Consider the following 115343-nt stretch of genomic DNA (forward strand, 5'->3'; position numbering starts at 1 on the left):
TGGATTGTTTTTACGATTTCCTCTTTTTGCTCAGTTGTTAAAGCTGTTTTACTTCCACTATTAAAAACAGCTATAATTTCATACTTTTCAGTCCCGTCTTTATCCATCTCTTTTATCATCTTGTCAGCAATACTACTTTGTTCTGTATTAGGAATCGTAATGTGCCCTTTTTCTTTCACTAATTTATCCATATTAGGCATCGTTACGATCATTGCAATAGTAATAACTATCCATAATAGAAAAGATAAACTTCTCCAATTTTTCAGCTTACTCATTTTAATCATCTCCCATTTTGAAAATTAAAAGGGAATGAATATTCATTCCTATCCTTTTAAAAATACTTTATTCGGAATGAACGTTCATTCCTATCATTATATTACATTATTTTTTAAACTTTATTAAACTACCTTTTCCGGAATGAATGTTCATTCCTGTTGTTACACAAATATCCTCTCCTACTCTCATGTTTTAAATCTATTCAGGAATGAATATTCATTCCTATACTTATTAGCTATAGAATCAAATGATTCTAATAGCGTTCCAAGAACTTTCTTCCAATTCTTTTACTAATTCTTTTGAGTATTCTAATTGCCCTGTTGCAATTACCTTCGTTAGTTTTTCTAGCGGTTGATATACAATAATAATTAAAGCAACTGGAGGCAATGGACGAAGAAAACCTTTTGCGATTCCATCTTCAATAATATTCATAAAGAAGCCTATAAAATCTTCAAATATTTTCTTACTTTGTTCATCAAGAAAATAACTATCACAGTGAGAATTTGTAAATAAAAAAGCATCCACATTGTTTCTCGCAAATTCAAATAAACGGTTGTACGTATGACTAAACTGTTCACGAATATTTGCTTCAACAGGAAAATCCGTTTTTATCATTTCAGAAAGCTCTAACATACTTTTTGAAAATAATGAGTTAACAAGTGCCTCTTTATTTTCAAAATAGCGATAAATAGTACCCGCACCGACTTTTGCCTTTTCAGCAATCATTGGAATTGTCGTACCATCGTAACCACGCTCTGCGAAAAGTTTCATCGCAGCATCAAAAATATCCTCTTGTTTGTTTTTAGCCATTTTTTCCACCTCTATTTTCAGGAATGAAAATTCATTCCGTTTTTAATTATAAATTACATGGATTAAAAGTCAAGTGCGTGACCAGTATCGGTTCGGTTTTTAATCCCTTGTTTGTGAAAAAATTATATCAGCGATTTTCAAGATATATCGATTTACCGACAAAAACTGACAGTGTAATTTGAAGCCGTCCCAAAATTTTATTTGGGACAGCTCAATTTCCTATTTATAACTTAAAAGAAATCATAAATAAATGCTTTACGTACTGGAACTATATTCTCAAACGCTCGTATTTCCTCTTCACTTCCGCTAATTAATTCTAGTTCATTAAGTTGTAACGGACGTTTGTATCCAAACATTATTGTAGATAATGCATTTATATCTAGACTAATTCCTTTATCCTTTATTTCTTCTTCCATAATTGTTATTTCATGATTTGCAAGCCTCACTGTAACGTTATTCCACGGTGCAAATGAATCTGTAATATGTAAAATCACTTCTTGCTGTGCATTGTTCCAATTCAACTCATATTGTTTTAAGAACTGCTCCACATCTACAATTCTGCCCATAAAATATGGCTTTATTTCTGCTTTCACGCGTGGCTCTTGCAGTGTATATAATAACGGTTCGTTTTCAATTACTGTCATTTCAAGTTCTTTAATCATAGAATCATGCTGACAAATAAAGTTCCACAGACCATTTCGCGCTTCATTATGCAGTGGAACAAATTCTTCTACTGTCATTTTATAGTTTTCTATTTTATATAGCATGTAGCCAGCTGCCGTTTTATTTTTATCGTAATAAATCGCTAATGTTAAATCATCATAAACAGCTTGTAACCACCATTTTTCATCGCGAACTAGCATACCGGAAAAATGTTCTGCAAATGTTTCATAAATCTTTTCGACCTCTTCTGGGTGATTTTCTTTATTGAAACGTTTCACAGTACCATTTACTTGTTTTTTCATAACTAAATCACTCTTTGTCATATGACATACAAAGAGATTCGCACAAAGTTCCCAGCCGTATTTACGGTAAAATGAAACAGCAAATGGATGTAGCATTGATACTGTATATCCGTCATTTTTCATCGTTTGAAGTGAGTGTTGAAGTAATTCTTTTACATATCCGCTTCTTCTATACTCTGGATACGTCGCTACCCCTGCAACGCCTCCCATTTTAAATTTCTCTTTGCCTATGTATATATGAAACGGAATAAGATGCAGTTTTGCTGCTACATCTTCACCTTCCATAATACCGTATATTTCATGACTTTCTTTCATCTTTGTAAGTTGTTGCTGCAATCGTTCCCCATCAACTTTATATTGAAAAGCGTATTCCGATAAGCGTAATGCTTCTCTAAATCTATCTTCTTTTAATTGTATAACGTTCATCTATTTCTCCTCCATTCCCTGTTTGAATTGTACCATAATTCTCAATATTCTGGTGCGGTGAATGAAATTATATGGACTTAACGACACGAATCCAATATAAAAAGCAGATACATCCCGTATCTGCTTTTTATTACTTTATTTTGCTAACTTTTGAAGTTCTTCGAAGAATGTAGGATATGATACGCCTACTGCTTCTGCGTCTTCAATTGTTGTTTTTCCTTCTGCTAGACAGCCGGCAATTGCAAGCATCATTCCAATGCGGTGATCACCGTAACTATTTACTGTATTGCCTTTTAGTGCTGATTTCCCGTAAATAATCATGCCGTCATCAGTTGCTTCTATGCGAGCTCCTAGTTTCGTTAACTCCGCAACGACTGTATCGATACGGTTTGTTTCTTTTACTTTTAATTCGTGCGCATCTTTAATTACTGTAATTCCTTCTGCTTGCGTTGCCGCTAAGGCGATAACAGGAATTTCATCGATTAATCTTGGGATAATATCTCCGCCAATTTCGATTCCTTTTAATGAAGATGTTTCAATTGTAATATTTGCAGCTGGTTCTGATGCTCCTTCGTTAATTGGCTCTACAGTGAACGTAGCACCCATTTTCTCTAAAACATCAATAATCCCTGTACGAGTTGGATTCATCCCTACATTTTGTAATACTAGTTTACTATTTGGAATGGTTGCGCCCGCTACTAAGAAGAATGCTGCTGACGATACGTCACCTGGCACTTGAACGTCTGTTGCTGTTAACTTTTGTCCACCTGCAAGTTTCACTGTTTTTCCCTCACGAATTACTTTAACTCCAAAGGCTTCAAGCATTCTTTCCGTATGATCGCGTGAAATATGTGGTTCTGTAACAGCTGTTACACCTTCTGCTCGAAGTCCTGCAAGTAAAATAGCTGACTTTACTTGCGCACTTGCTACAGGTGAAGTGTATTCAATTGCTTTTAAATCTCCACCACGTATTGTTAACGGTGTAAACGTCCCTTCTTCGCGGCCATCAATGTTTGCACCCATTTGTTTTAATGGATTTGTAACACGTTTCATCGGTCTTTTTGCGATAGATGCATCACCTTGTACGCAAGAGAAAAATGGTGTATTTGCCAAAATTCCTGACATTAAACGTATTGTTGTACCAGAATTACCAACATCTAATACAGCTTTCGGTTCTTGTAAGCCTTCTAATCCTTTACCAACTACAGTGACTTCATCACCGTTTTGCACGATTTCTACTCCCATTTCTTTAAAGCAAGAAATTGTACTTAAACAGTCTGCACCGGGCAAGAAACCTTTAATCGTTGTTTTTCCTTCTGCAATCGCGCCGAACATGACAGCGCGGTGTGAAATGGATTTATCTCCTGGAATTGTAATAATACCATTTAATCCGTTATTAACAGGTTCTATTGTTCTTTCCTTCATGTTTTCACCTTCTCATTTAAATTGTTTCATAAGTTTGGTATTTTTCTTCTCCAAGCGCTAGCTTTGCTTTCATACGATCTTCTTCTCTTTGGAAGCTAATACGTAATACCCCAAGCAACCCTTCACGCGCTTCTAATATTTGCAAGTTCGTAATACTAATTTCTTCGCGTGCCAAAATACTCGTAATATGAGCCAATGCCCCTACTTTATCTAAAACATCGACGTATAAGTCGTGATAGGCAGGAATTGCCCCTCTCTTTCGTACTGGTAAAGAGTCACGGTATTCTTTCGCGTCTGCAAAATAGGTTTGAATCTCGCCTGCATCTCCAGTAGAAACTGTATCATATAAATCTTCCATTTCAGAGATCCACTCTTTTAATAATACCATTAAATGCTCGCGATTTTGCTTAACAATATCACTCCACATTTTTGGGCTACTAGATGCGATACGTGTAATGTCTTTAAACCCTCCCGCAGCTAGTTGATGAATGAGCGGATTATCTCCTGCATGTTTCTCCACTTGCTTTACTAATCCAGCTGCGATAAGATGCGGAAAATGACTAACGATCCCTGTTACATAATCATGTTCCTCTGTATTTAGAACGAGAAAATGAGATCCTGTTCCTTGTAACCAACGCTTTAGTTCTTCCACATGTTCATTTGGCACATGATTCATCGGCGTTAAAATATAAAATGCATTTTCAAATAGATGTGCTTTTGCACTTTCAACTCCCGTTTTATGAGAACCTGCCATCGGATGTCCACCAATGAAAGAAACTTCCTTTGAAAATAAAGCTTCCGCTTCATTCATGATCGTCCCTTTTGTACTACCAACATCTGTTACAATAACATCTTCCCGTAAATGAAATGACGCTAATTTGTGTAATAACTTCTTCGTTTCTTCAACTGGAGAAGCAAACACAATTAAATGTGCCTCTTCACATGCATGCTGTAAATCTACTGCTACTTCATCTACTACGTGTAATTCTTTTGCACGCTCTACTTGTTCTTGAAATATATCATAACCTGTTATCGTTACATCGTGCTCTTTCTTAATTGCTAATGCGAGAGAGCCTCCTATTAAACCTGTTCCAATTAATACTACCTTTTTACGCATTTGCCTCATCTCGAGACTTTCTTTTTTTATTTTCAAAGTGTTGTTTTAACACTGAAATCACTCCTTCATTTTGCTCCCTTGTTCCGACTGTAATACGGACACCATTCGGGAACGGACGTATAATAAACCCTGCGTGTGCACAAGCTTCATAAATCTCTCCAGCATTCTCAACTGGCAAGAAGATGAAATTGGTTTGCGATGGATAAAATGGAATTTCATTTTCCTTACAAAAGCTCTCGTATTTTTGTAATCCCTCTGTATTCACACGAACTATTTCTTCAATAAACTCATTATCACCAAAAGCAATCGTCGCTGCTTTTTGCGCTAATGAAGATACGTTAAATGGCAAACGTACGACATTTAATTTCTCGATTAACTCTTCTTGTCCAATCGCATATCCAACGCGGAAAGAAGCTAATCCGTACGCTTTAGAAAATGTTCTAAGTACAAGAATATTTTTATGTTTTTCTAAAAGCGGTAATGTCTCCGGGAAATCTTTTGCTGTTACGTATTCATAGTACGCTTCATCAATGACAATTAACGTATTTTCACTAATACCTTCAATAAATTGAGTCAAATTTCGATCATTCACATATGTGCCTGTCGGGTTGTTCGGATTACAAATCCATACGATTTTCGTATTATTATTTATTGCTGACGAAATTTCGTCTAAATCGTATACACCGTTATTTAAAGGGATTTCTTTCACTTCACAACCTTCAATAATTGCATGATGACGGTACTGCGGGAATGTTGCACCAGCCGTTACGATGTTATCTCCTGCTTTAAGTACTGCACGGCTTATTATTTGAATGACTTCGTCTAAACCACTACCGCAAAGTATTTGTTCCATTTGGACATGTAACTTATCTGCAATTGTTTGACGGAGCGTTGTAGCACCTCCGTCAGGATATAAAGCATGTTCCAACCACGATTTTTGCAACTCATCTAAAACACGTGGTGAACAGCCGAACGGATTTTCATTTGATGCTAATTTCACAAATGAATGATCTCCGTATACTTCTTTCATTTGTTCAGGTGATTTACCTGGTTTATATGGTTGTAATGATGATAGCTGATCTTTTACTTGCATGTTAAAACCACCTTTTTATTAAAATTCTTTTGCGTATTTGTTATGTTGCGTAATGTTTTGCTGAATTAAATCCATACGATCTTTTCCGAATTGTTCGACTAGTGCATGTGCAAGTTCCCATGCTACAACAGATTCAGCTACTACACCTGCTGCTGGTACTGCACAACTATCAGATCTTTCAATACTCGCTTGGAATGCTTCTTTCGTATCAATGTCAACACTTGCTAACGGTTTATATAATGTAGGTATTGGCTTCATAACACCTCTTACGACAATTGGCATTCCTGTTGTCATACCGCCTTCTAAACCACCGGCATTATTCGTTTTTCTCGTGTATCCATTTTCTTCATCCCATAATATTTCATCGTGCACTTTACTTCCTGGCTGTCTTGCTGCTTCAAAACCAACGCCAATTTCAGCACCTTTAAATGCATTAATACTCATAATTGCACCAGCAAGTTTTGCATCTAATTTACGATCGTAATGAACGTAACTACCAACGCCAATTGGCATACCTTCTGCAATGACTTCAACAATACCGCCGATTGAATCCCCACTACTTTTAGCGTTATCTATCGCATCCATCATCTCTTGTTCTACTTCTTTATCTAAACATCGAACTGGTGAATTTTCAGTAATCGTTTGAATTTCTTCTATTGGTAAGTTTGAAATTCGTTTCGCTTGTACCCCACCAATTTCAAGAACATGCCCTGCAATTTCTACGCCTAATTCTTTCAAAATTTGTTTCGCAACTGCACCAGCAGCTACACGAACTGTTGTTTCTCTTGCAGATGAGCGCTCTAGTACGTTTCTTATATCACGATGTCCATATTTAATTGCGCCGTTTAAATCCGCATGTCCTGGACGTGGTTTTGTAATTGTACGTTTCATATCTTTACTTTCTTTTTCCGAAATTGGCTCTGCACCCATTACTTTCGTCCAATGTTTGAAATCATCATTTTTAACGATTAACGTTATTGGTGAGCCAAGTGTCATCCCATGACGAACACCACTTACAATTTCAACTGTATCAGTTTCTATTTGCATGCGTCTTCCGCGTCCGTGCCCTTTTTGTCTTCTTAATAATTCTTTATTAATATGTTCCGCTGTTAATGTTAAACCTGCTGGTACACCTTCTAAAATAACTGTTAACTGCGGTCCATGTGATTCTCCAGCTGTAATGTATCTCATTTCTCTTGCCCCTTTACTATTTTTTTGTACAAAAAAGTCCCTACTGAGCGCTCAGTAGGGACGATGTTTATCGCGGTACCACCCTAGTTGTAGACAACTATCGTCTACCTCTCTTCTTCTGTAACGATCGTTTGACCGTCTTTCCCTCCAAAAGTTGGCGGAAAAGATGCTCCAAGGCTGTAATTCATGCTTATCTTTGTACTGATTCACACCGACCATCAGCTCTCTTTAACAGTGAGATAAGCACTACTGTTTCCTCTTCAGCGCATATATGATATGGAATTAAGATAATTTATTTTTGAAACCTTTTAACTCATCCATGAATCTATGGAATTCTGGAATATCCATTTGTTGTGCAGAATCTGATAATGCAACCGCTGGGTCTGGGTGTACTTCAGCCATTACTGCATCTGCGCCAATTGCAAGTGCTGCTTTCGCTGTTGGTAATAATAAATCTCTGCGTCCAGTTGAATGCGTTACGTCAACGATTACTGGTAAATGTGTTTCTTTCTTTAAAATCGGTACTGCTGAAATGTCTAATGTGTTACGTGTCGCTCTTTCGTATGTGCGGATACCACGCTCACATAGAATAATTTGGTCGTTACCTTGTGCAATGATGTACTCAGCTGCGTTAATGAACTCATCAATTGTTGCTGCTAATCCACGTTTTAGTAATACTGGCTTGTTAACTTTACCTACAGCTCGTAATAAATCGAAGTTTTGCATGTTACGTGCGCCAACTTGAATGACATCAACGTAGTCTAGCGCCATTTCAACATCGTTCGGATTTAAGATTTCACTAATGATCGCTAAGTCGAACTCATCTGCTACTTGGCGTAAAATTTGTAATCCTTCTACTCCTAAACCTTGGAAATCGTATGGAGATGTTCTCGGTTTGAAAGCACCACCGCGCATTAATTTTAGACCTTGGTCTTTCATCGCTTGCCCTACTTGGCGAACTTGCTCTAAGCTTTCTACCGCACAAGGTCCCATGATGAACGTTTGTGTTCCATTTCCAATCAATTCACCTTTTACATTAACGATTGTGTTTTCTTGTTTCTTTTTACGTGATACTAGTAATGCTTTACGGTTATCATCTTCTTGTAATTCTAAGCTAGCTTTGAAGATTGTTTTGAAAATGTGTTGAACTGTTGACGTTTCGAATGGTCCTTCGTTATGCTCTGCGATCATGTCAAGTACTTCACGCTCACGTACTGGATCAAAACGTTTCGTACCTTGTACTTGCTTCTGTTCCCCAATTTTTTGAACGATTTCACCACGTTTGTTTAAAAGGTGTAATAGTTGTAAGTTAATTTCATCTACCTGTTTACGTAATTGATCTAATTCATGATTTGCCATTTGGAAATCCTCCTCTAATGTTTTAAAAGTATAGTAAGAGAATGAAAAATTCTCTATTTTCTGAACTGATAAATTATACAAATTTTAAGTGGAATCGATACCTCTTCTTATTTTAAACGAATATTTACTATAAGGACACTATCGACTAGATAAAAACCCACTTTTTTGTACAAAAAATCCCTACTGATCCAATCAGTAGGGACGATATTTATCGCGGTACCACCCTAGTTGTAGACTTCTTTCGTCTACCTCTCTTCATTGTTAACGATCATCTGACCGTCTTTCCCTTCATAAAGACAATACTATCTTTATTACGAAAAAGATGCTCTAGGACTGTAATTCGCTCTTGTTTTTGTACTGGTTCACACCAACCACCAGCTCTCTGTTACAGGGAAACAACAACTACTGCTTTTCCTTTCAACGCATATATATTTAATTTTCAAGTTGGACCACTAAAATACAAAAAGTCCCTACTGAATAAATCAGTAGGGACGATATTTATCGCGGTACCACCCTAGTTGTAGACTAACTTTCCGTCTACCTCTCTTCACTGTTAACGATCAATTGACCGCTTTTTCTTCATAAAGACGAAACTATCTTTACTACGAAAAAGATGCTCCAAGACTGTAATTCATGATTATCCCTGTACTGGTTCACACCAACCACCAGCTCTCTGCTACAGTAAGACTAACCACTACTGTGATCTCTTCATTGCACTTTGTTTATTCAAATGTTTTTGAAATTGAATAAGTATGATTCGTATTATAGAACGCTTTTCAAAACACTGTCAACAACTTTTTATATATTTTTTAAAATTCCACTTCCGCCCTACATTTCTTCTTGTAAATTCTCCATAACAATTCCGATGCGAATTATCTCATTATCTATTGCATTTAATACATATTTTTCTACTCCATACTGGATTAATATTTCTTTTATTTGAATGATTTCAGTTTCAAGTAAATCGGCTTCCTGAAGCGTTTGTAATAAAGTAAAAAATACATTTGCATACAATTTTTTATACATTTTTATACTCTCTGTCTTTTCAAGTATTTCATTAAACAACTGTTTTAACTCCGTTTGATTCCCTTTTCCAACCACATCTGAAAATGTTTTTATTATAGATAATCCTCTTTCTACTATTTCATCCATAAATAAAATAATACGCAAAAGCATTACATATTCTCTAGCTGTGATTTCACCCATTTTCGGTCGCTCACGCAAAAATATACTGAGCCAAGATGCCCAAAATTTTTGTTGTTCTTTTGCACTTAGCGTTTTGACGTAATAGCATAAAAACTGCATAAATTTAATTTTATTTTCTTCATTTTCTTGTATAAGTAACGGGTATAACCAATCTGTTTTTTGCTCCCAATATAGTACACATTTAATAAATACAAAACTGAGCCATTTCAAGAAAGATTCCCTCGTATGCGGATGTAATACTTCCAAATGTTCTACTGCATACTTAATAAATCGTTTCATTTCTGTAAATAAAGGTAAATTGATTTGCGTGTAACATAAGCCTGCCCATGCATATTTCGTAATCTCATTTTCTTTCTTTAAATCTAAGCACGGTAACAAATATTTTCGGCACCATTGCTTCTCAATATGATAAAGAAATGTAATATCTGCTACTAAACGAGCTAACATAAAATTTGTCCGTTCTGTACTAACTCTTACTTGTTCTTCAAATAAAAATAAATATTCATACACGTTACGATCGTATAAATGATCATATGATAACAATTTTAATAATACAGCTGTCATTTTCCCAACAGGATGCTGGATGGATTCATTGTAAAAGTCTTGTTTTCCAAGCTTAAAATCTGTATCACTTTTCATTACTTGAGGGAATACCGAAAAAGCAAAACGTTTCACACTACGTATACTAGTTTCCTCTAACTCTTCTAATCGATTACTAATTTCATATAGAAAGCTACTAATTAACCAATGAAAAGCAGTATTTCTAACAAATTTCTGTAATAGCGGAATTACTTTTTGGATTTGTTCATTTGTCAATCCTCGGTTATTTCGCCACTCTCTAATACAAACAAACCATACTTCATTACTTATTTCGTGCATACCAACTAATTGATAGGCAAATGAAATACTCCATTCTGTATTCAACTTACATGCTTTCGATAACATCTCTAAAAAATGGCGTTGTTCAAAAACACCATCTTGAGAAAATTGACGAACTTGCTTCATAATTTCATCGTCTTTCAACTGCAATAATCCATCAGCAGTTACATTACAAGTAATACTTTGATCTACCGTCTCTTTCTTTTGTACACTATATCGATCAGAATGAAAGTGAGGATGTTTTTGCTGCATTAACTCATAACCTTTTGCTGTAGATGGACTATTCGAATCACAAGTGAATAATAAATCTAAAACTAAACAAGCATTAAATGCTCTCTCCTCTGCAAGGTCCTTCAATACAATTTGAATAACCTCTTCCTTTGTTTTTTCTAAAGAGAGTGCGAAATAATTTTTTATAAGTTGAAAAACTTCGTGTTTATACGTGACATCTAAAAGAAGTCCTTCCTGTAACAACCATTTCATTTTGGCATCGGCACTAACGAATATATTTTTATTCATCGCATCAATTGCAATTCGGTTCTGAAGCATGCTGTTTGCTTCTATCATTTCTGTAATATAATAATTTGCTTTTTTTTCATTATTTTCACACAAATAGGCTAAACACTCTTTTACAATTTGAATTAAAAATGCAAGATCATTTTGCTGAAACTCTTTTTCAACATTTTCCTTATCCTTTTTTTTCAGTGCCGTTTGTCGTAGTGATAACATTCGCATCTTCTCTATTCCCATCGTCATAATTGGTACGGCGTAATAGGAAATATGAGGTTTCATCTTCTCATTCCAAATTTGCTCCACATAAGAAAATGTAGACACTGGTAAACGACTCGATTCCTCAAGTTCTATTGATTCTTGTGTATCATTTCCCCATTTTCTCTCCCGCTTTAACTTAAGCTTTCCATCCAAAATAAATGTTAGTAATAATAAAGCAATCTCTTTATGCTCAGGAAAAGAACATTTTTGGAGTAAGTAAGAAATTTTTTCAATTGATTTACTATCTTTTTCAGCTGTTTCTAGTAAAAGAAGTGTCCATCTTGCAAACAACAACGGGTCCATTTTAATTTTCGTTTCGTTTAAGTAGCTACAAATTGTTCTCCATAATAACGGAGATAGTTTAGAATGATTTTTAAAAATTAATTGAAATAATTCTTTTTGATGACTAAAAAGAAATTGTTCCACCAACCATTCTGCAAGTAATTCATCTACCTCATTATCGTTTGATGTAACTAAAAATAAATTTTGTAATTTCCCTTCTGCTTCAAGCCATTCCACCCATTCATAATCATGAGTAAATTCAACAAAGTAGCGGACTGTTTCAATTTTTTTTATGGATTGTTTTATGTATGATAATTGTTCCTGCTCTACTGACGGTGGAACTGTTACTATGTCACGAATCCGCATTCGTTTTGTAATATAATTATCTCCCATTAATTCCGCCCATCGCTTCACTGCTTTAACAAGAGATTGATGATTATTACCTTTATTCGGGTATACAATCGGCCGTATTCCTAAGTGCTCCCAATGGTACGTATTTTCCCCTTGCGCAACAAATGCATAACGCCTTGTACTTGGTGGTAAACCAGTTGCTAAATATTTCATTACTGGATCATTATGGCTATATCCAACGAATAAAACGGTATAATTCGAGAATAAATCAACTAAAAATCTTCTTGCCCATCCTTCCGTCAAGTAAGCCCTTCCAAAATCACCATCTGTTAATATTAATGCTTCTTTCTCTTGTTCTATATTGCCATGTATGTAGGCGAGTCCTTTAAACGCTCTACCTGTAGGTAACGCAGGTGCGTAATATACGTTTAATTCTCTATTCATTTCTTTCATCGCAGTTGTAAAATGCCGATCAAAATTTGTCGTTACAATGCGGACTTCCGTATCTAAAGGAAACAATCTCGGAATCGCATAATGAAGAGGATTCGGCTTTGATTTTTCAATATGAACTAAATCTCTTGCAACTTGATGTATATCTTTTGTTTTCGCAATTTTACCAAGATAATAATCATGAGGTTCTGTTATTTCACGCGTTTCTACATATAACGTTTTCGCAATCTCATCAACTAGATCATCAAAATTCGGTAAGTTTGATTTCCCTTTCATAGAAACTCCCGCTCCAACAAATAGTACTAACTTTCCTTGTTCAAGATGATCAATTAACTCCTCTGGAATTTCTACTTCTGAAGTAATCCACATCATGGATTCCCCCTTACCTAAAAATGTCATATACTCTCATTTTACTATAACATTTTTTCTTTGTTTTTTTAATATTTAGACAAAAATCGAACATGAAAAAGTTTTATGTAAATATATTTGTTACAATGTATGAACTCCTAAATTTATTGTAAAACTATGTATAAATCGGAGGTGTAAATATTGAATGGTTTTACTGTAGTTCTTATTAAGTTTATATCGTGCATTATCGCATTTAGTATCGGACTCGCTTTATTTTTCCCTGCAACGTTCGTCCAAATTATTTCATTTAGTCTCTTTGTTACAATCGTATCCTATATGTTCGTCGATAAAATCATATTAAACCGAATAGGCAATACCGGTGCCATTATGTCGGATTTCTTACTAACGTATTTAAGCGTATGGATTTTCGGTAATATTTTATTAGACAATTACATGCAAATTGCATGGGGTAGTTTCCTTTCCGCTACTGTCTTTACATTATCTGAAGTAATCGTTCATCGCTTTTCTAACTCACACACAAGGCACCAAAATGATAACATTCATATTAATCGCCGCTTTGCATATGGTACGGAATTTGCTGAAGAGCAGAATATATTGGATAAAGATAAGAATAAGAAGAAATGACATTTTGATGCAGGAGCGCCCTTTTTAATTATGTGGTGCTCCTTTTTTATGTATTCATTATGGTACGTGAAATTATAAGAACGATGTTTTCAAGATATCGTTCTTATAATAAAAAACTGCCTCTTATTTAGAGGCAGTCACTTTCAAATCTTTTAACGCAACAACATTAGCAAACGCTCCAAACACTACATTATGATGCTTTACAATGTCTTCCGCACGTAACACGTCTGTATGAAACGTACTATGTGCATCACTCACTAACGTTACTTTATACCCTTCACTAAACGCTCTTCGCGTTGTCGTATCCACACAGTACTCTGTTTGCATTCCTGAAATAATAACGTGTTCAATGCCTTTTTCTTGTAATACTTCATTTAAGTTCGTCTTATAGAATGAATCTGGCGTCGTCTTTTCAATGATACTGTCCCCTTCTTGCGGGGCAATTACCTCATGCACTTTCCAACCAGCTGTACCTTTTTCTAACGGATGATCTTTTGGCCCGTTATGCTGTACAAAAATAACTGGAATATCATTTGAACGACATTCCCCAATAAGCTCTTGCAATATTTCTAAAAACTTTTCCCCATTATGTACTGGCATTCCTGCTGTATACATACCTGCTTGCACATCAATTACTATTAAAGCTTTTTTCATTTCGCGCAGCTCCCTTTGTTTGTATTCTATCATCCAACAATCTTCTAATTTCCCCTCATGCAGCTCATGTTCCTTTAATATCTTCACTTTTTTAAAGCCGCATTTTTCATAACATTTTATCGCACGTCCATTATTTACTTTCGGATCCATCGCGATTGCTTCTGCTCCCGTGTTCTCCATAATATAAGTAATTGCTGCCTGAACGAGTTTCGTTCCAATTCCTTTTCCCCAATAATTCGGTTCTCCGATAAATTGATCCATTCCCCATACATTTTGTGATTCTTCATAGCCATATAATGTTTTCCACTCAGAATCAACTGGATACATTTGAATATAACCGATTGGCATATCATCAAACTCTATTAAGCATCTTTTTTCATGACTATTTGGATTATGTATAAAATGATCCAGTACCATTTCTACAGATTGCGGATTATCTCGCCCTTCGTAATACTGTAGAACTTTTGGGTCTGTTAACCATTTTGAAATGATTGGTGCATCCTCTTCTATTACGTATCTAATCGATATATTATCTTTTTGAAATAGCATATAGTACCTCTTTTTAATTATTTATATTTTTTCTTTTTTTAAAATCTTTCATTGCACCTATTAGTACGTATGGTAACAATGTAATCATAAAAAGAGCAGTAAACAAATTAAAATGAGGGATTTCATATGGAGTGAACCATTCCGTAAAAAATTTGGAATGTAAAATTCTACTTAAAAATTCCCCACTTGGTTTAAAATTTGGTGCCCATCCAGTAACCTCACAAATAATAAACAACAATTGAACAATAATAAATGCCCCTAGATAGCGAAACCATGTCCGTTTCAAAATCGGCTGCGCCTTATTTAATTTATGTTCCATCTAGCTCCCACCTTTTTACTTCCATCCTATTAATTATACACTTTTCACGGTTTATTTGTTAAAATTTTCTATATAATCATTCGTGCTGGGGGAATACATTATGTCTAATCCTATCCTTAAATCAACATTAATCATTCTTAGAGGAAACTCCGCAAGTGGTAAAACAACAATCGCAAAGCAACTACAAGAACATTTCGGAAAAGGTACACTTTTCGTATCACAAGATGTTGTACGTAGAGATATGCTTAGGGTACATGATACGATGGGTAATTTATCACATGATTTACTATTTGAAATTACAAAATACGGAAAAGGAAAATGTGAATTTGTTATTTTAGAAGGCATTTTAAACAGTCGTAGATACGGTGAAATGTTGAAAGAATTAATACATTTTTTTGAAGGAAACGTCTATACATATTACTTTGATTTATCGTTAAAAGAAACGATTCGACGACATACTACAAGGGACAAACGGCATGAATTTGGTGAGGATTCCCTACAAAAATGGTATAATCCGCACGATACAATTGAAGTTACTAGAGAAACTATTTTTACAGATAACTTCACGCAAAAAGATATATTTGATGCGATTCTTACTGATGTTGCAATCAAAAAACAAGACTAACATAATCTGTTAGTCTTATTTTCTTTATGCACTTTGTATTTTACTTTCACAAAAATAAAAGCCAGTCTCAATAAAGAGAACTGACTTCTATCTAGATAACTATATCGATTAAAGAATTTTAACTTTAACAGTTTGTCTTCCCCAATTCATAGCTTTACTTTTTGAACCCATTAAAACATCAATACGATTTCCTTTAATAGCACTTCCAGTATCACCAGCAATTGCTTCGCCATAACCTTCTACCCATACTTTAGATCCTAATGGGATTACTTTCGGATCTACTGCGATAATTCTCATATTCGGATTAGCCGTTAAATCATGCCCCATCGCAGTTAAAACGCGTCCACCATATGTACCATTTTCACTTGGATCCGCAGTATATGCAGTCGCTACTACCGTTAATTCACGCTTAGCAGCCTGCGTGTTATTTTTAGACTCTTCTCTTGCTTTCGCTTCTTCCTTAGCCTTGGCTATTTCTCTTGCTTTTGCCTCTTCCTTAGCCCTTGCTATCTCTTGGGCTTTTGCTTCTTCCTTAGCCTTCGCTATTTCTTGGGCTTTCTCTTCTTCCTTAGCCTTCGCTATTTCTTGGGCTTTCTCTTCTTCCTTAGCCTTCGCTATTTCTTGGGCTTTCTCTTCTTCCTTAGCCTTCGCTATTTCTTGGGCTTTCTCTTCTTCTTTAGGCTTTACTACTTCTTGTACTTTCACTTCTTCTTTAGGCTTTACTACTTCTTGTACTTTCGCTTCTTCCTTAGGCTTTACTACTTCTTGTACTTTTACTTCTTCCTTAGGCTTTACTACTTCTTGTATTTTCGCTTCTTCCTTAGGCTTTACTACTTCTTGTACTTTCACTTCTTCCTTAGGCTTTACTACTTCTTGTACTTTCACTTCTTCCTTAGGCTTTACTATCTTTTGTGTTTTAACTTCTTCTTTAGCTTTAACCGTTTTTTGTACTTTCGCTACTTTCTTCGTTTTCTCTTCAGCTTTTTTTTCAACTGGGGCTGTACTTGATAGGAAAGAAACATTTGCATAGGCTGTTTTTCCTTTATACTCAAATTGCAGCCATCCGTCTTTTACTTGATGCGTTGATTCAATAACATCATCTTTTTTCAGTCTGCCAAGAATTTCTGATTCTGTATTCGCATCAGAACGAACATTTAACAAATTCGCTGTTACATGATACACATCTTTTGTAAACTCCGAACTAACAAACACTTCTTTACCGTTTAAATCAATTTTGGACCATCCATCTTCGGTATTTATTACTTTTAACTCTTGTCCCTCCTTTACTTTTTCGACAACTTTTGATTCCGTAGTCGGTTTTTCACGTACATTGAGTACATCTGCTGTTACGATCGTTTCTGCGATAGCAGTTGTGGTAAAAGCCCCCAATCCAAAAACAGTTGCTGTTGCTGCGCCAATTACTTTTTTCATATTAGCCTCCATTACGTTTTTTGTATTCTATGAAAAATTTCCATAAAATCAGGAAATTTCACAGTGTATCAAAACATTTGCAATAGTATATTATTACCGCTTAATATACTGTTTTTAAAACTTCCTACTTCAATATTATCAAATTCTCAATTCTAATTCTATACATTATCAATCTCCTCATCTTTTATAAACTTTTCATACTAAATAGTTGTCGCAATTCCCGCCAAAAATAAACTTACAATTGCTAAAAATTTTGTTCCGACTATAGCCCCTCTTAAATGAAACTTATAATCTTTATAACCCTTCATCCCTTCTGTACTAGGAATAACAACAAATCTCGGGGTAATCCAGCAAAAGATTAGCCAATCAATTATAAACAAATCTACTAAATTGAAAATCATTAAAATACCAAAAGTATGTAAATAGGCATCAACATATAATAATTTTTCATGTTTATGTAGTATATATGTAGAAACGACAGGCGTACCGAAAAGAATAGCATTATATGCAATATTAAAGTAGATTGTTTGCTTCTTTTCATAAATCGATTTTGGAAAAACTACCTTTTGAATATCTTTCGGATATTCAGTTAAAGAAAGACGGGGATTATAATATAAAGATCCTAAAATCATTACGGATAGTACAATAGACATAATGACACCAACGTACATCATTTGCTCAAATGGATTCATATGCTTCATTCACCCTTTTCTGCATTCACTCCATAGTGCACGCACTTAATTACACATTGTATGTACGTTACTAACCAAAAATTAATAATTACCTTTAATAATCTTTTATAATTGAAATTATGATTTACGTGTCATTAAACTTTTCTGAAGAACATTAAAAATTAGTTTGGAGGAGTTATTATGAAGAAACTATATTTTAATAAATTTGAACCAACAGATTTCAATTTATATTTCCAGCTCGTTTCAAATGAAGAAGTAATGGCGCAAATTACCGAACGCGCTATTCCGTTAGATGAAGCAAAAAATGACTTTACAAAGCTGTTAAAGTGCAATGAAAACCATCAACTATTCGGCTCTTATAAAGTATATGATTCTATTACAAATGAATATATTGGTCTTGGACATGTTACGGTAAACGAGGATAATGTTAAAGAAGCTGAAATTGGATATATGATTTTGCCAGAGCACTGGGGAAAAAGATATGGTAGTCCAATCGCAAAAGAATTAATGCATATTGCGGAACAGACAGATGTAATCGTTCTAAAAGCAATTATCGATCCAAATAACATCCCCTCTCGAAAAATTTTACTAAATGTCGGTTTTACATCTGAGAAAGTTTGTGAGATTGATGGATTGCCTGGGGAGATTTTTAGTACATATATTTAACAAAATAAGAAATGCTACTCTTAAACTAAAAGTAGCATCTCTTTACATATTACGTCCTATTCAATCATCGAAAGTAAAACTTTCTCAAGCTCTTTTTTAGAGAACATACTACCATTTATACAGCCATTCTCTTAATTGTACTTCATCCAAAATTACATTCTCCTCTCATAATCTTTCACACTATATTCGCCCGTTTTCTGCAAAAAGTTCATTTTACATAAAAATTTATTTATTACAATAAGAATATAATATATATTAAAAAAAGAGGTGAATTTCAAAAATGAATAAAGAGGATAAATTTCACGCTGAAAAAGCGTTAAAAAATCTCTTCATCGGATCACAAGTTGATGGATTACAATTTGGAATTTCTCCAGGCGCTATAAAGATTCATTTCACAAACTTTCACGACCCTGTTGAGTATGACGGACAATTATATATTAATATCGAATCAAAATGGTGTTTATTTAATAAACCTCAAAAAAGATACCCATTAAATGAAGATGAATTTGAGGATTATTCTGAGGAAGAAGAATATAAGAGAATATTTGAGATAAGAAGACAAAAAAAATCACTTTAACAAAACGTTTCCTTCCCAAGCTTCCAACTAAACCATCTCCCATGCCCTTCTGTTTCCCCAACCGTTTCACGATATTCGTTACCGTTAATATAATAATCAATATGAAGGTCACGATCCCACATGTTGTTATAAAGGTGGAATACATCACGTTTTGCGCCGATTTCTTGCACTTGTTTTTCTAATTTATGTTTTACTTGTTCAGGTATTTGATTTGCGACGTGTGTATGGAAAATACAGATTACAGCATCATCACTTATTTGTTCAATAATAGATGGCAATAGCTCCACACCGTCTCCTTCTATCAATTGGACAGATTCATTTTTCACTAAAGATGCTGCTTGGTCAAACATTTCAAGTCTTTCTTTATGTTCTGGCCAAATGAGTGCACGTAGCCATAAATAATCTTCATCACTATGTAAATCATTTACATGTAAGTCTAGTCCGATTCTTTCAACGACAGTTGGACTGTCTTTTAGAAAATGAGGCGCACTTTCCCCTCTTATTTCAGAAGTTACATGTACATTTGAATTTATATTTCCGTATGTTTCATCTGTTCCGTACGAATAGCTATATTGGTCCCAGAACAGTTGTAATCCAGAACTTGTCCCAATTTCAATTAACGCTAATGGCTTTTTCACTTTATTAAATATGTAACAGAAACTTGGGTATAAGTACGCACATCGCCTTACTTCATTCGTTTGAACAAGTTTTGTTTGTAACAAAGTAATGATTTCTTCTCGGTACGTTTTACAGAAATCTTTAAAATGATCAAAAGCTTGATCTAAATCCGTATTAGCATTTTCAACTAAGCTACTATAATACGTTTTTACATGATGTTCTTTCCCTGTTAGTAATAAATAATGTACGGCTCCTAATAGTAAGTTTGGGACTGGTTGACCTGCTTGAGCATAGGAAGATAGTGTTAGTACTTCCTCATCTTCAGCAATTTTTATTGATAAGTATTCATATAAGTCACTTGACCCTTTACATTCCTTTATTGAAAAATTTCAAAATAAGTTTGCGATTTGTTCTTGTGTACGCATTGGTATCACTCCTTTTTATTTCACAGAATAATCATACTATTATTAGGGGATAAAATTCCATAATAAGGTATCCTTTCTACCCATTATACGATACGTAAGCTTTTTCGAGATAATTTCGAACTGTGATTTTTTTCTATTTATCACCTTAAAAGAGCTTGTTAAATAAGATTTTTGGCGAATAAAACGTTAAATAGTTTAAAATTATCAGATAACACTAGATATTTTAGTCTATTAATTATTATAATAGAGTATGAGATGGTTATATAATTGAGACAAAAAAGGTATACACCTAGGTGGGGCCTAGGCGGTGTTTTCAATTTACGGCTTAGATAAAAAAACACCTACTCTTTTTTGCCAATATAGGGGATGGAGAGATTATCATGAGCAACATGCAGCAAAAAACAGACGTTATCTTAATTGGTGCAGGAATTATGAGTGCAACGTTAGGCTCATTACTAAAAGAATTAGCACCTGAATGGGAAATTAAAGTTTTTGAAAAACTCGCAAGTGCCGGGGAAGAAAGCTCTAATGAATGGAATAATGCAGGTACAGGGCATTCTGCGCTATGCGAACTGAACTATACTTCCGAAAAATCTGACGGATCTATAGATATTAGTAAGGCTGTAAAAGTGAATGAGCAATTCCAGCTTTCAAGACAATTTTGGGCATATCTTGTAAAAAGCAATTTAATTCGTAATCCACAAGATTTTATTATGCCTCTACCTCATATGAGTTTAGTACAAGGCGAAAAAAATGTTGAGTTTCTAAAAAACCGTTTTGAAGCGCTTTCAAAAAATCCACTGTTTCAAGGAATGGAATTTTCCGATGCTCCTGAAACATTAAAAAAATGGCTTCCACTCATTATGGAAGGACGTACACCTAACGAACCAATGGCTGCAACGAAGATTGACTCTGGAACAGACGTTAACTTCGGTGCATTAACTCGTATGTTGTTTGATTACTTACAAACGAAAAATGTCGAGCTAAACTACAAACATAGTGTCGAAAATATTAAACGTACGAAGAATGGTTTGTGGGAAGTGAAAGTACACGATATGAATAGTGGTAAAATTGAGCATCATACTGCAAAATTCGTCTTTATCGGCGGCGGTGGTGGTAGTCTACCTCTACTTCAAAAGACTGGCATTCCTGAATCAAAACATATCGGTGGATTCCCAGTAAGCGGACTATTTATGGTATGTAAAAACCAAAAAGTTGTAGAGCAACATCATGCAAAAGTATACGGTAAAGCTAAGGTTGGCGCTCCGCCAATGTCTGTTCCTCACCTTGATACGAGATATATAGACAATAAAAAAGCTTTACTATTTGGACCGTTCGCAGGGTTCTCTCCTAAGTTCTTAAAAACTGGCTCAAACCTTGACTTAATTGGCTCTGTAAAACCAAATAACGTCTTAACGATGTTAGCAGCTGGTGTAAAAGAAATGGGACTAACAAAATACTTAATTCAGCAAGTTATGTTATCGCACGAAAAACGTATGGAAGAATTACGCGAATTCATTCCGAACGCGAAAAGTGATGACTGGGATATTGTAGTTGCTGGGCAACGTGTGCAAGTAATTAAAGACACTGATGCTGGCGGTAAAGGCACACTTCAATTCGGTACAGAAGTTGTAAGTGCAGCTGACGGTTCAATCGCTGCATTACTAGGCGCTTCACCAGGTGCTTCTACTGCTGTTCACGTCATGCTTGAAGTATTAGAAAAATGTTTCCCAAGCCGTATGGTAGAATGGGAAGGAAAAATAAAAGAAATGATCCCTTCTTACGGCATTTCACTAACTGAAAATCCAAGATTGTTCCAAGACCTTCACACTTCTACTGGTCGTACGCTTGGATTAAATGAAAAAGAAACGGTTCATAATTAAAGAAGAAATTAAAAAACGTCCGATATATTCGGACGTTTTTTTGTTACTAAAAATTATATTTATCAATATTCTCTTTCGTAAATACAACTCGTTCTGGCAATACAATAATTCCATTTCCTTCTGCTTCATAATCATAACCTTGGATGGAATTTGGCTCTACTTTCACTGTTCCGATTCCTTTTACTTCAAAGCTATCCCCTACTTTTAACTTCTTCCCTTTTACAACGATTTCATTTGCAACATACGTAGCGAGTGCGCCTTGCTGTTTTACATCCCATAATCCAAATTGTTGTACCGTTCCTCGTTTTACGTAATCACGCATAACGTTTGGTGTAGAGAAGCCAGTTACGGCTACTTTTTTATCCATTTTTAAGTTTTCAGCTGCTTGTGCCATTGCCGGAAGTGCTGTTGCATCTGGGCAAATAACCGCATTAATATCAGGATACGTTTTTAATATGTTTTCCCCTACTGATAAAGATTTTTGCGCATTATTTTCACCGTACTGCGTCGTTACAATTTCCCAGTTTGGATATTTCTTTTTAATAATTTCTTTCGCTTTCGTTACCCATTGGTTTTGATCCGTTACAGTCGGGCTAGAATAAAAGAATGCTACTTTTCCTTTATCACCAATTTGTTTGGAAGTCATTTCAATTAATAAATTAGCAAGTTGGTCTGGTGTACCTTGGCTTATATAAAATGAACGGTCTTTCGGATTCACATCTGAGTCCCATGTTAACACCGTCATCCCTTTTTCCTTAGCACGTTGCAGTGATTGTGATAGTCCATCTACTGAAGTAGAAGAGACCATAAGTGCATCATAGTTTTGGTTAATAAAATTGTTTATATATTTCACTTGGCCTGATACGCTTGCTTCAGACGGCCCATCATATTTCACTTGTACGCCTAGCTTATCTCCCATCTCTTTTGCTCCTTCACCGCCCGATGTAAAGAAGCCAACTCCAGTTAGTTTCGGAATGAATGCAAATTTCACATCATCTGCTTTTTTCTTATCTGCCGTTTGGCTAGAACAAGCTATTAAACCGATTAAACAAATGCATACAATGAATACAATCCCTAGTTTTCTCTTCATGACATTTCCCCCTTATGCAAGTTCTTTCTTTTCCACGGTGTGAATTGATGTAATTTGAAATGTCTCATAATTACTGAAAGAATAAGAATAATACCAATTACTACGTTGGATTGTTCATTTGTTAAACCCGTCATTTGCAAGCCATACTGCATTACCCCTATAAAAATACTCGCCAGTACGGTACCGATAATGCTTCCTTTTCCCCCTGTAATAAGTGTCCCGCCTAATAAGACTGCTGTAATAATTGGTAAAATCGTTTCACTCCCCATATCTGCACGTGCGGAACCGAAATATGCAGTTAAGAAGGTGCCACCTAATCCACCTCCTAATCCGGAAAGTATGTAAGCGATGATAACTACTTTTTTCGTTTTGATCCCGGTGTATTTTGCTGCGTTTTCGTTCGCTCCTGTTAATTTTACGTGGCGCCCATATACAGTTCGGTGAAATAATAAAGTACATAAAACTGTTAATACGATTAGTATCCATAATAAATTCGGTATCCCTATAAAACTACCATTTGCCAGTTGTACAAATGCTTCAGGTATACCACTTATCCCTTCATATCCAGAAGTACCTGCCCCTCCTGAAATAACGAGTGCAATTCCGCCGTATAAAAACATCGTTCCGAGTGTAACGACAAGTGGCTCTACATCTGTCCTTTTTATAATGATTCCGTTTAAAGCTCCTGCTAAGCAACTAATTATTAGGGCTATTATGACAGCAAACAAAATAGGTATTCCGTTCATCCAAAGCACACCGATCAAGATTGAAGTAAGCCCCATTATTGAGCCAACCGATACGTCAATTCCTCCTGTTACAATAACGAAAGTCATTGGTATCGCCGCGATTGCTATAAATAGGAAATCATTTGTACTAAAAAGGAGATTACTAATATTTAAGAAATCACTACTTACAAAACTAAAGAGAATGAATTCTATAAGAAGTAATACAATTAGAACACCTTCCCATCTGTATAAATACTTCATAGATTCATCCTCCTTTCTGCCTTCCACTTTTTCATAACACTATCTAATATGACGATTAGTAATAATAAAAAACCTGAAATAGCATTATTCCAAAATGCTGGTATTTTTAAAAAGACGAGTGAACTACTTATCACCTCTAAAAATAAAGCTCCTAATGCAGCTCCAACTATAGAACCCGTTCCTCCTTTTAAATGAATTCCTCCAAGTACCGCAGCTGCGATAACCTGTAATTCTATCCCTGTTCCTGTTTGATTTGGAACGAAACCGATATTCATAACAAATATGCAACCAGCGAGTGCAGCGCTTATACCCGATATAATAAACGCATATATCTTTACTTTATTAACAGGTATACCAATGAGTCTCGCGCCATCTTCATTATCACCTACCGCATAAAAGTATCTTCCGAATGGCACTTTCCTTAAAAAAAAGTATAGTAGTAGTAAAATAATAAGAACAACCCATACAATTATCGGCAAACCAAGTATGACGATAGATGACAGTTGCTTAAAATCGTTTGGTATATCTTCAATCCACTTTCCGCCTGTGAAAATTAACATCGCACCTCTAATGACCCCTAACATACCTAATGTCATGATAATAGCTGGTACCCGAAACTTTGCAACGCCAATCCCGTTTGTGAACCCGATAATAGCTCCAAGTAAAATAGCAGCTGTAATAGACAAGAATGCATTATATCCATCCGATAACAACATCCCGCAAACCGCTGCGCTTAATCCCATAATTGAACCAACTGATACGTCTATATTTTTCGTAAATAAGACGAACGATTGGCCAATTGCTAGCACGACTAAAATAACGCTTGATTTCATCATTAAAGATAACGAGTTAAGCTGAACGAAACTTTGATTTATCATTCCGACAATGGCAATGTAAATTAGTAATAACAGTATGATAGAGGTTTCGTGCATTTTATACATACGTTTCATTCCGTTACACCTCCATATGCTAGACGTGTAACTTCTTCTACATTTATTTGTTCTTTCTCCAGATGAGAAACAAATTGTCCATTTCGCATTACATATACACGGTTTACTAATTGAACAATTTCTTCAATATCTGAAGAGATTAATAATATTGCGAGTCCTTCCCTTTTCATTTTTTCTATCGTTTCATATACTTCAAGCCTTGCTTTCGCATCAATTCCGCGAGTCGGTTCATCAAGAATAATAATTTTCGGATTACACGCAAGATATTTTGCAAGCACGACTTTTTGCTGATTACCTCCTGATAAAGATGCTAGTACTTCATCCATACTTCGTGCAACAATTCGAAACTGTTCTATATACGACTTCACTAAAGCGCTTTCTTTTTCTTGGTTAATGAAAAAACGACTATTTTGATGTAAACTTGCTGCAGTCATATTTTCTTTAACCGATGCAATTGAAAAAATACCATTTCTTGCTCTATCCTCTGGCACATAAACTAGTCCTTCGCTTAGTCTTTTATGCAAAGAGTATGAATCAATTGATTTTCCTTCTAATAAAATAGAACCTGATTTTATAGATTTCAATCCAAAAATCACTTCTGCTAATTCAGTTCTACCTGATCCAACAATGCCAGCAATACCTACAATCTCACCAGTATGTACAGTGAATGAAATGTTTTCGAATGCATGACTCGTTACATCAGTTACTTCTAATATTTTTTTCGTTTCTTTTGACTTTCGCACTATTTCTCTTTTCTCTTCTTGTTTATACCCTTTTGGCAATAATCCCTCCATCAACATGTCATATGTATAGTCACATACATCCCCTTGGCTTACAATCATTCCATCTCGTAATATCGCCACTTTATTAGCAATTTCAAAGATTTCTGGAAAGCGATGCGTAATATATATCATCCCAATTCCTTTTTCTTGCAAACTTTTCATCAGCACAAAAAGATTCTTCATTTCGTGAGTTGTTAATGTCGATGTTGGCTCATCTAAAATCAGAATCTCGGCTTCTCTTATTAATCCCCTAACGATTTCTACTAATTGTTGCTGCGCAACGGATAGTGATCCCCCTAGTTCTTTAAGATCAATCCCCCATCCTAAACTCTTAATCAATTGCTTGATTTTTACTTTTAATTCCTTTTTCTTTCCTTTTAGTCCGATACATATATTTTCTTCAATGGTCATATGCGGGAAAATGAGCGGTTCTTGTGGTATTAAATACATACTATTTCGGTGTGCTTCTGATGGATTTGAAAACTGTTTCCTCATTCCTTTTACATACATTTCTCCACTATCATACGAATATAAACCCGTTAATATTTTCATTAATGTTGATTTTCCAGCACCATTTCCCCCAACTAAAGCGTATATATCTCCACACTCTACTTGTAAATTCACTTCTTTTAGTACAAGTTGATTTGAAAACGACTTACTCATTTTTTTTACTTGTAATAAGGGCACTTTCTCCACATGATGTCACCTGCCTTTATGCAGAACATTTTTTGAGAAAATGATTATTTGTTCTACTTGTTTTGTAGCATTGTATATTCCTTTTTTCATATCTAGAACACTTTTTTCACCAGACTATTCATCGTATCAACTGGAATAAACAAAATATACGGCACATATGTTTAAGCAGTGGTCAATTGTTGAAAGGGATGAAGAGTATGACACAGCTGAACTTTGAAGAGAATTTATTAACGAAAGTAGCTTGGTACTATTATAAAGATCAATTAACACAACAGGAGATCGCTTCACTTCTTCATATTTCAAGAAATAAAGTCGTCCGGTTATTAGATAAGGCGCGCAGTGAAGGTATCGTTACATTTCACGTAAAAGGGACTGGTTTTCACTGTTTAAGTATTGAACGTGACTTAATGAAAAAATTCCATTTAAAAGATGCTTTCATTATCCCTACTCCAATAGACAATTATCACGCTTCTCTCGGAAAAGCTGCTGCACAGTATTTAGAAACTCAGCTCCAACAAGGCGATTTACTCGGCATTGGATGGGGTGAAACAATTAGCAAAATGCTAGAAAACATTCATTTTGAAACTTCCATTAATCTTTCAATCGTAACGCTAACAGGCGGAGTAAATCACTATCTCCCGAGAAAACAAAACTATTTACACTACATGCAAGGCGATCTTCATATTATCCCTACACCGTTTCTAGCATCTACAACCGAAATGGCACAAAGTATTCTATCAGAACCGAGTGTCAAAGATATGCTTCATGTCGCTTCACTTGCTCATACAGCTATTGTTGGTATTGGAGGATTATCTCAAGACGCTACGATTGTAAAAGAAGAAAAATTAACGCTACGTGAAATGACATATATTCGTAGCCAACACGGCGCTGGTGATATTTTAGGACAGTTTTATAATACGAATGGTGATTTATTACATCTTCCGCATCACAACCGCCTAATTGGTACGCCACTCTCTATCCTTCGCAAAATGAAGCATGTCGTTGGTGTTGCTGGTGGTACAGAAAAAATAGACGCCATTTACGGAGCTTTAAAGGGGAGATTTATTCATACATTAATTACCGATGAGGAAACTGCCCTCTCCTTATTACGAAAGGATGGTGAGTGTTAATGTCTCATTTATTAGCTTTCGATGCTGGTACAGGAAGCATTCGAGCTGTTCTTTTTGATTTACTAGGTAATCAAATTGCGGTCAGTCAAAAAGAATGGGTTCATAAAACGGATCCTCGTTATCCAGGCTCTATGAATTTTGATGTAAAAGAAAACTGGCACCTTGTACAACAATGTACGAAAGAAGTTTTACAAAGAAGTAATGTCTCTCCCTCTTCTATTCAAGCTATTAGCGCTACTAGTATGCGAGAAGGTTTTGTTTTATATGATAAAGGTGGGCAAGAAATATGGGCTTGTGCAAATGTTGATGGGCGCGCATCTGCTGAAGTTAGTGAACTAAAAGAAATTCGGTCACATCTGGAAGAAGATTTATATACAAGATCTGGGCAAACTTTTTCATTAGGTGCTTTACCTCGCCTACTTTGGATTAAAAAACATGAACCAGACGTCTATAGCAATATTCATTCTTTTACGATGTTAAACGATTGGATTTTATATAAATTAAGCGGCGTACTGCAAATCGACCCCTCAAACGGTTGTACGTCCGGTATTTTTAACTTACAAAATAGAGTGTGGGATAACGATGTCGCTAAAGAATGCGGTCTAGCTTTACCATTTTCACCAACAGTAAATGAAGCTGGTACAGTAATTGGCACCGTCACAAAAGAGTGTGCAGCATTAACTGGATTACGTGAAGAAATTCCTGTCGTCGCCGGGGGCGGAGATGCACAAATGGCATCACTTGGAACAGGAGTCGTGAAACCTTATCAAACGTTAGTATGCGGAGGCAGTTTTTGGCAGCAAGAAGTGAATGTTACAGAACCAATAACGGATCCATATGCTGCGATTCGGGTAAATTGTCACGTCGCACCTAACCTATGGCAATATGAAACGATTGCCTTTTTCCCAGGCCTTGTTATGCGATGGTTTCGAGACGCTTTTTGCCAAGAGGAAAAGAAACTTGCTGACAAACTTGGTGTAGATGCTTATGAATTATTAGAAGAACAAGCGAAAGACGTACCTGTCGGTTCACATGGCATTATCCCTACTTTTTCAAACGTTATGAACTATATTTCTTGGCGTCATGCCGCACCTTCTTTTTTAAATTTAAGTTTAGACGCTGACAAATGCGGCAAAAAAGAACTGTTCCGTGCTATTGAGGAAAATGCTGCCTTCGTTACACTTGGTAACTTAAAATTAATAGAAAATCTCACAGGGACATTCCCTTCTGAAGTCGTGTTTGCTGGCGGTGCCGCTAAAGGAAAACTATGGCCACAAATTCTATCAGACGTACTCGGTATCCCAGTAAAAGTACCAGTTGTAAAAGAAGCAGCTGCTTTAGGAACTGCGATTGCTGCCGGAGTTGGTGCTGGCATATATTCATCTATGGCAGAAACTGCCGAACAGTTTGTACAGTGGGAGCACACATTCGAACCAATTACTGAAAATCACGAACTTTATAAAGAGTTCTATGAAACATGGAAAACTGTATATGACAGTCAGCTCGCTTTAGCTGATATAGGGCTCACCTCACATATGTGGATTGCGCCTGGTGCACTGTAACAGATTACATTACATAAAGGAGTGAAATGTATGTTAAAAGTGAATGAAAATGATTTCTCCTATCGCTTCGGTGATAACGGGCCGAAATATTTAATACAAGGTCCGAATATTGATCTTGGCCTTGTTGTCATTCAGCCTGGGCAGGAGTTTCAAAATCACTTTCATACGACGTGCGAGGAAGTCTTTTATGCATTAGAAGGTGAAATTGATTTCTATGTGAATAACGAAAGAGTTCCGATTAAACAAGGCGATGTATTGCAAGTTCGCCCTCATGAATCTCACTATCTTATTAACCATTCTGATAAACCTTTTAAAGCAGTTTTTATAAAGTCACCACATTTACCAAATAAAGATACGGTACAAACGGAAAATCCAACATTAACGAAGGAGTGATTTCAAATGACTTGGGGATTTAAAAATCGATTAAACACAATCTTACCTGATGGCAGAGCGGTTATGTTAGCGATAGATCACGGCTACTTTTTAGGACCAATTCACGGCCTAGAACAACCGCTGGAAACGGTTAAAAACTTACTTCCTTATACAGATTCCCTCTTTTTGACGCGTGGTGTACTTAGCTCTTGTATTCCTGAAAACTGCAGCACACCGATGGTTATGCGTGTTTCAGGTGGAGCTACTGTCGTCGGTAAAGATTTAGCGAATGAAACAATTGTTACACCTGTAAAAGAAGCAGTAAAACAAAATGCAATTGGCGTCGGCGTTTCAGTTTTCGTCGGATCCGACTATGAAACACAAACAGTTTCAAATCTCGCAAATGTAGTTTCAGAAGCTCACGATTACGGTCTGCCAGTACTCGGCATTACCGCTGTTGCAAAAGAACTACAAAAACGTGAAGCTCGCTTTCTAGCACTTGCTTCCCGCGTATGCGTTGAAATGGGAGCTGACATTATTAAAACGTATTACTGCGAAGGATTCGAAAAAATTACAAGCACTTGCCCTGCCCCAGTCGTCATCGCTGGCGGACCAAAATTAGACTCAATTGAAGACGCATTAAACATTACGTACAATGCACTGCAAGAAGGTGCAATCGGAGTAGACATGGGCCGAAATATTTGGCAATCTGAACATCCTGCTGCGATGATTCAAGCAATTCATGGTATCGTGAAGAATGGATTGAATGTGAAAGAGGCACTCCAATTATACGAAGATGTAAAAAATTAAAATAAACGACAGACTATTACACTTAAATATATACAAAATCAATACTTACTATAAGAAAAAGCCTCTATGTTAGATTACTAAGTAACCTAACATAGAGGCTTTCTTTTACATTTTTTTGTTCCTGATTTGGTCAGATTTCTACAAATCGCGTACGTTCCAAACAATCTCACCGCGCTCCCCCCACGTACTGTGATGCCGATGAAACCCTATCTTTTCTAATACCCGGAAAGACGCCGTATTCCAAGCGCCTACAGTTGACCAAAGTCTTTGGCGCCCCGTAGCAATCGCAGCCTCTAGCACTGCTGATGCTGCCTCTGTCGCATAACCATTACGATGAGCACTTTGGAACAATTCGTATGCAATTTCCGGCTCTTCAAGCGTGGAACGACCGATGATTAAGCCACAGTATCCGATAAAATCCCCTTCTTCTCGCCTACGTATAGTAAGAAGAGAAATACCATTTTCAGTTGCTTTCTTGCGCATTTCAATAAGGGCGCTACGAACAGATTCAACAGTTGGCATATCCACACCACGTTCACCAATTAATTTTCTAAGCCAGACTGCATCGGATTCCTCCCACATATTCAGATCGAGTCGTTCTGTTTTCAGCTGGAACGCCATATCTTTAAAAACAGCTGTCATAGCCGTAACCTCCTATTCATATCACTGCACTACTTATAATAGTTTCGTACTTTACCATATGGAAAACCTGCTTCATTCTCTAAATTTTCTTGCATCAGCATACAAAATTGTTATTTTATACATAAGCAATTCCGCTGCTAAATAGACCTTGTAATGAAACTTCATTTTAAGTCTACAATATTTGATTTATGAATGATTTTAGATTTACACTTAATATTTACATTTAAAAATGTATCGTCATTTCGCTGACTAAAATCCGTTTATTTTTACTTTTATGTCCCTTAAAATAATCAAGCCCCTTTCCAAACTGGATAAGGGGCTTGATTGACATCTTCAAACAATTACTCTTGTTAATCGCTATTGAACTTTCTTACCGTCTTTATAGTCAAGGCAGGACACTTCAATTAACAATCCATTAAACATTGAAAAATAAAAACCATAACTACTACCTCTCATAGAATACGGTGCCTTTTCTATTTCAATGCCTCCAGCTACTAATCGATTATATGCTTGATCAACTTCACTTGAAGTATCGACTAAAAAACCAATATGAAAAGCTTCGGGATACATCACTTCCTTATTCCCCTTAAATGCTTTTGGATCGCTTAACACAAGTATAAATCCACTCTCATCACTCATTACTACTAGCGCCTTTCCCTTTTGCTCTAAAAATTGAAAATCAAAAAATGTTTCAAAGAAATGTCTCGCTTCTAATAAATCATCAACACATAGATTCAAGTGATTCAACTTCATTCGCTCATCTCCTTTTAAGCAGAGGGTATATAGACTCATTTTCATAACATTTAAATATGTAAGGAAAGATATTCAAGCGTTCCGTCTAAGACTATGCTTTATAGTCTAATACTTTTTTCTATAGTCTAGAACGTTTTTTAAGACTGCAATTCCATAAACCGTTCGACGTGAAATACTATTTTACCTATATAAAATAGCCACATTATTTATTTTTCAAATTGTGTAAAACCCAATCAATCAAGAAAATTGCTGAAGAGATACGCTCTGTCGTATCCCCTAAAAATAATTTATGAAGTAATGTCTCCAATTGAATTGGTTTATTAGGCAACACTTGAATATACCTTAAAACAGATCCCGCTGGCGGTGTAGGTTTGTTATTAATAGCCCATATCCCTTCTAACAATGTCCAAGTTGACGTATGAACAATGTATGAAGCTTTTAACTCATCATGTGCTTTCATAGCAGACTGAATTTTAATGAGCGAACTACGCAACCAATGAGAAATACCTTTCACTTTGTCACTAGAAACACGATAGTTTTCAAATTCATATGCAGCTATTTCCTTTAACTTTTTCAACTCATTGCTTCTATCAAACAAAATTTCCCCTTCTAAAAATGTGTATAGTTCCATCGGGTTGTTTTTTAAGTTTACTAGTATTTGATTAACATCTGCATACTTATATTCAACTAAAATACCTTCTCTCGTTTCAGAATGAAATTTTTTCTTTTGTCCTTCTTCTAAAAGAATATAGAAATCTAAATCCGAATCAGGATATGCATCGCCTCTTGCGACAGATCCGATAAGCATACATCCAGTTACCTTATCTATTGATAAGATTTCAGCTACTATTGTTTGCACTAATTTTTTATGTTGTTCATGTTTAATAGATGTTTGTGTTTCTAACATTTGTAACCTCCAAACATATTATTATGGAGTTATTCCTCCCCTAAATATATTGTACTTTTCTTATAATCTCCTACATACTTATTCAACGATTGTCAGTTCATATACAATTGCGTCTTCACTACTTTTTGTTTGATCTTGAATCGTAACAATATCTCCAGCTTTTATTTTCGAAGCATTCACTACTTTTACCATCTCTGGCGGAACATATCCTCCATTGTTCTCTTTATTTAGTGGTAACCACTTTACTGATTTATCAGTCGCTTCTAAAATTTTATATTTAATTGTACCATCATATTTTATTTCACCAACAAGATCTTTTACTAATGTTGGTGTATATTTACCCTCTTCTTTTTTCAAAGAGATATGATCACCTATATCTAGGATACCGTTTCTTTTAGGCGCCTTCCATTTTGTTGGGTTTAAATCATTTAAACTTACTTTCACACTATCTTCTTTATTTGAACTATCATCTTTTAGAAATATTTCATTATAATTCTTATCAAGAATAATATACTCCTTCTGCTCTACTATTTTTGCACTGCTTTCACGTTTTTCTTCCTCATTCTTAGATACTTCTTCTTTCACATTATTATTACTACACGCTGATAATAACGTTGTCGCTAAAGCTGTCATTAGTAACATATTCTTCACTTCATTTACCTCCATTTATAACGAAACAATAAATCATATATCACATCCATATTTTACTATACATCAAAAAAAGAGGATATTTGTTTATTACTAAACAAATATCCTCTACTTTTATATATATTACGACTGTTGATAAGCCGCTTTCGATGATTTTACATAATAAACTGCGTGATCAACGTTAATGATATGATCTGGTTTTGGTTTGCCACGGCTCGCTCTATGTCCTGCTAAATGTTCTTCACTTGTTTCCCAGTTTTTCCATGCTTCTTCAGATTCCCAGCGAATCATAACGACAACTTCTTCATCGCCGCGTCTTACTTTTTTCACAAGAACACTTAAGTCGATGAACCCTTGAAATTTTTCAATAATACCTTCTCCAGTGAAACGTTCTACAACTATATTTGATGTACCTTCTTTTACTGTAAATGTTTTCGTTTCAATAAACATATAATCCACTCCCTCTTCTTATTACGAATACTAGTATTCTTCTATTATAGTTGATTATGATAATTATTTTCAATTAAAAAGTTTTAATTGTTTGAATTAAGCTGTTTTCTCTTCAACAGCTTCATCTAAAAATTTGAAATAAGGAAGGAATAATCCTATTAAAGAAGTAACACATATAATCGCACCGATAATAAAGTATAGTGCTCTTATTCCCCACATTTCACTTAATATGCCTCCTAATAACACACCTAACGGCATAGAAGATCGTATGAAAAATAAACGCACTGAAAATATTTGTCCTATCATATTGTTTGGTACTGTTTGTTGGCAAATTGTTGTGTTATGAACATTGAAAAATGAAATACAAATACCTGCAACTACTTCAATGAACACCGCAATTACTATACTATGATTGAACCCTAGAGAAATGTATGTAAGTCCTCCTATAAACAATCCACCAAGCATAAGTATACGCCGGCTTTTACACGTTACTTTTCCGACTAGTATAGATCCAACTACATAGCCAAACGGGAAACCAGCCATAAAATAACCAAACTCCGCATATCCCGCTGACAGCTCATCTTTTATATAAGGAAGATTTGTAACCAACGTTACCCCAACCCCAAATTGCACGAAAGTAAGAAAAATACCTAGCCAAACGATAACTGGTTTTGTGAAAAAATATGTAAAACCGTGCAGAAACTGTTCTAACCACGTTTTCCGAATGGGTTGTGTTGTTCTCCTCTCTTTTATATTAAGTAATAATGCACCACTAACAAATAGACAAATACATACGCAAGATAATGTAAGTTCTGTTCCAATCAAATGAATGATTACTCCGCCTAATACCGGCCCAAGAAACATCATCAGACGAGCCATTCCATCAATAGACGCATTTGCGTCTTGAAGCTGTTCTTTACATACAATGCTCGATGTAATTGCTTGACTTGCAGGTGTATACAGCGGCGTAATAAGTCCAATTATTATTTGGACGGCATATACGTGCCAAACTTCTATACTACTAGTAAGTAACATGACTAACGGCAGTAAGAAGATCGAAGCTCGCACCCATTGCGAAAATATCATAATCCACTTCCGGCTCCATTTATCAATAAATGGGCCACTTATTAGTTGTAGTATGAGTGACGGGATAAAGTATAGTAACCACATACTACTTAATGCTGTTTTTGACCCTGTTAATTCATAAACAAGAATCGAATTACATAACGTTCCGAAAGCCCCGCCTAACTCTGAAATTGCACTGCCAATCCACATATAAAAGAACGAACGGTTTTTCAATACATTTTTCAATTTCATACACCAACTTTTCTACTAGATTCCTCCCTCTATGTGCATTCTAGTTGCATATTATCTATTTAAAAACGCGTCTAATTCTTTCGCTAACGACTGTACTGCTTTCTTTCTCAATACATATTTCCCCTCATGTATATCAACTAACTTCGCTGCACGTAACAATTTCAAATGGTGATGTACAGTCGATTTACCGAGTTGCAGTCTTTCTGTAATTTCCTGCAATGTTCGTTCTTTTTCAAACAACATTTTTACAATGCGTAATCTCGCCTCATCTCCAAGAGCTTTATGCTTTTGAACTAAAAAATAATTCGGTTCATATAGATCTTCAGGATGGATGCTTTCGTTTGCGACTGGGTAATGAAATACTTTCGTATCTTCAATATCCGCCTCAATATTCCACGGTCTGTACGTCATTTGCGGGATAAGAAGTACATTATGAACACTTGGTTCTGGCATATAGTTCACACCGCCAGTCGCCCACTCGACAAACTCTTCTGATTTCATCTTTTTATTCATTTCATTTTTCGCTTCATAATCTCGTTTTAATATAGATAGTATTTGCTCTTCCTCTTTCTGAATAACACTCTCATACCAACCTGTCATAACAGCGATTAAATGAGATTTCAGCACTTGTACATGAACATCACATATAAAACGAATATACGTAGAGAAAAATGGATGATCTTGTGTCAGTTCCTCTAGTTCATGTATTGCAGTTACGTCCCCACTTGCTGCTAAATGTCTTTGCCCTTCATACTTCTCACCTAAAAACGGTAAACATATATACTTCAAATCTACTTCTGAAAGCAAATCGATTTTAGCATGAAACTGTGATAAGTCCTGAAACTCTCCCTTATACAACAACTGAAGCAACGCTTTCCACGTATTATTTTCTTCTACAAACTGTAAGTGCTCTCTCATTTCTTCTGTTAATGATTCCTTAATTTCTTCCCATTCATTTTGACTCTTTTCAAGAGTATCGATTAACCTTTTATGAGTAATTGCCGCAATGCCAAGCCCGCATTCGAAAAGTATCGAATATTTTACTTGAACGTTATAAGTTTCCCTCTTTCTACTCGTTATGTGATAGACCTCCATTTTTATCCCCTCCTTGTTTGCTATATATCAAATTCTACTTTTATCGAATTTCACCTTCTATATTTTTAGAATTAACAAAATTTAAGTTAAAATACATTCATTCTAAATTAAGAAGAATAGGAGCTTTTTTATATACAAATAATAACTTTCAAGGAGTTGTTGACATGCATTTCATATTGAATATGTTAGGGATTTTCATTGTAATCTTATTCGTTTTCCTCTGTTCGCCTAATAAAAAACAAATAAAATGGAGACCAATCGTTATTCTAATCATATTGGAGCTCTTTATTACGTGGTTTATGTTAGGCACGAAGCTCGGCAGTATTATCATTAATAAAATCGCGTCATTTTTCAGTTGGCTACTAGCATGCGCGAATGAAGGTATTCGGTTTGCCTTTCCTTCAGCTATGGAAAATCAAACCGTTGATTTCTTCTTTAGTGCATTACTTCCTATCATTTTTGTTATCACGTTCTTTGATATTCTTTCGTACTTCGGAATCTTAACTTGGATTATTGATAAAGTAGGTGCAGTTATTTCAAAGATTTCTCGTTTACCAAAGTTAGAAAGCTTCTTTTCGATTCAAATGATGTTTTTAGGAAACACTGAAGCACTTGCGGTTGTTCGTGATCAATTATCCGTTTTAAAAGAAAATCGTTTATTAACTTTTGGAATTATGAGTATGAGTAGCGTTAGCGGATCCATTCTTGGCGCTTATTTATCAATGGTTCCGGCAACATATATTTTCAGCGCAATCCCTTTAAACTGTATTAACGCATTAATTTTAGCCAATGTATTAAATCCTGTGGAAGTTTCAAAAGAAGAAGATGTCGTATATACACCTGCAAAAGATGAAAAAAAGGATTTCTTTTCTACTATTTCAAACAGTATGTTAGTTGGAATGAATATGGTTATCGTTATTTTAGCTATGGTAATTGGTTATGTAGCATTAACTGCATGTTTAAATGGGATTTTGGGCTTTTTTGTAACAGGTTTAACAATTGAAAAAATCTTCTCCATTATCTTTAGTCCTTTTGCTTTTTTACTCGGTTTATCTGGCAAGGATGCTATGTATGTAGCTGAATTAATGGGGATCAAAATAACGACGAATGAATTTGTTGCAATGATGGATTTAAAATCGGACCTAAAGTCGTTACAGCCACATACGATTGCGGTTGCAACTACATTTCTAGCTTCTTTTGCTAACTTTAGTACAGTAGGTATGATCTACGGAACTTACAATTCATTATTTGGCGGAGAAAAATCATCCATAATCGGTAAAAATGTTTGGAAGCTTCTTGTTAGCGGGATGGCAGTTTCCTTATTAAGCGCTATGCTCGTTGGGCTTTTTGTATGGTAAATAATCTTTAAAATAAAAGACACCCAAGCTAATTGAGTGTCTTTTATTTTTATTTTCGAATCTGACCATTTCCACGAATCACATATTTTGTAGAAGTTAATGCAGGAAGTCCCATTGGTCCCCTTACATGTAGCTTTTGTGTACTTATACCAATCTCTGCTCCAAATCCGAATTCAGATCCATCAGTAAAACGAGTGGATGCATTATGATACAGTGCCGCCGCATCAACAGATGTGAAGAACTTATTGACGTTTTCCTCGTCCTCTGTAATAATCGCTTCGGAATGCATAGATCCATACGTATTTATGTGATGAATCGCTTCTTCTATAGAAGAAACTACTTTCACTGCCAGCGTGAGTGATAAAAATTCTGTACCCCAGTCTTCTTCTGAAGCAAGTACAGTTGAAGAATCAATTGCCAGTGCATTCTGATCTCCACGTAACTCCACGCCTTTTTCCTTCAAAGATGAAAACAACTCGCTACCAAATTGCTGCGCCCACTTCTCATGAAGTACAATCGTTTCAATGGCATTACATACAGATGGACGCTGCGTTTTTGCATTTATAATAATATCAATTGCCATTTGTTTATCCGCTGTTTCATCAATCAAAATATGACAATTTCCTGCACCCGTTTCAAGTACTGGAACAGATGCTTCTCTCACTACCGTATCAATTAATTGTTTGCCGCCTCTTGGAATAAGAACGTCTAGGTAATCATTCATTGTAAACAACTGCTTTGCGCTATCCCGCGTTGTATCTTCTATAAGTTGTACACTTTCTGGAGACAAACTTGTTTGTTTGAGCGCTCGGTGAATAACGGCAACGATGGCTTTGTTAGAATTGATAGCAGAAGAACTACCACGTAATATAACTGCGTTTCCTGTTTTTAAACAAATTGTAGCAGCATCTACCGTTACATTTGGCCTTGCCTCGTAAATCATCCCAACAACACCAAGTGGTACACGCATCTCCTGAATAGATAATCCATTTGGTCGCTCCCATTTACTTACACATTCTCCAACAGGATCACGTAATTCAATTAACTGCTTAATTCCCTCTGCCATATCAATAATACGCTGCTCATTCAGCATAAGACGATCAAGGAGAGAATCGGAAAATCCTTTCGCCTTACCTTCTTCAATATCCCGTTTGTTTTCCTCTAAAATATAAGCTGTTTCTACTATTAACTGATCCGCAATAGCAGCAAGTGCTTCATTTTTTTGACTTGTAGATTTTAGTACAAGTTCTCTAGCAATTTCTTTCGCTTTTTTTCCCTTTTCCAACACTTCATTCATCTTTTTTTCCCCCTTTTTAACATCACTATTCTTAAAGTGAAACCCAATAATCTCTATGAATGACTTCATAATTATGCCTATCGCCTCTTGCTTGAATATCTTGGCTTTGCATACCTTTTACATCTCTTAGTTCCTCAGCACTATATGTGCATTGCCCTTTTCCGATGACGCGCCCTTGTTGCGTCATTACTTCTACGACATCGCCAACTTTGAAAAATCCTGACACATTCGTAACGCCAGCAGGAAGAAGACTCTTACCATGTTGAATGATAGCAGTAGCTGCTCCGGCGTCTATTTCAATTTGTCCGCTAACAAGTGAATGCAAGGCGATCCATTGCTTGTTCATCTTCATTTCTTTTTGAGGAGCATTACCGATATACGTTCCATCACCTTTTCCCTTCAAAACATCTACAAATTTCTCTTGTCCACGTCCAGTTCCGATAAATACACTTACGCCGAGAGAAAGTGCTGTCTTCGCAGCATCAATTTTTGATTTCATACCGCCAGTCCCAAGTTTTGAACCAGCATCTCCTGCAAGAGAAGCGATTTCTTCCGTAACTTCAGGAAGGGAATAATATTTTTTCGCATCCTCATTTTTCTGAGGATTTTTGTCATATAGACCGTTCACATCCGTAAAAATCATAAGCGAATCCGCCGAAACAAGTCCGCTAACTAAAGCTGACAGCATATCATTATCACCGAACGTTAGCTCTTCTAAAGAGATGGAATCATTTTCATTTATGATTGGAAGAGCGGAACGGTTTAGTAACTCTCCTAAAGTAGCGTAAGCATTACTATATTGTTCTTTTCTAGAAAAATCACTTCTCGTCAGCAATAATTGCGCAGTAACGATACCATATTTACGAAATTCCTCCGTGTACGCCTGCATTAACAAACTTTGTCCGACAGCTGCAGCAGCCTGTTTTCCTTTAATTGTCACAGGTCTGCTAGGATATCCTAGAGCCGAAAAACCTGCAGCGACAGCCCCAGATGTAATTAACAAAACTTCATGCCCTTCATCTTTCAATCGAGCCAATGCGGCAACGTGATCTGAAAGTTGTTCTTTAGAAATGCCTCCGTGACTATCTGCCAAGGAACTACTCCCAATCTTTACAACAATTCGTTGTTTTTTCACTTTTTTATCCCCCAAGTCTAAAATCAAAGTTTTTTATAAATTACACTTCTATTTATACAGCTTGCAGCGATTCTATTCTTTTCAATGCTGCGCCTAGCCTATTTAAGAGCAAAATAAAAATGACCGCTTCGCCCTTAATAAAATAAAAAGGACGAAACGGTCATTGTTCCGCGGTACCACCTTAATTGATATACATAGATATCCACTTGGCGCCTATAACGCAGGCGAACGCCTAAACTTTCATTTAAGACTCAGGGATAGGTTCGATATATTCTATACGAGGAATCTTTCAGCCGGTGAATTCCACTCTCTTTCGCAAGAAGACATATGTACTATTTCCCTTCAACGATTTTCGGTTTAATTTTTTATATTATGCGATATAGTTTGATTTGGTGTCAAGAAGTATTTTTAAAAATAAATAGAGCGGCAAGTTACTTGCATGAAATTATTGATCTACTGAATGAAAATATAAATCGATATAAGTTTAACTCATATTCATAAACATAATACCTTAAATTATAGTGTATATATTTACAGAATGTCGAATATAATTGTTTTTTATCTTTTAGTGTTGCAAAAAGGAATATATTCTCTTAGAATGTTTCTTTATATTGCATGGAGATGTCATTGTTATTTTAAGATAACAATTTCAAAAGAATATAATTTATTATAAAAGGAGCAAGATTGAGTTATTATGGATAAACAAATTGGATTCATCGGTTGCGGAAATATGGGAATGGCTATGATTGGTGGGATGCTAAACAAAAAGATAGTGTCTGCAAATAATATTATTTGTTCGGATTTAAACAATACGAATTTAAAAAATGCTAGTGAAAAATATGGGCTAACTACAACTACTGACAACAATGAAGTAGCTAAAAATGCTGATATTTTAATTTTATCAATTAAACCAGACCTATACGCATCAATCATTAACGAAATAAAAGAAGTAATCAAAAATGATGTTATCGTCGTAACGATCGCTGCCGGGAAAAACATTAAAAGTACTGAAGAAGCTTTTGCTAAAAAATTAAAGGTTGTAAGAGTAATGCCTAACACCCCTGCTCTTGTTGGAGAAGGTATGTCTGCGCTATGCCCTAATGAAGTGGTGACAGAAAAAGATTTAGAAGATGTGCTAAACATTTTCAATAGCTTTGGTCAAACAGAGATCGTAAGCGAAAAATTAATGGACGTTGTAACATCTGTAAGTGGTTCGTCGCCAGCATACGTATATATGATTATAGAGGCGATGGCAGATGCTGCTGTACTAGAAGGTATGCCTAGAAATCAAGCATATAAATTCGCAGCTCAATCTGTATTGGGCTCTGCAAAAATGGTACTAGAAACAGGCATACATCCAGGTGAATTGAAAGATATGGTGTGTTCTCCTGGCGGAACAACGATAGAAGCTGTAGCAACATTAGAGGAAAAAGGATTACGAACTGCAATTATTTCAGCAATGCAGCGCTGTACACAAAAGTCTGTTGAACTATCTGGTCAAACGAAAAAGTAAAACGATAAAAGAGATTACGTTAGCTATAAATTCACATGAGTTCAACTAGAAAATAGTGGATTACATACTCTCCGGTTTTCACTAAATAATAAATGGACAAACTCATAGATGCTTGAGTTTGTCCGTTCTTTTGATTATACTACAATAATTTTATTTATATCTTCTTTTGAAATTTTAGTTTTACCCCTTCCTTATTCCCTACTATGATTGTGTAATTTTATTAGAAACTAATAATTTTTCAATGCATTTCGGTAACATATCTAATAGCGTTTCAAATGCGTAATTTACATCTAAACGTTCTGTCCATTGATGTGCATCTTTTCCTACCGGTCCCATATTTAATACTGGAACGTCAAACTCTTCCAATTCCTGAAGCGGAATCGAGTAACCTTTATCCCATAATGGCATATTGTCTACAAGTGAACTCATTGAATCTAGTGGATTCTGTAAGCCCACATAGCTCAAATCTGAAATTCCTCCAAAATAGTTTTGGTTTTTAAATGTAATGTTATGATTGTAGTGAGCATACTTTTCCATTTCTGCAACTACTTCTTTAATTAACAAGTTGTTGCGTGAACTTACAGCTGGATAATATGGCGGAGCAAAGAAAAGTACAATCATCGGAGCCTTTTCTTTACATAAAATAGCTAGTTTATCTACTAAATCAATTGTTACCGCACGATCATCTTGATCTTCTCTATTTTTTATTATACTAGATTGAATATCATCTATTTTCTCTTGCCCATGTTGTTCAATTGCATAAGCGATAAGCTCTTCATACGTTAAAACATTTACTTTCATATTAGGCGGTATAAACGGATTATATTTAGAAAAACGATATGCTTGCTTTTCATATGATTCTTCTATTTTCTCTGCTACTTTCGTTACTTTTTGACGTAACAATGAAACGACATCTGTCATCGTTTTTTCTAGTAAAAACAAATTGAACAATGTGACGGCACGATGCGGAATTTGTACAGAATAATCCTCCTTTAAGTCCCGTTGAAGTAAGTTAGTTGGCGGAGGACTCGCTTCTCCTTCTACAACATCACAAAGGTCCGTATTCAATTCTAATTCAGCCGTTAATAAAGCAGCCATATAACTCCCATTTAAACCTGCAAATGGTTCACCTACATGAGTTTCTTTGCCATAGCAAAGAAATCCAGGTAACACTTTACCAATAGAACCAGTATAAATATACTTATTTTGGTCACCAGGATGTCGTGAAAACATAGGCTCTGAATTTAATACCGTTTTATAATCTAAATCGTGTTCTCTTGCTAACTCTAATAATCTTGGAACAGCAGCCCTCATCCCCACCGAGTTCACTTCTTCATCTGGAACAGCTACTAAAAGAACATTTCCGTCAAATCTTCCTACACAAGCTTGCTCAATCATTGCCATTTGTAATGCGAGGCCGCATTTCATGTCCATTGTTCCTCTACCAAATAGCCAATCCCCTTGTTCTATATCTTCACGTACTTGATCTGGTAGTTCATCTTTATGAGAATAAAACATAGACGTTAACTTTTTAGGATTGAATGCATTTTCTTTCCACACTCCGTAATCTTGTACATCTACAACATCAAAGTGACTAACTAGAATTACTGTATTTTTCGTACTATCGCTTTTCTTTACTAGGGCTGTAACAAAAAATCGTCCGTCCCCCGTCGGATTTTTTTGCAAATGATGTGGGTTTTCTTTGAAGTACTGTAAATCAGATAATTGCTCCACAACAAAGTCTGGCAATATCACTTCGGCTTCTGTACCTGTAATACTAGGAATTTCAACAAGACTGCTTAATAATTGAATCAATTGTTCTTTTGATTGCCACTTTGACATGTAACCCCCTCCTATTTTTCCGCATTATGAAAATGAATTCCAGTATATGAATAAAAAATGACGACAGTTATCAAAATTATAGTTCTGATGTACTGCCGATTTTTATTGATATTTCATGAGCTGCTTGTTTTACCTTACTAATAAGAAAAGATAGTCGATCATCATTTATGCGATGACTAATTAACCCAACACTTAATGCTCCTACTACTTTATGATTAAATCCGATAATAGGTGCAGCTACTGAAGCTGTCCCTTCTGTTTTTTCACCATAACTTACCGCATATCCTTCAGTTTTTATTTGCTTTATTTGATCTAAAAGAATGTGCTTTTGTTCTGGTAATGAAGAAAGTAAATGTTCTACAATATGTTCCATTTCATTCGTTTTCATATTGGCAAGCATCGTTTTATTTGCGGCACCAATTGAAAGTGGAATTTGTTCCCCTAAGTTATCAATAACTCGAATTTTTAAAGGGCTATCCATTCTTTCAATGATAATAGAATGTGTGCCATTTGGAATGTTCAAATAAACACTTTCTTCCACTTCAGAGGCTAACCGCTTCATCACTTCTCTTGCAACCGATCTGTAGTCTACCTTCTCCAGTTGACGTAATCCTATTTCCATCCACATTGGCCCAATTTTGTACTGTTTCGTTTCTGAAATTTGCGTAACTAACCCATGCTCGATTAAAGAGTTAAGTAATCTATGTACTGTACTAACGGGGAGATGTGTTCTGTCCGCAATATCAGAAATAGCCCAATACTCTTTTTCATTTGTAGAATTTAACAACTTTATAATACTTATCGCTCTATCAATGGACTGTACCATAACTCACCTCAACTTGACTTGTAATATATTAGTACGCTCAATTACCTATCAATTTAACAAAAATTTAAAATGAAATCAATCTGTTTATTCAATTTTCTAAAAATAAAAATATACTAACGACAATAATTTGAAAGCTTAATCAAAAAAATATTAACTTTTCTTTTTTAATTACCTGAAAATTAAACTATGGCTGTGATTAAACTCCAATTAGGATTTGAACTCCCCTCATAAAAACTATTATTTAAATAAAAACTCTCCTTAAATAAAAAGAATTAAGGAGAGTCTTTTATAAACGATAAAATTATAGTTCAGATTTCACCCGAACAGAAACATTATTTTTAATTATATTTTTGACTTCTTTAAAGCTAACAAAATTGTTACTTTTCTCATCCCAAAGACGGAAGCGAAGTGAACGTAAGCTTGTAAAATGAAGTGGCTCCTGCCTTTCTAAAGAAATTCTCATCACGAGGAATCCCTTTAAACGCTTTAATTATGACGATCGCTATTTCTGCTTTTTCTCTTTTGACGAGCGTTGTAGCTGCCGAAATAGTTTACTTATGGTTAATTTCCATTTCTGGCGTCATAACTATAATTGTTTGGATGTCAATTTGTGTTTCTCAATTCTTTTTCCGTAAACATTATTTAGCCGAAGGTGGAAAATTACAAGACTTAAAATTCAAAACTCCACTTTATCCTCTCGTACCAATTCTTGGATTTGGATTGTATGGCATTATATTAATCAGTCTTATCTTTATCCCTGAACAACGACTTGGAATCTATTGCACTGTACCATTTATCATCTTTTGCTACACCTACTATCACTTTAAAGTTAAGAAAAGAATTTCTGCTAATACTCATAGTGAAACTAAAATTAGTGAGACTATGTAATACTATACTTATATATAAAAGACCGCACATGGCTTTCAATTCATATGCGGTCTTTTATCTTTTATCATTTTCACTTTTTCTTTCGTTCCTTCATTTCCCTTTACTTTTGGAAGACAAGTCAGTATTTCTATACTCTTTTTCTTTGATTTCAAGTTATGCGAAGAATGATGTCTGTATCATTTCAACAGTCCATACTACTAGCAATTTTGATTTCTTACTGTTTATAAGTTAATAATTTTCCTTACTATCACTGTTTTGATATATTGAATATATAAAGCCAAAAAATTCAAAAATAGACAGGGGTTATCTACGATGATAAAAGGTTTCGGGGGAATATTTTGGAGAACTAAAAATATTGATGTTATAAAAAAATGGTACAGCGAAGTGTTGAAAATTGAAATAGACAATTGGAATGGGACTGTGATTAAACCGCAATTAGGAAATGAAACTATTCTTTCTTTCTTTACCGAAGATGATAATTATTTTCCAACAGAACAGCAAGTGATGTTAAATTTCCAAGTACATAATATGAATGAGACTATTCAGCATCTTGAACATATTGGCGTACCGCTTGAAAAGAAAGAAGAAATTAGTGAATTCGGAAAGTTTATTTGGATTAAAGATCCTGAAGGTCGTCTAATTGAGCTTTGGGAGAAATAATAGCTTTTAATCTTTTACTATTAAATTAACAGCTACTTTAATTCCAGGTAGTAAATAAAAGCTTCTTATCTTTGTGAATTCTTATCTTTGTGAATTCTTATCTTTGTGAATTCTTATGTTTCAGATTCTATCCCATGCTCATCAAACTAAGGACATTTACAAAAAAGCTATTCTTACGAAAGAATAGCTTTTTGCCTTTTTTTCAAATATTATTCTATAAGTATTTTCTACTATCCCCCTTTGCTATTAATTATCGGCGGATGTATGAACAGTCATAATAATATAAAATAATTCATAACTCCCCAAATTGTTAACATAATATATTTACGGTTACCTTATATTTTTGCCTAAGTACGAGCATTTCCTAACCCTCTTCGATTACATTTTAAATTATTTAAGTTTTCTTCTTATCAGACATCTTTTATTTAAACAAAAACTCCCCTTAAATCGAAAATGATTAAGGAGAGTTTTTTATATACGATGAAATTATAGTTCAGATTTCACTCGAACAGAAACATTGTTTTTAATTATTTTTTTGAATTCTTTAAAGGTAACAAAATTGTTACTTTTCTCATCCCAAAGACGAAAACGAAGTGATCGTAAGCTTGTAGCAAGTGTAATCGTTGGTACATTTTTTAACGGAAGCGTATTATTGTGTGCCTCTTCTAGTTTATAGTTAGGTACTCTTGGACTTAAATGGTGAACATGATGGAATCCAATATTACCAGTTAGAAATTGCAAGATTTTTGGAAGTTTATAAAATGAACTTCCTTCCACTGCCGCTTTCACATATTCCCAATCTTTATCCTCTTCAAAATAAGAATCCTCGAATGTGTGCTGTACGTAAAACAGCCAAATTCCTACTGAACCTGCTATTAAGAATATAGTGCCATGCACTAACAGAAACGATTGCCACCCAATTGCCCAGCAAAGTATAGCTATTAAAGCAACGATTATAATATTCGTCAAATAAGTATTCATACGTTCTTTCTGTCTAGCACCTTTTCGGTTAAATCTATTTTTAAGTAAGAAAACATAAATCGGACCTAATCCAAACATAACGAATGGATTGCGATATAAGCGATATGCTAAACGAAGTCTAAATGGCGCAGCTAAATATTCATCCACTGTAAGCGTCCAAATATCTCCTGTACCTCTCTTATCCAAATTACCACTTGTAGCGTGATGAATAGAATGCTCATGCCCCCATTGATCAAACGGGAATAAAGTTAACACACCCATACATGTCCCTACTATTCTATTCGCACGACGACTTTTAAAGAATGAATAATGGGTACAATCATGAAAAATAATGAAAATCCGTGTCATAAAACCGGCGGCTAACAGAGATGGAACTAACGATAACCAATAAGAAACGGACAAACTTTTATAAGCAAGGTACCATAAAATAATGAATGGCACGATTGTGTTAATAAGTTGCCACACACTTTTTTTAATCGTTGATTTTTCATAAGGAGCAACTTGTTTTTTTAAATTTTTAGTATTTTCTAATGTCATTGGTCTAATTCCTTTCCTTTATGTTGCTAATTCACATTATAGCATACTATTAGTATCAGGTGTTAAAAGTAGCTGTAATAAATATTATATAATATAAAAATCTCTTTTTTCTTACTCATTACTTACAAATTACTTACGGTCAAAAAAGCTTATATAATCGGACTGATGGAGCATTTCAATTATAAAAGAAACATCTATTTTTTCCAATAAATATATAAAAAAGCAGAGGACTTTTTCACTTCTGCACATCTTTTCATTTTTTTAAATGGTAATTTTTTCGATTTGTATTTATGTAACAGTTTTTTCTCACAAGAAGAAAAGAGCTGCCATAAGTCAGGTTTCACCGACTTATGGCAGCTCCTTTTCATTTTATTTTAGCGATGGATCCAAACTGCACCTGCAGACTTGTCTTCAGCTTGACCTACTACTTCAAACTTCAATCCAAGCTTCGGCAACTTACGCCCGGCATCTGGAATAACACTGTTGATGTATTGCTTAGAATCATCAAATTTTGCAACGCCTGGCAATCCTTTATAATCAAAGATACCGCGGGTTGGCGAATTTACTTTCCATGCTGGCGTTTGATCAAATGAGAATGCCGCATCGGCAATTTGATAACGCGTACTGCTCTTCACAGTTGGTTGTCCATTTAATGTTCCTACGATTGCCTCTGGATGAGAATCAACTACCCCAAGGAATCCTTCGCCTGGATGAACGCCTACCCAGTTATCTGTAAAGCTTTGATCCGCATACCATACAACCATTCCTGTATTAAATACTGGACCACGTGCATGTTGTAGCGCCGTGTCAGACCCAGCGTAATTTCGCCACTCGATATAGTAGTTATGTTTTTTCTGTTCAAATCCGTTAGACACAGTAAATCCTTTTAGCGTCATTGCTGGCTGGCCTTCTGCGTCATCAGAGAAAACAACTTTTCCATCTACAGTTAATGCTGCATTGTCTAACGCAAATCCTTTATAAGCTACTGCAATATCTGTTACATACTCAAATTGCAGTTTTACTTTCTTCCCTTTAAATTGGCTTAAATCATATGATTTATCAACCCACTTACCATCTGTTGTATCTACGCCGCCTTTTACATCTTTTTCGCCTATTCTATCAATACGTGTCTTCGTTCCATCTTCTGCAATCGCATTTACGTCAAGGAAATCATACTTCGCTTCCAATTCATAAAATGCCTTATAATCAAACTTAGCATCCGTTGCAGTCGTTAAGTCAAATACTGGTGTCTCTAGTGTTGTATGAATGTCATTTCCTTTTGTGCTGTAATAAAACTTCTTACCAAATGCTGATTCGATGTTTTTTATATCTTTGTCTGGCAAGTTAACACGAACGATTCCTGGTCGTTTTGATTTTGTAACACTTTGATCTAAAAATGTTGCAGTACCGATTCCTGTGCGCAGTTTATCATAATCTACCTCAACGATATTCGCCCAGTTACCCTTCATATTCTTTTGGAAAAACTCTTTATTTTGTGGCGAGAAACTTGTTGGCTCTGTTCCCGCAATTTTTCCAGCCCAGCTACCGCCGCTCATAAGGGACCATGATTCAACAGGTTCACCTTGCCCTGAATACTTTGTATCATATTCATCTGGTAAGCCTAAATCATGACCATACTCATGTGCAAACACACCAACTGCTCCGTCTTCAGGCTCGATTGTATAATCATATGCCGCCATCTTTCCGCCCCAATTTGAAACAGAAGATTTCGTACCATCTATCGCATATGGTTTTGATCCTAGTTTTGAACGATGAGACCAAATCGCATCATCTTTCAATTTACCACCGCCAGCTTCTTGACCTACGCCCGCATGTACAACCATTAGGTGGTCAATAATTCCATCTGGCTCGTTTTTATTTCCATCACCATCTTGATCGTATTGATCAAATTGATCATAATCAGCTAAATTAATGCCTTTTGCTACAGCTGCTTTTAATGCTTCTTTCACAAAATCGCGTGGCCCTAAAGGACCTTTATTATCATGACCAGTTCCCGCATCCGCACCATAATCTGAAGCTTTTCCTGGAACAGTAAGCCATTCGGTTACAGTGCCATCAACTGTGTAGCTTCCGCCAGATTGCTCCTCATAATATTGTTTAAAAGTGTTAATCTTCGATCCATCAAATAACGTAAATTGCTCATCACCAAATAACATTTTTTGATAATGTTCACGATTAAAGTCCTTAGAATACATGTAACCCGGTTCTTGATCAATATTATTATGCTTAAAATCGCTAAATTCTACGAGTAAAACAAGCACTTTATCTTTTCGAACAGCTCCATTGTACTCTTCTTGCTTCGCTGGTGTAGTAGGTACTTTTCCATTTAGTTTTCTAGAATTCAAACCTGCATCTTGTCCAGCCACTGGTCCTACTTCAGGTTGCTGCGCCTGTTCATTTTCCTTCATTTTTGTATCTTTTACTTTTTTCATAAAATCAGAAGCTTCTTGCGTAAGACTATCTCCTGTCAAGATTTCTTTCCCAGGGTTTTCCCCTTTCTTTTTCTCAACATAATTTTCGACAGCCTTTGATGTCTCAGCTTGTGATGCAGATTGATCAATTACTCCTCGTTGTTTCAGCGCTTCTGCCAAACGCTCTTCAGGTATTAAATGCTCATCAATTGGTAGAGATGGTGGCGTATCAGCATACGCTGCATGACTTCCAAAAGCAAAACTACTACTTAGTACTGCTGCTGTTGCTAAAACTGATAATGGTTTTAACTTCTTATTCTTTTTCAATGCATTTCCTCCCCAGTGTCTGCGAATTATCGTTTTTTTTGCCGATAGCAACATAATATTCGTTATAATACGAATATTCAATCTTTTTAGAAGACTAAAATGTTGAGAAATATTTTTGGAGGGTGAAAAACATACAATAGGTATATTTACAGGAAGTCTACTCTAGAAGTTATGATTCTCTTTCCTCTTTTTTTCGAGTAAAATCTCATTAAAAAAAAGCCAATTCCTAAGTACTAGCTAAGGAATTGGCTTTTTTTAATGAGAATATTTTATGAATAAATGGATTGCTTCTTCTGGTATATAGAACTTGCCATTGCTTTCTACAATGACACTACTTAATTCATATTCTTTATTCTTAATACGAATTATATTTTTATTTACAAAGAATTGAGCTTTTACATTATTACGTTTTACTATGAGCACCGGGTTTTCTGCATCAGTATTATCTATTGTTACTGTTGCACCTTTTCGTTTAAAGGCAAATTCACTCTCTACAAATAATTTGTTTGTTACTTCTTCTAAGTTAAAGTCCATTGCTTTCGCCATCGTCTTCGCAACGTCTGTGTTTTGAATCAAACCGTATGGCTTTTGAGGACCGTAAGAATATAAAAACACATCCTCACCTGTATGCCCTCCTGTTGTGAAGCCAATGTTCGCACGATTGGCTAATAATGTAGTAAGTATTGGACCCATATCCGATTTCTTTTTTGCTGCTTTTACTCTTTCTTTTTCATCATAAGTTAAATCGTCCAAACCGTATAATTTAGCTACATCTTCTACATTTGATAAATCAGATTTTAGGTTATTTGTAGCACCTTCAAGTGTCATTTTCGACTTTTTTAATGGACCAATGTATGCAGAGACTGGCGTAATATTATAGCCTTTTGTCGTATTCGCATTCCCAATAGAAATACCGCTGTTACCATGATCAGTTACAGCTATTAACATCGTATTACCGTCTTTTTTTGCAAATTCCAATGCTTCTGCAACTGCGTTATCAAATGCTAATACATCACTAATCATCCCTATTGGATCGTTCACATGAGCTGCCCAGTCTGGCTTACTTCCCTCTACAAATAAAAAGAAACCATCTTTTTCTTTTGATAGTGTTTGAATTGCTTTTTCCGTCATTTGAGAAAGTGTTGGTTGCTCCGGATTTGTTGCTTCACGATCCATATCAAACGCAAGAGCATTATGTGAGAAAGAGCCCCAAATTTTCTTAGATTTAGAGTTCAATAATGCATCTTTCGTTTCAACAAAGTCGTATCCTTTGTCTTGAATCACCTTTACTAAATCTTCACCATCTTTTCTTTTTATAGGTAGCAGTGCCTCTTTTCCCCCACCTAATACAACATCTATATTTTGATACACTTGCTGCTCCGCAATTACGTCAAAACGCTTACGGTTAATATGGTGAGCAGAAAATCCAGCGGGAGTAGCATGCTGAATTTCAGCTGTAGCAACTATTCCAGTTGCACGACCAGTGCGTTTAGCACCTTCTAGAACATTGGCAACTGGACGTAACTTGTCCTCTTCTTTTATTGATTTTAAGCCAGGTGAACTTACAATAGAAGGTAATATACCTACATATCCTGAATTCGATTTATTCCCCGTCGCTAAAGCTGTAGCTGCTGGGGCTGAGTCTGTTATAGCCGATTCCGCCGAATAGGTACGAACTCCTCCTGTTACCATTTCATCTAATGCAAGTGGTTTCCCTTTATACAAGCGAGCTAATGTCGTTGCTGAAGAACTCGTTCCGTCCATAACCATTATGATTACATTTTTCGGTTGCCGTTCTACTTGTTTCACCTTAGCTTCCACCGAATAATAATTCATCATGCTTTCAGTACATAACATACTTAGTGTGATTGTTCCTACTAACAGTAACTTCTTCATCAGTAAACCCAAATTCGACATTGTTGTTCCTCCGTATGTTTTACATTCATTTATATATGTTTTATTAGTCCCCAATTTTCATGAAGCTAACAATCATTACCTTCACTTTCTTTTATTAGTAAAGCAACGAACGGTACATATCATAGCTTTTTATGTTCAAATAACTAGAGACCACACCTTTTTTATAAAAACGTCTTATCATTCTCTTCACTAAAATTTGTTTCTCAATAAAAATCCGATTGAAATAAATAAGAATTTATTGTTAAACGATAAAATTTATGTTAAATTAAAATGATAATTTAAAAATGAGGTGCTTTATATGAAACAAGGATCAACACTCTTTTTAAAGACAGCAATTATCCTTATCGGTATTCCTGTTTTTGCTTTGTGTATATTTTTAATTCCTAATATCGGGAATTATGCAGCGGAATTGTACCCGGATATTGCATATATAAAATATCTTATTTTAATTAATCTATATGCAACGGTGATACCTTTTTATTTTGCTCTATATCAAGCCTTTAAACTTGTAAGCTACATTGACAAAGGTAACGCCTTCTCGAAATTATCTGTTAGAGCTTTAAAGAAGATTAAACAATGCGCTGTTACAATTAGTGTATTATATGTAATAGGTATGCCACTCTTCTATCTCATAGCGGAGAAAGATGACGCACCAGGTATTATTATAATAGGCATGCTCCTAATCTTTGCTTCAATGGTAATCGCAGTCTTTGCTGCCGTTCTCCAAAGACTTTTAAAAGATGCGATAGATATAAAATCAGAAAATGATTTAACGGTCTGAGGTGAATAACATGGCAATAATAATTAATGTTGATGTAATGTTAGCGAAACGAAAAATGAGTGTAACTGAACTTTCGGAGAAGGTTGGAATTACAATGGCTAACCTTTCTATATTAAAAAATGGAAAAGCAAAAGCAATTAGAATTACAACTTTAGATGCTATTTGTAAAGCGTTAGAATGCCAACCAGGGGATATTTTAGAATATCAACCAGAAGAAAGTGAATAAAAAGAGTCCTTCTCGTATGAAGGACTCTTTTTATTCGGTATTATGGCGCAAAACTAACTCGACCAGTCAAAACTAAAATAATCGCGATAATCCAAAATATAAAGAAGGATAAGGACAGTATTAATGAAAGAATAGCAATTCCCTTCTTCTCTGTTTTTTTCGTCATCGTAATGACAGAAAGTATGATACCTGCAACAGTGAGGGCAACTGTAATATAATCTCCCACTATATTACCTGCATTCGCTATCCTTGTCGGAGTTACAAAAACGAACAGAAAACATAAAATACCGATGAGTAAAGATATATAGCTTATTATGCTGTACTTCTTTAGGAACTATTTCAGTTTTCATACTAACCCACCCCTTCTCTATAGCTATGTGTTTATATTAGCATGAATAACCATAATTTGGTTAAAACAAAAAACAGATAAAGTGGACACAACCACCTTATCTGCCATTACATTTCTACCTAATTACTAACCCAGCTATTTCTTCTTTATCGTTATAAGTTACGATAAAGGTACGTTGTTCTTTACTATACTTTGCTACAAGAATAACAGTATATAAACCATCTTTTTCTTCAATCGATTTTTTCTCAATTTTTTCGAATGTACCAGCTTTTTCAATTATAGGAGTAAGTTCTTTCATTTGCTCTTCTGATAAAGCTGATTTCATTTTACTATCAAATTTTTCATGTACTTCTTTATACTTTGCTTCATTTAATAATGATACAATTTCTTCCGCCTTCGGAATAAAGTTTTTTGATGTACTTTGATCTACTTTATTACCGGTACATGCTGCAAGTGCGAACGCCGCGATAGCACTTATAATAATAAGTAACATTCTTCTCATTTTCATACACCCTTTCTTTTTAAAATAAAACTATAGCTAAAAACGACTAAAGTACAAATTGCTATTGAAACTTCTGACATAATGATCCCGTTTTTCCCTGGTACATATAGCGATATAATGCCAGCTAATGCATTTGCGGTCCCATGGATGAGAATTGCATATACAACATAACGGAATTTCTTTTGGACGACAGCTTGTAATACAATGAAGGAAAGTCCAATATGCAATATCATCGCGAAGATGCGCTCAATACCGCCGAAATAGTAACTGTCACCATTTTGAATGACTGTTTGTGACAATAATAGAGATATTACCGGGATACCAACTATCAACACTGCCTCAATACCACCATGCCCTGCTCCAAATAAAAAACCAGACTGCCAATCTCGTTGCTTCATAAAATAACGCATTGCAATAAAACGAGCTATCTCTTCAAAAATTCCAGCTGATAAACTAAGCAAAATTACAAATAATACAGGCTGCATTACTGAAAACATTTGAAAATCTGTGCTAGTTCCATTTACATAATTCAGTATTGGTATGCGGATCAATATTTGTGATACAACAAAAGCCAATACACCTAACATATAAGGAATAGAGCGTTTCTTCCAAACAGCATATAATAGTGCTACAAGCGGTAAACCAAAACTAATCATTGTTGTAAAAATAAGACCATTCATCTCGCTTCACCTCTTACTTGAAGTGTATAAAAATAAGTGAAGGAAGTATGTAGTTATTTCCTATTCGGTTTCATTTTCATCATAGATGGTCATTTCATCTCTTTTAGTATGAATGTTTGCGTGAAATAAGGACTTACATAAGTTGTTTCTAACGTCGCGTTATTTGTTTTATTTATAATCCGTTTTAACGAGAATAGCCCGTATCCTCGAGCTCCTTCTTTACTTGAATGGTTTTTCTCATAAATTTTTTGCAAATTAATCGCTTCACTCTTTGAACTATTACGCACGATAAAATATTGTCGTGAATCCATTTCAAAAAATGCGATTTACAAAATCTTTTCCTCACTATGTACTGCTTCTTCAATTGCATTGTCTACTAAAACTGAAATGATGCGAATAAATGAAATGATCGTCATTGAAACACTTTCAATGTTCTCTGGTATATCGAGCAGTACTTTTATTTGTTGTTGCTGGGCAGTGCCAACTTTCGCCCTTAATACACTTCTCACTTCAGGAATATGTATACGAGATAATTTCGCAATATCAAGTTCATGATCATTTATTGTTTTTAACGTAGGAGCTACAACGTCATAATACACTTGCTCAATTTCTTTCACATTTTTTGTACGTATTCCCTCTTCTAACGATAGTAATACATTCATATAATCATGACGGAAACTAGCAAGCTCATCATGCATATCCTCTAATTTCTCCACATAATCTAATAACTCTTTATCTAAACGTTTTTCATGCTCTTCTCGTAACTTTTCTTTCGATAAGTGTGAGCTTATTAGTACAATGATTAGTAATAATAAAAATACAATAATAGCTGAAATATAACTTACTTCACTGTATTGTTGATTTAATTGTGCTAAAAACGCAGTAGAAGGCTGAGTTAAAATTAGTTCAATAATAAATCCGGCAATTAATAATATATAAGTTACATAGTATAGCGGACTACCTACTATATATTGAGCAATGTTTTGGATTCTTTTACGAGCTACTAAAATACCGATAAAAGTAAGTGTCGATACGATAAGATGAATAACGCTACCTGTCCATAAATATAAATTAAAAGCTGTTAACATAAAGATTTTCATTCCTAAATCAAGTAGCAACATTTTCACTAACGTAATAATTACCATACTCACTAGTGCAAAATATACATTATGCTTAAATTTCAATTCATTTTGCATTAATCCTAAACTTATTAAAAACAACACAATCGTACTATTCAATTCTGGATATCTCGTTACTGTTACGACAATAGCCAGTAAAATAATGAATACTGCACTTAAAGCTATTAACATTCTATATGACAATCTATTGTACCGGATTAATTGAATGTATAAAAACGTATGGCTTATACTAGTAAGCAGTATTGCAAATATATCATAAATATACATTACATCTCACCCTTTAACATGTTACGTACTTTACTCACTAAACGCCGTGATACTGGAATACGTTTCCCGCTTTTTAAAACTATCATTTTTTGCTTCGCATCATAAGAAGACATTTGCTTCGTATTTACGATATATGATTGATGACAACGAAATAAACGTTCATCTATTATTTCAATCTCCTTTAAAGTTCCGTAAAAATAAACGATCCGATCTAACGTCACTAATGCTAAACGGTGTGGTTCATCGGTCATAACATATTCAACTACAAGGAACGGAACTCGCACAGTCGCATTACTATTTTCAACGATAAAGTCATCGGACGGAATAATTCGCTTATTACGCGCTTCATACTGTAGTAAACATTGTTCAAAAACGTTACGCCTCTCCTCGTATGGCAACCCTTTATCAATAAATGTTAAAGCTGATACCATATATTGATATGAAATAGGTGCAAATTCAGAATGCGTCGTTACAAACACAATAATTCCTTGCGTATCATACTTTCGTATCTCTTGTGCCACTTGTAACCCTTTACGCTCTTCTCTTTTTATCTCTATATCTAAAAAATAGATTGGGATATACTTCGCCTTAGGAATGTTCGTAATAATGTTTTCACTTTTACTAGTTACCTCTATAAAATCAAAAGGCAACATATACTCCTCACAAATCTCTTCAACTAGCCGCTTCATTTGCTGTGCTTGTATGACATCATCTTCTAAAATGAAAATACTCATGTGATCACTCGCTTTATTGAAATCTTTTCATCTATAGATTTATCTATAACTATATAATTCAAATCGTTATACCAATCTCCTCCTAATTACTAGAAAGTATTAATTTTCTATAGTTTTTATAAAGCATAGAAAATAACCTCTACTTTCAAGCAAAAAGTAAAGGTTTTATTTGAATTATTTATAAAATAACCTCTCTATCAATCACTACGTTAAAAAATTCCGAGTAATGCGATAAAGAATAATTCGCTACATCACAGTTCCCTTGAAACATACATGTTGAAATACCTAATTCTTTTGCAGGTAATAAATCTAATTCTCTATCACCAATAGCTAAATCAATATTGTGCTTTTTATGCAAATGATCATAAGATAAAGCGTTCGGTTTTCGGGGGAAACCATCGTCAATTGTAACCATGTCTACGAAGTATTTGTTCCAGCCGTAATGATTTAATATAGATAATACCCCCGCTCTATCTTTATGAGTCATAATGACATTTTTATCGGCAAACTTTAATACCTCTTCCACTTTTTCAAATGGTTTTATATCTTCTATCATAATACGACTCTCTAATACATCAATTTCATTTAATTGTTTTTTAGATATTTTATAATAATCAATTACGTGAGAAAATGAAACCTTTAACTTTGTATAGATTTCCTCTTCACTTATTTCCTTCCCTAAAACTTGAGAAAGAATTTTTGTATAAACTGGATACGTATCAAATAACGTCCCATCAAAATCCCATAAAATATTCATTCTGTTCTCCTTCTATTTTCCAATCATTGTATGACTAAATCCGCCCGATCCTTCGGCAATTCCGTTTCTAAGTAAAAACCCTCTGCTTTCCAATACCTATTCTCAAACTTTGAAAGGTTCTTCTGCGTTTCCGGACTCTCCCGAAGAAAACGTGTCTCTCTTGGACAATCTAAATACACCATATAATGAAAGAAATCTCTCCACTCTTTTCGCTGTAGAAAAACACCTTCAATTACAATTACACCTACTATGGGTATCTGTACTTTTTTCATCTCACTTGAATCTGTCTCATTATTATAGAACGGTAATTTCAGTTTTGTTTCATTTTGTAACTTCTGAAAAAACTTCTGCCGAAGCGACTCAATATCCCATTGCAAATAATAATACTCATACCATTCTTCATAGCCAGTATGATATCGTTTATTACGCTCTACTATATGATCATCAATATGAAAAATATGAAACGGGATGCTTTCTTGTTTCATATTTTCCTTTAAGTTTGTTACAAATGTTGTCTTTCCCGATCGACTTAAACCATCTATACCTAAAATGAATCTATTTTCTTTATGCTTCTTCATAATATTTATAAGCTCGTTTGTATTCATTACTTCTTCCACTCTTCTTTTAATAACGAGTATAAAATTGTATCATGAGCAACTCCATTTTGAATCATATGTTTTCGAAGTAATCCTTCTTCTTGAAACCCTGCTTTACTTAATAATTTTTGAGAAGCTTTATTTTCTACATATACAACAGCTGCAATTCTTATAAGTTGTAACGTTTCAAATCCGTAACCTAAAATCGCCTGTAACGCTTCCGTTGCATACCCTTGTCCCCAATATGTATCGTCTAATTCATAACCAATTTCAGCTCGCTTATGATGCTTGTTTATTAAATGAAATCCGCACGTTCCGATTAATTGGCCCGTACCCTTCTTCTCAATTCCCCAGCGAAATACTGTTCCCTCTTCATAACGATTTTTAAACGTTTGAATAGTCGTTTTTGCTTGCTCAATATTTTCGAAAGAATCCATCCCGAAATAACGTATAACAGATTCTTTTGAAAAATAACGGAACATAGTTTCTGCATCGAGTAGTGTAAGTTCTCTTAATTGTAAACGTTCTGTTTCTAGTTTCGGAAACCCCATCTCTTTTTCTCCTTCTATTCTAATGAACTGCAAATTTCAATATAATTCCCATCTGGATCGGCAATGTATGCAATTGTTTGTCCCCACGATTTCACAATTGGTTCAACTAAGATCTTAATTCCTTGCTCTCTAAATTGTTCGATTGTTTCTTGTACATGATCAACAACGAATCCCAATTCAAAATGAGAAGATTGTAACTCGCCTTCTGTAAGTGGTAGTCCTGTTAATTCTTTCACATCTTGCCTCGTGTTCATCGCTAAAATTGTAGAACCAGTATTAAACTCAATATATGTACCATGCTCTGCTTTTATAGGTAACTGTAAAATATCTTTATAAAATCTTAAACATTCTTCAAACTTTTCTACATATAAAATGATGTACTTCATTTTTAAATTCATTTTACATCCTCCTTTATATCCATCCCTAAAATTTCGACAAATGTCTCATAAAAACCTTGTTCCTTATAGCAACGAGCAAAAAAAAATGAGGCCGATTTCTCGGCCCCCCAGCTTATTGGCATAAAACAGGAGATTTGGTTTGGACATAACCAGTTCGTACTTTTATTATATTTTATTTTTTCTGAATTTTGAATACTTTAAATACCCATTTATATTGAGAAAGTTTTTTTGCTTGCATAAAATTAATGAGTTTAAGAAATGCTACAAATGGAGGTGTATACATATGGAACCAATGCTATGTCCAAGCTGTAAAACGAACCGTACTCGCTTTAATATTCTTGAGCAACAAGTAAAACCAGTCAAGTTAAATCCACAAACTGGTCAAGTAGAAGAGGAATACACAAATGAAAATATGAATGCTTTTCATATGGCTTATCAAGGACCAACATACAGAGTCCAATGCGCTGTATGCGGACTCGTTGAAAATCCAGAACAATTTATTAAACCTGCTCAAAATCAGTCTTTTTCTTAAACATTTTTATTACCCCCTACCAATTTTCTGTAGGGGGTTTTTCGATTTAATATGTTAATCAAAAAATGTTTTTCTTCCTTATTATAAGTTACACCCCACACCTCTTTAGTCATCTTTTATTTTTTTGATCTTCGATATGAATCATTTTTTCTTCATTTATTATTTTTGGGTTATTTGTGGTTCTTCGTAACTGTTAATTCTGTGCCTTTATATAGATTTTTATTATATAAAAAAGAGTGAACAAAAATACAATTATATAGAAACAAAAGAAGTTAATCCCGGTATTTCCCTACAACATCAACTTCTTTTTAACTCTACTTTTTATTATAATATTTCACTTTTTAATTTCTTAATTTTCCAAGTGAGTCTTATAAAGAAGTATATCCACATACAACCTGTAAGACCCGTCATAGCTTTCGCCCACATTGGCACTCTTGATTCCATCGGGCTTATAAATAGATTGTACATTGATGGTAATATAGCTGCTAACATAATAACAAAGAATACTAATAACTCATTTAGTTTTTGTATCCTCGTCTCCTTTTCTGAGTAAATATCAGGCAATTCATTTACTTCTTCTACTTCTTTACAAAAATAATTCCATCTTGTGAAACTTGTTACACGTTCCCAACCTGACATTTCATATATTTCAAAATACTCTTGTTGTTGTTCTTTCGAATCTCTATAAACTAATCTAAAATCAGCTTTGTATATTACATCTTTTGGCTCAGTTTTCTTAAACGTATACATTAAATTATATTTTTGTAATGCCCAACCTTGCTGATGCATCTTTCGTAAAAAAGCTTCTTCTTTTTCTAAATTCCATGCCGTAAAAAACTTAAATACCCTTTTAGTCTCCATCTTCCATTCACTCCCCTAAAATACTATTCCCATTCCTTACAGATCTCTGCAACCTGTTATACTCTAGCTCTAATACTTCTTTACCAAGTAGCGTTAACTCATAGCACTTCTTTCTATCTGTAGAGGCCACTTCAACTATTAACTTCTCTTTTAGTAACTTTGTCGTATTCCCATATAAAGTACCTGGACCGAGCTTTACTTCTCCATTTGTCATCTCTTCTACCATTTGCATAATCCCGTAACCATGCATTGGTTTCACTAGTGATAACAATATGTAATATGTCGCCTCTGTTAACGGAATATATTTTTTCGCTTTCGCATTCATTATAACCACCTCCGATACATCGTTACCTGATATATCGACTAACGATACATCGTATATCGATATTATATAATCATATTCCAAAATATGCAAGGTAATTTAATAACTTAATATCTATTTCTTTAAATTAAAAAATCATATAAATTTTCTGAATAATTTGTTAAAATATAGAAATATCCGCTTATATTTTGAAAGGAATGATACATATGATAAATAAATTGAAAGAAAACATAGGATCCGTTTTTGTCGGTAAAGAAAATGTTATTGATCTATTACTCGTTTCATTGCTTGCTGATGGACATGTACTGCTTGAGGATGTGCCTGGTACGGGGAAAACGTTACTTGCGAAAACACTTTCTAAAAGTATAGGTGGTAATTTTTCTCGCGTCCAATTTACACCGGATGTACTTCCGAGTGATGTAACAGGTATTGAATATTTCAATCCGAAAACGAGCGAATTCGAGTTAAGACTTGGACCAGTCATGACCAACATTTTGCTTGCGGATGAAATTAACCGCGCTATGCCTAGAACACAGTCTAGTTTATTAGAATCGATGGAAGAACGACAAGTAACGCTTGAAAAGCAATCTACTCCTCTTCCGAAACCGTTCTTTGTTATTGCAACGCAAAATCCAATTGAATCACAAGGAACGTTCCCTCTACCAGATGCACAGCTTGATCGTTTTTTAATGACGATTTCAATTGGTTATCCGTCTCCAGAGGATGAACTACAAATGATGCGACGTTTTCGTAGCGATGTACCACTAGAAAGTATCACATCTGTTATTTCTTTAGATGATATTTTAGAAGCACAGAAACGAGTAAAAGAAATTTTCGTATCAGAACCGTTAGAACATTACATTATTAAACTTGCTCACGCTACAAGAAATCATGATTACATCGCCAATGGTGTAAGCCCGCGTGCCACATTAGCTTTAGTACGCGCAGTTCAAGCACTAGCCTTTTTACGCGACAGAGAATATTGCACGCCTGAAGATATACAATTTTTAGTTCCTTCTGTTTGGAATCACCGTATCGTCTTATCAATGGAAGGTGCATTACGTACGATAAAAAATGAAATTATGCAAAGGATTTTAAAAGAAGTTGACGTACCGGTGGAGATTGAACAAACATGAATGGACAGCGTGTTGTAACTGTACCTTTATTTTTCCAACTTCATATTATTCAACTAACTGTCCCAGGCGCTATACTATTTACATTTTTTATGCCACAACGAATCATTATGTTTCTCTTTTTCTTCTATTATTTATTTGCGATTTTCATTTATAAATATGTCGCTTACATAGAGAAAACATTTGAAGTCGTAAATGGGAAACAAACTACTCGGCTTTTTCCTAATGAATCTGGGCAGTTTTTTATTCATTTAAAAAATGGAGCAAATATACCACTCGTTAACGGTGTTTGTTATTTTCATTTAAATCCGTCACTACTACCACAAAATGATCAAGGAATTGAACAAATATCAAAAACACTATTCACTTTCCCGTTTTCACAACCTGCTCATTCGGCGCAAAAGTGGGATTTAACATTAACTGCAACGAAACGTGGTGTGTTTCAAATTGAACAGTTCGAATGTGTCTTGAAAGATCCTTTTCATCTTTTAACTGTGCATTTGCCCATTTTTGATAAATTAAGGACTGAAATTATTGTGTACCCTTCTCCTAAAGAAGTAGCAGGCCTACAAGAACTACAGCAACTTTTAAACGGATCTTATCGAACGAATTTTTCTTTTTACAATGATGAAACATCTATTATTGGAGTTAAACGATATGAACGTGAGTCTTTCCGTTCTATTCATTGGAAAGCATCTGCTAAAATGCAATCATTACAGGCGAAGCAATATGAGCCTGTAAAAAATTATAGTTGGACGATTTGTCTTTCATTAGCTGCTGATCGCGGATTTGGTTGGAAAGATAATATAGAAGACCTTATTTCATTTGCAACATACATTTGTCAATACGCAACGAAGCATCAAATACCGTTTGAACTATTTATTAGTGTATTAGTTGAAGGTGGACCTCTACACTTACCATTAAACGAAGGGCAAACCCATTACGGGATATCTTTAGAGGAATTAGCGCGTATTTCAGATGATAGTACGTTACTTCCGAAACAAGGATTTCTTCATTATGTAACGAGAAAAAGAGAACGATCGTCTACAATGATATACATTGGTTTACAGAGAAATGAACTCCCTCTTCTCTCTCAGCCTACGTTTCTCATTAATAACGAAGGGATGGTGGAAAAGCTTGAAAACTTGGCTTTATCACATTAATGACTTTATTCTGCTGCTCCTCCTTTCGTTATTAACGGAAAGAGATGAACTCATCGGTATTGCTATATTTTTAGCAACAGGCTATATGGGAGTATTTCTTATCCATAAACTAATGAAGAAAAAAACAACAGGTTTTGTCATACTGTTAATTACTCAAATAATCGGTTGTTCTCTCTTTCTCTCTTTCTCTCTATTTGGCACAATAATGTTACCACTTTTCTTCTTTATCGTATATGTAGTCGGACCAGGATATCCAGTTCAAAAATCATTAAGCGGTATTGTTTGGTTTGGTGTTTCAGCTATATTTTATGCGCCCTTTCCACCTTTGTGGAAACTGTTACTGTTAGTCTTACACATAATGATTACATTTTGGTTAACTGGGGCTAATCGTAATCAGCAGTTATTACGTTTCGCTTCTCTTATTACGATTGGAATAATTAGTGCTTTCCTCATTCCTATTTTCCCATACATTCGGCTTCTTTTTTCTTATGCCGTACAAGTAGTTGCTTTAGGATTTGGATACGCCATTAATCCGTTATTTTCGGCAGCTGAATCAAAAGAAACTGACGATTTTTGGTCGAATAAAGGGAATTTAAAGGATCCTCAAATTAAGGATGACTTTGGACAGCGTTCTTTTGATCCAACTCTCATAAATAGCATTACAATAATAGTATGTACAACCATTGCTATTTACGTCGTTTGGAAAATAATAAAAAAACGAAAATATTTAAGTTTGCCAAATATGCCTGCCTTCGAATCTACTATCATCACTGACAAAGAAGGAATGAGTTTAAAACAATTTAAACGAAACAAACCACCACATAACGAAATTCGAAAAGAAATTTTTAAGCTGGAGAGTAAATTAACTCCTCCTTTAAATAGAAAACGAGGAGAAACTGTTGAAGCATGGTTAGAAAGAATAAATAGTGAAGAAGATGTAAATATTGAGAGTCATATTATTGTAAATGCTTATAATACAGTACGTTATTCAAATAGTGAGGATATGATGCTACTTCAGGAATTTAAGGAAGAGATTCATAAACTTTACTTGTATCAGAAGAGTTTGAAGAAAAGGAAGAAATAACATAACAAAAAAGACTCCTATTTTCATAGGAGTCTTTTTATACTTCTACATTACTTTTTAAATTGAAGCGTTTTTCCCTGCTTCAATTTCTAACGACTCTTCATGCCACCAAAGTGTTTCTTCAGGGTCTTCTTTAGCGATTAGATGTGCTTCCTTTTTCGTTTCAACTGTAGGATATGAACCTTTAAGTGCACGTCCTGAAGTTGTAACGAATAATACACTAAATACGACTAATCCAATAATACTTACACCTGCTAAATAAAATGCCGGTGCAAGCGGGTTACCGGTTGCATGAACTAAGTATGAACATACGAGCGGTGTTGTTCCACCGAATATCGATACAGAAATATTAAATGAGATCGAAAGTGCTCGATAACGTACATCGGTGAAAAAGAGTGATGGTAATAATGAAGGTAGCGTTCCTTCATATACACTTAGGAAGAATCCTAAAATGAAAATACCTGCAAATATAGCTGCAATATGTCCATTACCTATTAGTAAAAATGCTGGAATTGCAAATACTGCTAAACCAAGTAAACCAATTTGCACGACACGTTTATTACCAATTTTATCACTTAATTTACCGAAATAAAGTGCCAGTGGAATCATAAGTGCCATCGTAATAGAAATAATTAATAAGCCAGTTGTTTCTTTGACTTTAAGTACTTGAGTTAGATAAGAAGGAATATACGAAAGAATCATATAATTTGTAATGTTAAAGAAGGCGACAATAACTGTGCTTAATAAGAAGTCTTTTTTGTGATATTTTAATATATCCATAAACGAAAATTGTTCGTTGTCTTCAGATTCCTCTTGTGCTTTTTCCATCTCTTCAAAGATGGGAGATTCATCTAAATGACGGCGTAAATATAAACCGACCAAACCAATTGGTGCAGCTATTAAGAAAGGAATACGCCAGCCCCAGCTGAGCATTTGTTCATCTGTTAACAATAACGTCAAAATGGTAACAATTACCGATGCAGCAATGTAACCTGAGAGTGTGCCAATTTCAAGACCACTACCGAGTATACCACGCTTTTTATCTGGAGAAGATTCTGCGATATAAACCATTGCTCCTGAATATTCGCCGCCTGTAGAGAAGCCTTGAATCATTCGGGCAACTAAAAGTAGTATTGGTGCCCATACACCAATTTGTTCATAGGTTGGTAGTAATGCGATGAATAATGTAGAAAGTGCCATTAAAATAATAGTAGTACTTAACACGATTTTTCGGCCGTACTTATCTCCTATTCTACCAAAGAATACACCTCCGATTGGTCGAACGAGAAAGGCTGCTGCAAATGTACCGAATGTAAGTACAAGTTGCAATCCACTATTATCAACACCTGAGAAGAATAATTGACTTAAAATAACCGCTAAATACGCGTATAATCCGAAGTCAAACCACTCCATTGCATTCCCTATACCAGTAGCAATTACTGCTTTCCTGGCTTGTTTAGAGTTGACAATATTAACGTCTTGAGGTTCAAAATTTAAATCATTATTTTGTTGCATATAATAAAACAGCTCCTTGTTTAATTTAACTTCTTTAAGCACACCTTCTCTTATTGAATAAATTAATTCGAAGCACTTAAGGAAAATTAATGTCTCCTTATCTGTTATTATTGTTTCACATAATTAATTATTTGTCCAATGAGATGCTCTTTAAGTTAAGTAATTTTAGTATTATAAAAAGCTGAAGAAGGCGCTATATGAGTACCTTTTTCAGCTTTTTATTTTTTTACGTAAATTTATTTTTTTACCACTATTTTCTTCCTATTTGCATTAAAAATAAGGTGATTTTTCATTAAAGTTTTTAAACACTTGTAGCTGCTAAACTATGCATACAAGAGATAAACTCATTAACAAATGTATCGATTTCTTCTTTTGTAATTATATATGGCGGAAGTAAACGGATGATGTTCCCTTGTGTAACGTCAACTAACATCCCTTTCTCCATTAGCTTTACCTGTAATTTCTTCACATTTTCATTCGTATCATTCAAACTAATTCCAAACATCATACCAGCATGACGTACTTCACCAATATAATAAGAATTTTCTTTCTGAATTTCTTGCAATTTATCATTTAGATAGTGTGACATTTCATACGCTTCTTGCATTAAACCATCGTCAATCAATGTATTTAAAACCGTTAATCCTAAAGCCGTTCCCATTGAAGAATGAGCAAACGTTGTGCCGTGATCTCCTGGTGCAAATACATCACATAACTTTTCACCTACAATAATTCCGCCAAGCGGTATCCCGCCTCCTGCCCCCTTACCAATTTGAATAATATCCGGAGTAATATTGAAATTTTGATAAGCGAATAGTTTACCAGTTCTCCCCATACCACTTTGAACTTCATCAACGATAAGAATGACATTATATTTATCACATAAGTTTTGAACACCATGTAAATATTCACTTGATAAAGGGTATATCCCCCCGCTTCCTAATACAGGCTCTAGCATAATCGCAATTGGATTTTCTTTAACGATTGTTTCTTCTAATTGCTCTATATTCTCACGCTCTACTTCATATGCTGGTATAGATGTTTTAGGGAAATTTTGATATACACTTTCTTGTCTCGTAAAATGAAGTGCTCCTAACGTACGTCCGTGGAAACTATTTTTCAACACTACGATTCCTTCACGTTCTACACCCGTATTAGCTCTATATTTATCAATTAATTTCAACGTCGTTTCTGTCGCTTCCGTACCAGAGTTTGTAAAAAAGACTTTTCCATTTTTTAAAGAGCAATCTACTAATTTCTTTGCATACTCAATCGCAACTGGGTTTAAAAAATGAAATGGAAGATGCAATGATTTTGTAACTTGTTCCATTGTCGTTTGCACAATTTTCGGGTGATTATATCCTAATACGTTCACTCCGACACCAGAAAATAAGTCTACATACTCTTTACCATCCACATCATAAAGCTTGCACCCTTCTCCTCTTTCTATCGCAACCTTCGTACGACAGTATGTAGGCATCATATATTCTTTATCTAATTGAAACCAATCCGACATTTTAAATTCCTCCTAGTTATTTTCCTTGTTTATTTATGTTCATTCTCTATAAATTCATGTATAAATTCATTTTTAAGATTAATATTTTAATAGTAATTTTCTTCCCGATATTCATTTTTCCATAATTTCTTCTATTTCAACAGGTCCACTACATGTGCATTTTTTTCATCTAGCGGTCTGTTACCATTTTGGACTTTGCGTGTCATACATAATCAAGGCTATGAAATCATATTTAGTAACAATGGACAAAAAAGATTTGGAGGCTATATCGATGGATGAAAACTATGATAAACAGGGGCAATCTATACTAGGGAAAGGCTTTAATGAAAATGGAGAACGTAATGAACAAGCTACACTTCACTCACAAACAGTTGGTTCACGTGGACCAGTTCTAGAGCAAGATAGTGTACTTCACGAGACGTTACAAGAATTTATTCACGAAAAAATTTTAGAAAGACCTGTTCATGTAAAAGGATTTGGTGCGTTCGGTTATTTTCAAACAATCTATCCAATGTCTGAACATACAAAGTTAAGTTTTCTACAACATTCTAATGAGAAAGTTCCTGTTATGGTTCGATTTTCATTAGCTGTTAGTACGAAAGGAACACCTGACACTTCTAGAAATGTGCGCGGTTTTTCTACAAAGTTTTATACAAAGGAAGGCATTTTCGATCTTTTATGTAATCACATTCCTGTCTTTTCTGTTCGTGATCCGATGCGTTTCCCTGAAACGATTCAAGCGTTGTTACCTTCACCTATAAATAACTTAATAGACCCTAATAAATTCTGGAGCTTTGTCGCTAGCGCACCTGAATCCATTCATTTCGTTGTCCATTTATACTCTGATGCTGGTACAGCCAAAAGTCTGCGCCACATCCCAGGACATAGTGTTAATACATATGTTTGGAGAAATGAAGAAGGTTACCGCAAGTATGTAAAGTATCATTGGTACCCATTTGAAGGTGTACAATTCATTACTAATGAGGAAGCGAATAAACTGGCTGCTGAAAACCCTGATTATAGCGGGAAAGATTTATATGATGCAATTGCAAATGGTAAACCAGTGGAATACGGGTTATATGTCCAGCTCATGGATCCGAAAGATGAATCACATCTTTCTTATGACCCTTTAGATGATACAAAAGTATGGGATGAAAAGTCATACCCTCTTATACCAGTAGGCAAAATGGTATTAAACAAAAACCCTGGAAATTATATGGAAGAAGTAGAAAAAGTCGCCTTCTCTCCTTCTAATTTACTAGACGGTGCAGAACTATCAGATGATAAAATGCTGCAAGGACGCGCTAACATTTATAGTGATTCTCAAAGAAGAAGAATTGGTTCCGAATTTCGCAAATTGACCATTAACCAACAACAAAATTGGACACCTGCTAATCAAATAACGAGCGGTGACGGAAGATACGTTGAAGGTAAACTTGAAAGAACTTCTATTACGAAACAGGATGACTTTACGCAGCCTAGTGAATTTTATGCGAAGTTAAAACCGATTGAAAAAGAACATCTTGCTAAAAACTTAGCTAGTGATTTGAAAGTTATATCCGATGATATTAGTAAGGTCGTTTTAGGGTATTTCCATAAAGTGTCTGCTGATTTAGTGAAGAGAATTGAGAGTGCGATGCAAAAGATTTAATGATATAAAAAAACGTCATTTTAAACATTAAAATGACGTTTTTTTATGGCGAAATTACTAGTAATTTCTACCGCCTCATTTACAATTCTTAACGGAATTTTACCCCTTCAAAATTTCCGTTATTTCATTTTAGATTATGTTACTCATTTCTCTTTTTCAAATAATCTTTTTCACATTGTAACGGCTTGAATTTCACTTTTTTCCCTTTCTTCTTTTTCGTTTCTATAACGATCCATTCCCCTTTTTCAATATCTAGATTTAAGTGTTTCATTACATTGATATTATCTTTTTCTTTATAAAGTAAAAATGCTTCTTGCACTGCCACAAATAAACTAGGCTGCTCTCTAAATCCACCACTATTATAAATTTTAGTTAGCGAATTATAATAAGAATCATTTTCTCTTCCGCCATACATTAAATGTGCAGCATCCAGGTCTCTTTGGCTCACTTCCCAAAAACTGTGTTCATCAATATTTAAATCAAACATAGATTGAATGTCCCTCATAATATTTTTCACATACTTCTCATCTCGAATTTTCCTTTTTTCAAGACAATCAGAAGATAGCTCTGGTGCATCTGTTTGAGAATGTACAACTTGTTGAATAGATACACATAATATAAATACACTTAAAATATACAATATTTTTTTCATACTTACGTTTCACCTCAAGTAATTTAGATACTATATTATTTGAGGCTCACAATATTCTTATGCTAATAATGTGAAAGGCCCTATAAATGGGACTTTTATAGGGCCTTTCATATTAACATTGCTTTATTAAATTCACCGGTGAAGCCACTACCTTACTATTTTTCACATCATATATTCCTATAGGCGTTACTCTTATAAAAGGCAAGTGCGTCGCGGAAAAGAATAAAATGGTAAATGCCGGATCATCATACGCGTAGCCACGCTCTTGCAATAATTTCACCAACCGTTTCTCTTCCTGTATTAATTCATTCATTTTTAACTTAGACATAATCCCGAGCAATGGTAATGCGATTTCGTGTAATACTTCATTCTTTTCAGCTATTACCATTCCCCCACCAATCTCTTTCACTCTATGAAAAGCTGTAAGCATATCTTCTTTATTCTTCCCAATAAGAATGATGTCACCGGTACCAGAATAAGAGCTAGCAAGGCCTCCTAATTTATTTGCAAAGCCTTTTACAACTGTATTCACTCGCCACGTACCATCACGAGCAATCATCATAAGGAAACACTCATCATGATTTAGAGAAAGTTCATCACGGTTTAAATCCATTTCACTCGTGTATGGTTTAGTTATAACGTTATTCAATAAATGTATACCCATTTTATGAGAAAAAATCATATCCTCTTTTTCTATGGACCAGTTTAATAATAATGAAGTTACTTTAAATTTACTCCAGTCTATTTGTACTGATTCACTTTTGTTTATTCCGTCACGCTTCACCCATTTTCCTTTTGCAATTACACTTATTGGAACCGGGTTTTCTTTACTTTCCAAAATATTAATATTAGCTATTCTACCTGTCGCAATTGAACCATGTAGATGTTCCATATTATAATAACGAGCGATATTATAGCTTGCCATATGATAAGCATCTATTATTGGCACTCCTTGTTTTATCGCGGTAGCTATCATTACGTTCGTCATTCCATTTTCATAAAACGAAGGATGTGAGCCGTCTGTAGTAAGAATGAATCTATCAAACTGCTTTACTCCTAGTTCTAGCAATTCTTTTAGTAACACTTCTAAATCTGGACGGATTGAAGAATTTCTTAGTGAAACCGTGTAACCTTGCATAAGACGAATGAAAGCTTCCTGCCCTGTCATCGCTTCATGATCACAATCTGTACCTAACAATTTTAATTTCGCTAAAGTCGTTTCAGATGCTCCTGGAAAATGTCCTTCCACTTTTTTATGTAATCGTTTCGTTTCCTGCACCCAATATAACATTTCATCATCGCCATGTAATAACTTTGGCCACGCTGTTAGCTCGCCACCTTGAAGAACTGCTTTATGCTTAAGCCACTCTATTATTTCTTCACGATTAAATAAAGATTCCCCTTTTTGCAATTCAGTTTGCCCATCAAAACGACACCACCAATACATACTTGCTGGAATCTTTTCAAATTCATCTAATAAACGAAATGCTTCTTCACGTTGTAATGTGAAAAATAAAGTTAAATTATCATTAATAAAAGTCGTTGTCCCAAACTGCATCGCATAATTCGCTAACGTTTCAGGATTATATAATTGATATGGATGTGCATGCGGTTCTATGTAACTTGGAACTACGTACTTTCCATTACAATCAATGACTTCACATTCATGCAGTTGCGCTGGCAGCTTTTCTCCTACATAAACAATCCGGTCATCATAGATCCAAATATTTGCTTGCACCCACTCGCGCATATAGGAATTTAAATAAGTTGCGTTCTTACATAAAATGTGCGGATTTCTTTTGCCATCTATTACTTCAACATGTTCTCTTAATTGCTTGTTACTCCATCTAAACTGATTTTCTCCCAATGAATTTCACTCCAAATCAATTTACTTTTATTTATTAAAATAAAAACAATTAACAAACTAAAGTATTCTCCATTCATAACTCTCTTGTACAACCCCTATACCCTTTATTATATGTAATAATTGCAAAAATAACAATTTTCAAAATTTAAAGTATACCTCTTTGGTCCTCAATAAAAAAGGATGTCGTGTAACTGACATCCTATTTTATACTAAACTATACGATTGAATTACACTTGATGTCATACTATGAATGCTAATACTGTCCTTTAAAGCAGGATCCCATTCACATTCTTTTCATTTATTTCTTAAATTCAATTTGCATCATTTTATTAAACTGTGTAAGAATATCAACCGGACCTAAAGAGTTAACATTGACAGCAAATGTATGCTTGCCTCCAATTACTCCACCAGCAAAAGTCATAAACCCAGGAATTGATCCTCCGTGACCCCAAACGGAAATACCATTTGGAAGTTTAGTCTCATAGATCCCAAGGCCATATCCATCACCAACACCTTTTCCTTCTATAGGAACTGTAGTAAGCATTTCTTTTAGCTCACGTTCTTTCAGTAACTTACCACCAAGTAAAAATGAAAAGAATTTATTTAGATCGTCCGCATTAGAAATCATATCTCCAGCTGAATTAGCTAAACTCGGATTATAATACGTCATATCTTTCAGCTCACTTTTTTCATCAATTTTCATATATCCACGAGCATGATTCTTACCTGGAATAACGGGTGAATTCCCTGGTAAAAACGTATTTGACAGATCCAAAGGTTCAATAATTCGCTTTTCAATTTCTTCCGCATAACTATTTCCAGTTATTTTTTCAATAAGCATTCCCAATATTACGTATCCTGTGTTTGAATACAGCCATCCCTTACCTGGTGAAAAATCTGGAGGTAGAGAAAGTCCTATTTTCACTATTTCTTCTGCTGTATACGTTTTTTTCGAATTCATAATATCAGCGTCTTTTGACTTTAAGTATTCAGCTATACCACTCGTATGATTCAAAAGTTGACGTATCGTAATTTGATTGCCATCATACCCATTTCCTTGAATGAGACCCGGTAGCCACTTTTCAATTGGATCGTCAAGTTGCACGCGATTTTCTCCTACTAATTGAAGAACAGTCGTAGCGGTAAAAGTCTTCGTCACACTCCCAATCCGAAAGCGATATTCCGATTTCATTGGTTTCTTACTATTTAAATCCGCGACACCAGCAGTATAACTACTAATTTTTCCGTTATTAGATGTCTTAGCTAATACCCCTGGCGCTCCAACTTGGATTGTTTCCTGCATGACTCGTTTCCAACCATTCCGATTCTTTTGGTCATGTGCTTCTGACGAATTAGAAATATTTTGAGTAGACTCTGCTTTTACAGTAAAACCTGGTGTGAATAAAGTAGTACCCGCTAATAAAACTGCTAAACTCGCTAACTTAATTGAATAACATTTTTTCATAAGGCTTTCTCTCCTCTATTTATATCGTATTGATTTAAGCTATACTTTCATCCTAAATGATAAAACTCTCTTTTTTCTTATCCATTCCTTACGAAATACTTACTTTCAAAATTTGGCGACCAGATGAGAAAAAGTTCTGTAAGAAAATAAAAAAGAACGTGTCTTCATTTTATGAAAACACGTTCTCTTACATACTTTAAACCCTATATTAACTTATTATTCCATTCACTTCTTTAAACTACTAATCTTCATTCACTTTTACCATCCTGCACTAGCGTTCATACCATTTCCTATAATAGTAAGAAGTAGTGGCCACAGTACTGGTCCTAGCGTAAGAAATAGATTAATCAATATAAGTATTCTATATCTACCAGGAATATTATAATTTTTACGATTAACAAATACTACAAAAACTAATAATATTATAGTCGTTGAAAATAAAAGTAACACTAACAACCAATACCAAACCATTAAACTGAGACTCCATGGCTGTAATAGCTCGTGTACAATACCAAAGATGATTCCCAATACCGCAAAACTAAAGGTAGTAACTGTTGCTTTAATAAACAATTTACTTAATTTTTTATCGTATGTATACTTACAATATAAATCTATTATCGTGTATAAAGATAAAAATGCCATTAATACACCTAACCAAGACAATAACCAATCTCCGCCTCCTCTAACTAACAGAAACAGAAACCAACACATCCCTACTGCAGAAAAAACATAGGAAAGAAGTATGTTTTTCAATACCGGTTTCATTCTATTTTCACACCCTTACAAAAATTTAAAAATAAATTATAATTTTTTATTTACATGCTACTCGTTATTGGTTAAACCCTATTACATCTCTTATTCATTCTATATTAATGAAACAAATATAATCTCATGAAGAATTTAACGAGAAATACTCTACTAAGGCAACCTTTTTTCCATTGGTTAAGATATAAAAAAAGTAAGTATACATTACCACGTAATTAAATATAAGTAAATAAAATTAATTTACAGTTAATTTCATTCACTTATATTAATGTCACCTTTTCCCGTCCCAGGTACATCTTCTAATAACATATGCCTCCTTGCTATGAGAGCTATGGCTGCAAGTTCAATCGATTCATCTTTTCCTATAATAACCTTCGAAATATTGTTAATAATTTTCTTTAATGTACTCATATATTTATCTCCCACCTATAATAATTCAGAAAATCAAGAAATATTATTCCCGAATTATAACACATTACGTTAGAAGTAAATATATTCCTATCAAAATAAAAAAGATGACCTCAGCCATACGCTAAAGTCATTTTTTTCTACTAATTATTTTACTAGTTCACCACTATAAACTTTTATATCAAGTGGCGCAGTTAAAAATTGTCGTGCTTTGCTAACGAAAGATGTGAAGTGTTCACTCGTATTATGACTCGCAACTGCCTCTTCATCTTTCCATACTTCTACCATCGTATATACATTTTCTTTTTCTGTATCTTTATATAAGTCATAAGATACATTTCCACTTTCTTCTCTTGAGCCATGAAGTAGTGGCTGAATTTCTTCTAAAAATGATTGTTGTTTTGCTGGATCTACTTGAAATATTGCGTGAATAATAATCATGGTGTTTCCCCTCTCATATCTCACTTATTTCTGTATTTATAAAATTACTTCCACTCAGCAACTTTTTCAATTGGAAGGCGTACTGATTGGTAACCACTGTCAGCAGCTTTTCCGATAGAAATTAACATTACTGGTACGTGACGTTCTTTATCTAATCCGAAAGCTTCTGCGATTTGGTCTTTTTCAAATCCGCCAATTGGACAAGTGTCATAACCATGAGCACGAGCTGCTAACATAAATTGCATCGCTACAAGACCACCGTCAATTAGTACAGTATCTTTCATTACTTCTGGTGTAACCATTGAGAAGTAACCTGAAAGTTTTTTCATTTGATCTTCTTTTACTTCTGCTGGCATTAAACCGCGCTCTACTGCTGTACCGTAAATTTCTTCTGCGTTATCAAAGTTGTTTAAGTCACCAAACACAGCGATCATTGCTGAAGATGTTTCTACTTGAGATTGATTGAATTTCGCAAGTGGCGCAAGTGTTGCTTTCGCTTCGTCACTTTCAATCACTAAAAATCTCCATGGTTGCATGTTCACAGATGATGGTGCAAGTGTTGCTGTTGTAAGAATTTCTGTCATTTCTTCTTTACTAATTTTCACTGAAGGATCGTACTTACGAATTGAACGGCGTCCTGTTAAAATTTCGTTAAAATCATTTGTTTGTACTGAGTTAGTCATAGTTGAATTCTCCCTTTTTTAAAGTTCTTTTATATTTTCTTGAATGCGGTCTAACATTGCTAAAAGATTATCGCGCTGTTCTTCACTTAATCCTTTAAATGCAGATGCTGCAAAACGTTCTTTTTCCTCCTGATACACTTGAATTTTATTTCGTCCCTCTTCAGTTAGAGAAACTAACGTAATTCTGTTATCATCTGGATTTTTACGTCTTGTAATCATTCCATTTGCTTCTAGCTGTTTTAAATGCCTTGTAATTGCGGCATTATCAATATTCACTTCTTGCTGAAGTGCTTTTTGACTAATTTCACCTACTTCATATAACTGAAGTATAAGCTCTAATCGAGACTGGCTCATACCCGTACACCCTTCGAATTTTGAACTTACTTCTTTATTTAGAAAGTGTAATTTATATAAAATAATCGCTTCTTTCGAGCATGAACTTGTCAAAATACCCCTCCTTTACATGCAAAAAAAAAATGTTTGATGTATCAATAGTTGATATGTCAATTAATATAATCTATATCGATTTAGAATGCAAGCATTTTGTTTTCATTTATATTTTTCCAAATTAAGACGCTTTGTCGCGTTACAAAAAATGTTAATTGCACTATAATAGTACTAATTTAAATGACTGGAGAGTGATTGTAATGCGGCAATACACAAATAGAAATGAGGAGATAAAAATGGAAAATGAAATGAGGATATTCACATATGACAACAATAAATATAGGGATTGTCGCGCACGTAGACGCTGGCAAGACGAGTTTGACTGAGCGTATTCTTTATGAAACGAATGTAATTAAAGAAATTGGCAGAGTTGATAGTGGAAGTACGCAAACTGACTCAATGGAATTAGAGAGACAACGCGGAATTACGATTAAAGCATCTGTTGTATCTTTCTTTATTGATGATGTAAAAGTAAATGTCATTGATACACCTGGACACGCTGATTTTATCGCTGAAGTAGAGCGATCATTCCGCGTTTTAGACGGTGCAATTTTAGTTATTTCTGCTGTTGAAGGTGTGCAAGCACAAACAAAAATTTTAATGCGGACATTGCAGAAACTAAACATACCAACAATATTATTCGTAAATAAAATTGATCGTAATGGCGCAAATACTGAAAAAGTTATGAAACAAATAAAAGAGGTTCTTTCAAATGAAGCATTCCCTTTCTACTCTGTAGAAAACGAAGGAACAAAGGAAGCACGAATTATTAAATACAAATCATATGACGACTGTATGGAACTGTTAGCACCATATAATGAATCATTACTTGAGTCATATGTAAATAATGAAATCGTACCGGGCACACTATTAAGAGAGGAACTCATTAAACAAATAGCGCAAGCAAATGTGTACCCGATCTTTTTCGGTTCAGCCATGACAGGTATGGGTGTAACTGAACTGCTCGAAAATATTTCAGCCTTATTTCCAGCTAAAAAGTCGGCAGAAAATGAAACATTATCCGGTGTTGTGTTTAAAATTGAACGTGAACCTTCTGGGGAAAAGATTGCATATGTAAGAGTTTTTTCTGGTCGTTTACACGTTAGAAAATATGTTGATATACAGCGCGGGGAAGCTCTGGCACATAAAGAAAAGATTAAGAAAATATGCATGTTTCATAACGGAAATGCTGTTCAAGTTTCTACCGTTTCTAGCGGAGAATTTTGCAAAGTGTGGGGACTGAGTGATATTAAAATTGGTGATATTATCGGTGAACGAACGGATTATATAAAAGACATTCACTTTGCCGAACCACAAATGGAAGCTGCTATTGAAGCAGTACCAAAAGAACGAATTCATGATCTATACGCTGCACTTATGGATCTATGTGAAGAAGATCCGCTCATTAAAGTGTGGAAAGACGATATTCATAATGAACTATATATTCGCCTTTTCGGTGAAGTACAAAAAGAAGTAATTGAAACAACACTTTATGAGAAATATAATTTGCAGGTTACTTTCTCAAATACGCGAGTTGTATGTATTGAGAAACCACTTGGCGTAGGGAATAGTGTTGAAGTAATGGGTGAAAAAGCGAATCCATTTTACGCAACAATTGGTTTTAAAATCGAACGTGGTGAGCTTAACTCTGGCATAACATATAAGTTAGGTGTTGAACTTGGATCATTGCCTTTAGCATTTCATAAAGCAATTGAAGATACTGTATTTCAAACGTTAAAACAAGGTTTATACGGATGGGAGGTTACGGACGTTATCGTCACATTAACCCATACTGGTTATGCTAGTCCTGTTACAATAGCAAGTGACTTTAGAAATTTAACACCACTCGTTTTAATGGATGCTTTAAAGCAAGCTGACACATTTGTATATGAACCAGTTAACGAATTTGAATTGACTGTACCAGAACATGCAATTAGTACCGCGATGTATAAGCTTGCTGCTATTCCAGCCACTTTTGCAGAGCCTATATTCATTAATGATTCTTACCAGTTAACTGGGTCATTACCTGTCACGAAGACAGAGAATTTTAAGCGAATGCTTCATTCATTTACAGAAGGAGAAGGTATATTTACAACGAAGCCATCTGGTTATACAAAACTAAAGGCTCCCTTTCCTACTCGAAAACGTGTTGATTATAATCCTCTGAATCGTAAGGATTATTTGCTTCATGTGTTGAGGGCTTATTAAGTAAAAAAAGAGGTGCAATTTGCACCTCTTTTTGCATGTATTGATAGGTTAGTTTGTCCTAACAACTTCTTTAAGTTTTCCTATTATTTTTGCTATCGCTTCAATTGAATTCTCTGTTTCCAATCCCCCAACATTTACAGAATGATTTGCGTTTTTGACAACTTCAATTTGTAAATTCGTTTTATGTAACTGATCGATTTGATCTGCATTATATTGGTGATCTTTATCTCCAATTACTAATAGCCCTTCATGATGACTATGTAGGATCGAATCAAAAATGGAATCAAAAGTTAGTAAAGGTGTAAGTAGTATCATTTTTGACTGTAAAAACTCTTCCCTCTTCATTAAATCATTTGCAATCGGAATCGTTCCGAGTGACTTCCCTAAAAACATTGTATGATTGTATTGCTCACCTTTTAATACTTTTTTCATTACAGGATTAATATCATCCATCATTATTTTCGTTACTTCTTCGATTGGTTTATTCATTACTTGTTCGTCATAAGAATAATGAATATGTACTACATCTATTTTATTTTCGAGCATAAGCATCGTCGCATAATAAAATAACGGTTTATCGTAATTGTATCCTGAACCTGAGAACATAAAGCAAACCGTACTAGAACCTTTTTCGATATGTGTGTAACGAATTACCTTGTCATTTATATGTACCTCTTTTTTAGTCCCCTTCACCGTTTTCTCCTCCGAATACGTTTACTTTTGTAAAACGATATGTTCTGTATGAACTGCGATATCCTTTATTTTCTCTTTTATAAATGCTGGCTGTAAGTTATATGCATGTAACTCTTCTACCGGCACCCACTTAAATAGATATGTTCCACCCTCTTCTTCCAAAATATATTGATCCGCTCCATTTGCAGGTAACTCCTGTAGCTCTACTTCATAATAAAAACTAATCTCATGAAACTTCCTCTCAGAAAGTGTAAAGAAATTTTCTACTGACCATATTAATCTCTTCCCTTTAATAGGAACAGCTAGTTCTTCTGCAAATTCTCGTTGTAACGCATCTTCACTATTTTCTAGCATTTTCACTCTTCCGCCTGGTACGTACCAAAAATCTTCACCGTCACCTTGCAGAATGAGTATTTTATTATCATGTTTACAAATTGCTCCGACCCGATAATTAAAACATGTTTCTTCAACTTTAAATGTTAGATCCATACCGATTGCCCCCTATACTTTATTTGAAAATCGCTATAAAACTATTATGTATGTGCTGTACAAATAAGATTACTAAATTTTTCTATTTCATTCAATAGTTTTTGAATCTTCTGATTTTTTATCATTACAGGGATATAGTTACTTTACACTTTATCCTGTCTTATCTAATGAAAAATTCGACGATATAGATATCGAGTTTGACTGGAATGAAGATGACGAAAAAGGTTTGAAAAAGATGTTTCCTAGGTTATGGGAAATGTATGAGGAAGAACCGAGATAAATATTAGGACTCTGTTTAACCAATAGACAGAGTCCTGTTTTCATAGAATCCTTATTTACACTCTCTTTGTTTCATTCCACTTATCTAACAGCTCCTTTTCTCTTTCAATTGAAATACCTGCTTTTAATTCCCATTCGTCCACACTCTTCATCCACTCATACACATCTGTAACTGTATGTTCTAATTTCCTAAAAGTAAGTCCTTCTTTAACAGCTCTCTCAATACTAATATAAAAACCACCTTTCCAAGGCTTTGTCTCACCTTCTAATAAAAAAGTTTCAGGAAGCCATAGTGGCATCTCTGTCCAAGGCTGCACTTTATGTTCATTCATAAACGATTCATCTATCCAAACGAATGCGGCATCACTATTCGTAACCTTTTTGCACGTATTTAATAGCTCTTCCATCGTCAATTCATAATTTGGACCTGTAACATTGAATGTACCTGCTTTATTATTTTCTGCCATGTTGAGTCCAAAGCTCGCGACATCTTTTATATCAACGAATTGCACTGGACGATTTTTTCTGCCTGGTACTAACACTTTACCTCCTTTTGCTACACGCTGAATCCAGTATGTTAGTCGATCTGTATAATCAAACATTCCTGAAAGAAGTCCTGCTCTTACGTGTAAAACACGCCCTGGCCAATATTTATCTGCTTCTTTTTCGCATAATACTTTCAGTGCACCATAATGCTCATAAGGAGATATTTCACCATTCTCTACAGCCTTTATTTGCTCTTCCATTGGTTCAGGTTGTAATATATAGTCTTCTTTTATGTCATGCGGAATCCAATCTTTATATACGGAAAGGCTAGAGATGAATATATAGTGTTCAATATTATCTTTCAGTACTTCTCCAACATTTCTAATGTGATGCGGAGAAAACCCACACGTATCCACGACAACATCCCATTTTCGATTTTCTAAACTTGATACATCATCACTTCTGTCACCGATAAGCTGCTCCACTTCAGGAAAAACTTCTTTGTTTGTTCCGCGGTTAAATAATGTAACTTCATGCCTTCTGTTCAAAGCCTCTTTTACAACAGCTCTTCCCAAAAATCGTGTACCACCTAGTATTAAAATCTTCATGGTTCTCCCCCATTCGTGATTAAAAATCCTTTCTTTTGTTAAACGATTTTTTGTGCTGGAAAGTTACGGGGAATTTGTTATTTTACTTTAATTCTACAAATAAACAAGAATCCATTTTGAAAAATTAATCAATACGGATTCTTAAATTAGATATAATTATTTTACTGTATATTTGTTGAATTACTAACTCTGCACAATTTCCCCATCAACTAACTCAATAATTCTATTACACTTATTCGCTACTTCCATATCATGCGTTACAATAATAATTGTTCGTCCTTCTTCATTCAGTTGTAATAGCAAGCTCATAATTTCTTCTCCTGTTTTTCTATCTAAATTTCCAGTCGGTTCATCAGCCAATATTAATTCTGGTTCGCCTACTAACGCTCTAGCAATTGCGACGCGCTGCTGTTGTCCACCTGATAACTCGTCCGGTGTTTTATGCATATGTTCTTTTAAACCTACTTTTTCTAAATAGAACTTCGCCTTATTTTCTCTTTCTCGTTTCCTTAGCTTTCTATACGTGAGTGGTAGTGCTACATTATCCAGTACAGTATGTTCTTTTAACAATGCAAAATATTGAAAAATAAATCCAATCATTTCATTTCTTGTTTTATGAACTTTATTCGCTCTAATTTCATTTAATGGTTTTCCATTTAACGTATATTCACCCTCATTTGGCATATCAATTAACCCTATAACATTTAATAGTGTACTTTTCCCTGAGCCTGATCGCCCCATTATTGCTATAATTTCGCCCTTATTTATTGTTAAGTTTATACCGTTTAAGGCGAACGTATTGTGATTCTTGTTACTATACACCTTTTTAATATCTATTAGTTCAATTAAACCCATTATTCCATCCCACCTATTAATGTTTTCGGTTCGAGTTTTCTAATAAATAAGAAGACAATTACATTCGAGACAATGATGATCAATAATAAGAAAAGAAATACTAAAAATAATATAGGCATGTCCAATTTAAAGTCTAATGCCGATACTGCTTTAAAATCCTTTGACATTTGCAGCAGCTTCCCATACCTCCATGAAAAGTAAGCTATTGACATTCCTAAGCCCGCTATTGCTACAATAATGTTTTCTAAAACAATTTGAATAAACATTCCAAATTTACTTTCGCCAAAAACTATTTTTATACCAAATTCCCTCTTTCTCATTAAGATAGAAACGATGGTTGTTACCGCCATTCCGACGATCGAGAATAGAATGAATAAGATTCCTACTATAAGTTGAGGTAATTCAGAATAGCTGTTAAGAGTAACATCTATATTTATTTCATCACCTAAATTTTTCAAATGAAACGTTCCACCGTTTCCTTTAAGTTGAATTGATTCTTCTAGTTTCTTTACATCTGCATCTTTTCGTAAATGTAAAACTGTACTTTGATGCAGTCTTAAAAACATTCCTTCATAATTTTCATATCTATTAGATGACATAGGCATTATCATTGCATAATCCAACTTCAAATAAACGTTCGTTGTATTATTATCTACGATAAATTTATTCTCTGGTAAAAAGCCTATAATTGTATATTGATTATTAATTGTATCCCCAACTTGAAAATATTTCTTAAAGTAAGAACCCATTAATACTTTTGTTTTTTCTTCACTATTTTTTGGAAAATCTTCATGCAAGAAACCCTCTTTAGGTTTTAAATGTAAACCTAATAATTTATAGTAATTTTCATCTACAACAATTGTTTGAACAGTAGGTCTTTCATCGTGAAACGTTTTATGTTTCAAATCAGCAATCATATTGTTTTGAAGTGGTCTATTACTTGATTCTATTTCAATTAAACTCTCCTCGTATGTACCATACGAAATCACGTCTTTATTTTGATGAATTGTATTATAAACCGCTTGAATTTGCTCTTTATTAAATTGATTGCTTTGTAACCTATCTGTCGTCCTTTCAAAAGTAACTAAATATGTTTTATCCACATTTAATGCTGAGCTGGATTTATCGTTTAGATGGTGTAAATTATAAAATACATTAATTGAACTCGTTATAGTTGCTAATCCAAATGTAATCTGTATTAGAAGAAGTACCGAAAATAGAAATCTCTTTTTTAATGCTATGAACGCACTTTTTATTCTCATCATTTTTACTCCTTTAATGCTTTAGCAGGTTCACTTTTAAGCACATATACAAATGGTATAACAGAGAGGATAAAAGCTATATTAAGTGAAAGAAATACACACATTACAATATGAGTAGGCTGTAAACTAATGCTATAGCTTGTAGACTCTATAATACTTTCACTCAAAGTGCTAAAAATCCATTGTATGCATATCGCACAGGCTGATGCGATGATTGCACATAAAAATAATTGACTAAATATAAAAATAAAAAGATTTACATTACTTGCTCCCAAAGATTTCCTTAGCGAAAGACTTTTTTTCTTCGTATAAATCCAATAATAACTTACTATTATACTGGTAATTAAAGCTATACAAAAAAGCCTAAATGGAAAACTTAATAACTCTTTCACAGCTTTACTTGAGTTTTTTTCTTTCTCAAAATTCTCTTTTTCACTTATCACTTTGGCATTTATATCTTTATTGTTCTGGTTTATATGCTGTATGAAAGTGTTTATTTCCTTTATAGGGTTTTCGTTAGAACGAACGATCATTTGGAATGTATTTTCATTTTGGATCATTTTTTTCACTTCATCTGGCATATCATATAAAGCGACGTAAATTTTAATATTATACTCATATCCAGTATTTGCTCCAGCTACACCTTTAACTGTATATTCCTTATTAAATAGTTTTATTGTTTCCGTATCCTTATAAATCTTCTTCCCGACTATTACACTATTTTCTTCATTTTGTTCCATCTGAGAACCTTTTAGCAAAGGTGGAGACCAATTTTTATTAAGGAGACCATTCATTGTTGCTCGGCCGATACCCGGAATAGTAATACGAATATCATTTGTAATAACACTAGCATTTTTAAAATCAGTCTCTACTAACGTCTGGAATTGTTTGAAATTTAATTCCCCTATATTAGTAAGTTGAACGGAATAGTAATAATTAAAATAACCATTTTTTCTATCATAAAATTTCTCATCATAATAATCTTTCGTCGACATTGCTATAAGTATCGGCCATATTGTCAATACAAACGCAATAAATAACATAATGAATATTGCTTTGTTTACCACTATTTCTTTTAATACTAAATTCATATATCCTCCTCATTTTAAAAACCGCGAAAAAGGTATTTATCCTTTTTCACGGTTTTTGTTGATTGTTATCTAATTACCATTTCCTTAGAGGTGTAGGCACTATCCCCTTTCATTACCCATTCATGACCCGAATAACCAGTGGTAATTGGCCCTCTGGATGAAACTTTAACGTTCACACGATCTGTAATTTTAGCATTATTCTTTTCTACCTCTTTAGAAGACCCATCATCAAAGCTAGCCCTTACAGTCATCTTGTAAAAATGAGGTTCATTTGTTTGCGCAGTGTAGGCGTGTCCGGTAGCCTTTCCTCCGCTCCCTTCCCATTTCCCATAAGAATCCCAACTAATCGAAGCAAATGAAACGGAAGAAACCATACCTAATAAACAAGCAGTTAACCCTGTAGTAGCTAGAGTTTTTTGAAGTAAGTTTTTCATATAAACTCAATCTCCCTTGTTTAAAATATTCACTTAAATATTTAAGTATTTTCAGGCCTTGTCCTCATTATACATAAAAAAAATAATCTCATATTAAAAAATCCTAATTTTTACATTTTCCACACAACCCTTACATTGCTCTGAACTTTCCGTCATAAAAGAAAAAGATGGTATGAAACTCCCATTCACACCATCTTTTTGCTTCCGTTATTTATTTGATCCTGTATAAGGAAGAATATATTTCACAATCAATTCCCATCTATCCCGTACATTCGGCATAACTTCAGAAGCAATTACTACAACCAAATCCTTCTTCGGAATACAACAAATCAAATTCCCACCATCGCCCATTGCACAGTATGAAAAGATTCCAGCCTCTTCTCGTAACCACCATAAGTAACCATATTGATTTTGGTTCATTTCTGTCGATTCTTTTATCCATGATTTTGATAGTATTTGTTTTCCATTATGAATACCTTCATTCAAAAACATCTGTCCAAACTTAGCCATATCTTTAACTGTTAACGTTAGTCCCCAGCCGCCTGTCGAAATACCATTTGGATCATGAACCCATCCTTTTACATCTTTTCCGAATAAGTCATCGAATCCAAATGCTTTCATATTGTAGTTTGGGATTTTTCTCATGCCGAGTGGTTGAAATAAGTACTCATTCGCAAATTCACGCGCACTTTTTCCTGTTACGTTCGTTATAATCGCTGATAGTATATGAGCTCCTGCAGATGAGTATTTAAAAGATCCGATTTCTCCGCCATTCCCCATTCTATTAAGTGTATACTGTATCCAATCCTCTTGTGTACATAGTTCTTCTAACGGTTCCTGCCAGTCTACGAAAGGATGTGGAGCTTTCATCATAAGAAGATGTCGTACTGTTATTTCAGATGAATTAACGTTATATTCCGGGAAAAATTCTATTACTCTTTGATCAACGCTTTTTATATAGCCTTTATCTACACATAGTCCAATTAACGCAGAAATAATCGTTTTTGTGACTGACGCTATATGAAATGCATCATCTGGACCGTGACCGTTATAATATTTTTCAAAAATAACATCACCTTTTTGTACTACTAACATACCATTCATATTTTCATATTCTTCTTTTATAATCTGATCTAACTTTTCAGCAGTTTGCATTGTTCTTCCCCCTTAATCAATGATTAAAAAGGTTCGATAGGTACATATATATCAACTATATGTTTATTTTCCGGGTGCTGCTTTGGGTCATTTTTATACATTTCAAAAGGATACGAATTTCTCGGTTTATATCCGCTATTTGGTAGCCACTCGCCGTATAAGAAATCCCATGCTCCTTTATATTCGTTTTGGAATATTTCAAAATGGCCTATCGCATACTTGCCTGAAGGTATTACCATTATTCCAATGTCACTCGTTTCTACTGCGGATTCATTCGGAATTGTTATACAAAGACTCGTTCTTAAATGATTGTCTTCTGTAAATTCATGATGATCATGATAAATGGTTAATACTTTCGTATCCTCGAATACATGGTAGTTTTGCTTCGATGCGTAATAAAATAGTTTCTCTATCATTTTTGGAAAAGCAATCGTTAACTCTTCATATGTACCGATATGCCTTATGTATGCGACGTTTATATCGTCTGCTGATACAATTTCAACATTTCCTCGAACCTTCTTACACTCATTGTATTGAGAAGTTCCGCTTACGTCTTTGCAATTCTTGCTATTGTGGTTTCGATATTGAGACGGACTTACTCCGTAATAATTTTTAAATGTGCGGGAGAAAACTGCTGAATCTGTAAAACCAAAATGGTAAGCGATATCCGTAATCGTCATATCTGCGCGATATGTAAGTAGATTCGTTGCCCTTTCTAACTTCAATCGGTTTACATACCGTGATAATGGCTCGTCTACGATCCCCTTAAAAATCCGATGAAAATGAAACTTTGAAAATCCTGCTACATCCGCTAGCTCTTCAATTGAAATTGAATCATTTATGTTTGATTCTATATAATCTTGTACCTTATAAATGCGTCTTAAGTACTCATTTCTACTTTGTTTACTCTCCATACTTTTATCTCCTCACAACAAAAAGGCTAACGTTAAGCTAGCCTACTTTTATACATTTTTCAAAAACAAAACTCTACTACCGCCATTCCCATCATAATTTGTATGTACCGATACACCCTCTATCTCATCATCCCCGGCATCAATTCGAAAACCGATTTCTTGATGAAACTGTATCGACTTTTTGTTAATTGGTGACGTAATTGCTTTTACAACTTTACGATTATTTGCACGAGCGATATCAAAGAAATAAGAATACAATGTCGATGCGATTCCTCTTCTTCTATACTTCGGATTGACACCGATAAAATGAACATATGCTTCATCTTTATATGTTTGTGAAAAGAATCCACATAAGAAACCTAACGTTTCGCCATCTTCTTCAATGATAAAACTCGTTTCTTGAAAATGAACGAAGAACAGTTTTGGCAACATAGCAGCCATATCTCTACCGCCCCACCAATCATTTAAAACAGAATGAATCTTTACATAATCTTCCCCTTGGATGTTTCTTACTTGCATATGTTTCTCCCTTTCACTCACTTCATTTTTTCATAAATTTTAATAACCGTTTCTACTAAAAGGATGAATACCCATATTCCACAAAATACAAGAACAGACTGAAATATCGATCCAATTATCATAACACCAACTGCACCTGTTATTGAAAAAGATATTCCACCAAGCCCTGGATCCTGTATAAATGCTCCAGCAGAAAAAGCGGTTATAATTGATACTATTAAATAAATAACACTCATTATTTTTAATATTTTTATAGAAAGATACGAAGTTTGTTCTTTCTCCACTTGTGATAATTCGATTTCCCCGCTCGCAATTCCTTTTTGCAAACAGTCCTCACATAAAAATTCTTCCTTAATTTTTTTACCCCCATGTATTGTACCCGTTATCTCTTTACACCTTGAACATTTTCGATTTATCATGTTGTTACCACTCCAATCTATTAAGATTATACTTATATCATTCTGCATTTACCTTAATATCCCTTTTATGTATTTTATAGAGAAAGGTCGTGTTTTATGATTTCAAAACTTACGTTTAGCTCGAAAAAGCGTACCGTTCATTATGTATTAAGACCTAGTTGTTATGCAGTTATTTTCCATTCATCTTCTTCAATGATTGCTGTTATCCAAAAAGCAGACCGTTACTTTTTACCTGGTGGTGGTATGGAAGGTAATGAAACAAAAGAAGAGTGTTTGCACCGTGAACTACTAGAGGAATTAGGATGGGCAATTGAAATTGATCAATATATCGGTAATGCGGCTCGATATTTTTATGCAGAAAAGGAAGATATATATTATTTAAATGACGGGTTCTTTTATATTGCGAACATGGTGCAGAAACAAACTGAAAACTGTGAGGATGATCATGTTCTAAGGTGGATGTCTCCTTTACTTGCTGTAGAGCTTCTCATTCATGATCATCAAAAATGGGCCGTTGAGCAAGCTCTTTTATTACGAAAACAAAAGGGATCTCCTTCTATATGAAAGAGATCCTTTTTACTACTAACTTACTTTTTTCAAATTAAGTGCAGGCTTTTTGATTCCGCCTTTTTTTACAACATATAAACCGATAAAGATAATAAGACCGCCAACGAGCTGCATCATATTAATTTGCTCTCCAATTGTAACTGCCGCAAAGATAACTGCGAACAATGGTACGAGATACATATAAACCATTACTTTCGTTGAGCCTATTTGACTAATACCGACATACCACATTGCTAGTCCGAAGATGGTCGCAAAGATGATTGAATATGCTAGTGAACCCCAGCTTGGCGTATCTACTGGCCATGTTAAAGAGTTTACATTGAATAAACAGTATATAACTAGTGGTACAATTCCAATTAAAGTAGACCATGATGTAACTCTCATTGCGGAGTACTTTGTAATAAGAGGTTGCGCTAATATTGGATACCATCCCCACGCAATTGCTGCGACTAATCCAATTACATTTCCGAGCCACGCATATTCGTAAGTAGCTCCTCCTATATGTCCTGTTAATAAAACGAATGCTGCACCAATAAACGCTATTATTGAACCTATTTGTACTTTCATCGAAAAACGTTCTTGTTTGTGCAATACTGCTAATATCCCTGTAAAAATAGGTGACATCGCAATTAATAATGAGGCGTTCGTTGCTGAAGTATATTTCACAGATAGCATAAACATCGTTTGATACATTGCCGTACCAACGATACCGACTGCTACTAGTCGTAACCAATCTTTTCTTTCAATACGTAATGAGCGTTCCATTAAAAATGTAATAAGTAATAATACCGGAGATGCTACTAAAAATCGTAAACTATTAAATTGAATGGATGACATATATGCCATGCCATACTTTCCAATTGTATAATTTGCTCCCCATACTAATGCTACTGATACTAGGAGCCACTCCATTTGCCATCGTTTCATCCGAATCTCCCCTTCCATATTTAGCATAGTAAAATTGGCTGGATATAGCACCGTCCAATTGGCTGTTTTTTTCCCCAGCCAATTTGTTATACTTAATGTATATAAGAGATGCGGAGGCGTTTATATGGAATGGAAGCTAGATAACGACAGTAAAATCCCAATTTATCAGCAAGTAGTTGACTTTATTGAGAAACGTATTACATACGGAGAACTTCCTCCTGGAAGCTTCCTCCCTTCCGAACGGAAATTAGCTACGCAGTTAAATGTAAACCGAAGTACGGTAACGACTGCTTATAATGAACTACGTGCTATGGGGATTGTGGAAAGTACGACTGGTAAAGGGACACGTGTAAGTACACATATGTGGGGCGTTTCTCCAACATTAACTCCGAATTGGAGAAATTTCGTAGAAGGTGGTACTTTTTTACCAAACTTACCGTTACTTCGCCATATTCGGGCAGAAGTACAACAAAATGAAAATATCATTGATTTCGCAAACGGCGAGCTCGGTTGTAACCTTTATCCTCACGATCAACTACAGACAATTTTACGAGAACAACCGTTAACGCATTCATTAAGTTATGATCATCCGCAAGGCTATCTCCCGCTAAGACAAGCGGTCGTAAAATATATGAAAGAATATTTAAAAGTTGAAGCGACTGAACAATCCATAATGATTACATCTGGCGCACAGCAAGCACTTCACCTTATCGTACAATGTTTATTAAATCCAGGTGATGCAGTTGCTTTCGAAAGTCCTTCACACTGTTATTCCTTACCGTTATTCCAATCAGCAGGTATTCGTATTTTCCCATTACCTGTCGATGAACACGGTATTAACCCAGACGATGTGCAAGAGTTATATAGAAAGCACCGTATTAAAATGATATTTTTAAATCCAAACTTCCAAAATCCTACGGGCACAATGCTTCATCCAAACCGTAGAAAAAAACTGTTATCACTTTGCGCAGACTTACGAATTGCGATTGTGGAAGATGATCCGTCCAGCTTACTTACGTTAGAAAAGAAACAACCTTGCCCTACTTTAAAATCGATTGATGAAAACGGAACTGTCATTTATGTACATTCCTTATCTAAAATGATTGCACCAGGTTTACGAGTTGGCTGGCTTGTCGCTCCGCAGTCTGTAGTAGAAAGGTTATCTGACGCAAGGCACCAAATGGAATTAGGTATGAGCATTTTCCCGCAGTGGCTTATGCAACAATTTTTCGAAACTGTACCATTTCAGTCTCATATCGTACCGTTACGAAAACAATTAGCAGAAAAAAGAGACGTTATCGTTCGCGCCCTAAATGAGCAACTTCACGATAAAATCTCTTTTTCAAACCCGACTGGCGGTATATACATATGGGGAAAATTAAAAGAACCGATAAACGAAAAACAACTCATTATGCAAAGTTTAAAACAAGAAATCGCCTTTATGCCCGGTAGTATTTTCGGTGCGAAAGATGGTTATATTCGTTTATCTTATGGAAAAGTGAATATTAATCAAATTGAGGAAGGTATTTCTCGTTTGCGAGAAGCTATTTTAGTTTGTGGAAAATGACTTTACATAAAGCTTTATCGTTTGACAAAAGAAAAATCTACCATTATTATCAACACGAACCTAGTTATAGGAGTGATAAAAATGAAAATTTACGTTGATGCAGATGCTTGTCCTGTAAAAGATGTAATTATTTTAGAGGCTACGAATGCAGAAATCCCTGTAACCCTCGTTACTAGTTTTTCTCATTATTCTAATGCAGAACAACCAAAAGGTGTGGAAACAATTTATGTTGATTCCGGAGCAGATGCTGCGGATTACCGCATAATGCAGTTAGCAAAAAAAGAAGATTTAATCGTAACGCAAGATTACGGTCTTGCTTCGCTTGCTTTAGCAAAAGGCTGTATCGTGCTACATCATAAAGGCTATAAGTATACGAATGATAACATTGAACAATTGTTACAAACACGATATTTAAGTGCAATGGTTCGAAAAAGTGGTAAACGTACAAAGGGACCGAAACCATTTACAGCAGAAGATAAAGAGAAATTTAGAGAGCTCTTTAAAAGTATGATCGCACTTTAAAAATGAATCGTCTATTTGCTAGGAAAACTTCGCAAAACAAAGAAGAGAATATCCAAATGAACATTCTCTTCTTGAAGTTTACCCTTTTAAAATGAAGGTAAATTATCTAAGTTATTTTCTTTTATTCCATCCGGTTCACTACGTATAATATCTCTACCATACTTATGAAATACGTCCACATGAGCTAACTTCCCTGATTTTGCTTCACTAAGAGCAGCTACATAATCTAACTCTCTCCCGCTACTTGTTTTAAACGCTATTAAATCACCATCATCATTTTTACGAACGGCAACAATTTGTTCTGCTCCTGAGTTGACTTCATGGTCTACTTCAAATTGCGCTTGCTCTTCTCCTTGATGTAAGTAATCATTGTAAACTTTTTCAAAGTCTTTTTTATCCATAACATTCACCTCCAACACATTTTATTAGTATGGTTGGGAGGTGTTGGTTTTATGTACTTTTTTATCAACTTACAAGACTTTACTTCTTAATTTAAGCTAAATTTAAGTGTTACTATTTTCCTGTCAACTTTATAATTGATTATATCGAAACGAAATTTGAAATGGAGAATGGCTAAGATGAATATAGATATTAATCGTTTAACTGATATTTGTTTAGAGTATCAGCAATCTAGATTTTATGTTACTAGAATCCCTAAAGATTTCTTATCAATTGCCAAAAAACGTTTTTCTATACCAACGGATGATCAAATTATTGCTTTTTTAAGTTGTAATTTATTTGGATTAGGCAAGTATGGTGTTTACTTTACGAGTTCGGGTTTATACTGGAAAAATTGGTTATTAAGTAAAGGAAGTTTAAAATGGGGTCAATTAATTGAAGTGCAACAAATTGAAATTGATAAAGATGGTTTCTTATCTTTTGATGCACAAAAAAGCTTCAATATTAACGGGAGTGATTATCCCCCACTGTTATTTAAAGAATTACTTATAGCTCTTACGAATTCATTCCGAAATTCAAAACAACATGATATACATCCAGTTATAAAAATGGATGAGATAAAATCCATTTGCTCATTATTTGAAACGTACAATGAATTATTAGAACCTGATAACGGATTATTTGTAGACACTCATATTTCAGACAAAAAGTTAAAAGCAATTGAGGCACGATTTATCGTTCCAAAAGAAGAACAAATCATTGCTTTTTTAGATACGTCTGTCCTTGGGAATATGGGGAAAGGATCTGATGGAGTATTAATTTGTCAATCAGGTATATATTTTAGAGAAACCTTTGTACACTTATATTTCCCATGGCATGTCTTTAAAAATATCCCTATTACTTTAACTTCAGATGAATTTGAAATTGGGAAAGGAAACATGTTTCATCTTCAACATGCTAGAATGCCTAGTCAAGATATTTTATTGTTCATCAAGAATTTAAAACAGTATGTGAATAGTTTATATGAAGAAAATCCACAATTACATATTTAATAAACTCGTTATGACATATACGCTCGTGTATAGTTAAGTCTAAAATTTCAATTCAACTAAAAAACCGATTATTTTTGTAGAGAGCCTACATGTATAATCGGTTTTTTAATCTTATTCTTTTCTTACATACTCATTTATAATGGCATCTAGTGATTTTTTAATACCTACGCAAACCCTTCAAAGTCTCCAATATATCATCTGTAAAGGCTGTACTACCTTCTGCCTCTAAAACTCTAAAATAAAAACTTCTTAAGAAAGTTCTAATATTTTGTACTAAAATAGCATGCTGCGGATGTCGGATGTCTTCAACAGTTGCTATACTATGTAGCCAATTGCTCCACTCTTCTCCAATTAAAATATTTTGGTTACGTAACGACATAATTGGCGCTACTAATCTTTCATCCTCAAAGTGTACATATACGTAATCACTCAATCGAACCTTCTGACGAACAGCAGCTAGTATTGCATATGAAAACTCACGATTTTGTATTGTACGTGCTAACGCATCTAGTGCATCAGCCGCATGCGCCGTAGAGTGTGCCCAGCCTTTTCCTTCTACGTATCCTCTTACATCTTCTTCTAAATATACATATTCCAGCACTTGTTCTGCCACACTGTATAGTTGTTCTTCAGATAACAGTGGTTCTCTTTCATGAACAGATAAAATAAGTGGCGGAATTAATACGGAGAATGCACGTTTAAATACAGAGTCTGTGCCCTTTTCACCAATTTTATAAAATAAATAATCAGGACTAATCGCTTGTAGCATTAACCCTCTTAATTCTTTTTGTCTAAACACATCATTTGTAATCCATGTGTGAAGCGTACTATAAATTAAATCATCACGTAATTCAGCATCAGGTGAACCGATATAATCTAGCATCCACTGCGCATATGGATATGCATCTACGTCTTCTGGTACAGCATAATTATTATTTTTAATTTGTAGTAGTTCTTCTTTTAATTCTAGTACTTCATTCATTATATTTCCTGTCCCCTTTTTACTTTATTAACTTATTTCCGCCTTATCCCCTTTAATTGCCTATCCTTATATGAACTTGATTCAATTATATATAATTTATCCTGATAAATAAAAGGAAATACATTAGAACTTCGCGGTCTCTCACTTTGTTTACATGCATTTCATGTAAGTTTAGGCTATAAAATAAAGTATTTTTTTCATTTATATTCAAACGTAGTTACAATCAAAAATTAAATCATTTTAGAACTTGTTTAATAAATTCTGTTTTAGCTTTTGTGTATGCTTCTCTATCTTGGTTAAACTTTTTTGCTAACTCTTGCTTTAGATTTGAATAATCATAAACTAATTGTGGATTTTCTCGTAAGCGGTTACGAAATAAAAGTTGTTGCTCCCATCGTTCAGTTCCTTTAACCATCAAATGCAGATGAGCTACACGCCTATTATTCTTCACTTTCACAAAGAACCTTCTCCAAGGTCTTTCATCTAATTCCGGGCCTACATAATGCCAATCATATATAGCCAATTTTGCTGAAATATCGAGCACTCTATCAAATGAGTCTGTTTCAGCCATTAGATCAATGATAGGTTTTGCAGGTAAACCAGGTATGGATGTACTTCCTATATGTATTACTTTGCTAATACCGAGAGGAGTAAGCAGTTCATAAAGTTGCCGTTCTTCATATCGGCCTTTATCTTGCCAATCAGGATTTGCATTAACTATCTCTACTGACTCATTCGCCCATACAGGCCAATCGTTCGGATTATCTTTTTTATCCACCCGACGCATCCCCTTTCACGAACTTTTTGTTATATAAAAGATTTTAAATTCCTTTAAATACAACTACCGGATCATCAAAATTACTATTCTGAAATATAACATTTGCACATTCTTTCGCATTATGCTCATCTATATACATCTTACAAGCCGCATGATATCTGTTTATAAACATTTTCTCTGCTTCTTCATAACTTCCAAAAGCCTCAGTCTCGCGCTCTGCACCACGTTTTCTCGCAATCTCAAAATCTGTATCTATGAAAATTTTATAGTCAAATAGATACTCAATTTCTTTTTTCAATAAAAATGTTCCATCTACTATTAGCACCATATTTGGCGAGGCCACTAGCGGCGTATTATGTACAGGGGTGTCCGTTATTAAGTTATGAGAAATCGTTTCATACTGTAAATTCCCGTTAGGTCCTAAAGGTTTTAATAGCCTTTCTTTGAAAGCTGTATAATCGTGTGCATCTTCATAATACCCTCTTGCTGATTCTTTGCCTTGTGTATAGCGAATCACTCTAGGGTTATGAAAATCGTCAATGCTGGCGCGTGTTACTGGTAATCCTCGTTTTTTTATTTCTTCAGCTAGTTCGTTTGCAAGTGTTGTTTTTCCTGAAGCTGTAATACCACTTACTCCAACTCTTGTTGGATGGGTTAAGTTTAATTTTAAAATATGATCTACAATTTCTTTCATGCGTTGTATTCGGTTCAAGATATTTCCTCCTACAATCAGTTTACATAATATAATTATAGGTAACAATTCGTTTCATTATTTGTCGGTAAGTCGATATCCTATTTCGAATCGTTGATATATTATGATTGGCTTACTTTCCCTTAAACCCTCGATACAATGCAGTCCGTAATTCTTGTTTGTATTCTTCAATTTCTGGCATATCGAGTTCTTCTGCTAGTCTGATAGCTAATTCAATATCATACGGTACACGTACGAGTTGAATGGAAAAGCTCGCTGCTTCTTTTTCATTGTAAGTTCCTTCGAATATTAAATAAGAAGCTTGTGTAATTTCCAGAGGATTACCTACGCTACCAGCATTACATAACGTTTTCCCTCTGAAATTTTGAACGAATGCTTGGTGAACGTCACCGTAACAAACGACATCTGGTTTTCTTTCCCCTTCTATATTCTCTGTGAGCTCACTATTTTCGAACATACTAATACGCTCTTCTCTTGTTGCATGTGGTTGAATTCTTTCATACAAACTTCTCGGTGAAGCGTGGAACATACGAATCAGTTTCCCACTCATATAAAACTCGATTGAAAATGGTAAGCTTCTTAAATACTCATTTTGTTCTTCTGACAATTGTTTTTGATGCCATTTTAACGCTTCAAATTCAGTCGGTTTTGTAATGAAATCATCCCAGTTCCCCATTACGGTTCCTTCACATTCTTTACGAACGATTTCAATTACTTCGCTAGAATGCGGACCTTTTCCTACTAAATCTCCAAGACAAATAATACGTTCAATTCCTCTTAATTTAATATCTTTCAGTACTGATTCTAATGCCGGAATATTACCATGTATATCTGAAATTACCGCAATTTTATCCAAATGAATCCCTCCGTTATTTATTGTTTATTATATCCTCATGTTGTGATTGATACCATTTTGGAATATAAGATGAAAAATGATTATGATCTTCTATAATTCGGTTCAATCTTTCTTTCATATCCTCTACTAAATGTGGTGTAGTTCGGTTTGTCCATACGATATCCGCTGGGAATGTCATCGCTGCATATAATGAATACAGTTTCCAAAAGTGGATTGACGGATCGCCTCCGCAATAACCGTGAACTTGTCCAACCGCAAATGGTTTACTTATTCTTGTAGTAAAAATCGCTACGTTATAAAAATCGTGTATTGGGTCACCAAAATCATATCCTCCAAAATCGATAACGATAAATTTCTTATTATGAATCATACTATTTGCTGGATGGAAGTCATCGTGTAAAAAGGTAATAGGGCGATTTTTCAATAATTGTTTATGCTCCCCTACAAAACTTAATACTGGCTTCAAATTAAGGAAGTCTATTTCATAGTTTGCTAACGCTTCTACGTATCTTTCGTATTTATTCCATCGAACCGTTTCCCATTTATTACTTGCACTTTCTCTTCCAATTGAGTGGATCCTCTTTAGTACTTCTCCTGCTTTTCTTCCTGCATTATACTGTTCTTCCACCGATAGCTTCCCTAAACCTTCTTCACCATTTACACCTTGGGCCCATTCAAATACTTGTACACATTTATTTAATTCCTCAAGTTTTATGAAATGAATTAACTTGGGCGTTGGAATATGTAATAACTCTAATTGTTTCATATACGTATATTCTTCTTGTTTACGTTCAAAATGAACAGCATCACATACTTTCACAAAATAAGTTTCTTCGTTCTTTAATTCAACTTTATATTTTTCTTCATGTGAAAAACCTTTTGAAATAGCTGTACACTTTACAATACGAGGCCATTCTAGTTGTCTCTCTATCTCTCTAAGCATTTCCTTCACAACGTTCACCTCTATCAATATATGTACAAACTACCTAACACTTCATGCTCTCGTTTATTTTCACCTTTAAACTCCACTGCAAATGGATATTCGCCATGACGCTTCAAACGTTCTAGTACTAACCCTTCTCCTATTGGTTCACAAAACTGCACATGAACATCACCAAATGATACGCTTTGACACTCCGCATTCCATTCTTCATTCTTTGTGATTGAGCTTGCAGTTAGCCCCATTACTTCTTTCCATTTCCGTACTGTTTCTCGAACATTTTTCACTGCGTAATGAATCGTTTCAATTTGTTGTACTTTATTTTTATGTTCAGTGATCGTCCCTATGTTACGTAAATCGTTTCTTCTTTCTTCGTCCGTTTCATTCCATTCTATAAAGAAAGGTAATTTCGGTCCGTTTTCCTCTTGCTTTACAAATAACATTTTCCACTCTAAAAGACGGCCATCTTTTCTTATACGTTTTCCTTCAAATGGTCCTATCGTATGTAAACCGTGCTTACTAAAATTATTTGCTAGGTCTTCAATGGCATCTGTTCGAATTGCGATTTGTAGCATTCCTTCTCCGTCTTCTAATTTCACTACTGTTTCTTGTACTAATGGATTGTCTGCTTTCTTCGCTTTTTCTTCATGCTGCACTGCTAAAAATTCTATATAGGATAAATCAAAATAACATAAACTATTCCAAGTACCCCAAGTAATATGCTCTCCGCCTACTGCAGTATGAAATCCATGCTCCTGCATTTGTTTTGCCGCTTCCTCCGGTGTACCATGTACCGCGTGTACGAGATGATCGAATCGTAACATGTCTTTCTCCCCTTTCTCTCCATCCTTTTATTGTATATTTTATTTTTCTTTCATTCAATTCAAAAAACTTTAAAACCTAGTTGATTTATACGATTAATATGTATTATAATGAAACAAATTTAATTATTGCTGATTGGAAAAACCAAAGGCACTTTTCTCATACGGGAAAAGTGCCTTTTTCATTTATTATTACAGGGGGATTATTTATGCAGAAATTAATTGTCTTTGCTATTATTGGATTTTTCGCTCAATTGATTGATGGGGCACTTGGAATGGCGTACGGGGTAACATCTACCTCACTATTATTAATGTTTGGTATCGCACCGGCTGTAGCTTCCGCATCTGTTCACTTAGCTGAAGTCGTTACAACCGCCGCTTCTGGTGCATCTCACATCAAATTTGGAAACGTTGATAAATATACCGTTTCCAGGCTTACATTACCAGGAGCAATTGGCGCATTTATTGGAGCATGTTTTTTAAGCAATTTACCTGGGGATGTAATTAAGCCGTACATTTCCGTATTTTTATTTACTTTAGGGGTTTATATTTTATTACGATTCCTCATTCAAAAACAAATTGTCACTTCAAAAAAACGTATGTCTGCAAAACAACTTGTTCCGCTTGGTTTATTTGCTGGATTCGTTGATTCAACTGGTGGTGGTGGCTGGGGCCCGATTACGACACCTGTGCTTCTAGCAAGAGGAAATGAAGCTAGAAAAGTTATCGGATCTGTAGATACGAGCGAGTTTCCGGTTTCACTCGCTGCAACAATCGGATTCTTCATTTCACTTGGCTGGGAACAAGTAAGTTGGGTTTGGGTATTTTCTCTCATGCTCGGTGGTATCGTTGCGGCACCAATCGCTGCATGGCTAGTACGCATCGTTCCTTCTCATTTACTTGGCGTATTAGTTGGTGGCCTTATTATCTTTACAAACATTCGTACACTGCTTACTACATTTAAAGTGGACCCTACTATTATTTCACTTTCTTACGTGGCAGTTGGTCTTGTCGTTATTATTTCTATTTTCATTGCTGTTCGCAATCATTCCAAGCGTTCTAACGCATCGACAACCGGATATCCGAATGATCAAAAACAAATGCTACCATAACGATAAAAATACCGCCCGATATACTTCGAGCGGTATTTTTTATTTTTCTATTTTCCAATTAATCATCGTTTCTGTAGTGCTAATTCTCTTCATATGTAATTTCTCTAATACACGAATCGAGCTTTCATTTTCAAGAAGTGTCTCCGCAATAATCGTTTCTACTTCTCCTGTTTGAAAAGCCCAATTTATTAATTCTCTTACAGCTTCTGTCGCATACCCTTTATTCCAATATTTCTCAATAAATCCGTAACCAATTTCTACTGTATGTTCCTCATTTGGTTTCCCTTTAAATCCTATATCACCTAGAACGATGTCATCTTCTTTGCGAATGACATACCACGCGCCCCAAGGTAATAAAACCTTATTTTGTTTTACATTTTCTACATGCCCTACAATATGCGGACCACTGTTATATCCTTGCTCGTTAGCAACTTGCATACTCTCTTCTGTACACGGTACTATATAGAGTCTTTCTGTTTCTAATTTCATGTTAATTTCCCCTTTTTTGCTTAAACGTTATTTTAATTATAACAAAAAATATGACCTTATTATGAATGTCGAATTATATTTTCAGAATTTTCTTTTAGTTTTAAAGGGTTTTTCAATATTTTTTGCGAAACATTTGTATAACAATTTCTTTATTTGTTTTTTGTTACATAACAGTAGGTTCGGGTGGAGTTTTGCAAGCGTTTCCTATACAATAACCGATATTTTTTGACTTTTTCTAACAAAATATCTTGCAATATATTCAGAAAGTCATTACAATTGCCATATATTAAAAATCTTAGCAATATATCAAATCCTCATCAATCCGATGAGGTAGAGGTTGCGACTTTTATGAGTAAAACGGACGAGACACAGAGAATGTCACCAACTCCGTTTGAAAGGAAAAGTTGCCGAAGTTTATATTTCTTCTCTGGAAATATGAGCTGGGGCTGTCTCCGAAAGGAACAGAACTGTCACGTTTACAAAATTACCGTGTAAACGTGGGGTGCTATCTTAACGGAAGGGTATGATGGGGTGGTTATTTGTGAAACGTTCCGCCTAATTCCTTTGGCGGTTTTTTGTATTTTTCTCCCCCGCTCCTTCCTAACCTACAAGAAAAGGAGTGTTGAACATGAATAGCGCAGCAAATCAATCTACCTCTAAAACGCAAACTACACAAGGACAAGGTGAATTAAAACGCGGATTAAAATCTCGTCACCTTACGATGATTTCTCTCGGTGGTACAATCGGTACCGGACTATTTCTTGCCAGCGGTGGTGTCATCCATACAGCTGGTCCTGGCGGTGCACTAGTCGCATACGCCGCAATTGGAATTATGGTTTACTTTTTAATGACAAGCTTAGCTGAACTCGCGGCTTACATGCCTGTTACCGGATCTTTTAGCACGTATGCAACAAAATTTGTTGATCCATCACTTGGCTTTGCACTTGGATGGAACTATTGGTATAACTGGGCCATTACAATTGCCGCTGAACTCGCGGCTGTAACATTAATTATGAAATTTTGGTTCCCAGATACCCCTTCTCTTATTTGGAGTGGATTATGTTTAGCTATTATTTTCCTTTTAAACTATTTATCTGTTAAAGGGTTTGGTGAATCTGAATATTGGTTCGCACTTATTAAAGTAGTTACTATTATTATCTTTTTAATTGTCGGCTTTATGATGATTTTCGGAATTATGGGCGGCGAATCTGTTGGCTTTAAAAACTTCACTGTTGCAGATGCACCATTTAATGGCGGCATTATGGCAATTATCGGTGTATTTATGGCTGCTGGGTTCTCATTCCAAGGAACTGAATTATTAGGTGTAGCTGCTGGTGAAACTGCTGATCCAGAGCGTAACATTCCAAAAGCAATTCGTTCTATCTTTTGGCGTATTCTTTTATTCTATATCCTTGCGATTCTCGTTATCGGTTTATTAATTCCTTATACGACTGAAAGCCTTGCTGCAAGCGATGTAACAGTAAGTCCATTTACACTTATTTTTGAAAAAGCGGGCGTTGCCTTTGCTGCTTCTGTTATGAACGCTGTTATTTTAACGGCAGTATTGTCTGCTGGTAACTCTGGTATGTATGCATCAACTCGTATGCTTTGGGACTTAGCTCGCCAAGGAAAAGCACCAAAGTTTCTTGGTAAATTAGATAGCCGCGGTGTACCTGTTAACGCATTAATCGTAACGTCAATTGTCGGTAGTATCGCTTTCATTGCCTCTTTATTCGGTGACGGTGTTGTATACATTTGGTTATTAAACGCATCTGGAATGTCTGGCTTTATCGCATGGGTCGGAATTGCAATTAGTCATTACCGTTTCCGTAAAGCATATATCGCACAAGGAAAAGATTTGAAAGACTTACCATATAGAGCAAAATGGTTCCCGTTCGGTCCAATTTTCGCATTTGCACTTTGTGTCATCGTAATTTTAGGTCAAAACTACGGCGCATTTATGGGCGAATCAATCGATTGGAACGGTGTACTCGTTTCTTACATCGGTTTACCACTCTTCTTAGTACTATGGTTAGGATATAAATTTACGAAGAAAACGAAAGTGATTCCGCTCGATAAATGTGAATTGAAATAAAGTGAAACGAGCAAACAAATATGTTTGCTCGTTTTTTATTCCAATGCTTCTCCCTTCCCTATTGCTCCTGTTTTTGCAATAATAAAGGAAATATAAATAAAGGTTGGGATACGATGAACATTCGCATTACTGATGAAGCAAAAGCAGCTATACATAGATTAGAACGTGAAGACAAAAAGATTATTCGCATTAGAGGGACAATGACAAACTCTTGTAGTATTTTCGTTGATGTGGATTTAATTTGGGATACATATAATGCAGATGACGTTGTATATGAAGATGCTGATTTTACCGTACAAATGGATTCATTTACGAAAGACTATACTGGTGATACGGTGAAACTTGATTATAAGACGACTGGTTTTAGTATTACGACTCCGAGTGAGACTTTAGTTTATGGGCTGTCGATTAAAAAATAAAAATTGTTTTTAACTGATCAATGAGGTGAAAACATGGGTAAATATGTTCCGTTAAAATTTTTATTTAATGAAGAATTAGCAGAAAGTATGGCTGATTCTATTTATAAACACGATCCTACTTTCTCTAAAAGCATCTTTGTAGATTCTGTAACATGTAAAGTTGAAAATTTAGAGTTAAAGCAACGTATTGAAGTAATAGCAGATGAATTACACAATGTATTACAAAAAGATTTTAATGAAGCAATACATATTTTACTGAAAACATTGGGACCAGAAAATACAACAGAAGTAGGTACTTTTACAAACGGATATATGTACATGCCTATTGCAAAATACGTTGAAAAATATGGACTTAACCATTTTGAAGCCTCATGTAACGCCATGTATGAAATAACAAAAAGAAATACTGCTGAATATGCCATTCGGCCTTTTCTCGAAACATACCATGAAGACACACTACACATATTACAACAGTGGATTCATGACGAAAACAGCCATATTAGAAGATTAGTTTCCGAAGGTACAAGACCAAGACTTCCTTGGGCTAAAAAAATGGGAGCTCTAAAGGGTGACTTTAAGAACAATTTACAACTTCTTGAACCATTAATGAATGATCCTTCTAAATATGTCCAAAAATCTGTAGCCAATCATATTAACGATATTACGAAAGAAGATAAAGAACTCGTTTTTCAATGGTTACAGCAATTACGTGATAAACAACATCCTGTTAACCCTTGGATTATAAAACATGGGTTACGAACGATTATTAAAAATGGTACTTTGCCAAAAGATTTTTGTTTTTGAGTATTTTAAACAAAACCGCTTATGCTTCAAGAATGAAGTATAAGCGGTTTTCACTTTCAAATATTATCCTTGTCTTAAAATATTTCGAAAAATTTCCGGCTTATTTCGTTCAAAGCTTTCTATAAGCTCTTTTCCAAATTTGATCGTCCTCTTTGTCTGTAAACTCCATCCAGTTTTCCATTAAACAACTGCCTTCCCTTATAACTTCAAAGGATTTCCACTCGATTATCCCGAATATACAAATAACCACTCTAACAAGGAGCGAATTTATATGAATCTATTCGAACATGAAACGTAAAACCGTTCCACTTTAATAAGAGGTCCTCCTTTTTTCTTTTCTCATCATATCATTTACTTACAAAATAGGAGGATATAATTATGAAACGTGATTTATTATTTTTAACTTTATTAGAAAGTGCTAATACAAATTTTAGCGGTTGGGATTTTTCTTTTATTTCAGAAACTGGTCGAATGAAGAGCGAGCCTTTATCATGGCCATACGGCAGCACTGCTTTTCAACTTATGCAGCGTGCAGAATCAATGCTCGATATGGGTACTGGCGGCGGAGAGTTTTTATCTATGTTACAACCGTTCCCATCAACTATTTTTGCGACTGAGGGCTATGCTCCAAACGTGCCAATTGCTCGGAAGAAATTAGAACCTTTAGGGGTTACAGTTATAGAGGTAACAGATGATACTGCTTTACCATTTCAAGATGGTCAGTTTGATTTAATCATAAATCAACATGAATCATATGCTGCCTCTGAGGTAAACAGAATCCTTTCTCCTAATGGAATATTTCTTACACAACAAGTTGGTGGTCTCGATTGTGCGGAACTAAATGAACAGTTTAGCACACCGCTAAATAGCGAATTTGCAAGTTGGTCGCTTGAAACGGCATGTAGTGAGTTAAAGGAAAATGGATTTACTATTTTAGAAGCAAAAGAAGAGTTCCCTTTTCAACGCTTTTACGACATTGGCGCTATCGTCTATTATTTAAAAGCGATTCCGTGGCAAATTCCTGATTTTACTGTCGAAGGTTATTATGAGGAATTATATCGTATACATGAAATCATCTTACAAAAAGGTTATTTTGATGTGAAGCAACATCGTTTTATGATTAAGGCGATTCGCAGTTAATCATGGAGCATTTGAAAAAGAGATGGATCTACCATCTCTTTTTTTATTTTCACTCAATATTTTCTATATTTAAACACTTCGTTTCACAGTAATAGCCTTTGCCACCAACATAAACTTTTTCTATTTTATTCTCGCTATTGGTTGCTAATTTAACTAATATTTCGGAAGGCGAGTGTAAAGAATAACCTTGTTCAAATACATAGACTTCTTTTTGTAAGTAGCGCTGTTCATAAAGATAGCAAGCTAATGCACCGTTTGAAGTTCCAGTCGCTGCTTCTTCATTAATGTCGTATAGTGGAGCAAAATTTCTGCATATAATTCGATTGTCATTAAAAGTATATAGATGCATCCCGACAACATTATAATACTTGCTGATTTCTTTAATTTTTTCAAAATTAGGTTGCATTGTATGTAATTGTGTTTCGCTTTTTATAGGAACTAAAATATCTTTTAAGCCCGTGGAGACAATTTGAATTGGGTATGTATTGTCTATATCTTTAATGTCAAAGCAGTCGATAAACTCATTTGGAGATATAACATCATAGAATATCGGTTCGTTTTGTTCCATGAATATGATGTCATCTTTTATGGTAATAGCAAGAACACCGCTGTTCGTTTCAATCGCATAGCGATTCTTGAAAAGTTTATTTACATGCATCAGTATCGTGAAAGAGGCAATTGTCGCATGACCACATAAATCAACTTCCTCTTTTGGTGTAAAATACTCAATTTTATAATCAGCAATTTCAGATTCTGATATAAATGCGGTTTCCGCATAGCCCAGTTGTTTGGCTATTGCCATTTTTTGAGTAGTGGTCAATGTATTCTCTATAAATACCACTCCTGCTTTATTTCCGCCTTTATGATCCTTGCTAAATGCACTTGCAACATAAACAGATATTTTCATAAGATACCTTCCTCCCCTATAATAAATTGTAGCATAGAACGTACTACATATATATATTGTTGGATAAATTAGCCATAAAGCAAGAGACAAACTATTTTTTAGTATCTGAACTCTCCAAAAAATAGTTTGTCTAGAGCCTGAGAGTTGGATCTATCATCTCTTTTTTCCCGTTTATTTTTAAAAATTTTGTGGTGGCTTCTAGATTGTTAAGTACGTTCACGTCTCGCAATCGCATCAGCTAATGTAATAAGTTGCTTGCGCGTTATCTTTCCAGCTAACTTTTCTTTTATAACTTTTTCCATTTCTTTTGTAATAATCATACCTTCTATTGCTAGAGTCGCTTTAGCTGCCTCGAAAGCTTTATTCAGTTCTTCTTCACTTTTGAATGCCGTAATTTAAGTTATCTCCTTCACATCATTTTCATTTCCTTTTCTAATGAAGCAAATTGTGTACTTATACATACGTTCCTTTTCCCCTCATCTACATATTTAAATTGCATTTTGATTAGACCTTGCTGAATTAAGTTTTTTATTATACAAAAAATTGGTTTTTAATGAGGTATTTTGCTCATTTTTATTAAAAAACATTCTCCTTATAATTATATTTCACATAATATATTGTACAACTTTCGTTTCAGAAAGGAGTGTTCAAAATCGATAACATAAGTAGCGAATTTTTAAAACAATATTACGATAGTCGAGTCTGGTTATATGATACACATTGGCTTGGGGTCCCCATTCTCAAACTTCCCACTGATCTTTTTTTGTATCAAGAAATTATTTACGAATTAAAACCCGATTTAATTATTGAATGTGGTACTTGTTATGGTGGTAGTGCGTTGTATTTAGCTTCTATATTAGATCTAATTGGAAAAGGTCACGTTCTTACTATTGATATATTCCCACAACCAAATCGTCCATCTCATGACCGCATTACGTATGTAACATCTTCTTCTGTTTCTGTACAGGCCGTCCAAACCATTTTAAGTATGCGCAAACCTGATGATGTAATTTTAGTTATTTTAGATTCTGATCATAGTAAAGAGCATGTCTCAAAAGAACTTTTACTTTATAAGTCTATCGTTACTACTGGCAGTTATATTATTGTAGAGGATACATCTATTAATGGAAATCCTGTTTCGCCCGATTGGGGGGCAGGTCCAATGGAAGCTGTAGAAGAGTTTTTAACTAAAAATAACAATTTCATAATCGATGAATCTAAGCATAAGTTTTTCATCTCATTTAATCCAAAAGGTTTTTTAAAGAAGATAAAGTGAAACTTTAATAAGTGGGGTTGTGTATAACCCCACTTATTCTATAATCTTCATTTTTGAAAAAGGATAATATACAAATTCCACTTTGCCTATTATATTATCTTCTTCAATATATCCTAAGCCGTTTCGACTATCTCTACTAAGTTCACGATTATCTCCCATTACAAATAACTTATTTGGCGGGATTTTTGTCTTTTGAAAGTTGTAAAACACTTGCGTATTATTGAATAAATCTTTATTTGTATACGGTTCTTCTTGCTTTTTATCATTCACATATACTGATCCATTCGTTATGTTAATTACGTCACCAGGAAGTCCTATTACTCGTTTTACATAATATTTCGACTCATCCTCTTCCTTTATAATGACAATTTCTCCGTGCTCTATATTAGAAAAATGTACTGCTGCTTTATTTACAAATACGTAGTCTTCTTCATATAAAGTCGGTTGCATCGATTTCCCTTCCACTTTACATAAAGTAAAAGAATGATAGGCTACTACCAAAACAAACGCGAAGAGTATGTATTTCCCCCAGCCTCTTTTAATCTCCTGTTTCATATCCATTCCCACCTTATTTAAACGCTTTTTAACTCAAAAAATATATCACTGCACAATATGTCTCCATGCAGTGATACTATTTTTACTGGGCCTTGTTCGGCTGTTCTACTGGGACTGGATTTCCACTCGCTCTTTTCGTTTTCAATTCAAAATACGCATCCAAAATCTCTTTACCAATCGCGGAATTAACTCCTGATTTGTCATCATTCACCCAAGGTACAACAACTGAAAAAGCTACTTCCGGATCAGCATCATATGGTGCATAACCGGCAAGAGTTAAATTATAACATTTTTTTCGGTTATTGTTTTCATCTCTTCCAATATCACTTTCTCCACCGTATACAGTTTCAGCTGTTCCTGTTTTTCCAGCTGGTTTATACGGTAATCCTTTAAACGTTGCCGTACCTGTTCCGTCAGTTTCTTGAAAAACTCTTCTAAATCCTTCTTTTACATGATTAATGTATGAAGTGTCCATATCCACTCGATTTAAAATAACTGGTTCAATAGACCGAACAACTTTTCCAACATCCTCTGGTCTATGTGGTTGCTCTCTCACTTCTTGTACAATTTGTGGTTTCATTCGGTAACCACCGTTTGCAATTGTTGACATATATTGAGCAAGTTGAAGCGGCGTATATGTATCATACTGTCCAATCGCGTAATCAAGTAAAAAGCCAGGTATGTTATCTGTTCTACCCATTTGACCAATCGATTCATTCGGTAAGTCAATTCCAGTCGGTACGCCTAAGCCAAACTGTCTAAAGTAGTAGCGTATTTTATTAAATGTTTCTTTTTTAATATCTAGCGGATTGTTTGGTACATAATTTACACCTGCCATTTTTAATGCTGTATTAAACATATAAACGTTTGATGAAACTTGTAAAGCTCTTAAATCATCAATATCACCAAAATCTTTCCACGATTTCTTTGGCTTGACACTTCCTTTAAAATACATTGGTGCATCGAAGAAATGCGTATACGGCTTTATTGTTTCAGTTTGATATCCGGCTAATAATGTAGCCCCTTTCACAGTTGACCCTAATTCATAAGAACTTGTCATCGTCCCTAAAGCGAAGTCTTCTATTTGCATGCCGCCATCTTTATTTACAATTTTCTTTCCTGCCATTGATAAAATTTGGCCATTTTTCGGGTTCATCATTACTACAAACGCACGATCCATCATCGGCTCTGCAGAATGAAATGCTCGTAAATTCTTTTCAAGACTTTCCTCTACTTTTTTCTGTAACTCCATATCAACAGTTAACATTAAATTATTTCCGCTTTTTCCTTCAGTCACTTTTTCCGTCCGAATAATATTTCCTGCTTTATCCGTAATGTTTTTAGACTGTTCTTTCGTTCCATGTAATGCATCTTCGTACTGTTTCTCGATGTAGCTCTTACCAATACGGTCATTTCGGTTATAATCACGCACTAAATAATAATCTAACTGTTCTCTCGGTAAGCCCTCATTTTCAGTAGAAACGCTACCAAGTATGGAACGAAGTATTTTATCATTTGGGTATTCACGTTCCCAATCCACTGTCGTATCCACTCCTGGCAAAATTGCCAATCTTTCACTTACGATTGCATATTCATTTTGGCTTACATCTTTTTTAACGATTTGCGGCGTCATTTTATATCCCGCATTCATCCTACTTTTAATTGCTAGTACTTCTAGATCCTCTTTTGATAGTTCGCTTAATTCTTCTTGCGTAATTCTTTCACGGCGCAACTCTTCAACTTTTTTATCTAATTCTTTCCCCTCTATCTCTTGCTTCCTAAATGTACTCTCATCTTCTTTCGTTACTTTTTCTGCTGCTCGTTTTTCATTTAACTGCATCCAAAAATCTTTTTTATCTGTTTCTGTTAACTTAGCTATATCTTCTGGCGACATTTCTATTAGCTGAGCTAACTGTCTCGCTATTTGTAAAACTTCTTTCGAATCTACTCCTTTCATTTTCGTATATGTAACGGTTCGTAGTGGTTTATTATTTACAATCACTTGACCTTGCCGATCAAACATTTTCCCTCTAGGAACAGGAGTGCTTACCGTTACATCTTCCTTTTTGTTCACTTCATTTCTATACGTTTCTCCATCAATGATTTGTACTTTACCTAATTGAATTATAATAGCTGAAAATAAAAGAAAGACGATAAAAAATAGTACATTTAATCGAAATGGAATGTGGGTCTTTTTCTTTTTCGATTGTTTCTTCTGCTCCTTTTTCTGTCTCATTTCGCTCCCTCGCTTCATTCTATTAACATTTCTACACAGAACCATTATGTATCAAATTTATTTATATGATATATATAGAATTTTATATTAATTACTAAAGAAATAAAAGATTTAATTTTCAGTATTTTAATTTTATACCCTATTTATTACCATTCCCTTATTAAGAAATAACATGAATGTTATTCTAAAAGAAAGAGTGTATACAATTGTTTTTTCATACCATTCATTTACATTTCTTTGTATACTAACAATAAAAGACACCACTAAGGAGAAAATGAAATGACAGATTCATTTACAATACATACTAATACGTCATATTGTTTAAACTTTATGATTTATATTCAAAATATTTATCTCAACCAAAAAGAGAATAAAGAAAATTTGCGGTTTCCTTACATAGCAAAACAAGTAAATTTTTCTACTGACTTTGAAGATAATTTCAAAGAATTATGGCATACACTCCGTAAACAAATTGCTAATGAGAGATATGATTTACAGATTTTTTATGAGGAAAACCATATCTTTTATGAGAAGCTCTTTGACACTCAATTATGTAATGAGGACTCCTTTCAAGAGTTAGTATGTAGTTTTAAAGTATGGTGGACTAGCATAGCAGGTCAGCTTTCATTAGAACATTCTGTAAGTGAGTATAGTGAGCAACTTTATAATGATTTGGTTTTATACGTAAAGCAACACCAAATAGAGCCTTTACAACATCTACATATTAGCTTACTTTATGACGACTGTGTATTCGTTAAAGGTAATACTACTTCTTACTCTGCTATTTTACCTACGAAACGCTTTTTTATTAATTATAGAGATGTGGTTACTACATTATCGAAGTGCTTTAAACTGTGATTATCCAAATAAAAAACTGAGGTGGATACCTCAGTTTTTTCGATAACTTATTTCATTGAGGCTAACCCTTCAACAAACTCACCAATCTTATTTTGAAAAACAAAATCAAAGTTATATTCTCGTCCTGTTAACTCTTCATTTACTAAAATTGTCGTTGCCCCTATCTCCCTCTTTGCGATTTCCGGGAATGAAGCGACAGGTTGTACTTTTAATGACGTTCCCATAACGATAAGCACATCTGTTTCATATAAACGTTGTATCGCATTTTGATATTGCGGCAATGTATCTCCGTATAAAACAACGTCTGGATTTAAAATGAAATTACACTTCTCGCAGCGAGGCACTTCATGATCAATCATATACTGCAAATCATATCCCGCTTTACACTTCGGACAGTGTGCTGTTTGAAGTGTTCCATGTAAATCAATGACATGTTTACTACCACCTAGTTGATGTAAACCATCAATATTTTGCGTTAAAATCGTAATATCTTTCCCTTGTTCTTCTAATTCAGCTAAAAAGCGATGCCCGCGATTTGGTTTATATTGATGAAACGTATTAATTTGAAAGATTTCTTTATAATGCTTCCAAAATTCTTTCGGACTTCTATTATAATATCCCCTTGATAAATACATCTCCACATTCGCATCAGCATACAATCCATTTGCTGAACGAAAATCTGGGATACCACTTTCCGTACTTGCTCCTGCACCTGTTAACACTGTAATTTTCTTCGCTTGCTCTAAAATTGAACGTACTTCTTCAAATTGTTGCACAAAAATCACCTCTATGTATATTGCTATACTTATTATACCAGTTGTTTACAGGAGGTGTTGTATGATTCGTTTTATTTAATGCGTCGTACCCCCAATTTCTACAATATCGACCTCAACTGTCGTCGTTACCTCTACTGCTGATTCTATCCCTTTACGAATAGTAGAAAGTGACATACTCGGTTGGCCTGGATAATTGCTCGCTTGTTCTGGTAAGAATGGAATATGAACAAATCCACCTTTTATTTTCTTACCATGTTTCTCTAATTCATGCATGAGACCGTAGAATAAATGATTACAAACGAATGTACCTGCTGTTTGTGAAACGGAAGCCGGTATGCCTTCTTCTTGAAGTCTTTTTACAATTGCTTTCATCGGAAGCGTAGACCAATAGGCAGCCGGTCCTTCTTCCACAACCGGTACATCTACCGGCTGGTTCCCTTCATTGTCGGCAATTCTTGCATCATCAATATTAATTGCGACACGCTCTATCGTAATATCTGGTCTGCCTCCAGCTTGTCCAATACATATAATCATTTCAGGGTTTAGTTCTTCTATATACTCTTTTAATACGCTGATTGATTTATGAAATACCGTTGGGACTTGTTTGCTAATAATCTTGTACTCTCCAATTGTTTTTTCATGTAAACTTTTTGCGACTTCCCAAGCTGGGTTGATGCTTTCTCCGCCGAACGGATCAAATCCTGTTAGTAATACTGTTTTCATAGTTTTCCCTCCTAATTAGAAACGATATACAAGGCCGTACATAATAAACATATTTATGATAAAGATTGAAAGAGCAATTGGTACTTGTGCTTTAATAACTGCATTTTTATCTTTTAGCTCTAAAAGCATCGCCGGAACGATATTAAAGTTTGCTGCCATTGGCGTAAGTAGCGTTCCGCAATATCCAGCAAACATACCGAGTGCTGCCATAATTGCTGGATTCCCACCATGCATTTGAACAATTAAAGGTAAACCAATTCCGCCAGTAATAACGGCAAACGCTGCGAATGCATTTCCCATTACGACTGTAAAAAGCATCATTCCTAAACAATACGCCATAACAGCTACGAACGGATACTCTGTCGGTAATACTTGACCGACTAAATCAGAAACGACTTGTCCAACGCCAGACTTTGCGAAAATACCGCCAAGTGCCGCTAACATCTGTGGTAAAATAACAGCCCAGCCGACAGCTTGTAATAGTCTGCTTCCTTCTTGTACAGGCGTTGTTATTTTCGATTTTGTAATACGCATCGCTGCAACGAATGCAAGTAATGCCCCTAGTGCTAATGCTACTAGCGTTACTTTATCTGGATCAACAAGGGAAACATTTCCCCATTTGATTTTCCCTAACGTTAACGTACCGATAATTGTAAAAATAGGAATTAATAGTGCAGGCATAAAAATTTTATTTTTTAATTTCTCAGCATGTTTCACACGTTCTTGTACAGGTACTTCTTTCTCTTCTGATTTTGTTACTTTATTTAGTGAAGCTAACACGACCATAGCGAGCACAATACAACCAACGTAAAACGAAGGGATTATATTTCCGAATAAAAACGTAACTGCAAATAATGCCCAAAATAAGCTAGAACCCCATCGATTTGGATGTTCACGATCAAATGCAATACGAACAGCGATAAAGGCAACGATTATACCTAATACGTAATAAATTGTATCCATTGTGATGATGTTCATTTTATATTGCCTCCTTCTCTTCTTTTTCTTTTGATGTCATCGTTTTCGCTATATATTTATCAAATCTTCTAAATCTGATCCAGCTGACAATAAGCGCAGATATTGCAGTTGGAATACCCCAAAGCGCCATATCCCACACACCGACATGCATACCTACTGAATCGAAGAATCCTTTCATTAATAAAATCGCACCAGTCGCGATAAATATATCCTCTCCGAAAAACCAAGCTGTATTTTCCGCAGCTGCTGCGTTTGCTTTAATCTTTTCTCTTAACTTTTCAGGTAACTTACCATATTTACCTTGCGCAGCCCCTTCTGCCATCGGTGCAACGAGTGGCCTTACTGTTTGTGCATGACCACCAATATTCAGTCCAAGTGCTGCTGATGATTCTCTTATCGTAAAATATGACATTAACACTCTTCCAGTTGTTGCGCCTTTTGATTTCGTTATAAGTGCTTCTGCTCTTTCTTTTAAACCGTAACGCTCTAAAATTCCGATTACCGGTAAAGTTAGTATAATCGGCATAGACATATATCTATTTTCTATGAAAAATTTACCGAACATGCTAATCACATCATAAAAGCTTAATCCTGAAACCATACCAGTAACAATACCTGCAACCATAACTACTAATAATGTATTTAATCTAAATAAAAACCCCACTGCAACAAGTAGTATCCCGATTAATTTAATCATTCCAGCACTTCCCCCTATTTTTTATTTCGGTGCACAAATAGAAATACCATTAAATTCGAATGTTCTGTATATTTTTCTCGCAAATTGGACTGCTTTCTCTCCATCACCATGTAAACAAATTGTTTGTGCTTGAACTGCTACTTTCTCTCCGTTCACCGCGTTTACGTAGCCTTCTTTCACCATTTGAAGCACTTGCTTTATCGCTTCTTCTTCATTTTTTATAAGTGCATTTTCTTCTGTCCGGCTCGTTAACGTTCCATCTTGCTTATACGTACGATCAGCAAAAGCTTCTTGTACGAGAGTTATATTGTATTTTTCCGCAGCCTGTATAAACGCCTCGCTATTTGCTAATCCGTAAAGTAATAGCTTGGGATTACTATGATAAATTGCTTTTGCGATTGCATCTGCAATTTCCGGATTTGTCGCCGCCATATTATATAGGGCACCGTGCGGTTTTACATGATGCATGTTCCCGCCTGCCGCTTTCACAAAAGCATCTAATGCACCGATTTGATATAAAACGTAATCGTATACTTCACTCGCTGAAACATTCATGTTTCTTCTTCCAAATCCAATTAAATCAGGAAAACCAGGATGCGCGCCAATTGCTACGTTATGCTGCAGTGCCTTTTCGACCGTTTTCCTCATTACAGTCGGATCACCCGCATGAAAACCGCAAGCAACGTTTATAGAGGAAACGAACGGAAGAATTTCATCATCATTCCCCATTTTATAAGCTCCAAAACTTTCTCCTAAATCACAATTTAAATCGATTGTCGTCACGATATTCCCCTCCTAATGTCAGCTTCGTAAAGTGATGAATTTCTTTAATAGATTCATATTTACTTCTTGTTCTATGTACAATTGTTCCGCTTCTTCCAGCGTAATTTTCTCAAAAGAAACATAATCCCCCGGTTTTAACTGAGCAAGAAGTGGTAAATCTACTGAAATAATATTTCCCATTCTCGGATAGCCACCTGTCGTTTGCCTATCTGCCATTAATATAATCGGCTGTCCTCCATTAGGAACTTGAATGGTCCCAAATGTAACCGGACTCGATAAAATCTCTTTTTCTTCAATCCTATTTAAAACTTCTCCTTCAACTCTATAGCCCATACGATCAGCGTAATTAGATACTTTATACTCTTTCGTGAAAAATGCCCTTATACTTTCTTCTGTAAATTGATCATATTCAAAATCAGTTATAACGCGAAGCTTAGGATATTTCTTATACTTTGGCAGTACGCCGCTGCTAATTGCCCATTTCGTTTTGACTCGCTCATCCTTTTGTAAGTCTTGAATGAAACGCCTTGCCATTTCTGTGTGTGTACCAATTTGAAAATAATCTCCTTTTTTCAGCATTCTTCCTTCAATACCACCAATCGCAGCACGTATGTAAGTACTTTTGCTTCCCATTGTACGATCAATCTGTATACCACCTGCAAAAGTCACATACGCTCTGCAACCACTTTTCACTTTCCCAAAACAAAGCATGCTACCTTCTTCCGCTAAAATGGGACGCCATAATGGAATACGCTCTCCATTCAATAACGGCTCCATATTTGCTCCGCCAATCGCAAGTAAAGTCGTTTTCTTTATTAACAATTTAGGTCCCATAATTGTCATTTCAAGTCCCGCTTCATTCTCTTCATTACCGACTAACATATTAATCATCCGAAGTGCACTTTGATCCATGGCCCCGCCAACTGGTACACCGTATTGTTGATAATGAGATCGCCCTAAATCTTGGACTGTTGTAAACATTCCCGCATGCAAAACCTCTACATCCATTCTTTAGCCCCCTCAAGTGATACATACTCTTCCTTCGTTATTGGGATAAATCGTAAATACATACCACTTTGAATATATGTCGGTGTTTCTTCTTCTGGATTAAATAATGAAATAGGAGTTCGGCCAATAATATTCCATCCTCCTGGTGTTTCAAGTGGATATATACCTGTTTGATTTCCACCAATACCTACCGAACCAGCAGGTATTTGTAACCGTGGTGTTTCTTTTCTAGGTGTTTCTAGTTCTTTTGATAGTCCTCCTAAATACGGGAATCCTGGTGTAAAACCTAACATATACACAAAATATGTTGTCTCGCTATGTATGCGAATCACATCCTCCGCTCGTAATCCTCTACAATGCGCGACCTCTTCTAAATCAGGTCCATATTCTCCCCCGTAGCAAACAGGTATAGAAATATATTTCACATCTTGGTTCACTTCTTCTTTATACGAATTACACAGCTCTTTTATATATTGGCAAACGTAATGATATGATCCTTCACTTCTCTCATTTCGCTTCCATACTTCGTATACATTGTAGTAGACCGCTAATGAAGTGAAAGATGGTACACACTCAACCATTCCTGTAAACGGGTGCCGTCTCAACGCTTGAAATAATCGCTGCACTTTTTCGTATGTCTCCATCCCAATTTCTTCACCAAATGTAACAATCATTGCTTGATCTCCTAATGCAGAAAATTTCATCCCACTCCCTCTTTCTATGCCAAAAAGCCAAGTTCTTTCGAAATGCGATGTGCTGTTTCTTTCACCTTCGCAATAAAATATGAAATGTTACTTTCGCTATACTCAATTGCTAAACCTGAAATACTAATACCCGCTATAACTGTTCCATCGCTTGCAAAAATGGGCGCTGCTATAGCCGCTGTATGATTTTCTAACTCCGAGTAGCTAATTGTGTGACCTTCCTTTTTCGCCATTTGTAACACTTCTAACAATTGCTCCTTATCCACGATTGTTCCATCTGCAAACTGTTTTAAATCCGTTTCCTCTATGTACTTCCATGTCTCTTTCTCAGAGAAATACGATAGTAAAATTCTCGGACATGCACCAGCATAAAGCGGTGCTCTTCTTCCAACCGCGGTATACACGCGTACAGGCTGAACGCCTTCCATCTTTTCCACATAAATCGCGTCATTACCATCTTGAATAATTAAATTAACTGCCTGCCCTAAACTATTTCTAAGCTCTTTCATATATGGAATCGCAATATTTCTTACGGATAATCTTTGTGACACAAGTTGACCGAACCGTAAAAAAACGACTCCGAGACGATACTTCCCCTTCTCATTTTTTTGTAATAACTCCATTTCTTCTAACGAGCCAATTAAACGATAAACAGATGTTTTCGGCATACTCGTAAGCTGAACCATCTCTGTTAAACTTAACTCTTCATGCTCATAAAACAACTCTAAAATATCCATTGTCTTAACTGCCGTTTTATTTATACTCATTCTATCTCCCTCTTGTTCCGAATTACGGAACTTAAATTCCGTTTTTCGAAACAAACATAT

The 115343-nt window shown here is 34.9% G+C and carries 112 protein-coding genes, 9 pseudogenes, 1 riboswitch and 4 other annotated features (1 of these 126 cut by a window edge); of the genes and pseudogenes, 33 read left to right on the forward strand and 88 right to left on the reverse strand.

Features of this window, described 5'->3' with window-relative positions; translation table 11 throughout:
• The 9 genes from ILS93_RS02500 to ILS93_RS02540 all read right to left on the reverse strand — a co-directional run.
• Positions 1-275, reverse strand: partial view of an MMPL family transporter gene (locus ILS93_RS02500; protein ID WP_222659861.1) — the start only. Its footprint begins 2842 nt before the window's first position; 275 of the gene's 3117 nt are visible here — the first part of the coding sequence; it begins with the start codon at positions 273-275; its stop codon lies beyond the left edge, outside the window.
• Between the two features lie 244 nt (positions 276-519).
• The gene (locus tag ILS93_RS02505; RefSeq protein WP_001107298.1) at positions 520-1086 is read right to left on the reverse strand and encodes a TetR/AcrR family transcriptional regulator; all 567 of its coding nucleotides are present in this window, start codon (positions 1084-1086) and stop codon (positions 520-522) included.
• A gap of 230 nt (positions 1087-1316) precedes the next feature.
• Positions 1317-2477, reverse strand: coding sequence for a GNAT family N-acetyltransferase (locus ILS93_RS02510; RefSeq protein WP_222659863.1), 1161 nt, complete (start codon positions 2475-2477; stop codon positions 1317-1319).
• Positions 2478-2612: 135 nt separating this feature from the next.
• Positions 2613-3902 carry a 3-phosphoshikimate 1-carboxyvinyltransferase gene (gene aroA / locus ILS93_RS02515; protein ID WP_000664596.1) on the reverse strand — a complete coding sequence of 430 codons (1290 nt, stop codon included), beginning with the start codon at positions 3900-3902 and terminating at the stop codon, positions 2613-2615.
• 16 nt (positions 3903-3918) lie between these two features.
• Complete coding sequence (tyrA, locus tag ILS93_RS02520) at positions 3919-5019, reverse strand: prephenate dehydrogenase (RefSeq protein ID WP_001228147.1); 1101 nt, start codon at positions 5017-5019, stop codon at positions 3919-3921.
• On the reverse strand, positions 5012-6112 hold the full coding sequence (gene hisC, locus ILS93_RS02525; protein WP_222659866.1) for a histidinol-phosphate transaminase: 1101 nt from the start codon (positions 6110-6112) through the stop codon (positions 5012-5014). Before hisC ends, tyrA begins: the two co-directional genes overlap by 8 nt.
• An 18-nt stretch (positions 6113-6130) precedes the next feature.
• The gene (gene aroC, locus ILS93_RS02530) at positions 6131-7303 is read right to left on the reverse strand and encodes a chorismate synthase (RefSeq protein ID WP_001269422.1); all 1173 of its coding nucleotides are present in this window, start codon (positions 7301-7303) and stop codon (positions 6131-6133) included.
• A 53-nt stretch (positions 7304-7356) separates the two neighbouring features.
• Positions 7357-7576, reverse strand: a binding site (T-box leader).
• A gap of 9 nt (positions 7577-7585) precedes the next feature.
• Entirely contained in the window at positions 7586-8662 is a 1077-nt protein-coding gene (locus ILS93_RS02535) for a bifunctional 3-deoxy-7-phosphoheptulonate synthase/chorismate mutase (protein WP_001273578.1), read from the reverse strand.
• A 194-nt stretch (positions 8663-8856) separates the two neighbouring features.
• Positions 8857-9092, reverse strand: a binding site (T-box leader).
• Between the two features lie 54 nt (positions 9093-9146).
• Positions 9147-9383: a binding site (T-box leader), on the reverse strand.
• A 107-nt stretch (positions 9384-9490) separates the two neighbouring features.
• On the reverse strand, positions 9491-12970 hold the full coding sequence (locus tag ILS93_RS02540) for a DUF4020 domain-containing protein (RefSeq protein WP_179958508.1): 3480 nt from the start codon (positions 12968-12970) through the stop codon (positions 9491-9493).
• Between the two features lie 180 nt (positions 12971-13150).
• On the opposite strand from ILS93_RS02540, the gene ILS93_RS02545 reads away from it, so the two are divergent.
• Positions 13151-13594, forward strand: a complete 444-nt coding sequence (locus tag ILS93_RS02545; protein WP_098101510.1) for a YndM family protein — start codon at positions 13151-13153, stop codon at positions 13592-13594.
• Positions 13595-13717: 123 nt separating this feature from the next.
• Here ILS93_RS02545 and ILS93_RS28615 read toward each other — a convergent pair whose 3' ends face one another.
• The 3 genes and pseudogenes from ILS93_RS28615 to ILS93_RS02555 all read right to left on the reverse strand — a co-directional run bounded on the left by ILS93_RS28615 (position 13718) and on the right by ILS93_RS02555 (position 15116).
• Positions 13718-14248, reverse strand: a complete 531-nt coding sequence (locus ILS93_RS28615) for a cysteine hydrolase family protein (protein ID WP_064475973.1) — start codon at positions 14246-14248, stop codon at positions 13718-13720.
• Positions 14249-14263: 15 nt separating this feature from the next.
• Positions 14264-14797: pseudogene (locus ILS93_RS28620) on the reverse strand (GNAT family N-acetyltransferase); the annotation flags it as partial.
• A gap of 13 nt (positions 14798-14810) precedes the next feature.
• Positions 14811-15116: a YfzA family protein gene (locus ILS93_RS02555; RefSeq protein WP_098101506.1), complete on the reverse strand. Its 306-nt coding sequence runs from the start codon at positions 15114-15116 to the stop codon at positions 14811-14813.
• 100 nt (positions 15117-15216) lie between these two features.
• Between ILS93_RS02555 and ILS93_RS02560 the strand changes: the two genes are divergently transcribed.
• On the forward strand, positions 15217-15741 hold the full coding sequence (locus ILS93_RS02560; RefSeq protein ID WP_064475613.1) for a kinase: 525 nt from the start codon (positions 15217-15219) through the stop codon (positions 15739-15741).
• A 108-nt stretch (positions 15742-15849) separates the two neighbouring features.
• Here the strand turns inward: ILS93_RS02560 and entB are convergent, their stop codons facing one another.
• Together entB and ILS93_RS02570 are read right to left on the reverse strand one after the other, a co-directional pair.
• On the reverse strand, positions 15850-17172 hold the full coding sequence (entB, locus tag ILS93_RS02565) for a cell wall-binding protein EntB (protein ID WP_222659868.1): 1323 nt from the start codon (positions 17170-17172) through the stop codon (positions 15850-15852).
• Between the two features lie 200 nt (positions 17173-17372).
• Positions 17373-17864, reverse strand: a complete 492-nt coding sequence (locus ILS93_RS02570) for a hypothetical protein (RefSeq protein ID WP_001067769.1) — start codon at positions 17862-17864, stop codon at positions 17373-17375.
• Between the two features lie 180 nt (positions 17865-18044).
• On the opposite strand from ILS93_RS02570, the gene ILS93_RS02575 reads away from it, so the two are divergent.
• Both ILS93_RS02575 and ILS93_RS02580 read left to right on the forward strand, forming a co-directional pair.
• Complete coding sequence (locus ILS93_RS02575; RefSeq protein ID WP_064475615.1) at positions 18045-18530, forward strand: GNAT family N-acetyltransferase; 486 nt, start codon at positions 18045-18047, stop codon at positions 18528-18530.
• A gap of 280 nt (positions 18531-18810) precedes the next feature.
• Positions 18811-19095: pseudogene (locus ILS93_RS02580) on the forward strand (hypothetical protein); the annotation flags it as partial.
• Positions 19096-19103: 8 nt separating this feature from the next.
• Here ILS93_RS02580 and ILS93_RS02585 read toward each other — a convergent pair.
• Positions 19104-20105, reverse strand: coding sequence for a DUF2332 domain-containing protein (locus ILS93_RS02585; protein WP_315971429.1), 1002 nt, complete (start codon positions 20103-20105; stop codon positions 19104-19106).
• Positions 20106-20530: 425 nt separating this feature from the next.
• On the opposite strand from ILS93_RS02585, the gene ILS93_RS02590 reads away from it, so the two are divergent.
• A complete protein-coding gene (locus ILS93_RS02590; protein WP_222659873.1) occupies positions 20531-22033 on the forward strand; it encodes a malate:quinone oxidoreductase in 1503 nt (500 codons plus the stop codon).
• A 46-nt stretch (positions 22034-22079) separates the two neighbouring features.
• Here ILS93_RS02590 and lsrB read toward each other — a convergent pair whose 3' ends face one another.
• Genes lsrB through ILS93_RS02610 form a run of 4 tightly spaced genes read right to left on the reverse strand, consistent with a single transcriptional unit; the run spans position 22080 to position 26537 of the window.
• Positions 22080-23123 carry an autoinducer 2 ABC transporter substrate-binding protein LsrB gene (gene lsrB / locus ILS93_RS02595; protein ID WP_064475617.1) on the reverse strand — a complete coding sequence of 348 codons (1044 nt, stop codon included), beginning with the start codon at positions 23121-23123 and terminating at the stop codon, positions 22080-22082.
• Positions 23120-24109, reverse strand: a complete 990-nt coding sequence (locus ILS93_RS02600; RefSeq protein ID WP_064475618.1) for an ABC transporter permease — start codon at positions 24107-24109, stop codon at positions 23120-23122. Before ILS93_RS02600 ends, lsrB begins: the two co-directional genes overlap by 4 nt.
• Entirely contained in the window at positions 24106-25059 is a 954-nt protein-coding gene (locus tag ILS93_RS02605) for an ABC transporter permease subunit (RefSeq protein ID WP_222659875.1), read from the reverse strand. The genes ILS93_RS02600 and ILS93_RS02605 overlap by 4 nt, the downstream gene beginning before the upstream one ends.
• Positions 25056-26537 carry a sugar ABC transporter ATP-binding protein gene (locus ILS93_RS02610; protein WP_222659877.1) on the reverse strand — a complete coding sequence of 494 codons (1482 nt, stop codon included), beginning with the start codon at positions 26535-26537 and terminating at the stop codon, positions 25056-25058. The genes ILS93_RS02605 and ILS93_RS02610 overlap by 4 nt, the downstream gene beginning before the upstream one ends.
• A gap of 197 nt (positions 26538-26734) precedes the next feature.
• Here ILS93_RS02610 and ILS93_RS02615 point away from each other — a divergent pair, with 197 nt between their 5' ends.
• From ILS93_RS02615 to lsrF, 4 genes are read left to right on the forward strand one after another with little or no spacing between them, the layout of a single operon-like run.
• Complete coding sequence (locus ILS93_RS02615; protein WP_098102484.1) at positions 26735-27667, forward strand: sugar-binding transcriptional regulator; 933 nt, start codon at positions 26735-26737, stop codon at positions 27665-27667.
• Complete coding sequence (gene lsrK / locus ILS93_RS02620; protein WP_149174152.1) at positions 27667-29229, forward strand: autoinducer-2 kinase; 1563 nt, start codon at positions 27667-27669, stop codon at positions 29227-29229. The genes ILS93_RS02615 and lsrK overlap by 1 nt, the downstream gene beginning before the upstream one ends.
• Before the next feature lie 30 nt (positions 29230-29259).
• On the forward strand, positions 29260-29622 hold the full coding sequence (locus tag ILS93_RS02625; protein ID WP_064475623.1) for a cupin domain-containing protein: 363 nt from the start codon (positions 29260-29262) through the stop codon (positions 29620-29622).
• Positions 29623-29628: 6 nt separating this feature from the next.
• Positions 29629-30411 carry a 3-hydroxy-5-phosphonooxypentane-2,4-dione thiolase gene (gene lsrF, locus ILS93_RS02630; RefSeq protein WP_000219778.1) on the forward strand — a complete coding sequence of 261 codons (783 nt, stop codon included), beginning with the start codon at positions 29629-29631 and terminating at the stop codon, positions 30409-30411.
• Positions 30412-30549: 138 nt separating this feature from the next.
• Here the strand turns inward: lsrF and ILS93_RS02635 are convergent, their stop codons facing one another.
• The 7 genes from ILS93_RS02635 to ILS93_RS02665 form a co-directional block, all read right to left on the reverse strand.
• On the reverse strand, positions 30550-31053 hold the full coding sequence (locus ILS93_RS02635; RefSeq protein ID WP_064475624.1) for a GNAT family N-acetyltransferase: 504 nt from the start codon (positions 31051-31053) through the stop codon (positions 30550-30552).
• Between the two features lie 357 nt (positions 31054-31410).
• Positions 31411-31806 (reverse strand): VOC family protein, encoded by a 396-nt coding sequence (locus tag ILS93_RS02640; RefSeq protein ID WP_064475625.1) that lies wholly within the window; start codon positions 31804-31806, stop codon positions 31411-31413.
• A 202-nt stretch (positions 31807-32008) separates the two neighbouring features.
• Positions 32009-32713 carry a nucleotidyltransferase domain-containing protein gene (locus ILS93_RS02645; RefSeq protein WP_098102486.1) on the reverse strand — a complete coding sequence of 235 codons (705 nt, stop codon included), beginning with the start codon at positions 32711-32713 and terminating at the stop codon, positions 32009-32011.
• 78 nt (positions 32714-32791) lie between these two features.
• Positions 32792-33379 (reverse strand): hypothetical protein, encoded by a 588-nt coding sequence (locus tag ILS93_RS02650; protein ID WP_098102487.1) that lies wholly within the window; start codon positions 33377-33379, stop codon positions 32792-32794.
• 105 nt (positions 33380-33484) lie between these two features.
• On the reverse strand, positions 33485-33811 hold the full coding sequence (hmoA, locus tag ILS93_RS02655) for a heme-degrading monooxygenase HmoA (RefSeq protein WP_064475628.1): 327 nt from the start codon (positions 33809-33811) through the stop codon (positions 33485-33487).
• Positions 33812-33907: 96 nt separating this feature from the next.
• A complete protein-coding gene (locus ILS93_RS02660; protein WP_098102488.1) occupies positions 33908-35128 on the reverse strand; it encodes an MFS transporter in 1221 nt (406 codons plus the stop codon).
• Positions 35129-35179: 51 nt separating this feature from the next.
• Positions 35180-36223 (reverse strand): ArsR/SmtB family transcription factor, encoded by a 1044-nt coding sequence (locus ILS93_RS02665; RefSeq protein WP_098102489.1) that lies wholly within the window; start codon positions 36221-36223, stop codon positions 35180-35182.
• Positions 36224-36387: 164 nt separating this feature from the next.
• Between ILS93_RS02665 and ILS93_RS02670 the strand changes: the two genes are divergently transcribed.
• On the forward strand, positions 36388-37581 hold the full coding sequence (locus ILS93_RS02670) for a NupC/NupG family nucleoside CNT transporter (protein WP_222659879.1): 1194 nt from the start codon (positions 36388-36390) through the stop codon (positions 37579-37581).
• 49 nt (positions 37582-37630) lie between these two features.
• Here the strand turns inward: ILS93_RS02670 and ILS93_RS02675 are convergent, their stop codons facing one another.
• A complete protein-coding gene (locus ILS93_RS02675) occupies positions 37631-38878 on the reverse strand; it encodes a glutamate-5-semialdehyde dehydrogenase (RefSeq protein ID WP_149174156.1) in 1248 nt (415 codons plus the stop codon).
• Positions 38879-38909: 31 nt separating this feature from the next.
• Entirely contained in the window at positions 38910-40013 is a 1104-nt protein-coding gene (gene proB, locus ILS93_RS02680; RefSeq protein ID WP_222659881.1) for a glutamate 5-kinase, read from the reverse strand.
• Positions 40014-40157: 144 nt separating this feature from the next.
• Positions 40158-40368: a binding site (T-box leader), on the reverse strand.
• Positions 40369-40707: 339 nt separating this feature from the next.
• On the opposite strand from proB, the gene proC reads away from it, so the two are divergent.
• Positions 40708-41526: a pyrroline-5-carboxylate reductase gene (gene proC / locus ILS93_RS02685; protein WP_222659883.1), complete on the forward strand. Its 819-nt coding sequence runs from the start codon at positions 40708-40710 to the stop codon at positions 41524-41526.
• A 201-nt stretch (positions 41527-41727) separates the two neighbouring features.
• Here proC and ILS93_RS02690 read toward each other — a convergent pair whose 3' ends face one another.
• The 3 genes and pseudogenes from ILS93_RS02690 to ILS93_RS02700 form a co-directional block, all read right to left on the reverse strand.
• Positions 41728-43368: a M20/M25/M40 family metallo-hydrolase gene (locus tag ILS93_RS02690; RefSeq protein WP_222659885.1), complete on the reverse strand. Its 1641-nt coding sequence runs from the start codon at positions 43366-43368 to the stop codon at positions 41728-41730.
• Positions 43369-43444: 76 nt separating this feature from the next.
• Positions 43445-44194, reverse strand: a complete 750-nt coding sequence (locus tag ILS93_RS02695) for an IclR family transcriptional regulator (RefSeq protein WP_000250770.1) — start codon at positions 44192-44194, stop codon at positions 43445-43447.
• A gap of 301 nt (positions 44195-44495) precedes the next feature.
• Positions 44496-44618: pseudogene (locus ILS93_RS02700) on the reverse strand (fatty acid desaturase); the annotation flags it as partial.
• 2 nt (positions 44619-44620) lie between these two features.
• On the opposite strand from ILS93_RS02700, the pseudogene ILS93_RS02705 reads away from it, so the two are divergent.
• Together ILS93_RS02705 and ILS93_RS02710 are read left to right on the forward strand one after the other, a co-directional pair.
• Positions 44621-45082, forward strand: a pseudogene (locus ILS93_RS02705) (amino acid permease); the annotation flags it as partial.
• A 312-nt stretch (positions 45083-45394) separates the two neighbouring features.
• Positions 45395-45742 carry a VOC family protein gene (locus ILS93_RS02710; protein ID WP_064475637.1) on the forward strand — a complete coding sequence of 116 codons (348 nt, stop codon included), beginning with the start codon at positions 45395-45397 and terminating at the stop codon, positions 45740-45742.
• A 486-nt stretch (positions 45743-46228) separates the two neighbouring features.
• Here the strand turns inward: ILS93_RS02710 and desA are convergent, their stop codons facing one another.
• From desA to ILS93_RS02725, 3 genes are all read right to left on the reverse strand, one after another.
• The gene (gene desA / locus ILS93_RS02715; protein ID WP_064475638.1) at positions 46229-47260 is read right to left on the reverse strand and encodes a Delta(5) desaturase DesA; all 1032 of its coding nucleotides are present in this window, start codon (positions 47258-47260) and stop codon (positions 46229-46231) included.
• 374 nt (positions 47261-47634) lie between these two features.
• Positions 47635-50019, reverse strand: coding sequence for an immune inhibitor A domain-containing protein (locus tag ILS93_RS02720; RefSeq protein WP_222659887.1), 2385 nt, complete (start codon positions 50017-50019; stop codon positions 47635-47637).
• Between the two features lie 255 nt (positions 50020-50274).
• Positions 50275-51936 carry an alkaline phosphatase gene (locus ILS93_RS02725; RefSeq protein WP_222659889.1) on the reverse strand — a complete coding sequence of 554 codons (1662 nt, stop codon included), beginning with the start codon at positions 51934-51936 and terminating at the stop codon, positions 50275-50277.
• A gap of 298 nt (positions 51937-52234) precedes the next feature.
• Between ILS93_RS02725 and ILS93_RS02730 the strand changes: the two genes are divergently transcribed.
• Positions 52235-52717, forward strand: a complete 483-nt coding sequence (locus ILS93_RS02730; RefSeq protein ID WP_064475641.1) for a DUF2975 domain-containing protein — start codon at positions 52235-52237, stop codon at positions 52715-52717.
• Positions 52718-52727: 10 nt separating this feature from the next.
• Positions 52728-52943 carry a helix-turn-helix domain-containing protein gene (locus tag ILS93_RS02735; RefSeq protein ID WP_064475642.1) on the forward strand — a complete coding sequence of 72 codons (216 nt, stop codon included), beginning with the start codon at positions 52728-52730 and terminating at the stop codon, positions 52941-52943.
• 40 nt (positions 52944-52983) lie between these two features.
• Here the strand turns inward: ILS93_RS02735 and ILS93_RS02740 are convergent.
• From ILS93_RS02740 to ILS93_RS02780, 9 genes and pseudogenes are all read right to left on the reverse strand, one after another.
• Positions 52984-53293 (reverse strand): annotated as a pseudogene (locus ILS93_RS02740) (hypothetical protein).
• A gap of 114 nt (positions 53294-53407) precedes the next feature.
• Positions 53408-53794 carry a DUF3887 domain-containing protein gene (locus ILS93_RS02745; RefSeq protein WP_048547653.1) on the reverse strand — a complete coding sequence of 129 codons (387 nt, stop codon included), beginning with the start codon at positions 53792-53794 and terminating at the stop codon, positions 53408-53410.
• A gap of 2 nt (positions 53795-53796) precedes the next feature.
• Positions 53797-54474 (reverse strand): YhfC family glutamic-type intramembrane protease, encoded by a 678-nt coding sequence (locus ILS93_RS02750; protein WP_064475643.1) that lies wholly within the window; start codon positions 54472-54474, stop codon positions 53797-53799.
• Between the two features lie 89 nt (positions 54475-54563).
• Positions 54564-55880, reverse strand: a pseudogene (locus ILS93_RS02755) (GHKL domain-containing protein).
• The gene (locus ILS93_RS02760) at positions 55880-56614 is read right to left on the reverse strand and encodes a response regulator transcription factor (RefSeq protein WP_064475645.1); all 735 of its coding nucleotides are present in this window, start codon (positions 56612-56614) and stop codon (positions 55880-55882) included. The pseudogene ILS93_RS02755 and the gene ILS93_RS02760 overlap by 1 nt, the downstream one beginning before the upstream one ends.
• 178 nt (positions 56615-56792) lie before the next feature.
• A complete protein-coding gene (locus ILS93_RS02765; RefSeq protein WP_064475646.1) occupies positions 56793-57371 on the reverse strand; it encodes an HAD-IA family hydrolase in 579 nt (192 codons plus the stop codon).
• A gap of 23 nt (positions 57372-57394) precedes the next feature.
• Positions 57395-57976, reverse strand: a complete 582-nt coding sequence (locus ILS93_RS02770) for a kinase (RefSeq protein ID WP_064475647.1) — start codon at positions 57974-57976, stop codon at positions 57395-57397.
• Positions 57976-58518 carry a GNAT family N-acetyltransferase gene (locus ILS93_RS02775; protein WP_088046664.1) on the reverse strand — a complete coding sequence of 181 codons (543 nt, stop codon included), beginning with the start codon at positions 58516-58518 and terminating at the stop codon, positions 57976-57978. The genes ILS93_RS02770 and ILS93_RS02775 overlap by 1 nt, the downstream gene beginning before the upstream one ends.
• Positions 58519-58532: 14 nt before the next feature.
• Positions 58533-58916: a VOC family protein gene (locus ILS93_RS02780; RefSeq protein WP_088046663.1), complete on the reverse strand. Its 384-nt coding sequence runs from the start codon at positions 58914-58916 to the stop codon at positions 58533-58535.
• A gap of 283 nt (positions 58917-59199) precedes the next feature.
• Here ILS93_RS02780 and ILS93_RS02785 point away from each other — a divergent pair, with 283 nt between their 5' ends.
• Positions 59200-59448 (forward strand): hypothetical protein, encoded by a 249-nt coding sequence (locus tag ILS93_RS02785; protein ID WP_000433607.1) that lies wholly within the window; start codon positions 59200-59202, stop codon positions 59446-59448.
• Between the two features lie 324 nt (positions 59449-59772).
• Here ILS93_RS02785 and ILS93_RS02790 read toward each other — a convergent pair whose 3' ends face one another.
• Both ILS93_RS02790 and ILS93_RS02795 read right to left on the reverse strand, forming a co-directional pair.
• On the reverse strand, positions 59773-60309 hold the full coding sequence (locus tag ILS93_RS02790; protein WP_000448680.1) for a DUF2812 domain-containing protein: 537 nt from the start codon (positions 60307-60309) through the stop codon (positions 59773-59775).
• Positions 60310-60316: 7 nt separating this feature from the next.
• On the reverse strand, positions 60317-60634 hold the full coding sequence (locus ILS93_RS02795) for a PadR family transcriptional regulator (protein ID WP_000991836.1): 318 nt from the start codon (positions 60632-60634) through the stop codon (positions 60317-60319).
• A gap of 203 nt (positions 60635-60837) precedes the next feature.
• On the opposite strand from ILS93_RS02795, the gene ILS93_RS02800 reads away from it, so the two are divergent.
• The 3 genes from ILS93_RS02800 to ILS93_RS02810 are packed head-to-tail and all read left to right on the forward strand — an operon-like array spanning position 60838 to position 64011.
• On the forward strand, positions 60838-61767 hold the full coding sequence (locus tag ILS93_RS02800; RefSeq protein ID WP_222659891.1) for an AAA family ATPase: 930 nt from the start codon (positions 60838-60840) through the stop codon (positions 61765-61767).
• Entirely contained in the window at positions 61764-62927 is a 1164-nt protein-coding gene (locus tag ILS93_RS02805; RefSeq protein WP_222659893.1) for a DUF58 domain-containing protein, read from the forward strand. The genes ILS93_RS02800 and ILS93_RS02805 overlap by 4 nt, the downstream gene beginning before the upstream one ends.
• Positions 62902-64011, forward strand: coding sequence for a DUF4018 domain-containing protein (locus ILS93_RS02810; RefSeq protein ID WP_064475651.1), 1110 nt, complete (start codon positions 62902-62904; stop codon positions 64009-64011). Before ILS93_RS02805 ends, ILS93_RS02810 begins: the two co-directional genes overlap by 26 nt.
• Before the next feature lie 57 nt (positions 64012-64068).
• On the opposite strand, the gene ILS93_RS02815 is transcribed toward ILS93_RS02810, so the two are convergent.
• Both ILS93_RS02815 and ILS93_RS02820 read right to left on the reverse strand, forming a co-directional pair.
• On the reverse strand, positions 64069-65526 hold the full coding sequence (locus ILS93_RS02815; RefSeq protein WP_064475652.1) for an MFS transporter: 1458 nt from the start codon (positions 65524-65526) through the stop codon (positions 64069-64071).
• A 301-nt stretch (positions 65527-65827) separates the two neighbouring features.
• The gene (locus tag ILS93_RS02820; RefSeq protein ID WP_064475653.1) at positions 65828-67042 is read right to left on the reverse strand and encodes an aspartate aminotransferase family protein; all 1215 of its coding nucleotides are present in this window, start codon (positions 67040-67042) and stop codon (positions 65828-65830) included.
• A gap of 271 nt (positions 67043-67313) precedes the next feature.
• On the opposite strand from ILS93_RS02820, the gene ILS93_RS02825 reads away from it, so the two are divergent.
• Complete coding sequence (locus tag ILS93_RS02825) at positions 67314-68693, forward strand: catalase (protein WP_064475654.1); 1380 nt, start codon at positions 67314-67316, stop codon at positions 68691-68693.
• 139 nt (positions 68694-68832) lie between these two features.
• Here ILS93_RS02825 and ILS93_RS02830 read toward each other — a convergent pair whose 3' ends face one another.
• The 8 genes and pseudogenes from ILS93_RS02830 to ILS93_RS02865 all read right to left on the reverse strand — a co-directional run bounded on the left by ILS93_RS02830 (position 68833) and on the right by ILS93_RS02865 (position 75421).
• Positions 68833-69345, reverse strand: coding sequence for a hypothetical protein (locus tag ILS93_RS02830; protein ID WP_222659895.1), 513 nt, complete (start codon positions 69343-69345; stop codon positions 68833-68835).
• 112 nt (positions 69346-69457) lie between these two features.
• A complete protein-coding gene (locus tag ILS93_RS02835) occupies positions 69458-71212 on the reverse strand; it encodes an adenine deaminase C-terminal domain-containing protein (protein WP_064475656.1) in 1755 nt (584 codons plus the stop codon).
• 298 nt (positions 71213-71510) lie between these two features.
• Positions 71511-72677 (reverse strand): serine hydrolase domain-containing protein, encoded by a 1167-nt coding sequence (locus tag ILS93_RS02840; RefSeq protein ID WP_064475657.1) that lies wholly within the window; start codon positions 72675-72677, stop codon positions 71511-71513.
• Positions 72678-72935: 258 nt separating this feature from the next.
• The gene (locus tag ILS93_RS02845; RefSeq protein ID WP_064475658.1) at positions 72936-73442 is read right to left on the reverse strand and encodes a DUF3902 family protein; all 507 of its coding nucleotides are present in this window, start codon (positions 73440-73442) and stop codon (positions 72936-72938) included.
• Between the two features lie 276 nt (positions 73443-73718).
• Positions 73719-73853: pseudogene (locus tag ILS93_RS02850) on the reverse strand (AAA family ATPase); the annotation flags it as partial.
• Between the two features lie 144 nt (positions 73854-73997).
• Positions 73998-74291 carry a putative quinol monooxygenase gene (locus ILS93_RS02855; protein ID WP_064475659.1) on the reverse strand — a complete coding sequence of 98 codons (294 nt, stop codon included), beginning with the start codon at positions 74289-74291 and terminating at the stop codon, positions 73998-74000.
• A gap of 44 nt (positions 74292-74335) precedes the next feature.
• Positions 74336-74974 (reverse strand): nitroreductase family protein, encoded by a 639-nt coding sequence (locus ILS93_RS02860; RefSeq protein WP_088046658.1) that lies wholly within the window; start codon positions 74972-74974, stop codon positions 74336-74338.
• A gap of 18 nt (positions 74975-74992) precedes the next feature.
• Positions 74993-75421 (reverse strand): MarR family winged helix-turn-helix transcriptional regulator, encoded by a 429-nt coding sequence (locus ILS93_RS02865; protein WP_064475661.1) that lies wholly within the window; start codon positions 75419-75421, stop codon positions 74993-74995.
• 264 nt (positions 75422-75685) lie between these two features.
• Between ILS93_RS02865 and ILS93_RS02870 the strand changes: the two genes are divergently transcribed.
• Complete coding sequence (locus ILS93_RS02870) at positions 75686-77629, forward strand: elongation factor G (protein WP_222659897.1); 1944 nt, start codon at positions 75686-75688, stop codon at positions 77627-77629.
• A 48-nt stretch (positions 77630-77677) separates the two neighbouring features.
• Here ILS93_RS02870 and ILS93_RS02875 read toward each other — a convergent pair whose 3' ends face one another.
• A complete protein-coding gene (locus ILS93_RS02875) occupies positions 77678-78322 on the reverse strand; it encodes an alpha/beta hydrolase (protein WP_088046656.1) in 645 nt (214 codons plus the stop codon).
• A 21-nt stretch (positions 78323-78343) separates the two neighbouring features.
• Complete coding sequence (locus ILS93_RS02880) at positions 78344-78811, reverse strand: NUDIX hydrolase (protein ID WP_088046655.1); 468 nt, start codon at positions 78809-78811, stop codon at positions 78344-78346.
• A gap of 136 nt (positions 78812-78947) precedes the next feature.
• On the opposite strand from ILS93_RS02880, the pseudogene ILS93_RS29180 reads away from it, so the two are divergent.
• Positions 78948-79091: pseudogene (locus ILS93_RS29180) on the forward strand (DUF4240 domain-containing protein); the annotation flags it as partial.
• Positions 79092-79146: 55 nt separating this feature from the next.
• Here ILS93_RS29180 and ILS93_RS02885 read toward each other — a convergent pair.
• From ILS93_RS02885 to ILS93_RS02925, 9 genes are all read right to left on the reverse strand, one after another.
• Entirely contained in the window at positions 79147-80184 is a 1038-nt protein-coding gene (locus ILS93_RS02885) for an SDR family oxidoreductase (RefSeq protein WP_064475665.1), read from the reverse strand.
• Between the two features lie 183 nt (positions 80185-80367).
• Positions 80368-81039, reverse strand: a complete 672-nt coding sequence (locus ILS93_RS02890) for an ABC transporter ATP-binding protein (protein WP_000522857.1) — start codon at positions 81037-81039, stop codon at positions 80368-80370.
• Positions 81039-82304 (reverse strand): ABC transporter permease, encoded by a 1266-nt coding sequence (locus tag ILS93_RS02895; protein ID WP_179194429.1) that lies wholly within the window; start codon positions 82302-82304, stop codon positions 81039-81041. Before ILS93_RS02895 ends, ILS93_RS02890 begins: the two co-directional genes overlap by 1 nt.
• 2 nt (positions 82305-82306) lie before the next feature.
• On the reverse strand, positions 82307-83392 hold the full coding sequence (locus ILS93_RS02900) for an FtsX-like permease family protein (protein ID WP_098103117.1): 1086 nt from the start codon (positions 83390-83392) through the stop codon (positions 82307-82309).
• 65 nt (positions 83393-83457) lie between these two features.
• Positions 83458-83826, reverse strand: a complete 369-nt coding sequence (locus tag ILS93_RS02905) for a hypothetical protein (RefSeq protein WP_088048318.1) — start codon at positions 83824-83826, stop codon at positions 83458-83460.
• A 207-nt stretch (positions 83827-84033) separates the two neighbouring features.
• Complete coding sequence (locus ILS93_RS02910) at positions 84034-84981, reverse strand: serine hydrolase domain-containing protein (RefSeq protein ID WP_088048317.1); 948 nt, start codon at positions 84979-84981, stop codon at positions 84034-84036.
• A 23-nt stretch (positions 84982-85004) separates the two neighbouring features.
• Complete coding sequence (locus tag ILS93_RS02915; protein WP_222659899.1) at positions 85005-85895, reverse strand: AraC family transcriptional regulator; 891 nt, start codon at positions 85893-85895, stop codon at positions 85005-85007.
• 48 nt (positions 85896-85943) lie between these two features.
• Positions 85944-86414 (reverse strand): GNAT family N-acetyltransferase, encoded by a 471-nt coding sequence (locus ILS93_RS02920; protein WP_088048315.1) that lies wholly within the window; start codon positions 86412-86414, stop codon positions 85944-85946.
• 17 nt (positions 86415-86431) lie between these two features.
• Positions 86432-86833: a DUF3980 domain-containing protein gene (locus tag ILS93_RS02925; RefSeq protein WP_000610481.1), complete on the reverse strand. Its 402-nt coding sequence runs from the start codon at positions 86831-86833 to the stop codon at positions 86432-86434.
• A 96-nt stretch (positions 86834-86929) separates the two neighbouring features.
• Between ILS93_RS02925 and ILS93_RS02930 the strand changes: the two genes are divergently transcribed.
• The gene (locus ILS93_RS02930) at positions 86930-87397 is read left to right on the forward strand and encodes an NUDIX hydrolase (protein ID WP_098111781.1); all 468 of its coding nucleotides are present in this window, start codon (positions 86930-86932) and stop codon (positions 87395-87397) included.
• 18 nt (positions 87398-87415) lie between these two features.
• On the opposite strand, the gene ILS93_RS02935 is transcribed toward ILS93_RS02930, so the two are convergent.
• A complete protein-coding gene (locus ILS93_RS02935) occupies positions 87416-88327 on the reverse strand; it encodes a DMT family transporter (protein ID WP_222659901.1) in 912 nt (303 codons plus the stop codon).
• Positions 88328-88451: 124 nt separating this feature from the next.
• Between ILS93_RS02935 and pdxR the strand changes: the two genes are divergently transcribed.
• Together pdxR and ILS93_RS02945 are read left to right on the forward strand one after the other, a co-directional pair.
• Positions 88452-89894: a MocR-like pyridoxine biosynthesis transcription factor PdxR gene (pdxR, locus tag ILS93_RS02940; protein WP_064475673.1), complete on the forward strand. Its 1443-nt coding sequence runs from the start codon at positions 88452-88454 to the stop codon at positions 89892-89894.
• A gap of 81 nt (positions 89895-89975) precedes the next feature.
• A complete protein-coding gene (locus ILS93_RS02945) occupies positions 89976-90416 on the forward strand; it encodes a YaiI/YqxD family protein (RefSeq protein ID WP_064475674.1) in 441 nt (146 codons plus the stop codon).
• Between the two features lie 86 nt (positions 90417-90502).
• On the opposite strand, the gene ILS93_RS02950 is transcribed toward ILS93_RS02945, so the two are convergent.
• The gene (locus ILS93_RS02950) at positions 90503-90817 is read right to left on the reverse strand and encodes a DUF3892 domain-containing protein (RefSeq protein WP_098111782.1); all 315 of its coding nucleotides are present in this window, start codon (positions 90815-90817) and stop codon (positions 90503-90505) included.
• A gap of 177 nt (positions 90818-90994) precedes the next feature.
• Here ILS93_RS02950 and ILS93_RS02955 point away from each other — a divergent pair, with 177 nt between their 5' ends.
• Positions 90995-91867 (forward strand): hypothetical protein, encoded by an 873-nt coding sequence (locus tag ILS93_RS02955; protein WP_098103114.1) that lies wholly within the window; start codon positions 90995-90997, stop codon positions 91865-91867.
• Between the two features lie 157 nt (positions 91868-92024).
• Here ILS93_RS02955 and ILS93_RS02960 read toward each other — a convergent pair whose 3' ends face one another.
• From ILS93_RS02960 to ILS93_RS02985, 6 genes are all read right to left on the reverse strand, one after another.
• Positions 92025-92849 carry a DUF2785 domain-containing protein gene (locus ILS93_RS02960; RefSeq protein WP_098103113.1) on the reverse strand — a complete coding sequence of 275 codons (825 nt, stop codon included), beginning with the start codon at positions 92847-92849 and terminating at the stop codon, positions 92025-92027.
• 235 nt (positions 92850-93084) lie between these two features.
• Positions 93085-93627: a GrpB family protein gene (locus ILS93_RS02965; protein ID WP_002168100.1), complete on the reverse strand. Its 543-nt coding sequence runs from the start codon at positions 93625-93627 to the stop codon at positions 93085-93087.
• Between the two features lie 43 nt (positions 93628-93670).
• On the reverse strand, positions 93671-94339 hold the full coding sequence (locus ILS93_RS02970) for a nucleoside/nucleotide kinase family protein (protein ID WP_103656005.1): 669 nt from the start codon (positions 94337-94339) through the stop codon (positions 93671-93673).
• Between the two features lie 112 nt (positions 94340-94451).
• A complete protein-coding gene (locus ILS93_RS02975) occupies positions 94452-95195 on the reverse strand; it encodes a metallophosphoesterase family protein (RefSeq protein WP_098111784.1) in 744 nt (247 codons plus the stop codon).
• A 13-nt stretch (positions 95196-95208) separates the two neighbouring features.
• Positions 95209-96147, reverse strand: coding sequence for an aminoglycoside phosphotransferase family protein (locus ILS93_RS02980; protein WP_103656004.1), 939 nt, complete (start codon positions 96145-96147; stop codon positions 95209-95211).
• A 14-nt stretch (positions 96148-96161) separates the two neighbouring features.
• The gene (locus ILS93_RS02985) at positions 96162-96959 is read right to left on the reverse strand and encodes a VOC family protein (protein WP_098111786.1); all 798 of its coding nucleotides are present in this window, start codon (positions 96957-96959) and stop codon (positions 96162-96164) included.
• A gap of 98 nt (positions 96960-97057) precedes the next feature.
• Between ILS93_RS02985 and ILS93_RS02990 the strand changes: the two genes are divergently transcribed.
• Positions 97058-98068, forward strand: a complete 1011-nt coding sequence (locus ILS93_RS02990; RefSeq protein ID WP_064475974.1) for a sulfite exporter TauE/SafE family protein — start codon at positions 97058-97060, stop codon at positions 98066-98068.
• Positions 98069-98107: 39 nt separating this feature from the next.
• Here ILS93_RS02990 and ILS93_RS02995 read toward each other — a convergent pair whose 3' ends face one another.
• Positions 98108-98557, reverse strand: a complete 450-nt coding sequence (locus ILS93_RS02995; RefSeq protein WP_064475685.1) for a GNAT family N-acetyltransferase — start codon at positions 98555-98557, stop codon at positions 98108-98110.
• Between the two features lie 323 nt (positions 98558-98880).
• Positions 98881-99073, forward strand: a riboswitch (Lysine riboswitch).
• Between the two features lie 112 nt (positions 99074-99185).
• Here ILS93_RS02995 and ILS93_RS03000 point away from each other — a divergent pair.
• From ILS93_RS03000 to ILS93_RS03010, 3 genes are all read left to right on the forward strand, one after another.
• A complete protein-coding gene (locus tag ILS93_RS03000) occupies positions 99186-100652 on the forward strand; it encodes an amino acid permease (protein ID WP_064475686.1) in 1467 nt (488 codons plus the stop codon).
• A 113-nt stretch (positions 100653-100765) separates the two neighbouring features.
• Entirely contained in the window at positions 100766-101071 is a 306-nt protein-coding gene (locus ILS93_RS03005) for an iron-sulfur cluster biosynthesis family protein (RefSeq protein WP_064475687.1), read from the forward strand.
• 33 nt (positions 101072-101104) lie between these two features.
• A complete protein-coding gene (locus ILS93_RS03010) occupies positions 101105-101875 on the forward strand; it encodes a DNA alkylation repair protein (RefSeq protein ID WP_064475688.1) in 771 nt (256 codons plus the stop codon).
• Between the two features lie 63 nt (positions 101876-101938).
• Here the strand turns inward: ILS93_RS03010 and ILS93_RS03015 are convergent.
• Positions 101939-102013: pseudogene (locus ILS93_RS03015) on the reverse strand (DUF2716 domain-containing protein); the annotation flags it as partial.
• Between the two features lie 240 nt (positions 102014-102253).
• On the opposite strand from ILS93_RS03015, the gene ILS93_RS03020 reads away from it, so the two are divergent.
• Positions 102254-103015 carry a class I SAM-dependent methyltransferase gene (locus ILS93_RS03020; RefSeq protein ID WP_088048307.1) on the forward strand — a complete coding sequence of 254 codons (762 nt, stop codon included), beginning with the start codon at positions 102254-102256 and terminating at the stop codon, positions 103013-103015.
• 49 nt (positions 103016-103064) lie between these two features.
• Here ILS93_RS03020 and ILS93_RS03025 read toward each other — a convergent pair whose 3' ends face one another.
• Together ILS93_RS03025 and ILS93_RS28905 are read right to left on the reverse strand one after the other, a co-directional pair.
• Positions 103065-103922, reverse strand: coding sequence for a PhzF family phenazine biosynthesis protein (locus tag ILS93_RS03025; protein ID WP_222659904.1), 858 nt, complete (start codon positions 103920-103922; stop codon positions 103065-103067).
• A 206-nt stretch (positions 103923-104128) separates the two neighbouring features.
• Positions 104129-104317, reverse strand: a complete 189-nt coding sequence (locus ILS93_RS28905; protein WP_064475691.1) for a hypothetical protein — start codon at positions 104315-104317, stop codon at positions 104129-104131.
• 248 nt (positions 104318-104565) lie between these two features.
• Between ILS93_RS28905 and ILS93_RS03035 the strand changes: the two genes are divergently transcribed.
• On the forward strand, positions 104566-105198 hold the full coding sequence (locus tag ILS93_RS03035; protein ID WP_081257278.1) for a cephalosporin hydroxylase family protein: 633 nt from the start codon (positions 104566-104568) through the stop codon (positions 105196-105198).
• Positions 105199-105231: 33 nt separating this feature from the next.
• On the opposite strand, the gene lepB is transcribed toward ILS93_RS03035, so the two are convergent.
• Together lepB and ILS93_RS03045 are read right to left on the reverse strand one after the other, a co-directional pair.
• A complete protein-coding gene (gene lepB, locus ILS93_RS03040) occupies positions 105232-105753 on the reverse strand; it encodes a signal peptidase I (RefSeq protein WP_064475693.1) in 522 nt (173 codons plus the stop codon).
• Between the two features lie 82 nt (positions 105754-105835).
• Positions 105836-107989 (reverse strand): peptidoglycan D,D-transpeptidase FtsI family protein, encoded by a 2154-nt coding sequence (locus ILS93_RS03045; RefSeq protein ID WP_222659906.1) that lies wholly within the window; start codon positions 107987-107989, stop codon positions 105836-105838.
• 279 nt (positions 107990-108268) lie between these two features.
• Between ILS93_RS03045 and ILS93_RS03050 the strand changes: the two genes are divergently transcribed.
• Positions 108269-108847, forward strand: coding sequence for a hypothetical protein (locus tag ILS93_RS03050; protein ID WP_064475695.1), 579 nt, complete (start codon positions 108269-108271; stop codon positions 108845-108847).
• A 47-nt stretch (positions 108848-108894) separates the two neighbouring features.
• Here ILS93_RS03050 and ILS93_RS03055 read toward each other — a convergent pair whose 3' ends face one another.
• The 8 genes from ILS93_RS03055 to ILS93_RS03090 all read right to left on the reverse strand — a co-directional run bounded on the left by ILS93_RS03055 (position 108895) and on the right by ILS93_RS03090 (position 115283).
• On the reverse strand, positions 108895-109623 hold the full coding sequence (locus ILS93_RS03055; protein ID WP_064475696.1) for an NAD-dependent protein deacylase: 729 nt from the start codon (positions 109621-109623) through the stop codon (positions 108895-108897).
• 75 nt (positions 109624-109698) lie between these two features.
• Positions 109699-110346, reverse strand: a complete 648-nt coding sequence (gene pcp / locus ILS93_RS03060) for a pyroglutamyl-peptidase I (RefSeq protein ID WP_064475697.1) — start codon at positions 110344-110346, stop codon at positions 109699-109701.
• A 15-nt stretch (positions 110347-110361) separates the two neighbouring features.
• A complete protein-coding gene (locus ILS93_RS03065) occupies positions 110362-111324 on the reverse strand; it encodes a DUF979 domain-containing protein (protein ID WP_064475698.1) in 963 nt (320 codons plus the stop codon).
• Position 111325: 1 nt separating this feature from the next.
• A complete protein-coding gene (locus ILS93_RS03070) occupies positions 111326-112021 on the reverse strand; it encodes a DUF969 domain-containing protein (protein WP_000593388.1) in 696 nt (231 codons plus the stop codon).
• A 21-nt stretch (positions 112022-112042) separates the two neighbouring features.
• Positions 112043-112804, reverse strand: a complete 762-nt coding sequence (pxpA, locus tag ILS93_RS03075; protein ID WP_064475699.1) for a 5-oxoprolinase subunit PxpA — start codon at positions 112802-112804, stop codon at positions 112043-112045.
• Between the two features lie 18 nt (positions 112805-112822).
• Positions 112823-113812, reverse strand: a complete 990-nt coding sequence (locus tag ILS93_RS03080) for a 5-oxoprolinase subunit C family protein (RefSeq protein WP_064475700.1) — start codon at positions 113810-113812, stop codon at positions 112823-112825.
• A complete protein-coding gene (pxpB, locus tag ILS93_RS03085) occupies positions 113803-114516 on the reverse strand; it encodes a 5-oxoprolinase subunit PxpB (protein WP_222659908.1) in 714 nt (237 codons plus the stop codon). The genes ILS93_RS03080 and pxpB overlap by 10 nt, the downstream gene beginning before the upstream one ends.
• 14 nt (positions 114517-114530) lie before the next feature.
• On the reverse strand, positions 114531-115283 hold the full coding sequence (locus ILS93_RS03090; protein ID WP_064475702.1) for an IclR family transcriptional regulator: 753 nt from the start codon (positions 115281-115283) through the stop codon (positions 114531-114533).
• Between the last annotated feature and the right edge of the window lie 60 nt (positions 115284-115343).

The sequence above is a fragment of the Bacillus sp. 16GRE42 genome (genome assembly GCF_019837435.1).
GTDB classification, from domain to species: domain Bacteria; phylum Bacillota; class Bacilli; order Bacillales; family Bacillaceae_G; genus Bacillus_A; species Bacillus_A wiedmannii.

Excerpts from the sequence above, each read along its gene's own strand:
- ILS93_RS02505 (WP_001107298.1), bottom strand. The coding sequence starts at position 1,086 with ATGGCTAAAAACAAACAAGAGGATATTTTTGATGCTGCGATGAAACTT.
- ILS93_RS02510 (WP_222659863.1), bottom strand. The coding sequence starts at position 2,477 with ATGAACGTTATACAATTAAAAGAAGATAGATTTAGAGAAGCATTACGC.
- aroA (WP_000664596.1), bottom strand. The coding sequence starts at position 3,902 with ATGAAGGAAAGAACAATAGAACCTGTTAATAACGGATTAAATGGTATT.
- tyrA (WP_001228147.1), bottom strand. The coding sequence starts at position 5,019 with ATGCGTAAAAAGGTAGTATTAATTGGAACAGGTTTAATAGGAGGCTCT.
- hisC (WP_222659866.1), bottom strand. The coding sequence starts at position 6,112 with ATGCAAGTAAAAGATCAGCTATCATCATTACAACCATATAAACCAGGT.
- aroC (WP_001269422.1), bottom strand. The coding sequence starts at position 7,303 with ATGAGATACATTACAGCTGGAGAATCACATGGACCGCAGTTAACAGTT.
- ILS93_RS02535 (WP_001273578.1), bottom strand. The coding sequence starts at position 8,662 with ATGGCAAATCATGAATTAGATCAATTACGTAAACAGGTAGATGAAATT.
- ILS93_RS02540 (WP_179958508.1), bottom strand. The coding sequence starts at position 12,970 with ATGTGGATTACTTCAGAAGTAGAAATTCCAGAGGAGTTAATTGATCAT.
- ILS93_RS28615 (WP_064475973.1), bottom strand. The coding sequence starts at position 14,248 with ATGAAAAAAGCTTTAATAGTAATTGATGTGCAAGCAGGTATGTATACA.
- ILS93_RS02555 (WP_098101506.1), bottom strand. The coding sequence starts at position 15,116 with ATGGAACATAAATTAAATAAGGCGCAGCCGATTTTGAAACGGACATGG.
- ILS93_RS02560 (WP_064475613.1), top strand. The coding sequence starts at position 15,217 with ATGTCTAATCCTATCCTTAAATCAACATTAATCATTCTTAGAGGAAAC.
- entB (WP_222659868.1), bottom strand. The coding sequence starts at position 17,172 with ATGAAAAAAGTAATTGGCGCAGCAACAGCAACTGTTTTTGGATTGGGG.
- ILS93_RS02570 (WP_001067769.1), bottom strand. The coding sequence starts at position 17,864 with ATGAATCCATTTGAGCAAATGATGTACGTTGGTGTCATTATGTCTATT.
- ILS93_RS02575 (WP_064475615.1), top strand. The coding sequence starts at position 18,045 with ATGAAGAAACTATATTTTAATAAATTTGAACCAACAGATTTCAATTTA.
- ILS93_RS02590 (WP_222659873.1), top strand. The coding sequence starts at position 20,531 with ATGAGCAACATGCAGCAAAAAACAGACGTTATCTTAATTGGTGCAGGA.
- lsrB (WP_064475617.1), bottom strand. The coding sequence starts at position 23,123 with ATGAAGAGAAAACTAGGGATTGTATTCATTGTATGCATTTGTTTAATC.
- ILS93_RS02600 (WP_064475618.1), bottom strand. The coding sequence starts at position 24,109 with ATGAAGTATTTATACAGATGGGAAGGTGTTCTAATTGTATTACTTCTT.
- ILS93_RS02605 (WP_222659875.1), bottom strand. The coding sequence starts at position 25,059 with ATGAAACGTATGTATAAAATGCACGAAACCTCTATCATACTGTTATTA.
- ILS93_RS02615 (WP_098102484.1), top strand. The coding sequence starts at position 26,735 with ATGACACAGCTGAACTTTGAAGAGAATTTATTAACGAAAGTAGCTTGG.
- lsrK (WP_149174152.1), top strand. The coding sequence starts at position 27,667 with ATGTCTCATTTATTAGCTTTCGATGCTGGTACAGGAAGCATTCGAGCT.
- ILS93_RS02625 (WP_064475623.1), top strand. The coding sequence starts at position 29,260 with ATGTTAAAAGTGAATGAAAATGATTTCTCCTATCGCTTCGGTGATAAC.
- lsrF (WP_000219778.1), top strand. The coding sequence starts at position 29,629 with ATGACTTGGGGATTTAAAAATCGATTAAACACAATCTTACCTGATGGC.
- ILS93_RS02635 (WP_064475624.1), bottom strand. The coding sequence starts at position 31,053 with ATGACAGCTGTTTTTAAAGATATGGCGTTCCAGCTGAAAACAGAACGA.
- ILS93_RS02640 (WP_064475625.1), bottom strand. The coding sequence starts at position 31,806 with ATGAAGTTGAATCACTTGAATCTATGTGTTGATGATTTATTAGAAGCG.
- ILS93_RS02645 (WP_098102486.1), bottom strand. The coding sequence starts at position 32,713 with ATGTTAGAAACACAAACATCTATTAAACATGAACAACATAAAAAATTA.
- ILS93_RS02650 (WP_098102487.1), bottom strand. The coding sequence starts at position 33,379 with ATGGAGGTAAATGAAGTGAAGAATATGTTACTAATGACAGCTTTAGCG.
- hmoA (WP_064475628.1), bottom strand. The coding sequence starts at position 33,811 with ATGTTTATTGAAACGAAAACATTTACAGTAAAAGAAGGTACATCAAAT.
- ILS93_RS02660 (WP_098102488.1), bottom strand. The coding sequence starts at position 35,128 with ATGAAATTGAAAAATGTATTGAAAAACCGTTCGTTCTTTTATATGTGG.
- ILS93_RS02665 (WP_098102489.1), bottom strand. The coding sequence starts at position 36,223 with ATGGAGGTCTATCACATAACGAGTAGAAAGAGGGAAACTTATAACGTT.
- ILS93_RS02670 (WP_222659879.1), top strand. The coding sequence starts at position 36,388 with ATGCATTTCATATTGAATATGTTAGGGATTTTCATTGTAATCTTATTC.
- ILS93_RS02675 (WP_149174156.1), bottom strand. The coding sequence starts at position 38,878 with ATGAATGAAGTGTTGGAAAAGGGAAAAAAAGCGAAAGAAATTGCTAGA.
- proC (WP_222659883.1), top strand. The coding sequence starts at position 40,708 with ATGGATAAACAAATTGGATTCATCGGTTGCGGAAATATGGGAATGGCT.
- ILS93_RS02690 (WP_222659885.1), bottom strand. The coding sequence starts at position 43,368 with ATGTCAAAGTGGCAATCAAAAGAACAATTGATTCAATTATTAAGCAGT.
- ILS93_RS02695 (WP_000250770.1), bottom strand. The coding sequence starts at position 44,194 with ATGGTACAGTCCATTGATAGAGCGATAAGTATTATAAAGTTGTTAAAT.
- ILS93_RS02710 (WP_064475637.1), top strand. The coding sequence starts at position 45,395 with ATGATAAAAGGTTTCGGGGGAATATTTTGGAGAACTAAAAATATTGAT.
- desA (WP_064475638.1), bottom strand. The coding sequence starts at position 47,260 with ATGACATTAGAAAATACTAAAAATTTAAAAAAACAAGTTGCTCCTTAT.
- ILS93_RS02725 (WP_222659889.1), bottom strand. The coding sequence starts at position 51,936 with ATGTCGAATTTGGGTTTACTGATGAAGAAGTTACTGTTAGTAGGAACA.
- ILS93_RS02730 (WP_064475641.1), top strand. The coding sequence starts at position 52,235 with ATGAAACAAGGATCAACACTCTTTTTAAAGACAGCAATTATCCTTATC.
- ILS93_RS02735 (WP_064475642.1), top strand. The coding sequence starts at position 52,728 with ATGGCAATAATAATTAATGTTGATGTAATGTTAGCGAAACGAAAAATG.
- ILS93_RS02745 (WP_048547653.1), bottom strand. The coding sequence starts at position 53,794 with ATGAGAAGAATGTTACTTATTATTATAAGTGCTATCGCGGCGTTCGCA.
- ILS93_RS02750 (WP_064475643.1), bottom strand. The coding sequence starts at position 54,474 with ATGAATGGTCTTATTTTTACAACAATGATTAGTTTTGGTTTACCGCTT.
- ILS93_RS02760 (WP_064475645.1), bottom strand. The coding sequence starts at position 56,614 with ATGAGTATTTTCATTTTAGAAGATGATGTCATACAAGCACAGCAAATG.
- ILS93_RS02765 (WP_064475646.1), bottom strand. The coding sequence starts at position 57,371 with ATGAATATTTTATGGGATTTTGATGGGACGTTATTTGATACGTATCCA.
- ILS93_RS02770 (WP_064475647.1), bottom strand. The coding sequence starts at position 57,976 with ATGAATACAAACGAGCTTATAAATATTATGAAGAAGCATAAAGAAAAT.
- ILS93_RS02775 (WP_088046664.1), bottom strand. The coding sequence starts at position 58,518 with ATGGGGTTTCCGAAACTAGAAACAGAACGTTTACAATTAAGAGAACTT.
- ILS93_RS02780 (WP_088046663.1), bottom strand. The coding sequence starts at position 58,916 with ATGAATTTAAAAATGAAGTACATCATTTTATATGTAGAAAAGTTTGAA.
- ILS93_RS02785 (WP_000433607.1), top strand. The coding sequence starts at position 59,200 with ATGGAACCAATGCTATGTCCAAGCTGTAAAACGAACCGTACTCGCTTT.
- ILS93_RS02790 (WP_000448680.1), bottom strand. The coding sequence starts at position 60,309 with ATGGAGACTAAAAGGGTATTTAAGTTTTTTACGGCATGGAATTTAGAA.
- ILS93_RS02795 (WP_000991836.1), bottom strand. The coding sequence starts at position 60,634 with ATGAATGCGAAAGCGAAAAAATATATTCCGTTAACAGAGGCGACATAT.
- ILS93_RS02800 (WP_222659891.1), top strand. The coding sequence starts at position 60,838 with ATGATAAATAAATTGAAAGAAAACATAGGATCCGTTTTTGTCGGTAAA.
- ILS93_RS02805 (WP_222659893.1), top strand. The coding sequence starts at position 61,764 with ATGAATGGACAGCGTGTTGTAACTGTACCTTTATTTTTCCAACTTCAT.
- ILS93_RS02815 (WP_064475652.1), bottom strand. The coding sequence starts at position 65,526 with ATGCAACAAAATAATGATTTAAATTTTGAACCTCAAGACGTTAATATT.
- ILS93_RS02820 (WP_064475653.1), bottom strand. The coding sequence starts at position 67,042 with ATGTCGGATTGGTTTCAATTAGATAAAGAATATATGATGCCTACATAC.
- ILS93_RS02825 (WP_064475654.1), top strand. The coding sequence starts at position 67,314 with ATGGATGAAAACTATGATAAACAGGGGCAATCTATACTAGGGAAAGGC.
- ILS93_RS02830 (WP_222659895.1), bottom strand. The coding sequence starts at position 69,345 with ATGAAAAAAATATTGTATATTTTAAGTGTATTTATATTATGTGTATCT.
- ILS93_RS02840 (WP_064475657.1), bottom strand. The coding sequence starts at position 72,677 with ATGAAAAAATGTTATTCAATTAAGTTAGCGAGTTTAGCAGTTTTATTA.
- ILS93_RS02845 (WP_064475658.1), bottom strand. The coding sequence starts at position 73,442 with ATGAAACCGGTATTGAAAAACATACTTCTTTCCTATGTTTTTTCTGCA.
- ILS93_RS02855 (WP_064475659.1), bottom strand. The coding sequence starts at position 74,291 with ATGATTATTATTCACGCAATATTTCAAGTAGATCCAGCAAAACAACAA.
- ILS93_RS02860 (WP_088046658.1), bottom strand. The coding sequence starts at position 74,974 with ATGACTAACTCAGTACAAACAAATGATTTTAACGAAATTTTAACAGGA.
- ILS93_RS02870 (WP_222659897.1), top strand. The coding sequence starts at position 75,686 with ATGACAACAATAAATATAGGGATTGTCGCGCACGTAGACGCTGGCAAG.
- ILS93_RS02880 (WP_088046655.1), bottom strand. The coding sequence starts at position 78,811 with ATGGATCTAACATTTAAAGTTGAAGAAACATGTTTTAATTATCGGGTC.
- ILS93_RS02885 (WP_064475665.1), bottom strand. The coding sequence starts at position 80,184 with ATGAAGATTTTAATACTAGGTGGTACACGATTTTTGGGAAGAGCTGTT.
- ILS93_RS02890 (WP_000522857.1), bottom strand. The coding sequence starts at position 81,039 with ATGGGTTTAATTGAACTAATAGATATTAAAAAGGTGTATAGTAACAAG.
- ILS93_RS02895 (WP_179194429.1), bottom strand. The coding sequence starts at position 82,304 with ATGATGAGAATAAAAAGTGCGTTCATAGCATTAAAAAAGAGATTTCTA.
- ILS93_RS02900 (WP_098103117.1), bottom strand. The coding sequence starts at position 83,392 with ATGAATTTAGTATTAAAAGAAATAGTGGTAAACAAAGCAATATTCATT.
- ILS93_RS02905 (WP_088048318.1), bottom strand. The coding sequence starts at position 83,826 with ATGAAAAACTTACTTCAAAAAACTCTAGCTACTACAGGGTTAACTGCT.
- ILS93_RS02910 (WP_088048317.1), bottom strand. The coding sequence starts at position 84,981 with ATGCAAACTGCTGAAAAGTTAGATCAGATTATAAAAGAAGAATATGAA.
- ILS93_RS02915 (WP_222659899.1), bottom strand. The coding sequence starts at position 85,895 with ATGGAGAGTAAACAAAGTAGAAATGAGTACTTAAGACGCATTTATAAG.
- ILS93_RS02920 (WP_088048315.1), bottom strand. The coding sequence starts at position 86,414 with ATGCAAGTAAGAAACATCCAAGGGGAAGATTATGTAAAGATTCATTCT.
- ILS93_RS02925 (WP_000610481.1), bottom strand. The coding sequence starts at position 86,833 with ATGATAAATCGAAAATGTTCAAGGTGTAAAGAGATAACGGGTACAATA.
- ILS93_RS02930 (WP_098111781.1), top strand. The coding sequence starts at position 86,930 with ATGATTTCAAAACTTACGTTTAGCTCGAAAAAGCGTACCGTTCATTAT.
- ILS93_RS02935 (WP_222659901.1), bottom strand. The coding sequence starts at position 88,327 with ATGAAACGATGGCAAATGGAGTGGCTCCTAGTATCAGTAGCATTAGTA.
- pdxR (WP_064475673.1), top strand. The coding sequence starts at position 88,452 with ATGGAATGGAAGCTAGATAACGACAGTAAAATCCCAATTTATCAGCAA.
- ILS93_RS02945 (WP_064475674.1), top strand. The coding sequence starts at position 89,976 with ATGAAAATTTACGTTGATGCAGATGCTTGTCCTGTAAAAGATGTAATT.
- ILS93_RS02950 (WP_098111782.1), bottom strand. The coding sequence starts at position 90,817 with ATGGATAAAAAAGACTTTGAAAAAGTTTACAATGATTACTTACATCAA.
- ILS93_RS02955 (WP_098103114.1), top strand. The coding sequence starts at position 90,995 with ATGAATATAGATATTAATCGTTTAACTGATATTTGTTTAGAGTATCAG.
- ILS93_RS02960 (WP_098103113.1), bottom strand. The coding sequence starts at position 92,849 with ATGAATGAAGTACTAGAATTAAAAGAAGAACTACTACAAATTAAAAAT.
- ILS93_RS02985 (WP_098111786.1), bottom strand. The coding sequence starts at position 96,959 with ATGTTACGATTCGATCATCTCGTACACGCGGTACATGGTACACCGGAG.
- ILS93_RS02990 (WP_064475974.1), top strand. The coding sequence starts at position 97,058 with ATGTATTATAATGAAACAAATTTAATTATTGCTGATTGGAAAAACCAA.
- ILS93_RS02995 (WP_064475685.1), bottom strand. The coding sequence starts at position 98,557 with ATGAAATTAGAAACAGAAAGACTCTATATAGTACCGTGTACAGAAGAG.
- ILS93_RS03000 (WP_064475686.1), top strand. The coding sequence starts at position 99,186 with ATGAATAGCGCAGCAAATCAATCTACCTCTAAAACGCAAACTACACAA.
- ILS93_RS03005 (WP_064475687.1), top strand. The coding sequence starts at position 100,766 with ATGAACATTCGCATTACTGATGAAGCAAAAGCAGCTATACATAGATTA.
- ILS93_RS03010 (WP_064475688.1), top strand. The coding sequence starts at position 101,105 with ATGGGTAAATATGTTCCGTTAAAATTTTTATTTAATGAAGAATTAGCA.
- ILS93_RS03020 (WP_088048307.1), top strand. The coding sequence starts at position 102,254 with ATGAAACGTGATTTATTATTTTTAACTTTATTAGAAAGTGCTAATACA.
- ILS93_RS03025 (WP_222659904.1), bottom strand. The coding sequence starts at position 103,922 with ATGAAAATATCTGTTTATGTTGCAAGTGCATTTAGCAAGGATCATAAA.
- lepB (WP_064475693.1), bottom strand. The coding sequence starts at position 105,753 with ATGAAACAGGAGATTAAAAGAGGCTGGGGGAAATACATACTCTTCGCG.
- ILS93_RS03045 (WP_222659906.1), bottom strand. The coding sequence starts at position 107,989 with ATGAGACAGAAAAAGGAGCAGAAGAAACAATCGAAAAAGAAAAAGACC.
- ILS93_RS03050 (WP_064475695.1), top strand. The coding sequence starts at position 108,269 with ATGACAGATTCATTTACAATACATACTAATACGTCATATTGTTTAAAC.
- pcp (WP_064475697.1), bottom strand. The coding sequence starts at position 110,346 with ATGAAAACAGTATTACTAACAGGATTTGATCCGTTCGGCGGAGAAAGC.
- ILS93_RS03065 (WP_064475698.1), bottom strand. The coding sequence starts at position 111,324 with ATGAACATCATCACAATGGATACAATTTATTACGTATTAGGTATAATC.
- ILS93_RS03070 (WP_000593388.1), bottom strand. The coding sequence starts at position 112,021 with ATGATTAAATTAATCGGGATACTACTTGTTGCAGTGGGGTTTTTATTT.
- ILS93_RS03080 (WP_064475700.1), bottom strand. The coding sequence starts at position 113,812 with ATGGATGTAGAGGTTTTGCATGCGGGAATGTTTACAACAGTCCAAGAT.
- pxpB (WP_222659908.1), bottom strand. The coding sequence starts at position 114,516 with ATGAAATTTTCTGCATTAGGAGATCAAGCAATGATTGTTACATTTGGT.
- ILS93_RS03090 (WP_064475702.1), bottom strand. The coding sequence starts at position 115,283 with ATGAGTATAAATAAAACGGCAGTTAAGACAATGGATATTTTAGAGTTG.